The sequence below is a fragment of the Methanolobus sp. WCC4 genome, from assembly GCF_038022665.1.
Classification (GTDB): domain Archaea; phylum Halobacteriota; class Methanosarcinia; order Methanosarcinales; family Methanosarcinaceae; genus Methanolobus.
Map to the genome: position 1 here is coordinate 1499459 of NZ_CP150629.1, position 115343 is coordinate 1614801.

Genomic DNA, 115343 nt, shown 5'->3' on the forward strand with positions numbered 1-115343 from the left:
TGTGGATACTTTCAGGATGTTCAACACCGAACCTGAGAACTATACCTGGTGGAGTATGAGGACAAGGGCAAGGGAAAGGAATGTGGGCTGGAGGATCGACTACTTCTTTGCAAGTGATGATATCACGGATAATGTAAAGGATTCATTCATCCTGCCGGAAGTAATGGGTTCGGATCACTGTCCTCTGGGCATCGACCTTGAGATATGATCTTAGAATTGGGATATTGGTAGAAGCAGGAACAGATGATCAGAATAGTTGATGTTCTTTCATCGGCTGATGCTGTCAATTGCGATCTTGACGGCTTCTTGAGGGTTATTCGCTTTGATGGTGCCCTCTATTTCCCATTTTGAATCCAGTGTCACTACGGTCTTACCCATTTTCAGGGAGTGTGCTATCTCTGAGAGCGTTCCGTACTCTCCTCCAATGGCTATCAGGGCATCTGATGAGCGTGCTATTATGACATTTCTCGCATGTCCCATTTCGGTCACAACTGCTATGTCTATGTAAGGGTTAGCGCTTTTATGACTGTCTCCGGGAAGTATGCCTATGGTGGTACCTTTTTCACTTTTAGCACCGGCAGCGACTGCTTCCATCACTCCTCCAAGTCCGCCACAAAATAATATTGCTCCACTCCTTGCGATCCCGGCCCCGGTCTCATATGCTTTCCTTCGCAGTTCCTCATCACAGGAACCTGCACCTATCACTCCGATCTGTATCATATTATGTGATCCTGAAAGTTGATGATATTGGTTTACATGTATTCGCTCTGTATCCTAAGGATATCCTTGCTATCTTTAGCCTGTGAATACTCTTCCAGAGGCTCATGGTTGAGTTCAAGGAATGTGTGTCCCCAGTTGAACTTTGACATTATCCTCTCTGCCTGTTCCTTATTCCCGAGGATGTAAAGGGATGCTGCAAAGGCTTCTACAGATGTGAGTTTGAACGGTCTTCCGAAGTTCACCGGATTTGCAGCTACAAGGTAGGGCAATGCACGGTGTTCAAGTCTCATCCTGAGAAGTTGTGGGAACACCCTTTCAACCTCTTCCCATGAACAGTCAAGGACAGTAATGCCTTTTTTAGCACTATCTGCAGGTGACAGGGCCTTCTCTGCCATTGGGTCCAGAAGTATGGATCTTGAAGGTATCCTTTCTATTTTCTCTGAAAGGTTCACAAGTCCGAAACGCGCCATTTTCTTGCCAGTACATTTTTTCGGGTCACATTGTTTTGCGTGATACAGGAAGAGTTTGATATCCTTTTGTTCGACAGGTGCCATGTGTCATGATGGACCTTGATCCTATATATCGCTAATTGAAGCACAGGATAAATTAATCACAAGATAATATAGATATGTATTTATATTTTTAAGTGATATTTACTTTAGTGTATACTTTAGGTGACATTGGATCGTTCTTCGATCCTAACCGAAATTACTAGAAATCACTATCATCAATAAGAGAGGCATTTTATGACAGCAACGATCTTTACTATTGTTTCAGGGAAGGGTGGTGTCGGTACAACTACAGCTGCTATTAATCTTAGCGCTGCGATTGCGGGGTTTGCAAAAAAGACCCTTATAATCGATGCTGATATCGGAATGCCCACTATCGGGTTAATGTTGGGACTGGACACATCAAAGGCAACTCTGCATGACGTTCTTGCAGGTACTGCCGATTTAAAGGATGCAATATATGATGGTCCGAACAACATGCATGTTCTTCCGGGAAGTATTTCCCTTCATAGTTTCCTGAATGCTGATACAGATCCCATCAGTGAGATCATTGATGGTCTAAAAGACAAATATGATTTCATTGTTATCGATTCTCCTACAGGGATAAACAAGAATTCCCTATTCGCTATCTCTCTTGCAGACGAACTGATCCAGGTGGTAAATCCAGATATTGCATCCCTTGCCGGTGCAATGAAGATAAAGACCATCTCGGATAACATGGGTAAACAGTTCCGTGGGATCTTCCTTAACAGGACTGGTGTGACCCCCAACGAGCTTAGTAAGGAAAGGGTCGAGACAGCTCTTGGCCTTAAGATATTGGGGGAGATACAGGAAGAGAACAATGTGAAGAATTCACTGGCCTTCAAAGCACCTGTGGTGGTAAAATATCCGGGTTCAAGCGCATCTGTCGGTTTTAACAAGGAAGCAGCAGAGATCGCTGGTATCAAAGTACCTGCAGCTGTTAATGAGGATGCAGAAAAGAAAGAGAAGAAGGAAAAGAAGAGCCGGAAGTTCTCCTTATCGAAGAGCAAGAGCTGAGACTTAGCGGATATATGAAAAACTGTGAACTAAGAACTGTGAACTAAGTGTTTAAAAGAAGATAATAATGACCACTAATATCGGGGTTGGTAATAATTGAATGATATTTCAGGTGACCGAACTGAAGATAAAGATGAGGAAAACGGCCTTCCTGATGAAACGGTATCAACAGAGGAGGAAATAACCGTTTCTGAAATGGAAGATGAACCCCTTTTACAGTCCGAAGTATCAATTGATGAAGGAACAGAAGAAGGGTCAGGAGAAACAGTATCCGTCTTTTCAGAAGAAGATGTGATCGATCTTGCGGATGTTTCTGTAGAGGATGCTTTTATTGAAGACATTAATGAAGTACAGGCCGATCTGTCAGATGAACCGCTCGATGAGGATGAGTTCAGTATGCTGGATGACATCCTTGCTGTTGACCAGGATAATCTTATAAATGAACTTGCAGACCTTATCCTTCCTGACGCGGAACCTGTGAGCATCGAAAGTCTGAAGAGCAAGGTCAATGAGGTACCTGTCTCTTCTTATGATGATGTTGTACCTCCTGAGATAGAGTCTGTCTGGGAGGCAGCGATAGCTGAGATATTCGAGATCGAACCTGTAGAAGAGGAATTGATCGTAGATGAGGAGGAAACCGAGTCTATCATTGACCGCGTAAGCAAACTGTTTGCAAGGAAGCAGATCAACCTTGATCCCTATAACGTAGTGGAACACGGTCCTATAGTCGATCTCACAATGCCTGTTGACAGTCCTTACAAGGAGGTCGAACTGTATGAGGTGAATCCTCTATATGCCTATATAAGAATAGCATATGATCCGGAAGCCCATGAGTTCCAGTATCAGGCCATTGAACCTGTCCTTTCGGAAAAGGAGCAGGAACTTCTTGATGCTATCAAGATCAAGTTCATCGAGACCCTTGATATAAATCTTAAAGAGGTATCACGTGAGAATGCGGAAGAATACCTTAAATTCAATGCGATCGAGTACCTTAAAGAGTACCAGATAGATATCTCTCCCCGTAAACGTGAGAGAATACTGTACCACATCATCCGTGATTTTGTGGGCTATGGTGCTATAGATGTACTCATGAGGGATCCATATATTGAAGATGTCTCATGTGATGGTCCTAACACACCGGTGTACATTTACCACAAAGAGTACAATTCAATTCCTTCTAACATCAATTTCGAATCAGATGATATACTTGACTCAGCTGCCATCAGGATCGCGCAGATATGTGGCAGGCATATATCGGTAGCACATCCATTATTGGATGCTACAATGCCGGATGGTTCCCGTATACAGATGACGCTGGGAAGGGAGATAACCACTCGTGGAACTACCTTCACCATAAGAAGGTTCAAGGATAATCCGATAACCCCTACCAACCTCATCGATTTCCATACGTTCTCAACCGCAATGATGGCATACCTGTGGCTTGCTGTTGATTCAAGCAAGAGTCTTGTCTTTGCAGGAGGTACTGCTTCAGGTAAGACAACAGCAATGAATGCTGTTTCACTTTTCATCCAGCCGGAAATGAAGATCGTTTCCATCGAGGATACAAGGGAACTCAACCTTACTCACCCTAACTGGATCCCTGGTGTGACCAGGCAGGCTTTCTCAGGTGAGGAAAAAGGTTCTATTGAGATGTATGAACTCCTGAGGGCTTCATTGAGGCAAAGACCTGAATACATCCTTGTGGGCGAGGTTCGTGGTGCTGAAGCCTATGTACTGTTCCAGGCAATGTCAACAGGTCACACTACATTCTCTACAATGCATGCTGATTCCGTTCAGTCAGTGGTACACAGGCTGGAGAATCCTCCTATCAATGTACCAAGGATTATGATTCAGGCTCTTGATCTTGTTTCTATACAGGTTCAGGTCAAGGTCGGTGAAGAGCGTGTCAGGCGTTGTAAGACACTCACCGAGATAGTAGGAGTTGATCCAAGGACAGGTGAACTTCTTACAAATGATGTTTTCTCCTGGGATGCTGCCAGGGATATGTTCCAGTATTCAGGCAGGTCATATGTGATAGAAAGTGTCATGGAAAGTCGTGGCTGGACCGAAGAAAGGGTCCGTGACGAGTTGAAACGACGTCAGGATATCCTTGAATGGGCTCGTGATAAGCACATCACGCATTTCAATGATTTCACGAAGATCGTTGTGGCCTATAACCGTGAACCGGAAATGGTAATGAAACTTGTAAGGCAGGAATTGCATGACTAATGTTTATCAGGTGTTCGCTTACAATCTGTTTGGCAAATACTATGAGAGAAGGAGGGTCGAATTCTTCGGTCTTCGTCATAGTCTCCTGAGGAACAGGATGGATACGTCATATGACGTTTACATGGCCAGTGCCCTTTTAAGTTCAATACTGAGTGCTGTAGGTGCTTCATTCTTTATTTCATTGATACTTGTTGTAATGGGTGTCCCTGAGATAAAAGCGTCAAGAATAATGCTTCCTTTATGGTTCGAGCCGCTGGTCCAGTACAAATCGATGATAGTAGGCCCTTTTCTTGTTCTGCTGTTCACGGCACTTGTTTTCATCTGTGTGTACAAGGTGTTCCAGATCTACCCTTCTATAATGTCAGGTGACAGGAAAAGACGTATCGACACAATGCTTCCGTATGCTGTGAACTATATGTCCGCAATGTCAGGTGCAGGTGTACTTCCGGTAGATCTCTTCAGGTCCCTTGCTAATAATGATATCTATGGTGAGGTCTCAGTTGAATGCCGTTATCTGGTACGTGACCTTGAGGTCCTGGGCCAGGATCTTGTAACTGCAATGAAGAACCTTGCGACAACGACCCCTTCCCCTACACTACAGGAGTTCCTGCAGGGTGCTATCACTGTGGTCACATCGGGGGGACAGCTTGAGCCATATTTCCAGATCAAGACAGAGCAATATATAGCGGAGAACCGTCAGAACCAGAAGGAATTCCTAGAGACACTGGGTCTTCTTGGTGAGACCTATGTGACCGCCTTTGTTGCCGGTCCTCTTTTCCTTGTGGTCGTAATATCCATCATGTCGATAATGGGTAACGCGCAGATGGTCTTCCTTTACATCATTATCTATGCATTGATACCGATCGGCAGTATCATGTATGTAGTTCTTATCAGTATGATGACCCCGGAGGCCTGAAATGAACCTGCGTGAGATAATCAACAACATCTTCAATAAAGAAGCGGATCTTGACAGTTCCCTCACAGAAGAAGAGCTATCTGAGATCGAGGATCAGCATATAAGCTTCAAGATCAAAGAAGCCGGTAAGAATGTGCTTCTGAAGGAGTTCTTCAAAGATCCCAGAAAGATGCTGTATACATACCCTGAATACACTTTCTTTGTGAGCGTACCTTTAGCTTTTGTTTTCTTTATTGTGGGCATGGCAGCTACCTGGGGTACTGTGCTGATAGATGATGTTATCGTTTTCACTGTCCTTTTAGTTATAACTCCTCCTTCTATCACGTTCCAGATAAAATACAAGAAGACGAGCAAGATAGAGGAATACCTTCCAACTTTCCTGAGGGATATATCCGAGATGAGCAGGGCAGGACTTACTCTTCCAAGGGCTGTCAATACTGTTGCAAAAGGTGAGTATGGGGCTCTGACCGGTGAGGTACAGAGCATGGATTCCGCCATGTCATGGGGTGTTTCCTTTGAAGAGGCACTGGAGACCTTTGCAAAAAGGACTCCTACTCCTATAATCACAAGGACGGTCTCCCTTATCAATCAGGCCAGCAGGGCAGGTGGTCGCGTATCTTCCGTTCTGGAGGCTGCTGCCAGGGATGCAAGGGAAGTTAAACTGCTGGAGCGTGAGAGGCGCGGTAACATGATGGTCTATGTTGTCATCAGTTACATGTCGTTCTTCGTTTTCCTCTTCGTAATTGGAATGCTTACCTCCACTTTCGTGCCAACAATGGCAGATGCAGGCAGGGCAGCTTCAGCAGCAGGCGCAGGAAGTCAGTTCATCGGCGCTTTTGACCCGGCTAAATATACCCGTCTTATGATGCATACCGGAGTTATCCAGGGATTCATGAGCGGTCTTGTTGCAGGTCAGATGGGTGAGGGTTCAGTTTCCCTTGGACTGAAACATTCCATTATCATGACCCTTATCGCATGGGTAGTATTCACCTTTGTGATCTGAGCCGGAAAAAAGAAATTAAAATAAAAAGTTGCTTATTCGATCTTCGAATAAGCCTCCTTTGCTTTTTTGGTGATGTTCAGGAACAGGTCTTCGTTGTGGGAATCTATTCCAACGACAAGAGGTCCGAATTCCTTTACTTCGAGTTCCCACACAGCTTCAGGCATTCCCAGGTCCAGCCAGTGTACCTTCTTTACCTTCTCGATGCTCATGGCAGCAAGTGCGGCACATCCTCCTGTGAATGCAAGATAGACTGCTTTGTTCTCCATGGCTCCCTTGACGTTGTCCATTCCGCCCTTCCCTATAAAGGCACGTACGGGGTGCACCTTAAGGAGTTCCGGTGTCATTTTTGACATACGGGCACTGGTTGTAGGTCCGGCAGCCACGACTTCCCAGTTACCGTCGTTCTCTCTCATGAGGGGGCCGCAGTGGTAGATCACTGCACCTTCAAGGTCAAAGGGTAGTTCCTCTTTCTCCTCTGCCATTTCAAGTATCCTGGCATGTGCCTCATCCCTTGCTGTGAAAACTGTCCCTGTGAGGTATACGATGTCACCTGCTTTGAGCTTCTTTACACTCTCTTCAGCCAGTGGTGTTGTAAGTCTGTATTCCATCACTGGTCACCTCCAAGTGTGACTGAAGCGTGTCTATTTGCCCAGCATTGTATGTTCACAGCCACAGGCAGGGATGCAGTATGGCAGTGTGCCTTCTTTATGTGGACTGCAAGTGCCGTGGTCTTTCCTCCAAGTCCCATGGGTCCGATCCCAAGGGAATTGATATCATTGAGCAGGTCCAGTTCCTCTTCGTTCATATCATCCATCTTTTCAAGAAGTGACGACTTTGCAAGCCTTGCTGCTTTGTCAAATGACCCGCCGATACCAACACCCACGACAATTGGCGGGCAGGGTTTACCACCGGCATTCAGCACGGTCTCAAGTACGAAGTTACGTATCATGTCCTTCTCTGTAGGGTTGAGCATCCTTATGGCACTCATGTTCTCAGAGCCTGCACCCTTTGGGGCAACGGTTATCTTTATACTGTTCCCTTCGACCAGTTCGTATTTGATATCAGGTATTCCGTTTCCTGTATTATTCCCACTGTTACTGCGGCTGATCGGATCCACCGCATTGGGGCGGAGTGGTATCGATGCAGTTGCCAGTTTAACACCTTCGAGGATCGCTTCCTCAAGGTTACATTCTATGATAGCTTCACGCCCCAGCTCTACGAAGAATATGAGTATTCCTGTGTCCTGGCATATGGGCACTTTCCGGCTGCCAGCGATCTCTATATTCTTCAGGATGGCTTCAAGTTGTTCTTTTGCTACGGGGGAATTTTCATTAGAAGCAGCTTTTTCAAGTGAGCTAACAACATCCTGTGGAAGTCTGGTCTCAGCTTCTTCAAGAATATCTACAACGGCTGATACAACAGTATCATGATTGATAGGATTTGACAAAAAAGATCACCTTTAATGTTTGGCACAGGAAAGAACGATATTTCAATTTTAAATGGTGCGGGAGAAGGGATTCGAACCCCCGAACGCCTACGCGAGCAGATCTTGAGTCTGCCACCGTTGACCGCTTGGTTACTCCCGCATCGGGATTAACGATACCTCTATAGCTGTATTTATTATAAATCTAACTGTCGTTATCTGATCTTATATCTTGAACCTGCTTGTTGATAAGCGGTGGTTATTTTCCATGCAATATATTATCATTGTAATATTTTAATCGACGGTATTAAATATATGCCTAACGATATTGTAAGTGAGTCAACAGTATTTGTTCATTAGTGAATCGTTGGCTTAGTGGTACAGTAAATAGAATGCTGGGGGCATTACTATTAGGCGGAGTAGGTTAGACATTACGTTGGATATCCTAAAGATAACTCTTGAAGGTGCAAAGAAGACACAGATAGTTTACGGAGCGAACCTTAATTCTTCAATTGCGAACAAGTATATTACAATACTTGCAGAAAAGCAGCTTATTGAACATAAAGGGGACGTATTTGTAACAACTGATAAAGGAAGACAATACAGGGAAATGGCCAGTGAACTTAGTATTCACTAACCTTTTCCAATATCTTTTTTTTTGTATTCTCTATTTATATCATATAAGTCCGAGCACACCTGATAGTTTCAACAGTACGTTAGCTATGGCAAATGTGACACTGTTGGTAAACCCGACAGGCTCGATCACTATCCTATCCTCATCCATGGCATCGACGAATGTGCCCAGTGGGTATTCGGAGTTCAGCACTTCATAAGTTGTATCTTCATCAGTACCAACCACGACAGTTGCACCGATATCGTCTTCTGCATCAATTTCCTCGAATGTCGTGATCACAGAATCCTCAGTGACTGCTTTGATATGCAATTCAGTGCCGTCGTTCTGTTCGATCACCAGATGGACAACCTCATTTCCAAGCAACATATTAATGAAAGAAGGTACCTGGTCAGAAACATCATTGTACTCGTTCACCTTCAGTTCGATGTCAGTGAAAATATCAGCACTTGCGGTCTGTGCGGATGCAAGCGCAACGGACAGGACCAACAATAAGATTATTAGTTTTTTCATATTCGCTCCTCCCTTAAAATCTATAATTTATATTTTGAACTTAATACTATTAAAGGGTTAACTGATGAACAATTGATTATATGTTCGTGCCTGTTCCCCACTCTGGACCATTTATACTCCCAAAATAAAAATGTGAACCATGACAATGGTTTTTTACTTCCTGTGACATAGAGTACCGGGACGGAGGATTCTGAATAGGCGAGATAGTGGTCAGCGATTCCATGAGGGAATATTTTGAAGGACTCGAGTCCAGACTACATGAAGAGATAGCTATTGCCAATCGTGCACGTTCAAAAGGCAGGGACCCAAAACCTCAGGTAGAGATCCCTCTTGCCAAGGACCTTGCGGACAGGGTGGAGAACCTGATCGGTGTGAAGGGCGTTGCTGAACAGATACGTATCTTCGATGAGACGATGTCCCGTGAGGAGGGTGCCCTTGCAATAGGAAAGGCTGTTGCAGAGGGTGCAGTTGGAGAGTTCGATTCTAAGGAAGAAGCTATCGAGGCTGCTATACGTGTGTCTGTTGCAATGCTGACCGAGGGTGTGGTTGCTGCACCTATCGAGGGAATAGACAAAGTGACCCTTGGAAAGAACGATGACGGAAGCGAGTACATAAGGATATTCTATTCAGGACCCATACGCAGTGCAGGAGGAACAGCCCAGGCGCTCTCCGTACTTGTAGGTGATTATGTACGCCGTGCTGTAGGTATTGACCGTTTCAAGCCACGCAAGGATGAGGTTGAGAGGTATGTGGAGGAGATCCTTCTCTACAGGCGTGTGGCTACTTTGCAGTACACACCATCTGAGGATGAGATCAGGCTGATAGTCGAGAACTGTCCGATCTGCATCGATGGTGAGCCCACAGAGGCTGAGGAAGTTGAGGGTTACAGGAACCTTGACAGGATAGAGACCAACAGGGTACGTGGCGGTATGTGTCTTGTACTTGCGGAAGGTCTGGCACTGAAGGCCCCGAAGGTCCTGAAGCATGTCAACAAGCTCGAAATGGATGGCTGGGACTGGCTTAACAAGCTCATAGCCGGAACGAAAAGCTCAGATGATGACGATGGCGGTTTTGTCGGTGTCAAACCCAAGGACAAATATCTACGTGATCTCATTGCTGGCCGACCCGTATTCTCCCATCCAATGAGACCCGGTGGTTTCAGGTTACGATACGGAAGATCACGAAATACTTCTTTTGCAGCCGCAGGGATCAGTCCTGCGAGCATGTATATAATGGATAGTTTTATCGTTGCGGGTACCCAGCTCAAAGTGGAGCGTCCGGGGAAAGCTGCCGGAATGGCACCTGTGGACAGCATTGAAGGTCCTACTGTCAGGCTGAGATCAGGCGATTTGGTCAGGGTGGATGATGAGCAGATGGCTATAGATATCCATCCTGAAGTGGAAGAGATCATCGATATTGGCGAGATACTGATCAACTACGGTGATTTCCTTGAGAACAATCATCCGCTTGTCCCTTCATCTTATTGTTTTGAATGGTGGATACAGGAATTTGAAAAGGCTGTTGTGGACTCTCCTTATTCAAAGGCTGAACTGGAGTTGCCTTCACAGGAACTGGCACTTGAACTGTGCGAAAAATATAATGTTCCTCTGCATCCTGCGTACACTCATCTGTGGCATGATATCTCGATCGATGAGTATACTGAACTTGCTTCGTTCATATCCGGGAATGGCACTCTCTCCTCTGATGGTTCCTGTCTGGAACTACCGCTTGATATTTCAAATGATGCCGGGATTAAAACGATCCTGGAAAAACTGCTGGTATTGCACAGTGTACGTGGCGGAAAGATAATGATAGGTGACCCTCTTCCATTCATCAGGTGCCTTGGTCTTGACAGGGAACTGACTAAGAAATGGGATTCACTGACTTCAACAGAGATCATGGATGTTGTCAACGAGGTCAGCGGGATGGTCGTAAGGGCGCGTGCCCCTATCCGTATAGGTGCAAGAATGGGCCGTCCGGAGAAATCCAACAAGAGAAAGATGTCTCCTGCTCCTCATGTCCTGTTCCCTATCGGGGATTCTGCAGGGAACACCCGTAAGATGGAGGCGGCTGCCAGCTATATCGCATCTATGAACGGGAAAGTTGGCCAGATACGGGTTGAGATAGGAAACCGTGTATGTCCGGCCTGCGGAATGGATAGTTTCCTCTACCGCTGTGACTGTGGAGAGTTCACCGTTCCCAAACTGTTCTGTCCGAGATGTGGCAGGTCCGAACCGAAGGAGGAGTGTCCAAAGTGCGGTTCAAAGACCACCTGTGTGAAGATGCAGAACATCAATTTCAAGGAGATATACCAGGCTGCCTTCGCGAAGGTCGGTGAACGTGAGAATATCGAGGTCAAGGGTGTCAAGCGCATGATGTCCGGGACCATGACACCGGAACCTCTTGAAAAAGGCATCCTGAGGGCTAAGCATGATCTTTATACTTTCAAGGACGGGACCGTCAGATACGATATGTCCGACATCCCGTTGACACACATACGGGCAGATGAACTTGATATCGGTGTTGAGAAGCTCCAGCAGATCGGTTACACTGAGGATATATATGGTGAGCCATTGGAAAGGGATGATCAGGTCGTATGTCTCAAAGTGCAGGACCTTGTGGTATCTTATGACTGTGCCGCCTACCTGCTGAGAACCACTCAATATATCGATGACCTTCTTGTGAAGTACTATGGGGAGGAACCATATTATAACGCAAAGGAAGCCAGTGATCTTGTAGGCACCATGCTTATGGGTCTTGCTCCGCATACCTCTGCAGGTGTGCTAGGAAGGCTTGTAGGATTTACCAAGGCATCCGTGGGTTATGCACATCCTTTCTTCCATGCAGCCAAGAGAAGGAACTGTGATGGGGACGAGGACTGTGTGATGCTTCTTCTGGATGGTCTTATGAATTTCTCAAGGGACTACCTGCCTGAGAAGAGGGGAGGTAAGATGGATGCTCCGCTTGTGCTTACAACTCGTCTGGATCCGAGCGAGGTTGACAAGGAAGCACATAATATCGATGTGTGTGACCACTATCCTCTGGAATTCTATGAGGCAACACAGAGCTATACAAATCCCAAGGAACTCGAATCCACATTCGATCTCATCAGTGCCAGACTCGGTACTCCTGACCAGTATGAGCACTTCATGTTCACCCACGATACTTCTGATATCGCAGCTGGTCCGCTTAACAGTGCCTATAAGACCCTTGGCAGTATGGTGGAAAAGATGGATGCCCAGCTTGCTCTGGGGGATAAGATCCGTGCTGTGGATGCTTCCAATGTTGCGGAGAGGGTATTGATATCGCACTTCCTTCCGGACATGTTCGGCAATCTCAGGGCGTTCTCAAGACAGGGTACCAGATGCCTGAAGTGTGCTGCCAAGTTCAGGAGACCTCCGCTTACGGGTATTTGCCCTAAATGTGGCGGACGTGTTATCCTCACGGTGCATGAGGGTGCTGTAAAGAAATATCTCGAGGTCTCAAAGAAGGTTGCACTCGAGTACAACGTATCAAGCTATACAAAACAGAGGATCGATCTTCTAGGTCTTGACATGGAATCGCTGTTCCAGAATGACCGGTCAAAACAGACCGGACTCCTGGAATTCATGTGATAAAATATAACAGGGTGCTTCTGCTCGTTCTGTAGAGGTTCTTTCATTCTTCTATTTTCAGGCCTAGCGCATTGATCTCGTTTATGAGCTCTGTGAACTGTTCTATCTCGAATTCAAGTATCTCTTCCTTAGAAAGACCGATGGACATTTCCCCGTCATATGTCAGCATCTCCGGGCCCCTGCGGACAAAGCGTGATACTCCATCTCCTGAGAGGACCTTTGTTGCTTCAGGGTCATGTACGAATGCCCTTCCCGGGATAAGTACGGTTTCCTTTAGGTCACTGAGGTCAAGTTTTTCCAGGTCCTCTATTGTGATAAGGCACCCTATGTCCTTGTCAACTGCAACGACATTGACCGCACTTCCGAGCTTTGTGAATATCTCCTGAAGCCTGTCCTTTGAAGCTCTGCTCGAAAGTATTGTGGCATCTTTCCTGACAGCCGGCAATCTGTCGAGTGCATACTGCTCGTTCCTGATGGCATATGGTGAGCCGATGAGCGGGTCTTCCAGTGGTGTTCCTGTGATGCGGATATTGTGTTTTGAATCAGCATCACGGACGATCTGCACGAACTCTTCTATGGGATGTGTCTCTATGCCATCCATCACGGGAGCGTTGTTGAGGATGAGTCCTTCCTCCGTCCTGTTGGCAAAGCGCATGAGTATCGCTCCTTTTGCTCCCATTTCCTCAAGGTCTGTAAGGGTCTTTTCAAGAACATCCCCGTCATTGATCCCCGGGATAAGGACGATGGCCGCGTAGACATCGCAATGCTGACAGAACTGGTGCAGGACCTTTAACGATGCTTCAGGCTCGGGATCTCTCATGTATTCCCTCCTTAGCTCAGGGTCTGTTGCGAACACTGTGAATGATACTTCTGTAACTCCGTGTTCGAGGAAGAATTCAGCTTCATCCCCTTTGTCAAATCCTTTTCCGCTGGTGTATCCAAGATGTATGGGGATGCCGAACTGTGCAATGTTGGCAACAAGCTCCATGAGGTCGGGATAACAACTGACATCTCCTCCACCGCTGATGGTTATCTTGTCGAAGTCGCCGCCCATACGCAGACGCTGGTAGAGTTCCTGGAACACATATTGCCCGGGTTTAAAGCTGGAGTAGGCTTCCCTTACGCCTCTGGTGCAGTAGTCACAGCCTTTTTTAAAAGGAAAACAGTATTTACATCCAAAAGGCGGATTGTCCTTTACTTTCTTGAAATAACAGTATGTGCAGAAGCCTTTGCAATCGATTCCCGGATTGCCTCCTACGTCAGCGGTGATCTCCATAGAACGGATTACATATTATATATGTACTTAAAGGTTTGCGGATCACAGGGTTTTGACAGAAGATGATCTATAATAATTCTGTCTTTGTCTCAGTCACATATATACTTTATTTAAAGCAGGATGCTGGCAGAGCACATAGTGAATTATTTTTATCAATTGATTTTACCTGCGTTCGATGATAACGGTATTGTCAGAAACGATGCAAAAGGTTTAAACGTCATTGTTGCTTAATAAATCCGAGAATTCCCGGTGGAAAATATATGCGCAGAGATTACTGTGTGGTACAGAGTAATTGACTTTCTTTATTTGTCTGTGCATTTCCAGATGGGTGATTTCTGAATAGAAACATAGGAGGAAAATATACGTGTCTGATAAAATAGACATTTACGACGACAGAGGTAAACTGTTGGAAAGCGGCGTTGATCTTATGGATATTGCGCCAACAAGGAATGCAGCGATTCAAAATATCATCAAAGATACAAAGAGGACAGTTGCTGTAAACCTCGCAGGTATCGAGAAAGCGCTGAAAACAGGTTCAATGGGTGGCGCTAAAAAGCAGATCCTTGGTAGAGAACTTGACTACGACATCGTAGGCAACTCCGGTGCTATCCTTGATGCAGTAGAGACACTCATTAAGGTCAGCGAAGATGATGACACCAATGTAAAGGAACTTGGTGGCGGAAAGCAGCTTCTTGTCCAGATCCCAAGCGTAAGGACACAGATCGGTGCTGACTTCGTATCTGCAAGCACAGTAACCGGTGCAGCAGTCGTACAGACAATCATTGACATGTTCAACACTGACATGTTCGATGCACCAATCGTAAAGTCCGCTGTATGGGGAAGCTACCCACAGACAATGGACATGAAGGGCGCAAACATTGCATCCATTCTCAGCATTCCACAGAACAACGAAGGTCTTGGATACTCCCTGAGGAACATCACAACAAACCACGTTGCAGCAATCACCGGTAAGAAGGCAATCAATGCAGCAGCACTTTCATCCATCTTCGAGCAGGTAGGTATGTACGAGATGGGTAACGCTGTAGGTCCTTTCGAGAGACACCAGTTACTTGGTCTTGCTTACCAGGGTCTTAACGCAGGCAACTTCGTTTACGACATCGTAAAAGAGAACGGTAAGGACGGTACAATCGGTACTGTGATCGAGTCAACAGTAGAAAAGGCTCTTGAAGCAGGTGTCATCTCCGTCGACAAGACAGCACCTTCCGGCTACAACTTCTACAAGGCAAACGATGTTTCCATGTGGAATGCATGTGCAGCAGTCGGTCAGCTCGCAGCAACCCTTGTAAACTGTGGTGCAGGCAGAGCAGCTCAGAACGTATCCTCAACCATCCTCTACTTCAATGACATACTTGAGAAGGAAACAGGTCTTCCAGGCTGTGACATGGGTAGGGCACAGGGTACTGCAGTAGGATTCTCATTCTTCAGTCACTCCATCTATGGTGGCGGTGGACCAGGTATCTTCAACGGTAACCACGTTGTAACCAGGCACTCCAGAGGTTTCGCAATTCCTTGTGTATGTGCAGCAGTCTCACTTGACGCAGGCACACAGATGACCACCATCGAGAAGACATCCACACTTGTCGGTAACGTATTTGGATCCATTCCAGAATTCAAGGAGCCAATCAAGGCAGTGGCAGGAGCTCTCTAAGACACAACTCCCCTCCTTAAATATCACAGATAATCATAAAGGTAACAAAAATGTCCGAAGCTTGTTCAGACGCAAACAATGTGCAGCTTGAAATATTCCCTTCAAGGCTGCTTAAACCTGAAACAGCCCAGAACTTACTCAACGAGATCGCTGATCTTGATGGGATCATAAGGCTGTTCGTTCATGGCCCAAGACTTCCCCAGACCGTTCCTTACGGACCTGCCACAGGATTGCCTGTGCAGCACCCTGGAAACACTGTAATTGAGGTCGCAGGCCAGGCAATAGAACTTGCCGTATCCGTTGGTAGCATCCGTATGGAAGTTATGAACGCAGATGTAAAAGAGCAGGTCAGGGAAGTTTGTGAGAATGTTCTTTCAGTACCATTCGAGTTCAGAGAAGGTAACTTCATTCCAAGAAGACAGACTGTAAGTGACTACGCAAGACGTGGCGCAGATGCAGATCCCCTTCTGATTGGAATGACCGACCCGAAAGGAAAACTGAAGAACCAGCCAGTATGTATCCTTAAACCTGATGACATACCACATGATATGGAATAAGTGATAACATGTTCGACCGGGAAACACAGGTTGTAGATTGCAGACACGGAATGGGTCTTGGCCGTGGAGGAGGACTTGCCCAGCGCGGTACTCTTTCTGAAACAGGAAGACCTGATGTCATCGCAGTTGCAATGAGCCCGGGAAGAAGACATATCACAAAACCAGTATGTGAACTCACATATGGCATGCGCCGTGAGGAGATTCAGGTAAGTGTGCTCGTGCTTAACACCGGTTCAGGTGTTCCGGACACCAATATGGGTTCCGGCTCTTTCGGAATAAGTCCTGAGGAGATAGCACAGATCAACAGACACAAAGTTGCTGTGATCCACACAGGGAACATAAGGGACCATGTGGTCAGAAAAGTAAAGGCAATTCTTGAAGAAGCCGATATTCCTGCAGTAGTTGTTTGTCAGACCCTTGTTGATTTCGAGGATCTCGCAATGGCAGGAGTCAAGACACGGCTTGTTAAACCAAAAGATAGTGATATTCTAACTAAGGGAAGGGTAATGGAAATTGTGACAGGAGTTACACGAGGCGAATCATGTTCGAGGGAAAAACTGAACGAACTCGTGAAAGCCGTGAAAACCACAATGAGATCATTAGAGAATTAGGAGTGAATAATTATGGCATATGAACCACAATATTATCCAGGAGCAACATCAGTTGCTGAAAACAGAAGAAAACACATGTCTGGTAAAGTCGAGAAGCTCAGAGAGATCTCCGACGATGACCTGACACTTGTTCTCGGACACCGTGCACCAGGTAGCGACTACCCAAGCACCCACCCACCACTCGCAGAAATGGGCGAGCCAGAATGTTCCGTAAGAGAACTCGTAGAACCAACACCAGGCGCAAAAGCTGGTGACAGGGTAAGGTACGTACAGTTCGTTGACTCAATGTACAACGGTCCATCAGTACCATACTTCAGATCCTATGCAGCAGCTATCAACAACAGAGGTGTCGACCCAGGAACACTTTCCGGTCGTCAGGTCGTTGAAGCTCGTGAGAGAGACATGGAAGAGATCGCAAAGTTCCAGATGGAAACCGAGATGACCTGCCCAGCACTCGCAAGTCTTAGAGGTGCAACAGTACACGGTCACTCACTCAGACTTCCTGAGGACGGCGTAATGTTCGACATGCTCGACAGGTGCAGAAAAGAAGGCGATGTAATCATTATGCACAAGGACCAGGTAGGAAGGCCTATCGACAAGAAGGTAGACCTCGGAAAGCCAATGTCCCCAGAAGAGGCAGCAAAGAGGACAACCATTTACCGTGTCGACAATGTGGCATTCAGAGATGACGCAGAGGTCATCGAATGGGTACACAGAGTATTCGACCAGAGGACCACATACGGCTTCAAGCCGGAGAACTGAGGTGATTATAATGGCAGACGACAGACAGAGAATGTTTGCAAAACACATGGAAATTAAGTACACAAAAGAGCACGGTACTAACAAAATGGAAGGTGGAAAGATCACCGATATGACTGTGGAATACCACAGACTTGGTGTCGATCAGAACCCACGTAAATTAGAGATGAAAAAGGCAGGTCAGGACCTCGCAGCAAAGAGAGGACTTGTCGGTTACAACCCAATGATGCACTGTGGTGGTATACCACTCGGTCAGAGAGCACTCACCCCATCATTCCTTTCCGGAACAGATGACATGGTCGAGATCGATGACCTTCACTACGTCAACAACGCTGCAATGCAGCAGATGTGGGATGACATCAGAAGGACCGTAATTGTCGGTCTGGACATGGCACACGAGACCCTCGAGAAGAGGCTCGGTATCGAAGTCACACCAGAAACGATCAACCACTACCTTGAGACACTCAACCACGCACTTCCTGGTGGAGCAGTCGTTCAGGAACACATGGTCGAGACACACCCAGCTCTTGTAGATGACTGTTTCGTCAAGATCTTCACTGGTGACGATGAACTCGCAGACGAGATCGACAGCCAGTTCCTTATCGACATCAACAAGCAGTTCCCTGCAGAGCAGGCAGAGCAGCTTAAGGCAGCAATCGGAAAGAACTCATTCCAGGCAGCACACATCCCAACAATCGTCAGCAGAACCACCGACGGTGGTCAGACAAGCAGGTGGATGGCTATGCAGGTCGGTATGGCATTCATTTCAGCATACAGCATGTGTGCTGGTGAAGCAGCAGTAGCTGACCTTTCATACGCAGCAAAGCACGCTGGTGTCATCCAGATGGGAGAAATGCTTCCAGCAAGACGTGCACGTGCACCAAACGAGCCAGGAGGAATTCCATTCGGTCACATGGCTGATATCATCCAGACCAGCCGTAAGACACCAGAAGATGCAGCAAACGTAACCCTTGAGGTAGTTGGTGGAGCATGTATGCTTTACGACCAGATCTGGCTCGGTTCATACATGTCTGGTGGTGTAGGTTTCACCCAGTACGCAACAGCAGCATACTGTAACAACATCCTTGATGACAACCTCTACTACAACGTAGACTACATCAACGACAAGTACGATGGTGCAGCAAACACAGGTACAGACAACAAGATCAAGGCAGACCTCGAAGTAGTAAAGGACATCGCAACAGAGTCCACGATCTACGGTCTCGAGAACTACGAGAAGTACCCAACAACCCTCGAAGACCACTTCGGTGGATCCCAGAGAGCAACAAGCCTTTCCGCAGCAGCAGGTTCCGCTGTATCCCTCGCAACAGGAAACGGAAACGCTGGTCTCTCCGGATGGTACCTCTGTATGTACCTCCACAAGGAAGCACACGGCCGTCTCGGTTTCTTCGGATACGACCTGCAGGACCAGTGTGGTGCTACAAACGTACTCTCATACCAGTCCGACGAAGGTCTTGCTCTTGAACTCCGTGGACCAAACTACCCTAACTACGCAATGAACGTAGGTCACCAGGGTGGTTACACAGCTATTGCATCCGCTGCTCACGCAGGACGTGGAGATGCATACGCAGTCAACCCACTCGTCAAGGTCTGTTTCGCAGACGACCTCCTCCCATTCGACTTCTCCAAGCCAAGGAAGGAGTTCGCAAGAGGAGCTCTCAGAGAGTTCGAGCCTGCTGGTGAGAGATCACTCATCATTCCAGCAAAGTAATTTTAAAACAAGTGCAGGCTTAATGCCTGCTACTTACTCTTTTTTGAATAAGTTCTATTCTTCTGCTCTTCTTTACTCTGTTACTAAGATCTGTAAGATCATCCATTCGAAGAACTATCCGATCATGGATATGTTAGGGAGGATGGCTCTTAGAAAACTACTAATAACTTAAAACCTTGAAGAAACTTAAAAACAAGGTGCTGTAAAAATGTCTTTTCACGTGATGCTGATCCCTACCCTGGGTTGCCCGGGAGAATGTAATTACTGCTGGAGTTCCGAAGAAAGATCCCCTGTAATGAGTATCGAGACCATAAAAGAAGTAGTTGAATGGCTCAAGAACTTCAAGGAGGATTCGGTAACTTTCACCTTCCATGGTGGGGAACCGCTCCTTGCAGGTGCAGATTTCTTCAGGGAGGCTTTACCACTCCTTGCAGAGGGAGCAAAGCCGAAGAAAGTGGCCTTTGCCATACAGACCAATCTCTGGAAGATGACAGACGAGATCGCTGAGATATTTGCGGAATATAACATTCCTATCGGTTCCAGTCTTGACGGTCCTAAAGAGCTTAATGATTTCCAGAGAGGGGACGGATATTATGAAAAGACCATGCGTGGCTATGAGATCGCAAAGGAACACGGACTTTCCGTGAGATTCATTACTACTTTTACTTCCCATTCCGAAAAGTTCAGAGAAGATATCTTCAATTTCTATCTGGAGAACGGCTGGACCCTTAAGTTCCATCCCGCTCTGCCTTCATTACGTGGTGACGAACCTGAAAAATGGGCTCTTGATCCGGAAGAATACGGTAGGCTCCTGATCTATCTCCTGGATAAATACCTGGAGAACATAGACAAGATCGAGGTAATGAACATCGACCACCTTTGCAAAGGCGTATTTAGCGGCAGAGGTGCAGTATGCACTTTCGTGGATTGTATGGGAGATGTCCTGGCCGTAGGACCTGACGGAGGCATATATCCATGCTATCGCTTTGTAGGTATGCCTGAATATGTAATGGGCAATGTCCGTGACAATCCAGGCATTGAAGAACTTTCAAAGTCCGCTGCATGGAAGCTCATGTTCGATTACAAGGATCACGTGGATGAGAACTGTAAGGACTGCAAACACATAAAATATTGCAGAGGCGGCTGTCCTTACAATGCCATAACCCCGACAGGCGGAGAAATAAAGGGAGTCGACCCACACTGTATCTCATACAAGATGATACTGGATGAGATAACCGAGAGGGTCAATAATGAGATGTTCGGAGGTCCAAGTATGGAGGCTGACTTCTTCCAGAACCCCATGAAGCCTTCAAAACCGGGAATAATGGCACTGATGTTCAAGTGAATATGAGTGAAACTGATCATCAGGGAATTGATGACTTTTTGTATCGGATCCTTTATCAGGTTCTGTAGAAACACTGCTTGTCAGGAGTTTCGAATCATAATGCGGATACACTCAACTCCATAGGAGGTAAGTGTATCTGTTATTATCCTGTATTACATATTCTGTCTTTTCTTTTGTCTTCAAAGTGTTCGACAAACATGGTAATGCTTAAATAGTGCAAAACCATTGTTTTTTACACTATCTTTATTATATCTTATTTTAAGGAGTGAACCAATATGCAATACAGTCTGGGCATAGATGCCGGTGGTACATTTACAGATGGTGTGATCATCCGTGACTCGGATGGAGTTATAATGGATGCCACAAAGGTCCTGACAACATATCCTGATCCAATTGGTGGGATCAAGAAAGTAATAGATTCTCTTGATGCAGAATATGTAAAAGATGTAAAGCTGGTTTCCGTATCCACTACACTTTCCACGAATACTATCCTTGAGGACACGGGTTTTCCTGTAGCTGTCATCCTTGTCGGGGATTATGTCATCCCTAAGGAAGGGTTCCCGGCGAAATATCATATCCAGCTAAGCGGTGGTCACACAAGTAACGGAGAAGAGGCTGCTCCACTTGATGAAGATGGGGTGAAGTTGTTCGCTCTTGAGGTGAAGGATCACGTTGCAGCATTCTCAGTGTCATCTTTCTTCAGCAATCGTAATTCAGAACACGAACTTCGCGTAAAACAGATCATCCGTGAGTTGACAGGACTCCCTGTTGTTTGCGGACATGAACTTTCCCAGGAGGTAGGTGCATATGACAGGGCGATAACTGCATATCTCAATGCCCAGCTTCTGCCGATAACCCATAAGTTCATCCAGTCCATCATGGAGGACATAAAGTCCAGAGGCATGGATGCAAATCTCCTTATGCTCAAATGTGACGGTTCGGTGGTCGGTATGGAAGAAGCTCTGGAGCGTCCTATCGAGTCGATATTCTCAGGACCTGCTGCCAGTCTTGTCGGTGCGGCCTTCCTCACAAAATACGATACATGCGTCATGGTGGATGTAGGCGGTACCAGTACGGATGTTGCTCTTATCAGAAATGGTGTTCCCGAACTTAGCGACCAGGGTGCCGTGGTAGGTGGCTGGAAGACAATGGTAAAGGCTATCAGGATGGAGACTTCGGCAACAGGCGGTGATAGTCATGTATGGGTCAAGGACCAGAAGTTCTATGTTGGTCCAAGAAGGGTCATCCCTCTCTGTCGTGCTGCTACCCTGTACACAGGGTTCCTTGAGAAGTTGAAAGGGGCCAAGTCGCCATCAAGGAAGCTCCTGGATGAGAATGTACAGCCAACGAAGTTCTTTGTGCGAACAGGCTTGAGACCACTGGAACTCTCAAGAAGCGAGGATGAGATCTACGATGTAATTCAGGGATCTCCAGTTTCTTATGTTGATATCTTCCAGATCCTTAAGAAACAACCAAGCGTCCGTGCACTTGATAGCCTGATACAGAAGCGTGTGGTACAGTCAATCGGATTCACACCAACCGATGCTCTGCATGTACTTGGTGACTTCAATAAATGGGAAACAGAGGCGTCGATCATCGGTGCTGAAAGACTTGCAAAGCAATTGCGTGTCAGTAAGGAAGAGGTTGCAACCATGGTGAAGCAGAAGGTTGCAAAGAACATGGCATCCGACCTGGTGTCATACCTGGTGGATGGTATTCCGCAGACGGTCGTTGACCAGATGCTCTCAGGTAAGAATTTCACACGTTTCAAGGTAGAGACACCTGTAATATTGCTTGGGGGGCCAGTGATTGCCTACAAGGAAGAGATGGAAGATCTCATCGATGCCGATATTATTGTTCCTGAGCATGCAAGTGTAGGTAATGCTGTAGGTGCTCTTGTCGGAAAAGGTATCAAGCGTGTTGAGATCCTTATCAAGAAGGACTTTGCACCGATCACAGGTGAGGATGTTACCGACGAGGAGCTTAAAGGTGCAAAAGAGGTCATCAGCTACTTCGTTTTCACCCCGGAAGGCAGGGAGATACTCCCTGATTACATGCAGGCCTTTGATTTTGCCAGGAATACCGGTAAGGGTATCATCATGGATTACATGAAGGCAGCCGGTTATTCGAAGGATGAGGTTGAGATAGAGGTGACCAAAAAGGAGCTCATGGTAAGAGAAGGCGAAGAACCAGTTGAGACCAAGGTCATTGTAGTTGGCATAGGCACGTCCAAACTTGTTGTGGAAAAGGATGTTATCCCTGACTACATGCGCAAAAAAGCTGTCAGCTTCCGCTCTGCTGAAGATTCATATTCTGGAAAATAAAGAAAATAAAAAAAGATGCGGGAGGGAAGGAACTTCCCTTCTCTCTTATTCTATAAGGTTCACATCTGCTCCGAGGGCTGTCATTTCCTCGAAGAAGTTGGGGAATGATATCTCTACGGATTCAGCGGTGTCAATTACAGTGTCACCTGCAACCATTCCTGCAATGGTGAGCGCCATTACTATCCTGTGGTCATGCCATCCGTGGAGTTCAGCGCCACGAAGTTTTCCGCCGGTGATAATGAGCTGGTCCGGTTCTTCCTTGACAGATATTCCCATCTTGGTGAGCTCAAGTGCCATTGCATGCAGCCTGTCAGTTTCCTTGTAGCGGACGTGCTCAGCATTCTCTATAACTGTTACGCCTTCTGCACATGCGGCCAGTACGGCAATGGTAGGTACAAGATCAGGTGTTGCTCCGGCATCGAATGTTGTTCCTTTAAGACCATTACCTGTGACCTTTACAACTCCGTTCTCTTTATCCCATGATATCTCAGCTCCCATTCTTTCGAGGACATCGATGATCTCAACATCTCCCTGTTTTGAAGGGAACAGGTTCTTCACGGTGACGGAGGATCCGGTCACTGCTGCAGCTGCTAAGAGATAGGAAGCTGATGAGAAATCTCCGGGAACTGTATAATCCTTGAGGTTGTATCTCTGGTTTGCAGGGATTATGAACTTGATCGTGTTGCCTTCCTCAACAAGTATCTCGCCACCGGCCTTCTCGATGATCTCCATTGTCACATCCACATATGGTCTGGATTTCATCTCACCCTTGATAGAAAGGGTTGTGCTCTGGGTTGTAAGGGGGCATGCGATAAGTAGTGCAGATATGAACTGTGAGCTTATTGAGCCGTCTATCATTGTGATAGCCCCTTTAAGTCCTCCGCGTACTACAAGAGGTGCACAGCCGTTACCACGGGTGGAATATGCCTCTACACCCAGTTTGTTCAGCACATCCAGTAATGGCTGGTTAGGTCTGCTCCTTATTGAACCGTCCCCGGTTAGGACGGTCACACCGTTGGTCAGTGCAGAGACCGCTGTCATGAAACGGAGAGTGGTGCCGGAATTAGCTACATCTATAACATTGTTCGGGACAAATGGTTTTCCATTTACTCCTCTGATGTGAAGTTCATTCTCTGATCGCTCGATAGTTGCTCCGAGTGATTCACATGCACGTACGGTTGCCAGGGTATCAGCTGACATAAGGGGCCGGTGAATAGTACATTCATCTGAAAGGGCAGCAACAGTGATGGCCCTGTGCGTATAACTTTTAGATGGAGGTGCAAAAACCTCACCATTGACTTTAGAAGTACTGACAGATACTTTCATTTTATCCTCTTTGGTTACGGGTTTTAATAAGATCGATGATCAGATATCTTTTGTTGCCATTCCCATATCATGGCAAAGACCATATAACTAGTTTAAACAAAACCAATATTAATTTTTCCTTAAACGTGTGATATCACGGTCAGAATAGCCTTACTCAGTGATATTCTTATCGATGGCTCATCAGATATTGTTATTATGAAGGCTGTATATCTTATGCATATCTTATTTATGTTCAGAACTTGAATGCTCACCAGGACATCCGAATCCGAACAATGAAATATTATATCACTTATTAATGACCGTTGGTGCGAAGAATGAAATGTTATACGATAGGATATGGGAATCGAGGGATCGATGACTTCATATCAATGCTCATTGAGAACAAGATCACACACCTTGTGGATATAAGGAGGTATCCTCAGTCTACTTTCAAGGATTATGACAGGGAATCACTGGAAGTATTGCTCCCGAAGAACAGGATCCTTTACTCGCATTGTGATGGTGTGGGGGGGATGCGTGATACGACCTATGTGGAATACATGGGTACCGGTCCTTTCAAAGCAAGTTTTGCAAAGCTCATGGATCATATAAGGAAAGTGAATGATGATGGTGGCAGGGTAGTACTTATGTGTGCGGAAAAGAGTCCGAAAGGATGCCACAGGCAGTATCTTTCTATAAGGCTCGAAGAAAATGGAGTAGAGGTCATCCACCTCGTGGAAAGAGGGCAGACAAACCTCTTCAACTTCTGATGTCCGAATCGGACCACAGTTGAATTGAATTATATTTGTCGATACAATACTTATCTTACATTGCACGAAGACGCTTGATACGCTCTTCGGTTGCAGGATGTGTTCTGAAAAGGTTCATGAGTGAGCTTCCCCTGAGCGGGTTCACGATGAACATATGTGCTGTGTGTTCGGAAGGTTGCACATCTCCTCTTCTCTGGCGGTAATGTGTGCTGCCATATTCCAGTTTCTCCAGTGCACTTGCAAGTGCCCATGGTTTCTGTGAGATACGTGCTCCTTCTTCATCAGCAGCGAACTCTCTTGACCTTGAGATCGCAAGCTGGATGATCGTTGCTGCCAGTGGAGCAACTATGGCAAGTGCCAGAAAACCTATGATGCCGCTTGCACCGTCATCATCTCTTCCGCCAAGCCCGCCGAATATCGCTGCCCATTTGACCCAGGTGGCTACCATGGTGATAACACCTGCGATGGTCGCGGCAATAGCACTTATCAGTGTATCGCGGTTCTTTACGTGGCCCAGCTCGTGGGCAAGTACACCTTCAAGTTCATCAGCGTTCAACAGGTCAAGTATCCCTGTTGTAGCAGCCACTGCTGCGTGCTGGGGGTCCCTGCCTGTTGCGAATGCATTCGGCATGGATGTGTGTACGATATAGACCTTTGGCATTGGCAGATTCGCACGCATTGCCAGTTTCTGTACTATGCCATAAAGCTCAGGAGCTTCAGCTGATGTGACTTCCTGCGCACGGTACATTTTCAGGACTATCTTATCACTATACCAGTAACTTCCAAAATTCATGACTATCGCGAATATAAAAGCGATGATCATTCCTGACGTTCCACCAAGCATCTGGCCTACAATGACCAAAAGACCGGTTAAGGATGCCAGCAATAAAGTGGTTTTTATCATATTTCCCATGAAATTCCTCTTAGATAGAATATAGTTCTAAGGCACAATTTAGTTGTATGTTCTTCTATAAAAATCTACCTGTTATTTTATTATTCCTTGTTAATAAATATAAATATCAGTAGACTTCAATAAACTTTAAAGAACTGAAAAAGAGTGGTCTTTTATATTTGAGTAACAGGGTTTTTGCAGATATAAATAAATAAGAGATATATCAGATATCAAAAAGTAAAAAAAGAATATGAATGAGGTACATTCATATTTCTTCGACAACGATCTCTTCTTCAAGCTCCATCTCATCGATGAGAGCTTCAAGTTCCGCAAGCTCAGCTTCCAGATCCTGCATCTCGGTGTCCGTTATACCCACCATTTCTTCATTGAGTGCTTCATCGGCAACACTTATGTTCTGTGTGTCTCCGGTACCTGCAGTATCTTCTGTGGTATCTTTATCAGCACAACCCGAGATTACAAGAGCAAACAGCAGAACTGCAATGATGGCGATATTCCTAAATTTGGTCATTTCTTCTCAACTCCTATATCGTATCTCATCATACAGTCAACTTAATGCTCTGTGTTATTGAATCATTGTTCAGTTCATCGCTGTCAGATTCATATGCGGTCAGAGTGACGTTATATTCTTTATAAAGAGCATATTCATGTGTTGGAGATTGTTCTGTTGAGTAATTACCATCATCAAAATCCCAGTTCCATGAAGAAGCATTCATAGAGGTATCAGTAAACGTCACATTAAGACCATCAATAGTGTAAGTGAAATTTGCAACAACTGTTACACTATCTTCTTCATTCTCTGAATCTTCATCGTCATCATCATCGACTTCCTCTTCAGATTCGTCATTGTCATCTACTTCTTCTTCTTCTTCTTCTTCATCATCAGAGGAATCATCATCATCGACATAGCGGCTGGCCCATTCGCCTTCCTCACCATTGACCTCATAGGTGCCAATGCCTGCAAGCACTGCAGTACCTGTTCCATTGACTGTGAGTTCGATGTCACTTCCTTTGACCATCACGGTAAGCCTGCTTCCTTCGATAAAGACCTCTTCAGTGAGATTTATGAAAACGAATGCTCTGTTGTTATCCGTGCTGTTTCCTGAATCGATGTTCGATGTCTCATAGTTCGCCTTCGATAGATTGATGTCAGCATCCCCTGCAAGGTCCTTGATAACAAGTTTTGCATATTCATTGGCTTCTATCTCTATGGATACATTACCTGATATCACAGCAGTTCCGTTTCCTTCTGCTGCCAGTGTTCCAGTACCTGTAAGTACCACTACGCCCTCTCTTTCTTTCTTGAGCTCCTGAAGCATTTTCCTTAGAATGGCATTAGCGTCCTTGATGTCCTCACCCGCTTTAACGATGTATCTGTTTGCTTCACGGATATTCTGTCCATTATTCCCATTCCCGTAGGTGTTTCTTGCATTAACCTGATTCTCTTTTGCATCATCTATGAGATCTTTGTACTCTTCAAGCATCTCTTCGAGGTCTTCTACATCTTCACCATTCTCTTTCATGGTAGTTATCTCATTCTCAAGGCGTACCACAAGTTTCTCAGATGTCTTGAGGACAGCATTGATCTTGTTATCGATAGCTTTACTGGAAGCTGTTACACGATTCTTGCGTGCATCGTTCCATATGTCCCTGATGTTCTTTGCAGAGTCTGCAAGTTCCTCTCTGGTAGTTGCTTTTTCAACATTGTCCCTTTCCTCTTCAAGAGCATCGATGTATTCATTGTCTTCATCGAGCAGAGATATCATGTAATCGATGGTGTCTATAAGGTATTCCTTGGTTGCATTGATAGCTTCTTCAGTGTCAAGTTTCGGGTTCTTTGATCTGATATCTGCAAATTTGATCTTTGCTGTCTGATAGTCTGATTCAGAATTCCTGCTTTCACTTCTTTTTCGGTTTGCATCTTCAGTGGCATTAAGCATGATCCTGTCTCTGTCACGTACCTGATCTGTAGTGGAATCATCTTCATCATCTGAAGACTCGTCAGAATCTTCTCCGTCATCACTGTCATCATCTTGATCACTATCAGCTACATTGTCATTTCCATTGTTTCCTCTTATGGTCTTTTCACCATAGTTCTTTGAGTTATCAGAGTCTGCAAGTGCTCCTGTAGGAAAGATGCTCATCAGCATCAACAGTACCACAAGGCATGCAAATATCCTCATACCGTTTATTTTCATTTTTACCCTCCGTTCTCTTTCTGTTTTTCGCTCATTTTCATTTTTTCTATTATTGAGTATTATATAAGAAATTGATAAAGATTATGATGTCCTTCTTTCAGGACCACAGATAAATAAATAGGAAGATCCGACCTGTCAGTCGAATCTATCTTTTTAGATACTCCCTGTCCGGTATTAATCCTGACATGAGCCATCTCTTTGAGGCCCATCTCCGTCGCAGTCTCCATCTCCCTTACAGTTTGTTCCATCACAACTTCCATCACAATCTCCCTTACAGTTTGTTCCATCACAATCTCCATTACTGTTACCTGTGATCTCTGTTATGGAGCTATCGGCATTTATGCCTGCCCTTGTCTGATCCCTTGGTGCGAAATCCGGTACACCGGTACAATCTTCCTCTCTGTCTCTAACCTGGTCACAAGCCATTGCTGTTATGGTGAATATACTAAGCAACATTATAGTTACAGCTACTAGTGTGAACACTCTTATTTTCATTTAATTCTCCCTCTGCGTTAATCTGTTTGAATAGTGTAAGTGTAAGTTTAAACGAGATAGCTTGGTGGTTAATCCGATACAAACCTACACTTACAATCCTTCTTTCGTCGAGACAGATATAAGCATACTTTACTTCATAGATACTTTAAGTCTGAATCCATGTAAAAAGAAGGCTTATAATGGTTTATTTTACTTTATGATCCTTCATCATGCTTCAGATATGTCTTTGAACTTGTGGGCGAAAGTTGTTTTTTCCTTCGTGTACTGAACAAAAATATAGCTTTGTTCAATATGGTGCATTATCCATAGTGTAATATGTGCTGACAATCCAACCTTTGAAAAGATAAGTTCTTTACTAAGCTGCAGGAGTGGGATCTCATGACATTGGGTTATGTTTATTCGACTCTGTTGAAATCCTGCTGATCATGAGTTTTGAATCACAACCGCAGATCAACACAGATACATCTATCTACATCGAGTTGGATGCCTGCTGAAATTTCAGCAGGCCATAAAGATAGCGTTCATCTATATCTTCGTACATCTGCATGCATCTGTGGATCTATAGCTATAAGAGATTTCTACAGAGCCTTTCCTTCAATAAAGACCTAAGACAATGTTCTTTCACTTAATGATCATGATTTGCTGTATGGAAGCAATTCATGTGGAGTAACAGCTACGGAGTAACAGCTAGGGTGGATGACGGCGTCTAACATCGATAATGATCTTCAGGGTAAAATAGTAAAATTCTCAGTTAGTAGATACTAAAAAGGTAAAAGAAGGGGAAACATGAATGATGATCATTCATATTTCTTCGACCACAATATCACTTTCAATATCCGTTCCATTTGTTTCGTTGATCAGTGTCTCTATCTCTGCAAGTTCTTCTTCAATATCCTGTATCTCGGTGTCTGTGATACCTACCATTTCCTCATTTAATGTTTCTTCTGCAAGGGATGTATCAACATCTTCAATATCTTCTGAAGCTTTCTGGTCTTCCGTAGATGCATTGTCCGCACAACCGGATACTATAAGTCCAAGGAACAGAACTGCCATTATTACAAGGTATTTCGTCTTTACCATGTACATTCATCTCCTATTATCACTTATATTGTCATTTTATATGATGATGTTCACTGTTGTGTGCTGTCCTATTCTTCAACATCTTCAGTATCATTTGCTTCAGGTGCAGCCCATTCCTTCTCTACACCTTCCACTTCATAGGTGCCTTCTCCCGTGAGTACGACGTTTCCGCTTCCTTCAGCATCAAGGGATATGTCTGTTCCACGCAGTGTGACGATAAGGCGGCTCCCTTCTATCATTACATCTCCTGTGAGGTTGTGATATACATATGCCCTGTTGTCCACATCACTGTTACCTGCATCGATGTTCGAATATCCATATGTGGCATCCCCTGTGTCCACTTCTGCATCTCCTGCCATATCCTTGATGACAAGTGTGGCATTGTCTGCAGTGAAGCTCATTGTGACATCGCCGGAAAGGACAACAACTCCGTTACCTTCAGCCGACAGTGCTCCCTCTCCAGTGAGCGTTACAAGTCCTTCGCGGTATTGCTTGAGTTCCACCAGCATCTCTTCAAGCACACCATTTGCCTGTCTGATGCTCATGCCAGCCTGCCTCATATTCTGAACAGATCGCATCTGTCCCTGTACGTTTCCGTAACCTGCCTGTTTCTGATACTGCTCTGCTTCGGCAATATGGGCATTATATTGTTCAAGAAGTCCTTCAAGTTCGGTTACATCTTCACCTCTGGCTTCCATACGCATGATCTCGTTCTCAAGGCGAAGTGCCATTGCCTGGGATGTCCTTATGACCGCAGTCATCTTGTTGTTGACAGAATTGGCTGCTGAAGCAGCTTTTTCTTCACGTGCCTCTCTCCAGATCTCCCTGACTTCCCGGGCTGCTTCAGCAAGTTCCGCTCTTGTGGTTGCTTCAGCTACATCATCCTTTATAGCGGTCAGTTCCTCTGTATATTCTTCATTTTCAAGGGTATCTATCATTATGTCAATGGTACTGTTCAGATATTCCTTCGCAGCTTCCATCGCCTCTTCTGTATTAAGGGCAGAATTGTTTGCTTTGATACGCAGGAAGTTCTCTGTTGCTTCTCCGTATCTCTCCCTGACAGTCATATTCTGTCTGAACTGTTCCATGGTAGTAGCATTTATCCTGTCTCTGTCCTGTACCCTTTCCTGCAGGCCATCTGACCCGGCGATCGCTGATGCCGGAACAATACTTGTCAGCATCATCATAATGGCAAAGCATAGAAATATCTTCATTATCTTGTTTTTCATATTGTTCTCTCCAGTTCTCTATGTACTTTCTTTAATTAATTCAATTTTTCAATGTTATGTGTGAACAAAAGTATAATGTTCCTTTTATGTGCTTGAATAAGTAGGTGATAGTAGGATTCGGCAGATATTGCCGAATCCCTGTTTCATATCTGTTCCCTCTTATCCCGGACATGAAACTCGTTTTTTTTTGGATTGTCTCCATTACCACCCCTACATGCCAGTTGCTGGCTCATAGGTGTAAGCGCAGGTTTGGATGGGATGACCAGGTAGTACATCCGATCATGGCCAGTGGCTTACAATTCCATCTTTTGCAGAACTGAATATAAGCATACTTTACTTCATATGGACTTCAGGAATTGTCTGGTACTAAAAAAAGGCTTAAAAATGGTTATTTTACTTGATAGGACTTTATAATACTTCAGATGGAGTAACTTTCATATTTAGTTCCCAGTAACAATTATATGGGTGTACTATGTAAATATACATCCTGTGTTAAAGAATAAGATCATCCTGCTATGTTCTATTAGCATATTCCTACTTGCATGTGTGCCACTATCAAATGCCACAGAAGTGGCAACTATCCATGGCGCAGTATATGAATGGGATTCCTTTGAACCTCTTGAGAACGTTATCGTAGATGTTGATTCAACACCACCCCAGTCCATGCTTGCAAAATATGGTCTTTATTCCTTTGATCTTGTACCGGGCAATTACACTATACTGGCCAGCTATTACCGGGGCAATGACCTTGTAGCTTATGCAGAGGAAGAGGTCACTATCACAGACGATGGTGATTACGTTATGGATCTTATCCTGCTCCCGGTTTATTATGATACTTCCTTCAATGAGAGCGAGTTTGCAGAACTCGATGAGATCGCCAGTTTTTCAGAGGAAGGAGGGGACAGTGCATCTTTATCTACAGGTACGATGCTGGTCATTCTCATTATTGTGGTTGTGCTCATTGCAGGTGCGTACTATATTGTCAAGCAGCGTAATTCAGGATCATCACCTGATGATGGTGATCATGTGCAGGATGCTGATACTGAGATGATGATGTCAGGAGATAAATGGGATGATCTGCCTGAGGATCTTCGTCAGGTCGTGGGTATCATTGAAAGGAATGATGGTCGTATCACCCAGAAGGACCTGCGTACAAAGGTAAAGCACTCAGAGGCGAAGGTCAGCCTTATGATATCGGACCTTGAAAGCCGTGGCATTGTCCGAAAATTCAAGAAGGGACGTGGGAATGTTATCATTCTTGAAGATACTGCTGATACGGACGAACCAAACCAAAATATATAACTGCATTCAATGTGTATGGAAGAAACGCATTGACAAATAGTTCTAATTATGTATTTTATGATATTAACGACATTTATGATATTTAATGAGGGTATACATGCGAGTTTCCATGGACATTGAGTTAAAGGATATCCCCGGGCAGTTACTTCTTGCCTTAAAACCGGTCTCCGAGTTCAAAGGCAATCTTATATCAGTGGTACACCACCACGAGAAGAGGACTCCCCGCGGTACAATTCCGGTTCAGATAGTGTTCGAGACAAAACCGGACAAGCTTGATGATATTGTTGCAAGTCTTGAAGAAAGTGACATCAGTATCGTGCGCATCGATGAGAAGAGATACTTCGAGCACGGCGCTGTCATACTTATAGGACATATAGTCCACACGGACATACAGGATACTATCGATTCCATTGACAATACAGGTTATGCAGAGATAGTGGATCTCAACCTTTCAATGCCAAAGATCAACATGGCATCCTCAGCATCCCTTAAGATCGATGCAGTGAGCAAAGAGCATCTGGCACAGGCAATCGATATATTGAAGGATATCGCCGAGAAGAAGGACCTGCTTGTCATTGAACCTATAAAGAGCCAACTGGGGGCGATCTGATGAGAACTGTACGTGTTTCCATAATAGGTTTCGGTGCTGTAGGCCAGGGAGTTGCAAACGTTCTCCTTGACAAGAAAGGTTATCTTGAGGACATAGGTCTGGACTTCAAGGTCGTTGCTGTTGCGGACTCAAGGACAGCTGTCATTGATCCTGAAGGAGTGGACCTTGCTGCTGTGGTCAACAGAAAGAAGACCGAAGGCACTGTTGGAACTGAAAAGCTCACAGGACTTGAGATTATAGAGACCATCGACCATGAGGTGGTCGTTGAGACAACACCTACCGATATTGTCACGGGTGGAGTGGGTCTTAAGAACATGCTCATGGCATTCGAGAAGGGTAGGGATCTGGTAACATCCAACAAAGGTCCTCTTGCAATGAAGTACGGTGAGCTCATGGAAAAGGCCGAAGCAGGTGGCTCTAAATTCCTGTTCGAGGCTACAGTTGGCGGTGCAATGCCTGTTCTGAACCTTGCAAGGGATGTACTTGCAGGTAACAACATCACCAATGTTGAAGGTATATTCAACGGTACATGTAATTACATACTTACCCGTATGATGGAAGAACGTGCTCCTTATGAGCAGATGCTTGCAGAGGCACAGGAACTCGGATATGCCGAGACCGACCCGACCTACGATGTAGAGGGTATCGATACGGCATGTAAGCTGGTCATTCTGGCAAACAGTGTGTTCGGAATGAATGCGACCCACGAGGATGTCACTGTAACAGGTATAACGAAGATCACTCCTGAAGCATTGCTGCTTGCAGAGAACGATGGCTACGTCATCAAGCTCATAGGCGAGGTCAATGACAGCAGGATCAATGTTGCTCCAAAGCTTGTACCTATCGACCATCCGCTTGCAGTAGGTGGCTCACTTAATGTCGCATCAGTGCAGACTGATCTCTCCGGACCTATCACTGTGACAGGACGTGGAGCAGGTTCCATCGAGACCGCAAGTGCGATACTCAGTGACATGATATCCATTTACAGGGACTGAAAAGGTCTCTTCTCTTCTTTTTATTCTCAGGAAAGGTATTATGACAGATTTCAGAGAATTCGCTCAGGCATGCAAGGTCATCGAAGGCACTTCAGGTTCACTTGATATGACCTCCCTTGTGGCGGAATTGCTTCAGAAGGTAACTCCAGAGGAACTTCCGGTTGTGACCCATTTCGTGATGGGTGAGATCTTCCCTGCCTGGAGCAGTGAGGAAATAGGTGTTGGTGCAGGTATCCTGTATAATGCACTTGCCAAGTCTGCAGGTATCTCTGTTTCTGATATAAAGGAACTTGTAAGAGAGACAGGTGATATAGGCGAGACTGCCGTCAGGGCACTGAAGAAAGTGTCAAGTGGTCAGGCTACGTTCTCTTCTTTCCTTGAGGAGTCCAATGACATCTCTATACTTGAGGTATTTGACAGGTTCAAAGCCATCTCAAAGTCCTCAGGAAAAGGCTCCCAGACATCCAGGATCAAGCATCTTCAATATCTTTTCAATTCCGCATCTCCTGAAGAGGTCAGCTACATCGCCCGACTTGCAGTGGAAGAACTGCGGATCGGTGTCGGTGAAGGAATAGTCAGGGATGCTATAGCACTGGCATTTGATGTTCCATCGGAAGAGGTCGAGCGTGCTTTCATGCTTACCAATGACCTTGGCCTGGTCGCTGTAACTGCCAGGGAAGGCGGCAGGGATGCTGTACTGTCACTTGGACTTGAACTCAACCGTCCAATACGCATGATGCTGGCTCAGATCACTCCGGCTTTTGATACTGCGCTATCCGAACTTGGCACTGCTGCGATCGAGTGGAAGTTTGACGGTGCCAGAGTTCAGATCCATAAACAGGGTGATGATATAACCTTATTCTCACGCAGACTTGAGAACATAACCGATTCACTTCCGGACATCGTGGAAGCAGTAAGAGAGAATGTCCATGCGGAATCTGCAATACTTGATGGTGAGGCTGTAGCTATCGATGAGAACGGAAGGCCAAGGGCCTTTCAGGATATATTGAAACGTTTCCGCAGGAAATATGATGTACAGTCAACTGCACGGGAGATCCCACTGACGCTCAATCTCTTTGATATAATGTACCTCAATGGTGAGGAACTGCTCGACCTCCCACTCACAGAGAGAAGGGCCAGACTCAGGGAATGTGTGAATAACGGGAACAACATCAATGTTGATACGCAGTACCTGACAGATGATCCGGAGAAGATACTTGAGATCTACAATGATGCCCTCAAGGCGGGTCATGAAGGTGTGATGATAAAGAACCCTGAATCCCCATACTCTCCCGGAAAGAGGGGAAAGAACTGGCTCAAGAAGAAGCCGGTCATGGAGACTCTGGACCTTGTTGTCATCGGTGCGGAATGGGGATACGGAAGGCGTACCAGTTTCCTCGGTTCTTATGCACTCGCATGTCACGACCCGGACACAGGTAGATTCCTGCCGGTAGGGCGTGTTGCAACAGGTTTTTCCGATGAACAGCTTGCTGAACTGACTGAGATGTTCTCTGATCTCATAGTTGTTGAATCAGGTACCGAGGTCGAGATAAAACCTGAGGTTATCTTCGAGGTAGCCTTCGAGGAGATCCAGAAGAGCGTCAATTACGAATCAGGCTACGCCCTTCGTTTCCCGAGACTTGTCAATGTAAGGTCTGACAAATCCATCGAGGATGTGGAGACGATAGGACGTCTTGAGGAAATGTATCTGGTGCAGCGTGAAAGGAACTGAAACGCCATCAAAAGTGTTATTAGCAAATACGATCTCTTCTAAGATATGAGACCAAAGAACCTTGTTCTTCTTTTGATGCTTGTATCCATACTGACTTTGTCCTTTTCAGGTTGTGTGGAGCGGACTCAGGATTCGGATGTGGATTCTGGAGATGTTGTTTCGGAGCCGATCGAGGTTGATGCTGTGATCTACATTTCGGAATATGAGTTCCATCCTTATATTGCTACCATCTCATCAGGGGATACCGTTCAGTGGGTTAACAATGATTCGGTAGCTTTCATAATAAAGGGAAATCTTGTCGGCGGCGACAGTTTCCAGTCCCCAACGCTCAGGAAAGGTGACACCTTCGTCTACACCTTCGATGACGCAGGTACCTACAAGTATGAACTTGTGACACACCCATGGACAAAGGGTGGACAGATCGTTGTAGAGTGACCAGAGTAAAAAGGTTCATCTATATCAGGACATCCTTCAGTCCTGAATCCTTTACCATTTTTATTGCTCTTTCTTTTTCTTCAGATGTCAGCATCCGGTCGATCTCAGGATACCTGTAAGCAAGGTATTCCGGATGGTACTGGAACATGAGGTTGAAACGGATATTTGGTATCTCTCTGGATGTCCAGTCTATAACATTCCGCGTACAGCAGTCTAGATGCCCGGGGAGTACCAGATGTCGCATCAATATCTCAGCATCCTTTATCGCATATTCTAGATTCCCGGTGATTGTTTCCATATACCTATCCACTTTTGAGTACTTTCTGGCACACTCATCATTTCCGTATTTGAGGTCTGCAAGGAACACGTCCACAACACCTTCAAGCAACTTTCCTGATTCAGGAGAATGGTACATGTTGGAGTTCCAGATGACAGGTGTATTCACGGATATTTTCCTGATAACTTTCAATATGTTGTGCATGTGTGGTGTTGGTGTAACAAGATTGAGGTTCCTTGCTCCTTCCTTTCTTCTTCTGTCCGCCAGCTCTGCAAGGTTGGTGGGAATAACCTCTCCTCCTGTCTCCGGGTGCATGGATATGTCCCAGTTCTGGCAGTATACACAGGAAAGGACGCAGCCTGTGAAGAATATGGTGTGTGATGGTACCAGTTCCGGTTCCTCTCCCATATGAATGAACTCGGCTGCATATCTTGAAGTATTGCTCAGTTTGCAGAATCCCTTTTCGCCTTTCTTGCGATTGGCCCCACACCTGTGCTGGCAAAGATGACAGTTCTCGATGACCCTGTCAGCAATGACTATCTTCAGGTCAAGAAGGCTCTTTCCTTCCCTTTTCTCCGGCATTTCGAAACCTGATGCATATATCCTATGTTTAAGTTTCCTGTAGTTCTCCATATGCTCATCGTGAAGTTCCCACAGTTCCTCCTCATCACTATCTTCATCAAAAGATACCGGGATGTTCTTCAGTATCTCTGACCTTGAGGGTAATTCATTGTCGGCTATCGCCAGATAATTATCAAGGAACAGGGGTTTGGACATATCGGGCATAATATTTATCATTGAAAGTAAATTTACTTAATAATATCTTTATAACAAAAATGAGATGTTGTTAAGATGGTGAAATGGTGGATATGAAACTGATGATCCTGTTCATTCCTGTGGTCCTTCTGATGAATATCATTGCATATTTCGTATTGATACCACGGAAATACAGGATTGAATATAAGAGAATGATAGCTGAGAACAAAGAAGCATACTCATTCACAAAGGAGATATTTCCATATTTGCTGCTGGTCACTTTCATCTACCTTCTGGTAAAGTCACAGGGTATGATCCTGAGCGTGTTCGAGATAACTCCTTACCATTCGCTTGCGCAATACATACTTCAGATAGAGGGGAGCACAGTGAGCATGTTCCAGAGCTTTACGAATCCTCTGCTTACCTACATAAGCTCGTTCATCTACCTATTCGGATTCGCCTTCCTGCTGATATTCACATTCGTAGCCCTGATATTCACAAGGAAGGTACGTGCACTACAGGAATATGCAATTGCAGTGGTACTTGTCTACATAGTGTCCTTTCCATTCCACATATTGACACCTGTGAAGGTCACGGGTTATACCCTGCCCAATGTGATACCATTGCTCTATGAGCTAAGCCCTGTGATATACAATGGGATAAGGACCGTTGATCCCTTCTTTGACAACTGTTTTCCCAGTCTTCATGCAGCACTTTCGTTCCTGGCGATGTTCATAATAATTTTCAAAACGGATATCAGGAGATTCAAGGTAGTAGCGGTGTTCATGACAGTTGCCATCCAGTTCACCATATTCTATCTGGGGATACACTGGATAACCGATCTGTTCGGCGGTATCCTTCTTGCCGTTATCAGTTATTATTTTGCGACCAGGTATCATGACCGGATCGTCCACAGACTCCGTCCCTCAATCGCAGGGAGTGATGGATATCAGGATACGTCCCGCTAGCTGTTTCTTCCTTCTCATACTTTATAGTTTGAACAACAACCATCTTACACAGGTCTTATGATGAACTCAGAACATACTGCACTTGATGATGGTGAACAGAAATTGGACCCGGCACTGTATGTGCTCTCCCTTTCCAAATTGTTCAAGGATCTTGGGACCGGAATGCTCGCATTCCTGCTTCCTCTCTACATCGTTGGTCTGGATGGTGGTGTATTCTCAGAGACCCCCATTGTAGTGAGAGCTGGTATCATCGCCACGGTATTCGGCCTGTCCAATGCCCTTTCGCAGCCATTTATGGGCAGGCTGTCGGATTCCCTGAACAGGAGAAAGCCATTTGTTGTCATAGGTATGGCAGGTTTTACCGTCATATCCTTCATATATGCGAATACCAGCAGTTTCGACCATCTGGTCATCCTGCGTATTGTACAGGGACTTACCGTGGGTGCAACAGTACCTGCTATTGTGGCAATGGTGACACACCTTTCAACTTCCGGTACAAGAGGGGTTGCTATAGGTATATATTCAACTGTAAGGGGATTCGGGTTCGGTGTCGGTTCGATACTTGGTGGTATCGTTGCCAGTTATTACGGGTTCGTTACGGCATTCTACGTATGCTCTTTCCTTGGTCTTGCAAGTTTCATACTGATATCGTTCTTTGTATCCGAGACCCAGGATGGTACAGCAAGTAAAACAACGATTTCAGGTCAGGAACACAGGTTCCAGTTCTTCGTCCTTGCGACTGCCATGTTCATGATGATGGTCGGTATAATGATAATATTCGCTTTCCTGCCTGAATATGAGACAAGGCTCGGCACGGGTGAGATATATCTCAGTATTGCTGTCTCTGCATATGTTATCATAAGGGTCCTTTTCCAGACGCCCATGGGTCTTCTGTCCGACCGTCTGGGAAGGAAGAGGATGATCGCACTGGGTCTGCTCTTAAATATACCGATAGTTATCGGTCTTGGTCATGTGGTGAATGTGGAACAGCTGATCATGCTGCGTGCGTTGCAGGGAATATCCATGGCTGCCGTGGAAACTCCTGTCATGGCCCTTGCGGTTGATCTTGCAGGGTTCTCAGTGAGTTCTAAGGTTAGTACCATCACTGCATCCCAGGCGGCTGGAATGGCTCTTGGTCCCATAATGGGTGGACTTCTTGCGGGTTATATCTCCTTTGAGATCCCCTTCTATATCTGTGCAGGGCTATTGATGTTGTCACTACTGCTCGTGCTGGGTGGTGTAAGGGAACCTGAGCGTAAAATGAGTTAAAGGTTTCAGGTGTAAGCGACGTCAAAACAGTGGAATGACCTCTCGATCTTCTTCCTTTCCGTAATATCATAGAATACAATGACAGTTCCTATGATCTCATTCCTGTGGTTGGTTATCGGTGAGCCGATCACATCGACAGGTATGTGGGTATTGTCCCTGGAAACAAGTGTTGTGTTCTCATCCAGACCGAAGAACGCTCCTTCTCTGAGGACCTTTTTTGTAGGATCTTCGGCACATCTGTCACTGCCCTCACAGATTACCTTGAGAATACTGCCTATATCGTGTCCCAGTGCTTCTTCCTTCTGATATCCGGTAAGCCCCTGTGCCAGGGTGTTCATGTATTTTATCTTACCATTGCTATCGGTGGAGATTATAGCATCAACACAGTTGTTGAGTAGTGAATTGATCATTTTCTCATGGTCGAAGAGCTGTTCTCTCTCCTTCCCTCTTTTATAGAGTGCGATCTCAATGTTAGTACGCAGTTCTCTCTCATCGAAAGGTTTCAGGATATGTCCGAAGGGTTCCGTGAGCTTTGCTCTCTGTAGAGTCTTCTCGTCAGAATATGCGGTAAGATAGATCACAGGTATGTCATGTTTCTCATGGATATTCCTTGCCGCTTCTATACCATCTATATCCCCTTTCAGGATGATGTCCATCAGTATAAGGTCAGGATCACATTCCTCTATGGACCTTATAGCTTCTTCACCACTGGAAGCCATGCATGGGACCGAGTATCCGAAATGTTCCAGACTATTCTTTATATCCAGAGCTACTATTTTCTCATCTTCGACTATCATTATCCTTTCTTTAGTCATTAGTAGTCCCTTCTCTTATACGACAGTTCTTTGAATTTGATCCTGAATTCCGTGCCATTGTCTCTAATGAGTTCGATCGATCCTTCCAGCTGTTCAACGAGTGAGACTACAAGTTGCATCCCCAGTGAATCCGTATTCAGGGGATCAATATCTTCAGGGAATCCAATTCCATCATCCCTGATCATCAGCAGATGATCGTCATTCTCATCAGGAAGTATATCGATCGTGATCTTTCCTGAGTGGTCCCTGAATGCGTGCTTAAATGAATTTGACACGATCTCGGTAATGATAAGGCCTAGCGGTATGGCCGTATCAATACCCTGTGTTAGGTTTTTAATCTTTATATCTATTTTGATATTCTCCGGATCACAGCCATAATTGTTGAGCAGATATCCTGTAAGTGTTTCAACATAGCTCCTGAGCTCTATGTTCTCAAGGTCACTTGACTGGTACATCTTTTCATGTGCTATTGCCATCGATCTTGCACGATCCTGACTTTTCCGGAAAGCCTCAACTGTTTCTTTTTCAGTGAATTTCCTTGACTGAAGCCTTAACATACTTGATATTATCTGGAGATTATTCTTCACACGATGGTGTATCTCCTTAAGCAGCAGGTCTTTGCGATGCATTTCCTCTGCCTGCTTGATCTCGGTTATGTCCTTTACAACAGCCAGTACTTCATCCTCACCATTGACCACCAGTCTCAGCTCAAAGTCTCTCATATCTCCCTTTACAGGTATTGTGTACTGCATTGTCTGCATTTTGTTTGTTTCAAGTGCCCTGTCTATTATGTCAAGTCCCTGCTTTGCAATATCTGCCGGAACTACATCATCAAGGGTTATACTGGAATCTGCTTCGGGGGATTCGTAGATGCATTTGTCCGTAGAGAGTTTGTAATTGAGTATCTTTCCATCTCTTTTGATCTGGAACATCATATCAGGCATTAGCTGTAAGATCGCTTTTATGGTGTTATCTCTAGTGACAACAAGGTTCTGTGCCCTTTCAAGTGATTCCAGCATGTAGTTTATGGATTCCCCAAGACTGGCAAGTTCATCATCGCCTTCATCAAAGACCCTTCTGGAGAAATCTTCGTCCTTCCCGATATCCCTTATATCATTTTGAAGTCTCTTGAGTCGCAATCTATGTGATTCTTCCAGCAGGTACTAAACCCCTCCAAAAATGCTGTCATCGATCAAAAAGCATCATCCTGACCGGTATGGTCTCAATTATGTCCAATATCCTGTTGTATAAGGTACTACCTATTCATCTTTGAACAGTACATGGTATGTATGTACCTGTTTTTAACCTTATATAACTCCCTTATAATTTATATCCATATATAATTGTTTCTGAACAACGTGCACATTTGCAAAGTAATATGCCTGCTCACAACCTCTGGTACGTGGTGATAATAGACACTAATCGGGCAGATGCACATTTTTATAAAATTAAACGCGTGTTGATCGTTAGAAAAAGAAAAGAGCATGAGAACATTTTGTTCTCATAATTCTGCTGAGATTTTAACCGACCACACTCATATCAGAGACCCTTATCGAAGGTGTGATGGTACCTCCAACCTTCCTTACATCGGTCCCGGCTCCGTTTACATTCTTCAGCATATCGAAGATGTTGCCTGATATCATGAGTGACTTGATAGGTCTGTCAAGTTTTCCGTCCTTTATTGTGAAGGCATTCCTTGCCTCGACCGAGAAATCCCCAGAGATACTGTTGGCTGTGTGGGCACCTATGACGGTGTTCACATATACCCCTGAGTCGGTGTCTGCTACAACATCACATTGCGGGAAGTCTATGATGAAGTTCCTGGGACCCACCGAAGGTGTGGACAGGTATGAGTTACGGGAGCCATTTCCGGTACTTTCCACACCATCCTTTCCTGCTGTGTAGGTGTCATAGAGATATGATCTGAATGTCCCTTTCTCGATCACTGTGGTCCTCTGTGACGCTACGCCTTCATCATCAGCTATGCCTGTCTCAATACCACCTTCAAGGAGTCCGTCATCGTAGATCGAGAGTTTCTCATTGGCTATTATCTCATCCTTCCTTCCAATAAGGTTAGACCTTCCCTTCTGGACATTATCAGCATCTATAGAAGGCATAAATGCATTTTCGATAAGGTCTGAGAATGCGAATGGATGCAGTACGACCTCTGTTCTGTGCGGTTCCACAGATATCGTGTCCTGTGATCTTTTTGCAAGCTCTGCTGCATTCTTTCCTATGAGACCGAAGTCAATATCGTTACTGCGGGAGATGGCGAAGTCATAGGCTGTTGATGTCTCTCCTGAATTTGTGATGACATCCACGAATCCAGATACGGCAGTCCCTTCTTCTTCCACATCCACTCCATTGGTGTTGATTATCAGTCGCTTTCCGTGGCTGCGTCCAAAACTACCTGATGTGACTGTTATGCCGGGTACGGTCTTTGCACTCTCTATCATTTCCATGGTATGTGCGATACAGTCATCAAGTTCCATGTTCTGAAGATCCGTATCAAAGATGCCGGAAACGGAAGGATACTTCTGGTTGGATGGCAGTGCTTTCCATTCCTTATCAGGATCCTGGGTTCTTGCAGATATCACTGCGTTCTTTGCAGCTTCCTCTATATGGCTCATGATATTGGTGCTTGCAAATCCTACTGCCCCATCCACAACAGCACGGATGCCGATCCCTGTTGTGATATTCTCCTTTGCGCCTTCTATCAGGTCCTTCTGTATATTGACAGAGGTCTTCTGACTTTCCATTATGTATACTTCAGCCTCTTTTGCACCATACTTTGTTGCTGCCTTAAGGGCCTTCTCAGCAAGTTCGTACATATCATGCACCTCCTACCATGGCCTTTGAGATGTAAAGGTGCGGGGAACCGTCTGTAACAGGGACGAGCTGTCCGCCTTTTCCGCATCTGCCGGAATTCATCTTCAGGTCGTTACCGACCATTTCCACATTGTTCAGTATCTCGAGTATCTTTCCGGAAAGTGATACGTCCCTGAGAAGTGTGGTGAGCTCTCCATTCTCTATCATGTATCCCTTTTCCGCATTGAACTGGAATACACCTTCTCCGGTGTTCACCTGTCCACCTCTGGAACCAATGAGGTATACTCCGTCCCCTATCTCTTCAAGCATCTCCTCAAATCCGGAGTTACCATTGTCGATGTAGGTATTGCTCATACGGATGATCGGTCTGGAATGTCCCTGTGCACGGCAGTGTCCTGGTGTTCCTCCAAGTTTTGCAGCCGTTTCTCTTGAATGCAGATATGACTTGAGTTCTCCGTTCTCTATTAATGTTGTCTTCTCAGATTGTGCTCCCTCATCATCGAATGGGAAATAGCCATATTCATGCAGTGTAGGGTCATCTATTATCGTTACAAGTGGTGATGCTATATTCTCACCGATACGGTTCTCAAGGACCGAGCTTCCCTCAAGCACCAGGTCTGCTTCAGATGCGTGTCCTACGGCCTCGTGGGCAAAGACTCCTGCAAGCTCAGGGTCAAGTATCACCGGGAGGTTGCCACCTTTGGCCGGTTTTGCATCGAGGAGCTGTATCGCACTCTTTGCAGCTTCCTCTGCAAGTTCTGCTGCATTGTATTTGTCGAATATCTCATAGCCGGTCACACCATAACGGCTCTCTCTTCCTGCCTGGTAGAGACCGTTCCTCGATGCCACAGCACTGATCGCAAAGCCGGTACGTACAATGTCATATTCCCCTTCAACACCGGTGGAGTCAGAATACATGATCTTGTAGGATGATTCGCTATATACGGCACTTGTGCTGCTTATCTCATCCATCTTTGCATGCTTGCCGAATTCCTTGAGGTTCTGTACTTTCTCCTCAAGTGATACATCCAGCGGGTTCTTCTTTACCTTAGGAAGATTGCTGACAACTGGCTTTGCGATCTCCTTCATCTGTACTTTCTCTTTGGGTGATTTCTCGTCCATACTGACAGCAAGTTCGGATGCTGCCCTGATGGCTTTCTCAACATCGAAATCCCCGTCAGCAGATGTGAATCCCCATGAACCACCTTTGAGCGCCCTTACAGCAGCGCCTTTTGTAAAATTCACAGATATCTGCTCTATTTTACCATTATCAAGGACAATAGCGGTGGTGGTACCCTCAATGATCCTCGTATCAAAAAAGTCTACACTATGCATAGTTCTAACTCCTCCCTGTATAAAGATATACAAGTTTAAATAAATAGTTTAAGCAAGTAGTTTAAATAAATATATAAATAAAAGTCACCTGCTTTAAGCAGGGACTATATCAGGCATGTCAGGATTTATCTTGAGGTTGCTCAGATTCTTGAGCTTCTCAACGATATTGCTCTTCTCGGGTCCCACAAGACTGTGTTCGATAACTTCGATAATGTTGGTTACCGGAACTATCTCTATCTGATCCTTGTAGGCTTCCTCGATAAGCACATCGGCCTCATTGGACTTTGGTATGATGACCTTCTTGATGCCTGCTCTTGCTGCAGCTTCTATCTTATAGGTAGCGCCACCGATAGGGAGTACGTCCCCTCTTACGGATAGCGAACCTGTCATTGCCACAGACTGGTCGATAGGTATATTCTCAAGAGCTGAGATAACAGCGGTTGCTATGGATATGGATGCACTGTCACCTTCCACGCCTTCATACGTTCCGATGAACTGGATATGGATGTCGTGGTTGGTTATGTCCTTGCCTGTTACGTTCTTGATAACAGCAGACACGTTCTGGACAGCTTCTTTTGCTATATCCTTGAGCATACCGGTTGCGATCACCTTTCCTTCTGAATTGGAGAGTGATGGTGCCACACCTGCCATTATCGGCAGTACGATACCGGAATCTCCTCCCATGACCGCAAGTCCATTGACCCTGCCAACGGCACTACCTGCCTTTTTAAAGAGCTGATAGTCGTTCTTGCGTTCGAGGTAGTTATCAGCAAGTTGCTGTTCTATGGACCTTGCCATCTTCTTTGCCGCAAGCACATGTTTTGCAGAGGTGACTGCTGCATCCTCAGAGTGGGCAATGTCGCCAGCTACTCTTACAAGACCACCAAGGTCACGAAGTTTCAGTGTAAGATGTCCTTTCCTTCCTGCTCTTCTCTGGGCTTCACGGATAACCTCATCTACAGCATCCTTATCAAATGGTGGGAGGTGTCCGTCTCTCATGACCTCCTGGGCCACGAACCTGACAAGGTTCTTACGATTCTCAGGTGTGTCTTCCATGGATTCCCGCATGAACAGTTCATATCCGTAACCCTTTATACGGGACCTGAGTGCAGGGTGCATCTTCTCCATTGCATCGAGGTTACCTGCAGCAACCATGATGAAGTCACAGGGCACAGGTTCTGTCTTTACCAGCGCACCGGAACTCCTTTCTGATTGACCGGTGATAGGATATTCCTTTTCCTGAAGTGCTGTCAGCATACTCTGCTGGGATTCAAGGCTCAAGGTGTTGATCTCATCCAGGAAGAGAACACCTTTGTGTGACTTGTGTATGTCACCGCTCTCTACCCTGTCATGTGCAGGAGTCTCAAGTCCTCCGGACTGGAACGGGTCATGCCTCACATCACCAAGAAGCGCACCTGCGTGGGTACCTGTGGCATCCAGGAATGGTGCATGTTCCTTCTGGTAGTTGGAAACGATAAGTTTCGGTATCATCATCTCGTCTTTTGGCATGAACTGTCTTGTCAGGAGCAAGATCATAATTGCAGCTATGATACCCCACAGGAGCTGGCCTACGTAGAATGAATAGACGATAATACCGAATACCAGTATCATCATCAGCATGTTACGTGACTGGGCCTTCTTCTGGGCCTCCATCTTGTGGGCCATGACGATCTCCCTGCCTTTGCCGGCAGGAACAGAACGTATCTTTGGGTTGTTATTATCCTCTGGGTTAGGATATGCCATGATATCCTGTAATTCTTCCTTTGGAAGAAGCTCGGCCATAGCCTTGGCAAGCAGGGACTTTCCAGTACCCGGGCTACCTATCATCATGACATGGCGCCTCTGGCTTGCTGCTTTTTTAACCACTTCCACTGCATGTTCCTGCCCGATGATCTGGTCGATCAGTAACTCAGGGACATCTATGGAGTCTGTGGTATCGAAATTGTCCTCGTATAGTTCAATCTCTTCGCTAGGATCAGTAATCTCTTTTTCCATAGTTTTCTCACAAGGTTTGTGTGGTTGTTCACAGTTGTACGTACAAAATATATACTTGACGGCTTTTATAATTATAGTAGGTCGTAGGTTGGATCAATTAGTTTCAGGTTATTATATTTAACTTGTGAGTAAAGTTAATATTATTAAAGGGTCATCAGGATATAAGAAACTATGCATTTTTTCAACCAGGAAATGATAAAATGAAGCTGACAGCCTTTCTGGTCATTGCATTGATCATCGCTCTTCTCTCGTTCTCTGCCAGTTATAATGTCATTTCAACAGGTGAGGAATATATGGTGGTTGACCAGGTGAACATGAGATTCCAGGGCACGGACGCGGTCATCACCATGTCATACGGTCTGGATATGTTCTCCAGTATGTATGTATTCCTTATGGGTGCACATAATCTTGAAACTGCGATAGATGATTTTTTCTTTGAGTTCGGTGATGTCGAGATAGTTGAGATCGGTAATGGCAGGGCTGTTATCTTTGCGACGAACGTATCACGTGAGAATGACGAGTTCTATCTTCATGATTCCCATGAACTGGGAAGCAATGTCAGGCTCATTACCCTTGTCTATCCTGATGGTTCTATACGCACTGTCCTGAACTCGAATGCTACACCGGATACTTTTTACAGTGAGTGAAGCCCGAAACTATCCATAAAATATGGTTTTTATCAGCTCATTTTTCCACGGAATGACCGGATTACCATGTTTGCTGGGAGCCATTATTACAGCGATTTATATGCAAATGTCCATGTTGTGCCTGTTTACCCAAAAGGTTTATCATCTATTATGCATTATGTGGGGTGCTGGTAAGCGCCAAGGCATGCGATAATAGCACTCAAGTGCCATTAAGCAGCAAGGTGTTTACAGATATTCGCTAACTGTTCAATGGGCTCGTGGTCTAGCTGGTTATGACGTCGCCTTGACATGGCGGAGGTCCGGAGTTCGACTCTCCGCGGGCCCACCACAAACAGTTAAGTTTAAATGTAGAAGCAACAATAGGTGCATGGGTTATCACAACGCCCAGGTAGCTCAGTTGGGAGAGCGCTGCCCTGAAGAGGCAGATGTCCCTGGTTCAAGTCCGGGTCTGGGCACCTAATGCATAGAACACCAGTAGTGTAGCGGTTATCACCGGGCGTTGCCAACGCTCGAACCCGGGTTCGAATCCCGGCTGGTGTACTTCTCTTCTTTTTCAGATCACTAAGATCATAGCAGTCAGTTCCTTAGTTCAATTAGCTACTTATTAGTGATTGATCCTTAGTAGAACAAATCAATTCAATTACCAAAGGATGTGATATTCGAATGTCAAAAGAAAAATGTGATGTAAAGAGTAGTTCATGTGGGTGTGGTTGTTCCTGTGGTATCAGCGCGTTCAAGGTATGGGTGCTTATAGGTGCCATGATCGGTCTCATATGGTATTTTGTCCAATGACCCCACCTTTTATTTTTCATACCGGTCCTTTCTGAATACTTTATTATCAGGGTGTCCTTTGCATGATGAATGAAAGATCTGACATGCTTGCCAATGAGAACATAAAGAAGCTCATCTACAGGATGTCAACCCCTGCGATAGTAGGGTTACTTGTGCAGGCATTCTACAATCTTGTTGACACCATTTTCGTTGGAAGGGGACTTGGAGCTGACAGTGCCCTTGGAATTGCAGGGATATCCGTTGCATTCCCTGTACAGATGCTCATGATGGGTATTTCCATGGGGCTGGGTATAGGAGGGGCATCTATCATATCAAGAGCCCTCGGTATGGGTGATAACAAAACGGCCGAGAGGACCTTAGGGAATATGGTCACTCTTGTAGTTATATCAAGTATCATCTTTACCATACTGGGACTGATATTCATCGACCCGGTGCTGCAACTGTTCGGAGCATCGGAAAGTATACTTCCATTTGCAAGGGAATACACGAAGTATATACTCATGGGAACCATATTCTTTGCATTCTCCGCAGCATTGAGCAATACCATAAGAGCCGAAGGACACGCAAAGTTTGCAATGTCCATCATGCTGTTCTCCAGTATCGTTAACATCATACTCGATCCGTTATTCATCTTCGAGTTCAACATGGGAATAATGGGAGCTGCTGTTGCAACGGTCATATCACAGATTGTAGGTTGTGTAATGGTGCTGCACTATTATTCAAGCAGTATCTGTATTGTTCCATTCAAGCTCGCTTATATGATGCCCGACCTCGCTCTTTCCCGGGAGACAATAAGCATAGGGATGTCTGAGTTCGTTTTCAATTCAGTTGAAAGTCTGGTATTCATTCTCCTGAACCAGAGCCTTCTGATATACGGAGGAGATATGGCGATTGCAGTATTCGGAATAATCATCAAGGTCTTCATGCTCACTCTGATGCCTATAATAGGCATAAAGCACGGCATCCAGCCGATCATAGGTTTTAACTACGGCGCCAGTAATTTCGAAAGGGTCAGGGAAACCGTCTCCATCTCGAATTACATCGTGTTCGCCATGTGTACGCTGAGTGTAGTTGCAGTCTTCCTTGTCCCTGAATGGATATTCCGTGTTTTCAGCAGTGATACCGGATTGATAGAGATGGGAGTGCCGGCAATAAAGATAAGCTTCCTGATGATGCCATTCATCGGAACCCAGGTAGTGGCTATGGCCCTGCTTCAATCTCTCGGTAAGTCAAAAGGATCATTGATGATCACACTCTCAAGACAGATATTCTTCCTGCCACCCCTTGTATTGATACTCCCGTTGTTCATGGGCCTGACAGGGATATGGGTGTCGTTCCCGATATCTGATTTTCTGGGGTTCGTTGTGGCAGTTGTCCTGATGAGAAGGGAAGTCAACAGACTCATGGGATCAGTTCCTCAAAGCTGAGGCTCAAAATATCTGACTTTTAGAGTGATGTGCTATAATACGGCTCTATAGAGATCCTACTTCACAATATTTTCATAATTATTAATTATAATATGTATACCACTTAAGAATTAATTATTCTTCCTGTGGTCCTTTTTGTTATCGTCTCTCCGTTTCCTGACCCGATCATCTTGTCATTCCCAGGAGTCCCGTTTTTGCTCTGAGATCAGTTTGTTGTATCGGTCCCTGCCGCGAATGCAGCGCTGCTCAATAGCGCGAATATTACAAGTAGGGATACTATTTTCTTAATCATAGTTTTCACCCTTATGTAATTCCAAAAGATTGTTTCCTGTTATAAATAAAATCTAAGAAGAAACTAATTACTTACTTTCTAAGAGCTAACACTCCCACTCCCCATACGAACACCGGCATGTTCTCATTCTTCAACCTAATCTGGTATTAGTATTGAATGATATAGGACCAGGGGTACCAAAAAATTATCTATGGATCACTCCTGGCCACTATTGCATGTATGGTGTTGGTATCCAGATGAAAAATGCTCATCCGGTAAATTCTCCGATTCTATTTATTGTGTTTAGTGGTTACCACCACCATGGTTACCGCCAGATCCACCGCCGAGCATCACATCGGCATAATTATATCCATAGAATTCCCTGTCCGTATATACTCCATCATCAAATGTACCTCTTATGAAGAATGCAACACGACCAATCTCCTCATTGACACAAGTATACTCGAGAAGGTCACCAACAGTCACCTCATCACCACTGGAATTATCCTTGTAGCCAATTACAAAATTAAACACGTCATTCCTTTTATACTGCATTACAAGCCTACCGCTATGGGGGCTGATCTCATAGTCTTTTCGATTATCAACGTCAATTACTACTTTTCCTTCAATAGACTCGTTAAATTCGTCAACAATTTCGAATGGTTGACCATAGTTACCTTTCACAATGACTCCCAAAATGATATTTTGTGTACCTACGTTAGAATCATAAATGTCAGTAACATCATATGGTTCTGGAAAAAGTTCCTTAATATTATCTATGGTAGGAGGATAGACATCTACCAAACCTACTATTTCTGCAAGTGTGATATTGTCATAGACCTCAACCTCTATGCCAAACATCGGAGAATTTGAACCCAGCATAATCGTGTCAGGTGACACAAGTATACATACATTTATCGGCTCTTGCACCGGCTCTTGTGCTGCAGAAGGAACTGCAGACATCCCCATCAGGACAATTGCAATGCCAATATATATTATCATAGTTTCAGTTCTCATTTCTTTCACCCACTATTCTGGATAATTATCTATTGAATCAATGTCCTCCATTGCCTACACCCGCAGGCTTACTTCTCTTGACTTTCACCTTGACATCCGAATCACTTGCTGTGAATTCTATATCTCCCAATTCTTCATACCCTGAAATTCCCGAGTAATCAATTGTGCCTGTTACCTCAAATTGGAGATTTCCATCCGTAAAATAATCAGGATAATTTTCAGCAAAGTCAGCATTCATATTCACTTCATCTCTGGCTATCATGATGGCTAAAACGTATTCGAAGGTCGTCTTACTTAGTACGAGATCGTAACGGTCAAATGCTGCACCCTCATTGAATATCTCCGCGCCTGTAGTATTGCATATCTTTATATTTGTTATCTCCAAAGCAAGATTATCAGCATCACCACTAGTAGTTAGTTTCTCAAAAGATGGGTAGTCCCCAAAACCTGGCTCATTAGCAGGATCATAAACATCCAGCTCTAACCAGGGACTTTTTGCACTCAGAACAAACATGTCTGGCATTACTTCCATTGTAAGATTGATTTCATTTGCCGAAACGGCACATATGCTCGTCAAAATTAGAGACATTCCTATGCATACTGCTAAAGCCCCAGTTTTCACTCATATCACTCCCTATATTCATGTTTGTTACATCCTAATCTATAGAAGTGACTATCTGTAAGGTAGAGCATGCCAAGAATCACTACATTCAAAAAAAGAGGTAGCTATACCTTGCCAACCTCCACAGACCAATATGTATTCCCATATACAATTCATATTTCATCATATATACACACATTGGTAAATAATTATATACATTAAGAATAATACTCGATTATTGTATAATAATATCCACACTGTTAACCGCATTCTTAAATTATAAGAACTTAAGAAATTTAAATATAAATATCAACCATAAAATTAATATTCTTCAAAAAAAGAAAATGTACCTGCACAATGCAGGTACGGTATTATTCTCTGTATGCTTTTCAGTTATTCTCGTTTCTGCGTATCAGCATAGCAACAGCCATCATTGCAATGACCGCTACGAAGACACCCGGTCCGGGAATTGAACTCTTCTCAACATCGAAACTTGCAGTAGCATCGCCGACCTGAGCCTCGTAGGTTCCGGCTTCCTCCATGGAAGTAGTGAAGGTCAGTGTGGTCTCGTCTCCTGTATCAAGTGTGATGCTCTGTGTATCAACAGTGCTTCCGTTGATCATCAGTTTCACATCCTTGTCACCTTCGGCTGTACCGGTGTTTGCAACATCCACTGTCACTGTCAACTCTTCCCCTGTCTTCACAAGGATTGGTGAGACCTGGAGGTTTGAGTATGTGAACTTTGCTTCAAGTGCAAGCACCTCAAGGTTGAGCTCTGCTTCAAGGTAGCCATCTGCTGATGTTGTCAGTTTGTGAAGTCCTGTTTCCTTTACCGTGTATGTGATCATACCATTTGCATCTGTGGTTCCTATGTCCTTATTGTCATAGTAGACCTGGACGCCTTCAACAGTCTCACCACCGATAGCTGTTACCACGGTGACCGTGACAGTGTCATCCTCTACAACGGTCTCAGGTGATACTTCGATCACCAGTGTCTTACTTGCGTCATCTGATGAGACAACTTCGACCTTCTTGCTTGCAGAAACATAGTCTTCCTTTTCGGCAGTGACTGTGAAGGTACCGGCATCATCGGTCCTGTAACGGATCGTACCATCCGTTGATGTCTCTCCTACTTCCTCATCGCCGAACATCACAAGTGCATCTTCAACTGCAGCACCTCTTGATGTCACAGTTATCTCGACCCTGTCACCTTCTTCTATAACAGAGTCCATCTCGATCGAAAGTGACTGTGATGGCTTGGTGGAGACCTCAATGAATGGATAATAGCGTACGTCACCATCGTCTGCTACATTGAATGCTATGTCTCCCATGATCTCAACGATCTTTCCTCTGGAGAGTGATATGGAATCCTCGTTCTCAAGGACTATCTCGTCTGATGAGAAACTCTTGACTTCCATCTCACCGAACTTCTCATCGGCGGATATCTCGACAACATCCTCTGATATCTGGAAGATACCTTCAATGAACACTGCGTTTGTCTCTGTTCCCTGGAATATCTCATCAAAGTGTATCACTATGACAGGTACGTCATCGGTGGAGCCGATGTCCATCTCATAGACATAGTCATCATCTGAGGACACAATCCCTGTATCGATATCGTCGCCGTCCTTTACAAGGTTCACCATTACGCTGCTACCGTCAAGGTCCACCTCAACGATATAAAGCTCATAACCGTCCTCAAGTACCAGTGAAGCACCTGAATAAAGGGATGTCTTGCTATCATCATCGATCAGTACTTCTGATAGCTGACCGTCGGAAAGCAGGCTTACATCATCTGTGAACTCATTGTCAGGATATCCTGCGAAGTATTTCTCCGCCAGGAAACCGATTACCTGGAACTCTCCCCAGTCATCATGTTCGAAACTGACATCAAGTGGTACACTTCTGTAGACAAGGTCACCGTCATCGATGGTCCTTCCACCGAGATCCTCTATCTCAAGGGATTCGGTTCCCACGCCTTCGTCAATATTATAGTAAAAGCCTTCAAAGTTAAGTGGTGTCCATTCCAGTTCTTCGTTCTCAGCAACAGTACCTCTGAGCTCATAGACACCAGGATCTGACATATCGACCACAGGTCCGAATCTAAGTGTGCTGTCATCGGCAACAATGAATTTCAGTTTGCCCATAATTGTAACTGAATCTCCTCTGCCAAGGCTGATCGAATCAGAGTTCTCCATTGTGATCTTATCCGAACCAAGTGAATTGACCTCCATCTTTCCGAAGGTGTCACCGGATTCTATCTCTACGTAATCCTCTGATATCTGGAATATACCTTCAACGAATACAGCGTTTGTCTCAGTTCCCTGGAATATGTCATTGAAATGTACTGCTATGATAGGAACATCCTCGTCCCCTAGTTCGATCTCGTAGACATAGTCGTCATCTGAGGACACGATATCCGTGTCAAGATGGTCTCCATCCTTTTCAAGTGTAACGAGGACGCTGTTACCGTTGATGTCGACCTCTTCCAGATTAAGCTCATATCCTTCTTCAAGCACAAGGGATGAGCCGGAGTAGAATGATATTTCCTCATCGTCATCTAACAGTACCTTTGTGAGTATACCATCGGATATCAGGCTTACATCGTCATCTGCGAATTCTGTGTCGTCGGTGTAACCTGCAAAGTATCTCTCTGCCATGAACCCGATAACCTGATAGGAACCCCAGTCGTCCTGTTCGAATTCCGTATCTATGGGTTCGGTGGAATACTCAAGGTCTCCGTCACCTATGTTCCTGTCACTGTCACTATCCAGATAGATGGTGAGTGTTTCCGATCCTTCGCCCGAATCAAGGTCGAAATAGAAACCGGAGTAGGTCATTGCAGTCCATGTATATTCAAGGGAGAGATTCTCATCTGCATCCCATATACGATTGCCAGTGCTGTTATTAGTAGCAGCAGCGGCAGCTCCTGAAAGCAATACCAATGTAAGCATTGATATTACCGGTAAGTAATACTTGATCCTATTTTTCATATTATTTCCCCTCTGTTCTGTTTTCAAGGTATAGTATATACCTGAATAATTATTGAGGTAATACCATATAAAAATATATCACTGTCTTTTATAATATTTCAGTGATGTTCTTTTCATGGTCATGTTGCACTATTATTCAAATTACAGTTAGTGATAAGCAGAAGCGAATATAAGCATACTTTACTTCATGTTGATGCAGGTCCCCTATCCTGCATAAAATAAGCCCTGAATAGACTTATTTTACTTGATAATACTTTATATTGCTTTAGATCTGCTTTCAAGATCGATCTTTTAAATTTATATGATATTGAATTATCCAATACACTACAAAATTCACCATGTACACTATGCAGTGTTACGGGAACACATAAAATACCATGAACAGCCTGTCAGCTAAACAGACAGTAATCGTTTTTTGTTCAATGGAAAAGTCAGATACTTACAGATAATATGGAACCACGGTTCAATTTCCATCTGGTTTTAATACTAAAGACCAGGAATTACCGTTCTTTTCCATACATATCTTATCCTCTCTTGCAAGCCATCCTATGGCCATGAACGTTGTCTGCTGATCAAAGCCATTCTCTTTGAGATGACCCTTCAGCTTTGCCATGTTCGACTCCCCACTTTCCAGCATCCTGTAAACATAACCGGCTGCTTCTCCTATGTTCAAACACTTTTCATCCATATCTATCACCTGAACTTATCAGTTAAAAACCCACAAGTGTTATAGTAAAATATACTCAAATTGCTATAAATATTACGAATGAGCTATTGATCCTCTGGAAATACATCCTCCACATAACATCTCATGACCTCGGCCACGCTCCATGCCTGAGATATACACCCTCCGGGAGCATGAGGACTATCACCATCGAATACTTCGGATATGGTGCCGATACCTGCATCATCCAGGTGTATCTCAATTCCCTGAAGGAAGGTCCGAAGTTTTTTCTCAATTCCCTGATGATCACGGTTCACTTTCCTGTAAGCTGTTATGTAAGGTCCGAGCAACCAGGGCCATACAGTACCATTATGGTATGCAGTGTCCCTCTGTTCAGTATTCCCTCCATAGTGACCGATGTACTTACTGTCATGAGGAGAGAGGGTTCTCAGTCCGTAAGGTGTCAACAGTTCTTCAGTTACAGTATCAACTATTCCCCTCGCTATTTTTTCAGTGACCATCGTATGAGGTAAAGAAACTGCAAATATCTGGTTAGGTCTTACTGAGGCATCCTTCCATTCATCATCTTTCGAACCGGATATCAGGTCATAGAGACAACTCTTTTTTTCATTCCAGAACTTTTCCCTGAAATTGTTCCCTGTCATTTCAGCAATGTCAATATAGTTGGAAACATCCAGTTCCAGACGTTCCCCTATCTCAGTTGCATAGATCAGGGCATTGTACCAGAGTGCATTTATCTCACATGCTTTCCCTTTTCGGGGAGTGATCTCCCAATCCCCTATTTTAGCATCCATCCACGTTAGTTGTCCCCCATGTTCTATCAGGCCGTCATCATCCATTCTTATTCCGAATGAGGTACCTTCCATGTAGTTATCTATTATACTCCGGACCGAAGGCCAGAGCTTCTCTACAAATTCGATGTCATCTGTGTAGTCAAGATATCTTCCGGCGGCATGTATGAACCACAGGGATGCATCTACTGTGTTGTAGATAGGTGACTCGTTTGCATTCTCCGGGAAGTTGTTGGGTATCAGTCCATCCTTGCAGTTAGCTGCAAAAGTGGAAAGTACGGACCTCGCATCATCGAACCTTCCTGTTACAAGTGTCAGCCCGGGTAGGGAGATCATAGTGTCCCGTCCCCAGTCCCCGAACCAGTGATATCCTGCAATTACCGACTTAGAATCTGTGGACCTTCTGTCAACGATGAAAGAATCGCCAGCTATCATCAGTTTTTCCAGGAATGTATCATCCATGGTCTTTTTATTCACCAGGGAATTCTGACGTTCTCTCTCATTCCGGAACAGTTCCTCCACTGTTTGCACATTCCATTCCATGTCAGGTTCAGTGGATGCGATAACGAAACAGGAAGCATCAGTTCCTTCTATTTCCAGTTCGAAATATCCCGGGTTGAAGTTGTCTTCCCTGTATGGATATCCTCTTTTCATTTCTACATGGTATTCAAAATTGTAGTACCAGTGTTCTTTTTCTGTGTATGGTACGCTGGCAGCAAGTACAAAAGGAATCCCATCGCTGACCAGTTTTGTTCCTTTTTCCATTGCTTCCTGTGTAATGGATAGATCGTTTGAACTGCTGAGATTATGTATGGACCTGTTATTGATAAGTGGTAATATCCTGAGTACAGCTTCCTTTTCAGAAGGGTTGATAATATCATATCTCACGATGGTCGTGTTCTCACCATGGATCATCATGATCTGCTTTATGATCGTTATTCCATTCACAATGTATTCGAAGGTGGGAAAAGGATGCGTAGTGAACTTTTCCAGCATTTCGTTGCCATGCGGGTATATAGCATCGGGATACCTGTGTACTGCAAGTTTGTGAATGTCGACTCCTATAATTAGTTCTTCGTCAAGGGACGATAACATGAGTCTTCTTTCAACAGGAGGGTTCAGGGAAGCTATCAACAGTCCGTGGTACTTTCGCGTATTCATACCAATTGTCGTGGAAGAAGCATATCCTCCAAGGCCGTTGCTTATGATCCATTCCTTCTCCGTTCCCGGGATATGGTCTGTATAGCTCATGTTCATTGTACCTTTGAACGTAGTTCAATGGTCTATCCATTGTCAGGGGACCTGTAGAGTTTGTCCAGCAGTATTATGTTATCCAGCATCAGCGCACAACTCCAGCTTAGAGGTATCGCCCATGCAGGCCTGCCGGTGTATTTATTGACCTGCTCCGGGAGCATACCTGCACCGGTTGCACCTTTAAGTGACCATTTGATGTATTTCAGTGCCCCATTGCCCAGTGTCTGAAGTTCATCCTTATCGTTATCACTATCATCGATCGTGATCGCAAGTTCAAGTAATGCCTTTGAGAGCCAGAGGGTTGTGACTATCCAGGGATTTCCATCGATGTAGTTGTCATCAACATATCTCTTGATGCCGAAGTGTTCGTTCACAGGCACCCTGAGATACTTCTCGATGTTCTGTATCATTGACATGATCATCTCCCTCTCTTTCTTATTATCCGGAGAGAGCATGTTGAAAGGGACAAAGGTACCTAATATACTTGCATCAATAGCAGTATCTAGTTCACCATTATTGAGTCCCCTTGCAAAATAACCTTCATCGAGCCAGAACCTTTCTATGGTGGTCTTCTTGATGAGCTCGGCACGTTCGATCCACCTGTCGGCAAGTCCCTTTTCATTGTAGTCAATAGCCATGTTCGCAGCTCCGATGAGTCCTGCATATATGGCGGCATTGGTGTATGTGAACACGCCGGAATGTGTCTCCCACAGACACAGGCATGTCTCATGAAGTCCACTGCCGGTTCTTTTCATGAGGTACTCCGCTGCACAGAGGACCGTTGCCCACATGTTGTCAAGGAACTCCGCTTTCACAGGTTGTTCAAGGGTCCGGTAATACCTGTCCATAGCAAAGATCGTGGTGCCAGTCTCATCTATCTGGGTGGTGGAACTGAAATTTCCCCATGAAGGTGCGGTATTCCCGTCCAGCCAGTAACGCTGGAACCATGAACCGTCCTGAAGCTGCGTGCCCTTGCACCATTTGAAGAAACGGGCACAATGATCAGGATAACCTGCTTCCATAAGGGATGTGACTATCTCCGCGGAATCCCTGTGCCAGCAATAACCGTATCCGCCGCTTTTCTCGAACTCATGGTCGAATTCAGGAGCAGCGAGGAAAGACCCTTTTCCGGGGTCGTTGAGTATACTTAAAGCAAGTATAGAGCGGTTGAAAGCATTGAGAAGTTCCAGCCTGAACGACCCCAAACCAGGATATTCCGGTAGCTCAAGGAGCTTCTTCTTTGAAAGCCATCTGATCCATTTCTCCTGTGTATCATTATATATGCTCTCTACAGGTTCCTTCAGTACCTCACGCATCCTTCTGTAAAGCGCAGGTCTTCTTGAAGCCGCACCAATGAAAACAGTGATTACCACGGGTTTTGACGGTTCTAAGTCGAGCTTCCATCCAACGGCGCAATTCAGGTTTCCTATATCCTCATTGTTCCGCTGTAGCTCTCCATCCTCCATGTCATATTTGGCATTGGTCCACCATATCGTATCCATTGCCTTACCTACCTGCCATTCCTCGAACATCGGAGTGGATGTTATCCCTACATAGTAGTTCTTCCAGTATTGTGCCAGCAGGCCTGAATCGTGGTCACAGAAAGCGGAGTTCTTCCTCTTCATCTCACCCACCTGGAGGTTGGAGAAGTAAAAGAACTTCCCATGGAACCCTTTACTGGAACTTATCCGGTATTTGCGCACAAGTACCGGCAGGGTGGGGTGGACGAGATCAAGTATCTCCATCTTAAGCCCGGAAGGATGGGTGAGTTCTGTGTTCAATATATTTGTGTCATCGATGTATCTCTGGTCTGCGTGCCACTCACGGGCATTGGACCAGATAAGTCCTTTCCCATCATGTATACATGCCTGTGACTCTTCAACATGCTGTGCAAAATCCTTCCCCGGATAATAATAACCGAATATCTCACCTTTCTTTCCCATTGTCACCAGCAATCTTTCATTGCCTAATATCGCATTGGGCTGTCGGATCACGATCATCTACCTCTGAGCAGGTGTTCTATCTTAACATCTTCCGGAACAGGTGAGATGATGTGTTCGCAGAGAGTATCTCCCATGGCCTTGCACCTTGTCTCACGGACCTGAACCACCTTTCCCAGTGATTCGGAGATATATCCTGCAATGAAACCACTGATGTATCCGCAAACGGGGACGTCGCTGTCCTCGTATTCTCCTGCAATGAAAGAATCGATCATCCTTGCAGTACCTTTCAGTTCAGTGATGTCCATATCATGCTCAAGGACCCCCCATCCGGCTGCCACCAATAATTCCCCGAGCAGGTCCATGAAATTGCTGTCATCCATATCAGCTACTTCTTTCAGGTATCTTGCAGCACCTTCCCCGTTCCTCAGTCCGACTATGGTCAGCAGGCCTTCGGATTGTGGTACATGCTCGTTCAGGACATTGAGGAAATTGACAAAGGTCTTTGCCCTGATAAGCACTGCTCTGTCCCCGATGATATGTAATGGAAAATCAACGGACTGGATGACCCTGTTCTTTGAGACTCCCCACTCAATGTCGAGAACGACGTCCATCCTTTCAAGTTCATTTGCAATACTTTCTATATCCATGTCCTTTTTCGCTTCAGTGAACATCACATACCTGCCTCTGGAAGGGTCTTCCGAACTGTCCAGATATGCAAATCGTATGTCCAGTTCCTTTTCAGCAAAGAACGATGTTATGTCCGCTTCAGAATGCAATGTGTTCTCGTATGTGATCCTGAACCAGATGACATCTGCTTCAGTATCCACTCTGGAGAACATGTAAAGGTCTCTTACCATATGCCAGAACTCCCATAGATAATAGGACATTAAAAGATATATTACTATTCTGTTGATGCAAGGTTCCTGAACACATGTGCCTTGAAATCAGTGAGTGCAGCCATGAAGTTGACAGCTGCATCGTAAGGTGACTCGTGGATGCTGAAATACGAATGCACATCCCCGTCACCAAGCCATTTCGTGCTCATATAGTAATAGTGATCCGAGGTGAGCATATGTTTCCATATTCTCAGCATTTCCGCATCATGTGTCCTTTTGACATAGCTCTCAAGTATCTTTATCTCCTCAAAGCAACGTCTCTGCATATCGTTACCGAGCCATGCACTGGTATCCCTCTCGATGTCGGCCCACGATATTGTTGAGAAATCACCCACATCGACCTCACCTGCTGGTTTGTAGGCTTCGATGGTCTGGGATGGGGTCAGGAAACGCATCCCTCTGTCCATTACCTCACCTGGAAGTGCCCTTAAGAATTCGAAGATGCCGGTATCCTCCCACTGGTGCTCGCCAAATGTCTCGTAATCCATGAAGATGTTCAGGGTCTCGCCATTGTTCCAGGAAGCCCAGTCCGCCCACTTGTTTGCAGTAAGCGGGTACTCCTCCCACCACTGTGAAGAAAAGCGATAGCCTATATCATCACTCAACTTGTAGTTACGGAGTAGTATCGCTATGTCGGTATCTTTTGCTTTGTACACATGGTCAGGTGACCGTCCTCCAAGGATGCGTTCGATCCCTTCAGTGAGTATCGCTTTGTATCCCATCTGGTCTGCAAGCTGTGCTACACTATTATTGTAAAGCATCTCAGTATTCCTGAATATCTGAGGGGTGACACCAAGAAGTTCTGAAATGAGTTCACGGTGCTCTTTCACCTCATCCATGAACTCTTCCTTTGATTCGAACAGGGATGCAAGTGAGTGATAGCATGTTTCATCCAAAAATTCAATGCACCCTGTCTCTGCAAGGTCACGGAAGGAATCAAGCACATCCTCTCCCCACTCCATACACTGTTCCAGCAGTGTACCGGTAACTGACATGCTGGCCCTGAAATTGCCATCTGTTTCATCCGTTAGTTCCAGCAGGGTCCTGTTAGCCGGAAGGTAGCATTTTCCTGCAACCTTCTGGAATATCTCCTTGTTCGTCCTTTCATCAAAATACCTGTCAAAGCCCTGTTTATTATCGGGCCAGAACCATCTGAGCCTGTATGGCTGGTGGATCTCGAAGAAAGGACATATGGAGCTCATCTTTTCGCCTCCCGGATGATCGCGCGTTCAATGTCGGAAAGTATAGAAAGGTCGTTCACAGCCCTCTCATATCCAAACCTTCTCTCCTCTGAGTTCATCTCAAGGAATATCTCACTCTGCTGCAGGTAGCGGTATATCCTGAGCATCTCTTTTCTCCGCTCAGGATCCTTTATTGATCCGATCTGTTCTCCTGTATCTACAAGTTCGTGCATGAAGAGGTGTTGTGCATGGTTACCGAGCAGGTTATGCATTCCATAGCGTGCTGTGGTCTTTGAATCAAGGGATGAAAGGCTTGTACTTTTGAACATATCCACAGCATCTTCAGCCAGTACCATCTCTATTCCCTTCTCCTTTAAGCTCAGTGGCAGCTCTTTCAGGAACCTGAGTATTTCTTTGTTGTTCTGGAGATGGGTGTTGATCGCATCATATTTTATGTAGAGCGTGATCACATCTCCTTCCATGCTGGCGATCCAGGAGGCAAACTTGTCGGCGATAAGGGGATATCCGGGCCATGCATTGTCAGAGAACCTGATCTCAAGGTCCTCGCTCAGGTTTATGTGTCTCAGGAGAGTCGGAACGGTATTGTCGTAGACATGCATGGGGTCGTAGCCATTCATGATGTTGTGTGAGCCTTCTGAAATGAAGCATTTGAATCCCATCTCTTTGAGCACTTTCAATGCCCTTTTCTCAAAAAGGAGCTCGGTATTGACAAATGTCCTTGCCTCTCTGCCGAAGAGTTCCTTTATCATCCCCCGGTCCATTTCGACCTGCTCCCTGAACTCTGTCATATCAGGGAACATCGAGCATACTGAATGATAATATGGCGAAGCAGCAAAAGAGACGCTTCCCGGGTCAAGTTCCCTGAAACCATCGATTATCTCAGGAGACCATTTACATTGTTCAAGGAATACCCCTGATACGTCCAGTGTATATTTTCCACCGTTCTCTATTGATGCAGCCAGTGTATCGTTGAGAGTTTCCACATTCTCTGCCAGCTTTGTGAAATTATGGAATGCCTTCTCCATATCAAAGTACTTCTCGATATGCACATCCCCATAACCTTCCTGTGGCCAGTACCATCTGAGTGGTAAAGGAAGGTGTACCTCGAAACAAACACATACTGCTTTCATGTTCTCTCTATTCCTGACCGTTATTTCCAATGATATGGTCTTCAGTTCTATCCGAAACAATGTTCCTTGTATTGAGATCACTTGCGAACCAGACGGTCCTCTGTGGGAACGCGATCTCTATTCCATTCTCTTCAAGTGTCTTCTTGATGATCCAGAGCAGTTTCATCTTCAGATCATACCATTCAGTTGCAGGGGCCCATACCCTTACACTGATGTTAACGGCATTATCACCCAGATTATCTACAAATACAGAAGGTGAAGGGTTCACAAGTGCATAGGGTTGTTCATCGATGAGTTCCTTGATTATCCTGATAGCCTCATCGGCATCATCCTCATAGCGGATACCGACGACATATTCGAACCTTCTTGCAAGGTTTGCCACATAGTTTGTGATACTTGTTGTAAAAACGGTCTCATTGGGCAACCTTATGTAGAGTCCTTCGTATGTTCGGATAATGGTGGATATTATCTTTATATCCTCTACATAACCAAGTTTGTTATCGATATTCACCTGGTCGCCTATCTTTATAGGACGTTCTATCATCAGGAAAACACCTGATATGAAGTTGCCTACAATGCTCTGACTTGCAAAACCAATGACTATACCCGCAACACCACCGGCAACAAGAAGACCGGATGTATCAATATTCAGGATAGGGAAGATGACACCAAGTATTGCAAACACTATCAGGCCGTAGTAGATCGTCTTGAGCAGGATGTTGAGATGTTCTTTATCCATCTTATCCTTCAGCGTTCTCTGAAGGTATATCGTGATACCTTTACCTAATAGAACGGTGAAGAAGAGTATCAGTAATATCGTGAATATCTGCAGGAAGGGATCGGAGAGTGGAGGTACATATTGGGAGATTAAAGTGCTGTTGCTCATAGACCGAACTCCATTATTCCCTTAGTTCCGGTCATGGCCAGCTTACGTGCAGTGTAGAGTTCCATGGACCTCTTGAATCTTGAAGTTGTAGGGTATGTGATGAAATCGGTTTCCGCCAGGAGCTTGTTTATGATCCTCATGGATGCTTTCATACCAAGTCTCCTGTCACCATAATATATCTTCATCCCATAGGCGTTGAAAACAGCCTTTGTGACCTCCATCATGTGATTTGAGTCGTTTATGATATCAAGTTCGATGTATCCTTCGTACAATATATCTGTGTCAGGTTCCTCGAAGTACACATCACTTTCCCAGTGTCTGCAGATAAGCCCAAGATTATGACTTCCGTATAGTGTGAACTTGATCCTGGAATAGGTGAAGATATCAATGACTTCATAGTTCCCTGCTTTATCCGTGACGAATACTCCTATCTCCACGGGGAATTTAAGGTATATCTTCTTCCGGTCGCCGGGACCTATCAAAACCGGACGTTTGAATTCGATCAGCAGGAAGGATGTGACCTTCTTTGGAAGGTTAACTGGTTCTATCGGGTTTATGAGTATATCTCCTTCATTTTTCAGCAGCACAAGCTCAGTCTCTTCCTGTCCCCGGAACGTTCTCCTGTAAACAAGGTTGTTTCCCTGCTTATCAACTGTGATAATGTTATCTTTGAGGTCATTCAGTTCTGTCGTGAACGGCGGGTGATATATCTCATACATTACTATCGGTATCCTTATCTTTAATGATCAAAGCCAGTTCTTCCTTCGGAAATATATATACATTGAAAGGAATATCAATATATTTATTGTCCACACAGCATGATATCCCCATTTCCATGCAAGTTCCGGCATATATGAGAAGTTCATTCCATACATTCCGGCAAGGAAGGTCAGTGGTATGAAAATGGTAGCTATTATGGTAAGTGTTTTCATAACCTCATTCATTTTATTGCTTACACTTGACAGATATACATCCAGTATTCCGGAGAGTATGTCACGATACGTGTCTATCGTCTCCGCTATCTGGATCGTATGGTCGTATACATCTCTAAGGAATGTAAAGGTGGTCTCTTTAAAAAGAGAGGACTCTGTTCTTTCCATGTTATTGATGACTTCCCGGAGAGGCCAGACGGATTTACGAAGGTAGATCATCTCTTTCTTCATGTCATGTATACTCTGGAGGGTCTCAGGGTTTGGATCCTCTATCAGTCTGTCCTCCAGTTCCTCGATAATATCTCCATATCTCTCTATGATCACGAAGTAATTGTCAACTATGGAGTCCATAAGTGCATACGCCAGATAATCAGCCCCCATTGTCCGTATCCTTCCCTTTGAGTTCCTGATACGTTCTCTGACCGGGTTGAAAGTATCACCTTCAACCTCCTGGAATGACAGCACGAAGTCCTTTCCGAGTATTATGCTGACCTGCTCTCCCTTTACATTGATGTCGTCTTCTCTGGATCTGAGCATCTTGAGGACGATGTATATGTAAGAGTCATGGTCCTCCATCTTCGGTCTCTGGCCTGTGTGAACGATATCTTCCATTATCAGTGGATGCAGGCCAAAGTGTTTCCCAAGTTTCTCAACTATGTCTACCTGGTGGATACCATCGATATTGATCCACGATACGGTGGGGGAATCTTTGAAAGGGAAACATTCCTCTACTTCATCAACAGTCCTTTCATGATAATTGGTCCGGTCGTAGTCTATAATGGTTATCTTTACGTTCTCTGTCCTCTTCTCTCCCACATGGACCAGACTTCCGGGCATCATTCCCGCCTTCCTTGATACACGATTCGTGAGTTTTCTTATAGTAACACCCCGCATGCAATTTCTTTATCTTCATAGATAAGATGAAGAAAAAGGTCATGAAAGCATCTTTCTGTAAACATCGACCGTCATCTTTGCGATGTTGTTCCAGTTATACTTCGTTCCTATGAGCTCTTTCCCAACCTTTCCAAGCTCATCGTCCTCATAGTTGTCCAGCACATGGTTTATTCCCCACGCGATCGATCCCGGGTTCTGGTAGACAATTACCCCGTCCCTGAAGTTATCGATGAGTGATATCGCATCCGTGGCAACGATATTCTTGCTGGCATCCCAGGCCTCCAGCAGTATGATCCCGAAAGGTTCATTCCTGCTTGGTACACAGATGAGATTGCAGGCGTTCATCCACTTCTTTTTGACGGATTCATCAACATAACCCAGGAAATGACAGCTATCCTGAATGTTCAGTTCATAGGTGATACGTTCACATTCAGGTCGCATCTCACCTTCTCCTATGATCACGAATCTGGCATCCCATCTGTTAGCAAGCACATCAGGGATGGCCCTTACAAAAAGATCAGGTCCTTTCTGGTAGTTCATCCTTCCTACAAACAGGACTACAGGAGCATATGGATGTATACCATATTCCTCCTTGACCTTTCCATGGTCAACATCCATCTGTATAGTATGTTCATATATCCCGTTCGGGACGATGGATATCTTGTTATCCGGTATCTGGTACAGGTACTGTATCTCTTTTGTAAGGTTTGGGGATGTGGATATAACACAGGCTGATTCATACCCTCCTCTCCATTCACGATGGCTTATCTCTGTGGCCTCCCACCAAGTACCATGCTGGTTCCCGTTACGTCCCCATTCAGTGCTGTGATACGTAATTGCGAAGGCAAGGCCAAATTCCTCTTTAAGCCTGCATACAAGGTTCACAGGATGCCAGTCATGTACGTGTGTAAGGTCGAAATCCCCGAAATCCTTCGTTGCTTCGATAAAAGCGGTATACATGGAATCACACATGCTGTCCATCTGCTGGACTATTCCACCGTAGAGGGCATGGAATATACGATGGTAATGCACTCCGTTAACAATCTCATATGGAAGCATGTCCCTGTTCCTTGTGAATATATGGACCTCATGTCCCATGCCGGCAAGAGCCTCGGATAGTTCGGTCACATGGGGTGCCAGTCCACCGACCTTTACAGCATTCAGGCTTTCCCACGAGAACATGGCTATTCGTAATCTGTCTTCCATGTTCACCCCTCTTCAGGTATCAGTTCACTATTTTCCAGCAGATGTTCGACGGCTGTCTCAGGTGGCATTGTATTGATGTATATGTCAGTGTTCTTCTCAAAACCAGCTGCAATTGATGTAACAGGTGCTATTCGGACATTGAAGTGATAGTTAGTGTCATCCTCTGCCTGGAAGAACATGTAATTATAAGCAAGCTGAGGTATGGTCTTCTCAAGGAGGAAAACAGCCTTTCGGATGCAGTCACCCAGTGAGAACAACAGTTCGTCGCTGAACCCGGATATATGGTTCACATGGCGCTTTGGTAGCATCCACATCTCATAAGGTGACCTGGAATAGTAAGGAGCTATAAGGATGAAGTCATCATTCTCGTAGACATGCCTTTCACCGTCCTTCTCCTTTTCAACGATCTCGCAGTAAGGACACCTCTCAAGTCCTGAGATCACCTTTTTCTCTTTTCCGATGGAAGATGGCTCTATGGGAAGTGCTATGAGCTGCGAATGGGTATGTTCCAGTGAAGCACCAGCTTTCTTCCCCCAGTTCTTGAAAAGTGATACATATTCTATTCCCTCCATTGACCGGTAATGTACGACCCTGTCCCTGTAGGCTTTCATCAGCAGGAGTATCTGTTCATCCGAAAAGAGATGGAGCCTGCTTTCATGGTTAGGGTTCTCTATGATCACTTCGTGGAATCCAAATCCTTTTTCAACATCAAATGAACTGTGTTCCACTTCAGAAGCCTCAGGTGACAATGCGGGATAAAGGTTAGGTATACATCTTATATCCCATCCTGTGACCAGCTCTTCCTCTGTATCTTTCAGGATCTCACCATTTTTGTATACTGCATTTGCAGGAGGCGTCTGGTCCTCGTGTCCTTTGCAGAAAACACAGCTTAAGGATCTCTTTTCATCATCACAGGCTTTTGGGGCAGAAGGTCTTTTGCTTCTCCCGAAAGCTATTATGCAGTGCTCGTCAAGGAAATAATGTTTGCGTATCTCGGACATGTTTCACTCCAGTCTTGTTCCTGTGAGGAGCTCATAATACGTTTTGATGGGTTCTTCCCAGTTCATGTCCTTTGCAAGCAGGTTCGCTTCCTGACAGAGGAGGTTGTACTTTACCTTATCATCCGTATACGTGTCGATGAAGTAATCCATGGCAAGGGCGTAATCAGCTACCGATTCCAGATAAGGGATATTGATATTGTCAACAACGATCACTCCCCCCATGCCCATGACCAGTCTTTTCAGTGTCTTGAGAGCATCGCTGAAGCCACAAACCTTGCTGACTATGCTAGGTGTGGATTCCTTTCCTGCTTCAAGTCCTGTCAGCAGGAATGGTTCGTATTTTGAAGGGAACACTCCGGCAATGCACCCGGCCATGAACTCATCCGGAGTCATATTAAGACCGCCGTCATGGTCTGATATCCATTGTGGGTACAACACCGCTGAAACATGCCTGGTGCCATCCGGTATCTTCGAACATTCAAGTCCCCTGCCCTCTATCATCTGCTGGAGGCGTATCTCCTCACCGACAAGAACTTCCTCAGGAAGGTTGATCGGGAAATTCTCGGGAGTGTTCGTCTTCGGACCCTGGGCCGCGACAATGAAACATATAACACGATAGTCCTCATCCAGATGTCCGGCATCGATCTCGTTCTTTACCATCCTGTCAAGTATCACCAGGGAATCTAGAAGGTCAGGATAACCCTTATTCTCGACCTCGATCCTTGATATGGAGAATATGGGGATCATCCTGTCAGGTGGGATCACTTTGCTGTCGAACACATTGTTTATCTTCTCAGAGAGGAATTCCTGTATCTTCTTTCTGGAAATGGTCTTCTTTTCCCAGTCGATCTCTTCATCTTCCTTATCGATACCATTTCGGACTATTATGGAGTCAATATTGTAGAATAGCTTTATTTCCTTACGTGTGGAATCTCCTACTGCTGTGACAACATCTGCGTAAGATGAAAGTGATTCCAGTTTCGCGTGGTTGAGGGGAACCCCACTATCCCATGAACTGTCGTTCTCCCTTATCTTCCGGATGGACTGGTGTCCTGATGATCTTCCCGGAAGTGTTGCATGGTATGTTGCAACGGTTTTGACGTTGATCCCAAGCTTTTTAAGCCGTGCAAGTGCATAGAATACCCCGAATTCATGGCAGTGAAGTGAAACGTGGACTGTGGGCATAAGGGATGCTGCAAATTCTGATATTGCTTTGTCCTCATATTCCTCGGCATTTTTCTCTCTGGCAGTTGCCAGTGCTCTGACAAATTCCGATATGGCATAGGAAAGGTTCAGATAGTGGGTGTATTCCGCACCGTTACCCATACTCTCATAGGTCATGGAATCCAGTCCGATAAGGTCGTATGCCTCTGCTTTGATCATACTGTCAAGACACATCTCCTTTCCTTTGTATTCCATGCCAAGCCTGCAGAAATCAAAGGTCTTGAACATAAGATGGATCACCTTCACACCTTTCACCATCTCGATACCGACAAAGGATTCTATTCCTTTTGTTTTCAGTTTATCGATGGTCTCAAAGAGTTCCCCTTCCGGTTCCATCTCTTCAAAGGAACTCATGTCGGTTATACGGTTCAGGCCTTTGTTCCAGTCAGAACCGCTATGTCCATAGTAGGGTCCTGCAACGATGATACTTGGTGCTGTTTCCTCATCTATGATGCCTTTGCTGATAAGTCCGGCAAGGTTCTTTGCTTCGGCATCTATGACATTCCAGATACCTCCCATCTTGTTGGACCGTGGCCCGGCCTCCTCGCCAGCTATTATTATACATTTGCTTTCTAGCGTCATTCCCTTTCTCCCGAAGATCTCTTCTATCTTAATAAGGTTGCAATTATATATCAAAATATCTCAGGGTGTTTACTGATAAGGATATTTCCAGCTATTTTTAGTATAGAGGCATCATTACATGTTCTTTTCATTCATCTCAACAAGCTGCGCTCTCAGAAAGCTTTTATTACTCTTGCAGGCATAAGAAGGACCGGGTTTTGAATACAGCCCAGCGGATAATACATGAATAATCTAATAATATGGTCCCTTATAGTTCTCTGTCTGATCCAGTCCGGGATATTTTCCGGTCTCACAATTGGTATGTTCGGACTCAGCCGTCTTCGTCTTGAGATCGAAGCAGAGGCTAAGAACGAGAACGCGAGAAAGGTCCTTGAACTCAGGCGCAATTCCCACCTGCTGCTTTCAACTCTTTTGTGGGGTAATGTAGGTATAAATGTTCTTCTGACATTGTTGACTGATTCGGTCATGGCTGGTGCTTCAGCTTTCATGTTCTCCACGGTCTTCATCACATTGTTCGGTGAGATCGCTCCACAGGCATATTTCACACGTAATTCACTGAGACTTGGAGCTACACTCTCCCCACTTGTGAAATTCTACATGGTGGTGCTGTACCCGGTAGCAAAACCGTCTGCACTGCTTCTTGACATGTGGCTTGGGAAGGAGAAGATGGAATTCTTCAAGGAACGTTCCCTTGGAATTATGCTTAAAAAGCATATAGTGTCTGAGGCTAGTGATATCGATCATCTTGAAGGTCTTGGTGCCCTGAACTTCCTTTCCATAGATGATCTTCACATAAAACAGGAAGGTTCGGTCGTCGACCCTTTGAGTATCATTTCGCTTCCTACTTACAATGGTCTTGTTATGTTTCCTTCAAAAGATGACCCGGAATTCGGTGATCTCCTTGAAAGTATGGCTTCAAGTTCAAAGAAATGGGCCATAGTGGTGGATGATACCAATGAGCCGGTACTTGCAATAGATTCCGGTTCTTTCCTCAGGGATGCTATCTATGGAAAAAAGGAGTTCAATCCGTATCGTTACTGCCATCATCCTATCATCATACGTGACCCTGAAGAGAAGATCGGCAACGTACTCCATCGCCTGAAGGTCTATCCTGTGAATGCAGAGGATGATGTCATAGATGATGACCTGATACTTTACTGGAACAAGGAAGATCCTGAAAAGATGATCATAACAGGGTCAGATATACTTGGTCGCCTCTTAAGAGGAATTGTTGTAAGAGTTGAGTAAGTCATTTTTTCTATTTTTAACGATATATTTAATAACTTAAAAACTGCAAATATCTTTAGGGCTCGTGGAGGGGCTTTTATGAAAGAAAATATTATCAAGATCAGAGCTGAGATTGATAAGCTCATTGATAAAACGGGTGATGATGCAGAAATAATAGCACAGGATGTGAAGGTATCTGTAAAGGCTATTGTGGAGGAAATAAAAAGTATCGATCTTCAAGAGGAAATGGAAAATATCTTCGAGGATATTGATGAGCTTGCCGAAAAGTCAGGTGAAAAGGGGAAAAACCTTGCTTTGAAGATAGGTGAACAACTTGATGTCCTTGCTGACAGGATAAACCTTGGAAGGAACTATGATAAGGTAAATGCAGGGATAGATTCTCTTATTGATTCAACAGGGGATGAAGCTGCAAAGATCACGGAAGATGTGATGGATCATCTCAAAAAGATAGCGTCATCTATAGGATCAGTTGATCTTAAAGAAGATATAGAGGAAATAGCAAATAAGATGAAAGAACTTGCACAGGCTACTGGCAAGGAAGCTGAGGAAATGGCATCTGATATAAAAGAAAAGGTAAGGGACATTGGAAAGAAGAAAGAGTGATCTCTTTCTTTTCTATTTTACTATACTGGTAAGAGTAATGATAATATGGCGTCGGATCTGCAGTATCTTACAAATTTAGATAATACACTATTGTCCTTTGGGGCAAAGGTTCTTGTGGTTATCTTTCTGCTGGTCCTTGTCAGCATCTTTGTCGATACCCTGAAGAACAATCTTCTAAAGAAGGCAAAGACGAAGAAACAGACATCTAATATCAAATTGATGAGCCAGCTTTTCCGTTATGTGCTCTATCTTTTTATCATACTTTTTGCGACCCTCTCTTCTTCAGGTGCTCTGGCAGATTTCGGCATCTTCCTTGGTCTGTTATCAGCAGCAATTGGTTTTGCACTACAGAAACCCATGACAGGTATTGCAGCATGGATCATGGTCGTTTCAAAGAGACCTTTCGATATCGGTGACAGGATCACAGTTGGTGATGTGAAGGGTGATGTTGTGGATATCAACCTGACACATGTGCATATCATGGAGGTTGGTGGACTTCTCGGTGATGAGGAGAATTCCGGCAGGGTGGTTATGGTGCCTAACTGGCTTCTTTTTGAGAAGAATATCATCAACTACACTTCAAACAATGATTTCGTGCTTCATAGTGTGATAGTAAATGTGACCTATGAAAGCGATCTCGATAAGGCTATGGAAATAGCTGACCTTTCGGCACGTAAGTTCCTGGCAGGTCTTATCAGTACAAGTCCGGCAAGTCCTCATATACGGGTTGATTTCCAGCCAAGCGGTATAGATGTTCAGGTGAAGTATTTCTGTCCTTCCAGACAACTGCACGAATATTCATCAAAGATAACGAAAGAGATCTTTGACAGGATAAGGGTGGCTGATGATGTGGAGATAGCCTATCCGCATACAGAGGTTGTTTTCAGGAAAAAGAAAGAGTGATAATACAGGTCACACTGGCTAATGATCACCATTTGAAATAGCGGATAACAAATTCAGAATCCTTTCTTATAGCGTATTTTCTCAGTTCATCGACACCTAGCAGGAGCAGGGCGAATGGGACTGCGATAAGTATGTATTTCATTGATATTGCTGCTGTATTGAATATCAGGTTCACGAATGGGTTGAATATGATGAATGAAAGAATGATCAGTTCGCTGGCTATACCCAGGAGCACCATGCGGTTGCTAAGGAATCCCTTTGTGAGCACGGATTGCCTTCTTGTCTTCGATGTGAACACGTTCGCTATCTGGCATATGATAACAGCTGCAAAGAAAGCCGTAATTGACTGCATGTAGAGCGGGTCAGAGAACGGTAGCTGCTGTCCCCATGTCCATCCTCCGTCGAATAAGACTGCAAAGTAACATGCAAATCCGGCTGCTGCCTCTATGGGTCCCTTGACACCATAGGATGTGAACAGTACCTGAGGTGTCAGAAGTTTCTCATCCCTCTTACGTGGTGGTCTTTTCATAATATCCCCTTCTCCCTTCTCAACCGCAAGCGAGAGTGCAGGAAGTATATCCGTTCCAAGGTCAATGGCAAGGATCAGCTGTACGTTCATTGGCAGTGGCAGTGCCAGCAGTACAAAGGCTATGAAAGGAAGTATCTCCGGGATATTGCTTGTAAGGATGTAGGCTATGAATTTCTTGATATTATCAAAGACCGTCCTTCCTTCCTCTATGGCATTTACGATAGTGGCAAAATTGTCATCCAGAAGGACCATATCCGCTGCTTCTCTTGCAACGTCGGTACCACTTCCCATGGCAACACCCATGTCAGCATTCTTCATGGCAGGTGCATCATTGACACCGTCACCTGTCATTGTAACGATCTCACCGGCTGCCTGGAACGCCTGCACGATCTTCAGTTTCTGAACAGGGGATGTACGTGCGAAAACAATGCTCGGAGCTTTCAGTTTTTGTGTGATCTCATCTGTCGAGAGTTTTTCAAGCTCCTCTCCTGTGATAAGTACAAGTTCTTCATGGTCGTTTGTAAGGCCAACTGTTGCAGCAATGGAACGTGCGGTAACCGGATGGTCACCTGTTATCATCACGACCTTGATGCCTGCCCTGTGACATTTTCTGATAGCTTCCTTTGCTTCCGGTCTTGGCGGGTCCACAGCACCTGCGAAACCGAGGAAGATGAAACCATCATCATATTCACTTGCGCTTTCAGCTTTCCTGTAAGCGAAGGCAAGTACCCTCTCGCCTTTCTTTGCCATTGAAAGATGCTCTTCTTCAAGACGCAGCTTGTCATTTTCATCAAGTATATCCTCTTTTCCTTCAACAAGGATATGACTGCACATGTCAAGGATGACCTCTGGAGCACCCTTTAGATATGCTTCCATCTCACCGGAAGGCGTCTTGCAGATCACCTGCATCCTCTGTTTCTTTGAATCGAAAGGATACTCCTGCATCCTTGGGTAGTCATTTTTCAATTTCCCGATATCAGTGAAATTGCTTGAATAAACAAGCAGTGAGCCTTCAGTAGGGTCTCCTTTGTAACCGGGGTTCTCTTCTGTTAACCTTGAGTTATTACAGATGGTGAACACACGTAGTAACACATCAGGTGGAGTTTCTTTTTTCTCAACATCCAGATGTTTCGAACCTGTGTATACGGAATGGATCGACATTTTGTTCTGTGTGAGTGTTCCGGTCTTATCGGTGCATATAACGGTAGTTGAGCCCAGTGTTTCCACTGATTCCAGTTGCTTGATCAATGCATTCCTCTTTGCCATCCTTTTGGATGCAAGGCTCAGGGACAGGGTCACTGTGGGCAGGAGACCTTCCGGTACGTTAGCAACGATGATGCCTATGGCAAATATGAGGTTTGCAAGGAAGATATCCTGTATAAGGAAACCAACGATGAAGAAAACAACTCCAAGGAAGATGGCTATTGCAGAGATTATCTTTATGAAATCATTAAGTTCCCGGCGAATAGGTGTGTCAACGGAAGATGTCTGTTCGGTAAGGGCTGCCAGTTTCCCTATCTGTGTATCGGAACCGGTTCCGAAGATGATCGCCTTACCATTTCCGGTCTGCACAAGTGTTCCTGAGAAAACCATATTACGGCATTCGAGAATATTCGGATGGGTACATTCAAGTGAACGTAACTGTGGTTCTGCTTCCCCTGTTATGGGTGAGTTGTCCACTTTCAGTGAGTGTTCCTCGATGAGCCTGCCATCTGCCGGGATCTTGTCACCTTCTTCGAGGTAGATCACGTCACCGACAACCAGCTCAGTGGCCAGTATCTCTGTGATCTGACCATCACGCATTACCCTCGTCTTCGGAGGTATCAGGTTCCTGAAACTGGCCATGATCCTCTCGGCCTGATACTCCTGGATGAATGTGAAAGTACCGTTCAATACCACGACCCCGAGCAGTGCGATGGCAATGTAGATATTGCCCTGGCCGGGATCAAGCCATTCGGCAATGAAAGAGAGTATGGAACCGAACAGGAGCAGTAGTGAGAAGAAATTCCTATATTGCCTGAGATATCTGATGATAAGTTTTTCTTTTACGGTCTCTTCGAAGATGTTCCTTCCACAAAGAACTATCCTTCTGCCTGCCTCCGCAGAGGACAGACCTTCGGCTGTTCCTTTCAACCTTTCGAACATATGCTCCAGTGAGACCTTATGCTCATCACCACTGGACCTGCATTGAAAGTCCATCTCCTGTGGCAAATATCACCAACACTCCATCTTATGATATGTGTGTATTGGATAAAAATAGTTTTGTTTGTTGCCTTTATGACCATGGGACTACTGGAACGATAAGTAGATGTTCCAGATACCAATGGTAATGAAATTAACGGCCATTGCTGCAAGCAGAAGTCCCATTAGTCTTGTGAACACCAGCATTCCGGTATATCCAAGGAACTTATAGATCCTTCTTGAGAAATGGAAAAGTACTCCTGTTATCAGGAAAGTGAGGAGGATAGCTGCTATCACCTCTCCTCTTTGCAGGACCGATACGGCACTCCCCATCAGGACTATTATGGTGGTGATGGTACCGGGTCCTGTCAGGAGAGGAAGTGCGATAGGGAATATCCATATATCACTACGTTCCATTGATATGTCGATCTCTTTCTCTGTGACACTTTCACGGGAGACCTTTGCAAGGATCATATCGAATGCCACAACGAACAGCAGGATCCCACCGGCAACTCTCAAAGAATCGATACTCACTCCGAAGAAGTTGAGGATAATTTGTCCTGTGACTGCGAAGAATAAGGCAATTATACATGCAAGGATCACAGATTTGGATGCAAGATAATTTTTCTCATCCAGGCTCATGTCACTTGTCAATGATACAAATGTGATCACTCCGCCTACAGGACTGACTATGGCGAATAAAGAGCTGAATGCGTAGATAAAAAAAGCAAAATTGTCCGTCCTTGTCCCTCCTGTGTTACATCTTAATATCATTTTCAAAAACAAATAAAAGTTACGGTGATAGTTTATATGCACTTTTTTGAGTATGTGCGCAACTAAATATTGGTTTACAATTGTTTGTGTAAAATCAGATTTGTTAACTATCATTTATATACTGGTTTACAATATTGGTTGTTATTTTGTTACACAGATGAAAAATATATGCTCTGTATTTATATAGAGTACAATAACTTTATATTCTAGTAATCATAGAATGATAATTTGCCAGAGAAATATTACTCTGGTGCATGGGTGTGGGTCATTTGAAAATCCATCTACTACCTCCTTCAAACTAACCACATCCCCTTTCTAAGTTACCCTGGCTTTATGCCAGGGTCACTTCCCACTAAGAATTATCTTCTATTTCTTTATAATTCACGAATGCTGACCATAATGGAGGTTTACAAAAGAATGGTCAACGTGTCGTTTCGGTCAATGGTCAAAGTGACCTGCATCTCTATATAATCCTGCAACCGTCTTTCAATCATTGATCGGGATCCTGAATGTAAAATTACTTCCCTTGCTTACTTTACTTTCAACCCAGATCCTTCCGCCATGTAATTCCACGATATCTTTTACAAGAGCAAGACCAAGTCCTGTTCCTGCATATCTTCTGGATATGGAAGAATCTATCTGGCTGAAGGGTTTGAAGAGCTTTCTCTGGTCGATCGGAGATATACCGATCCCTGTGTCTATAATGGATGTCTGCAGATAGCTGCCTTTTGTTTCAGTATGAATTGTGATCCTTCCATCATTATCTGTGAATTTGATGGCATTTCCGATGAGGTTATATAAGATCTGTTTGATCTTTGATCGGTCTGCAATTATCCCCGGAAGATCATCAGGCAGGTCAATATCGACTGTCAGGTTCTTTTCTGCAGCAAGCGGACGCATTATTGTAACGACCTCATTGACGGCTGATGAGATATCAACGATATCGAAATTCAGTTCCATCTTGCCTGCTTCGATCTTCGAGATATCGAGAATATCATTTATAAGGCTCAAAAGATGGTGTCCACTATCAGATATATTTTGAAGATAATGTTTCTGCTTATTATCGATCTCCCCTGCCATACCATCTACCATTGCATCTGAAAAACCGATTATAGAATTAAGTGGTGTACGCAGTTCATGGCTCATATTGGCAAGGAACTCGCTTTTTGTACGATTGGCAGTCTCAGCTTCTATCTTTGCAGTTATCATGGCCTCTTCAGCTATCACCCGGTCAGTTATATCCCTGGCTACGGTCTGTATAAGGTCCTGCTCTTCCGCTTCGAGGAATGTAGCACTCAGATCCGCATATACGATAGTTCCATCAGAACACAGCATCCTGTTATCTCTACGGCAGTGTCCTTCTTTCCTGAGTTCTTTCATCCTTGACCGTATCTCTTCCCTGTCCTCTGGTACTGTCAGGTCCATCATCGACTTCTGTTTAAGTTCCTCTTCATTATAATCGAACATTTCACAGGCCCTTTCATTTGCTTCCAGGATCTTTCCGTTGGTATCATGTATCATTATGGCATCATTGGACCTTTCAAAAAGGCTTCTGTATTTAGCCTCGCTCCTGGCCATCTTATCTTCGGCTTGTTTACGTTCGGTAACGTCTTCCGAGAAGAACATCATTCCACCAACGGTACCATCTGCTGCTCTCCATGGTCGTACTTCCCCACGTACCCACTGTACCCTTCCATCAATTCTCTCAAAACGTGTCTCTGCGACAGGTATAACTTCACCTTTCAAGGCCCTTCGATGCATATCTTTCCATTCTTCAGGAATTTCAGGGAACACTTCGTAGTGTGATAATCCGGTCACATCCCTGTCTCCGAGAAAATAATCCGTTTTCCAGCGACGACTTGCAGCTATGTACCGCATATTGCGATCGACCATGGCTAAGGATGCTGGTGCATTCTCTATGAACATTCTGAGCTTTTCCTCGCTCTCTCGCAGTTTATTCTCATCATTTTTGCGCTCTGTGATGTCCTGGAACGATCCTCTTACCTTCACTACCTTTTCGTCTTCTATTATTGGATTTCCAATTGTTCTTATCCATTTATGCGTACCTTTAGCTGTGATCAATTCCAGTTCAAGGTCGTAAGGTTCACCTTTTTGTACAGCATCATGGACAGCTTTTTCAATAAGCTCTTTTGAATCAGGGGGATAGAAACTCAATCCGAATTCCACATCTGTAGAATTTAAAGGATCCAGTTCATGGATCTTTGCAACTTCCTGTGTCCATGTTCCTTTACCAGTTGATGCATCAAATTCCCATCCTCCTATCTTTGCAATGATCCCAACTTCAGTTAGGAGAGCTTCACTCTCGCGTAAGTCCTCTTCTGCCTTTTTCTGCTCGGTAATATCCCTGAACTCAACAACCCTTACCTGCTTTCCTTTGTATGGTATGTTCCTTGCTTCCAGTCTGAGGGGATACTCGCTGCCATCTTTGCGACGTCCCATTGCTTCATACGGTTTCTCGTAACCTGCAAGGATATTGGTCATTACCCTGTCCCTGTGACTTTCAGCTATTAGCAGCAATCCGTCCATTCCTATCAGTTCTTCCCGCGAGTAACCGGTAATTTCAGAAAGACCCAGGTTACATTCAAGGATCTTCCCTTTATCGTGAATGGTGATGCCACCAAAAGATGCGTTATGTAATGCTTTGAACCGTTCTTCACTTTCTTTGAGTGCGATCTCAGCTTCTTTTCGTTCAGTAATGTCTTCTGAGAAAATTATGATGCCACCAATGGTGTCATCGGCCTTCTTCCATGGTCTTACCTCCCAACGTGTCCAGCGTATGGTTCCGTCAGGAAGTTCGAAGCTATTTCCATCGTTTCGAATAACTTCTCCTTTAAGGGCACGCTTGTGTGCGGCTTTGATCTCATCAGGCAAGTATGACATTACATCATAATGTTTCATTCCGATGGTATCTATGTCATCAAAACCGAAGTAATCATTCCATCGCTGACTTACGGCTACATGTCTTAGATCATTATCCAGCATTAATAGTTCTACTGGCGCATGCTCGATCAGAATTCTTAGTTTTTCCTCGTTATCACGCAATTTGTTCTCAGCATTATTGCGTTCTTCCTCGGTATTTTTCCTTTCAGTAATATTGGATGTGGTTCCAACCATCCGATAAGTCCTGTTTCCTGTCGGACTGGAAGAACCCTGAGAGTTAACCCATGTAGTTCTTCCATCGTCTGACAAAACCCTGTACTCGACATCTATCGGAGTTTTTGGGTTTTCAAATGCAAGTTTCAATTTATCCTGCACCTTTTCCATATCATCCGGATGTATATGTGTAAAATAACATTCCCAGTCAGTTCCTATGGTGCCCTCGGGGAAACCCAGCATTTTATCCATTGGTTTGGAAATGTAAGTTTGTGCTGCATTTCCTGTATCATCAAAATCAGCTTTCCAGATAACGGTATCCAGTGATTCGATGATATCTTCATATTCCTGTTCTTTTTCAAGCATCAAGCTCTCTGCATTCCTGCGTTCAAGGATGCTGGCCATCATATTCCCTGCAATTTTCAGGATATGGAGATCCTTTTCTTCCCAATCATGTACCTCTTCCTTGCGATCAACACTGATAAAACCCTTGAAAAGACCATGGTGCGAAATAGGGATCATTGCAATAGCCTTTATTTCCAGTTCCTGCAGTATCTTTTGCGCATCTTCACGTTCTTCCGGCATTCTGTCAACATCCGGGATATTGATGATCTGCATGCCGTTGAATTCAGTTAATACGAGTTTTTTGTAGTCCCATTTCCCATTCAGTGGTATTGTGGATATAACTCCATCAGCGTGCCATTCATGTGTCTTTACGAGGAAGTCGGTACCTTCATCTGTATAGAACAATGCTGCACGGTCCACTCCTGTATAGTCTGCAAGTTCCTCAAGCGTCCTGTTTATATCCTCATCGATCTCGCTAAAGCTGCTGTTGATAAAGCGGTCCGATATCTTTGAGACCAAACTGTCTTTGAGCCTGTTCTTCTCTATTTCTGCATCTACTGCTTTCTTATCAGTAAGGTCCTCAATGATAACATGACAGCCGTAGATCTCACCATTCTCATCTTTCAGGGGGAACGCCCTGAAACTCAAAAATAGTTCTTTACCCCATTTTGATGTGTAAGGTGTTTTTATCGATGTAATTTTTCCAGTAGTGAGTGCTTCTTCAAGGGTAGCAGAAATACCTGATCCTGCAAGAGGCGGGAATGTCAGCATGTTGATCATCCTGGTGGAACCTGCTGAAGGAGATCCCAGTATCTTCAGGAGAAAATCATTTACAGCAGTGATATTCCCTTCCCTGTCACATGAAAGTATTCCAAGGGGTAATTCGTCAACGAGTTTCTCAAAACCAGAGTTATCGTTTTCGGGTATGTGCTGCTCAGTTACACCCACACGGCCACCTTCCGTCATTAAATATGGACTCGTTTTTGAAATTAAGTATATTTTTACTATTATCGATATTAGGTTTGTATGTTCAGTATTTATATTTTGTTACATCTTCAAATTAGAACTGTTCAACAACATCAACCTATCTATGGTTAACTTCTTATTCTCAATCTTCTTAATATTTATGGGGTTAATGCAGATATTTGGATAGTTGCGACCTGCTACTTAGTTCATACCACAAAATAATGATGTGATCAAGATGGATGAGAAAAAAGACAAAAAGAAATATCTGGAAGAGCAGTTCAGGGAGATGAAAGATTCTATTTCCAGGAACATCAGGGATCTGGAACTGGAAAAAGAGTTCGACAAACAGGTAAAGGAGATCAACGAATATCTCGACAGCAGCAAAAAGAAGATAAGAGCCATGGGTGAAAAGTCTCCAGAGGAACAAGTGACCATGCCTTTGATAGGTGATACTGCACCTTCATTTACTGCAGTGACGACAGCGGGAGATATAAACTTCCCGAAGGACTACAAAGGTAAATGGGTCATACTTTTCAGCCACCCTGCAGACTTCACACCTGTATGCACTACAGAGTTCATGACCTTCTCCAGCATGCAGGAGGAGTTCGGGGAACTGAACACAGAGCTTATCGGTCTTTCCATAGACAGTATATATGCACATATCGCATGGCTCAGGACGATCAAAGAGAAGATCGAGTACAAAGGTATGAAGGATGTGGAGATAACCTTCCCTGTTATCGCTGATCTTAGGATGGATGTTGCAAAGAAGTTCGGAATGGTACAGCCAAATGCATCGGATACACAGGCTGTCAGGGCAGTGTTCATCATCGACCCAAAGGCAAAGATCAGGGCAATCATCTATTATCCACTGGCCAATGGAAGGAACATGGATGAGATCAGGAGACTATTGCTGGCTATGCAGAAGTCAGATGCAGAGGATGTAGCCACACCTGCTAACTGGCAGCCGGGTGATGATGTTATAATCCCTCCACCGGGTTCATGTGGAAGCGCAAAGGAAAGGGTCGAATCAGAAGAGGAAGGGAAATACTGTCTTGACTGGTTCATGTGCTTTAAGAAACAGTAGAACAAAAAAATTCCAATTAACAAGATAGATGAAAAGGACTTGATGTCCTTTTCTTTTTGATCGAACAAAATAGGATAAAATAGAGAATTATTCCTTCTTCTCTTCTTCAAGTGCCTTGCTGACGATCTTCATGGCACAGAGGTCACCGCACATGGAACATGCTTCACTTCCGGTGTTCCTGCTATCCCTTATCCTCTTTGCCTTCTCACCGTCGATGGCAAGCTCGAACTGCGTATCCCAGTCAAGGCTCTTTCGTGCATGTGCCATCTTGTTGTCAACAGCTCTTGCACGTTCTTTCTGCCCTTCCTTTGCAAGGTCTGCTGCATGTGCAGCTATCCTCGTGACGATGGTTCCTTCGCGGATGTCGTCCTTTGTTGGTAGTGCAAGATGCTCGGCAGGTGTTGTCATACACAGGAAATCTGCACCGCACATTCCTGCGAAAGTACCTCCGATGGCTCCAGTAATATGATCGTATCCCGGTGCGATGTCTGTGACAAGTGGACCAAGCAGGTATAGTGGTGCCTGATGGCAGAGGTTCTTCATTGCTTTCACGCTGAGCTCGATCTCATCGATAGGAACATGCCCAGGGCCTTCAACAAAGCACTGGATGTTGGCTTCGTGTGTCCTCTTAACGAGTTCGCCAAGGGTTATGAATTCCATGAATGAAGGTCCGTCAGATGCATCATGGATACATCCGGGTCTCATACCATCCCCAAGGCTGATAGCCATGTCATACTCGTGTGCTATTTCCATCAGATAATCGTATTCTGCGTAGAATGGGTTGTCCTCACCGTTATGGAGCATCCATGCAAGGGTGAATGAACCTCCACGGCTGACGATGTCCATGAACCTGTTCCCCTGTTTGACCCTCTTCAGGGCATCCTGGTTCACAGCTGCATGTATGGTGACAAAATCGATACCATCCTTTGCGTGCTTGCGTACTGCATTGAACATGTCATCGGATGTCATATCAACAACAGCTTTCTGTGAGGCTGCTGCCTGGTAGATCGGTACGGAACCGATCGGGATGTTAACTGCATCCATTATTCTTTTTCTGGTAAGGTCGAGGTCCCCGCCTGTGGACAGGTCCATGAGTGCGTCGGCACCGAAAGCTTCTGCGGTCTTTGCCTTCTCCACTTCATCATTTATGTCGATGTAATCACGAGAGGTTCCAATATTTGCGTTGATTTTAGTACTGAGGTATTTGCCTATACCTACGACCCTGCATTCCCTTACAGGGTTGTTGGGAATACTTATGGTCCCATTGGCAACACATGAACAGATGGTCTTTGCGTCAATGCCCTCATCCCTTGCAACAGCTTCCATCTGGGGCGTGATCTTGCCCCTCTTAGCATCTTCCATTAGTGTCATTGTATCTCCGGTCTGCAGTGTCCTTTAGGTGCAGATACATTCTTGCCACATATATATGTTTCACAGCACTTATGGAATATTTGGAATTGTTTTTCATTTGTTCCTTTGTGATCATACTGGTCAATGAGTGGTGTTACCAGCACAAAAAGGATAATCTTTCTTTCACAATCTGACATGCACAGTGGAGAACATAACTATGGAAGAACAACATCCAATAGAATCACTGATCAACAAAGCTGATGCTGCTATAGGTCAGGGATATCTCGATACTCTGATAGATATCTATGCAGATGATGCTGTTCTGGTTATTCAGCCTGGGATGAATGCGGTTGGCAAAGAGCAGATCAGAAAAGCATTTGAAGCGATTGCTGCTCATTTTGAGCATACACTGGAGGTCGAACAGGCCGGAATGGAAATTCTGGAAACCGGTGACGTTGCTCTGGTCCTATGTAATACAATTGTTTCAGCTAAAGAACATCCCTGCCAGGAGCGTAAAGCAACCTATGTTTTCAAAAAGAATGCAAATGATGAGTGGCTCTGTGCGATTGACAACTCATACGGACACGACTTGCTGGATGTTTGAATATTATGGATAATCAAAAAAGAGTGAATGCAACAAATTATTTTATCCACCTTTTCGGATTATGCCAGCTTCGCCGGGACCCTCCGGGATGGTTTAAGTTATTCATGACTATTGACCAGTCAAACTTATTGTCCCTTCATTCCTGTGTTTCTGATAACTCTACAAAAGCTCACTGACAACTAGGAACAACACGGCCATCCGCCGCATGCGGCACATTCCATCAATGACATTATGAAGATCATTGAAATAGTCCATTATTGAAGATCGATAAGTTCAAAGCTGCAGATATCGCAGTTACTTTGAGATCAATGCGATTAACATAAATATCTTTCATGTGTTTATTTTTGGGGAGCAAGATTTCCATCATGAAACTGAAAGCATTACGAAATAACAAAAATAAATATTTGGGTACATTTGAAAACGCGTTCAGGAATCCAAAAAATTCAATCTTCCTGATCATTGGTATTCCATTTATATTTGCACTGGTCTGGGTGCTTTTGGGGAAACTATCAGATTCAGGAATACTGAATCTATTCACACATTTTTTTAATCCATACCTGATCTTAGTTATATTAATGGGATCATTCATTCCATTCGTTCTTTATTCTTATTATACAGGGAACAAGGCCTCTTCTGCGATCATGGGCTTACTATTATTCCCTCTTATGTTCTTTTACGTTGAAATTATAGGCATAATGGCCAGTTTTGAATTTGAACGTTTGACTATACATTTTTATTGGGGCCATGCACTTAATAGTTTCAGGGGTATTTGGCCACTTTCGATAGTTCATGCATTAATAGGATTTCTAGTAGCCTCTAGAAAACAGATATATTTGGTTGCTGCTTTTTCACTTTTTATACTACAGCTTGCAGTACTGATCATGTCAATTGATTAATTAATCAAAAATTATGGAAACTGATTGATCAGGAGATATCATTATGGAATCGAGGATCAAAACGCTTGAACCTACAAAACTCATCGGAATGCATCTAAAGACGTCTCTTGCACAGAACAGGACTGTTAAACTCTGGCAGAGTTTCATGCCAGGAAGAATGGAGATTCCAAACAGGACAGATGCAGCATACATTTCCATGAATGTTTATCCTGAAGGCCAAAATGGAATGTTATCTCCAACAACCATCTTCGATAAGTGGGCTGCTGTAGAGGTTTCATCACATGATGTAATTCCGGATGGAATGGAGGCATATACTTTGCAGGGAGGCAAATATGCGGTATTTATTCACAAAGGTCCTGCAAGTGCATTTCCGAAGACCATGCAGTATATCTTCGGCGAATGGCTGCCGAATTCAGAATATGAGCTTGATGGCCGGGAGCATTTTGAGATATTATCAGAGGACTATGACAGGAACGACCCGGAAGCTGAAGAGGAAGTGTGGGTCCCTATAAGGTAATGTCTGGTTGATATCACTTTCACCCCGCAAGCTCAATTCTTATCTACCATCAGGACATAGGGTTGCAGCATGTCTATAGTCGTATTCACGGAAAAGAACAAGGCAGCTTCCCAGATAGCAGGTATCCTGAGTGATGGACACTACAACCGTGCTTCGGTGGCAGGTCTTCCCGTATACGACTTTAAGCTCAATGGTCAGGAATGGCGGATAATGGGTCTTGCCGGTCACATCATGGGATATGATTTCCCAGAACAGTTCAACAACTGGCGTGAATGCGACCCTGCGGTCCTCCTGGATACTCCTCCTGTGAAGAACGTCACCAAGAAACCTTATGCTGCTGCTATCTCGCTTCTTGCAAGCGGTGCTAAGGAAGTAGTACTTGCATGTGACTTTGACAGGGAAGGTGAGAATATCGGTTATGAGGCAAAGGAGATTGCTGAAAAAGTTGCTTCATTTCCGGTGAAGAGAGCTCGTTTCTCATCACTTTCAGTCAGCGAGATCAAAAAGGCATTTTCCAATCTGGTTGAACCTGACTACAATATGGCGATGTCAGCAGAGGCCCGTCAGATACTTGATCTTAAGATGGGTGCAGCATTTACCCGTTTCATGACACTTTCCGTCAGGGAGAGGGCCCGTACAAAGGGTGTTATCTCGATCGGTCCGTGCCAGACCCCTACATGTGGCTTTGTCTATGAGAGGGAGAAACTGATCAGGAACTTCAAACCGAAGGACTTCTGGAAGATAGAAGCGATCTTTGATTCAAATGGTTCACAGTTCACAGGGACACACAGGGCAGGGAACATCCACGAAAAAGAGAAAGCTGATGAGATATTTGCCAGAATAAAGGACTGTAAGACCGGTATCGTGGATAAGAAAAGCGTGAAAGAGGCTCTTACAAACCCTCCGTATCCATTGAACACCACCGAGTTCCTGAAGCGTGCTTCCAAATTCCTGGGTGTAAGTCCCGAAGAGGCACTTGAAACGGCAGAGCAGTTATATCTTTCAGGATTTACCAGCTACCCGAGGACAGAGACAAACAAATATGCTGATGACTTTGATTTCAGGTCCAAGGTTGTGGCTTTCTCATCGGGGATCTACCAGAAATATGCTCTTTCGATAATCTCTGCCGGTGAGATAAAATGCAGGAATGGTACTAAAGATGGTCATGACCACCCTCCTATCCATCCCATTAAAGCGGCATCAAAGGATGATATTGAGAGAAGTATCAGGATGCCGAATGCGTGGAAGGTCTATGATCTGATATCAAGGCATTTCCTTGCAAACCTTATGGAGCCTGCAGTATTCGAGAAGACAAGGATGGAGATCCTTGTCAGTGATGAGATATTCGACGTAAAGGGTTCGATTCTCAAAAATGCAGGCTGGCTTGATGTCTATCCTTTTGAGACAAAGAACGATAAGCTTCTGCCATATGTTGAGGAAAAGGATGAGCTTGGCGTAAAGGAAATAAAGAACACAAAGTCCGAGACCACTCCCCCAAAACGACTTACTGAGGCTGAACTCCTCACTTTAATGGACAAGCATGGTATCGGTACCAAGGCTACAGCTCCGAGTCATATCGAGACCAACAAGAAAAGAGGGTACTTTGAAACAAAGGGTAAGACCATTGCTATTCTTGATACTGGTTTCACCCTGATGGATACGCTGGATGCCACGGTTCCCATACTTGTGCAGCCTGAGATAAGGGCACGTATCGAATCTCTCATACAGGATGTCGAGGATGGGAATAAATCACTTGATGCGGCTCTTTCAGAAGGAACCGATCTGATAAAACAGATGTACTCCCAGCTAACATCCAGCAAGGATGCCATTTCAGCAAGGATGGCAGGGACCATTGTGGATGAGCAGGTTGCTACGGACAAGAAGAATTTCGTTGGGACCTGTCCTGAATGTGGAAGGATGCTTCGCATGATCAAGACCGATAATGGCAGGTTCGTGGGTTGTACGGGTTATCCTGAATGTAAGAACACATATCCTTTGCCAAAGGCAGGTGCACTTACAGTACTGCGTTCCCAGCAGTGTGAAAAGGATGGTGTTGCTGTCCTTAAGGTGGGTACTAAATACAACTGGGCTGTAGGTATTGGTCCCTGCTTCACATGTGATCTGGAAAAGAAGTGTTTCCCTCCTGAGATAGTCGGCCCATGTCCTGCGTGCGATGGCTCGATGTTCCTCATAACTACAAAGGATTCCCGTTTCCTTGGTTGTACCAACAGGTGCGGGCACACACAATCCATCCCTAAATCAGGTAGGCTTACTATCCTGAAAAATGCATGTGAACACTGTGGCTGGCAGTTACTTCGCGTCAAGGAGCAGAAACAGGATGCTGTGGAGTTATGTGCCAACAGGAAATGTTCCGGAAAAACACAGCCGAAGTCCGGAGTAAAGTAAAGTTGATAAATTCGTAAATCAGTTTTCCTTGATTTACGTTCAATTTTGACAAACACTTATATATGATCATGTCTATTTTAGGAGTTAGAGGCGAATAAAAGACCAATTTCCTGATCATAACCTCCAAGAAAAATGGGTCAGACCAGTCTACTACCTCCAATCTACACAATAACAATTATAATTCGCCTCTGCCTCCAACTTTTAATTAATTTTGATTAAATTGATTTCCATATTTCTCACTGTAGGTTATCTCATCAAGGCTTTTTCTGGATGGTTCTTTCCCGGCGTCTGCAGGATTCCCTATTGCAAGTACTGCCATAAGCTCAAGTGATTCCGGACAACTAAGAATCAAGTTAACTTTATCTGCGTTGTTTAGTATCTCACCAAGCCAGACTGCACCGAGGTTCAGGTCACAGCATGCAAGAAGCATGTTCTGGATAGCTGCACCGATGGCCTGTATGTCCTTTGTTCTATTGTACATGGTCTCAGTATCGAGGTAGACTGCGATCAGAAGAGGTGCATCCTGTATTATCTTTGAATAGTGGGTACAACCTGCAAGTTCCTGCATGGTCTCATTGTTCCTTATTACGATGAACTTCCATGGCTGGTTGTTAAGTCCTGAAGGTGCCCATCTGCCTGCTTCAAGTATGGTTCTGATATCTTCATCACTGACCGGTTCTTCTGTGTATTTTCTGATGCTTCTTCTTGAAAGGATGGTGTCAATTACTTCTGGCATATCGATACCTCCGGTTAAAGGGAATTATTTCTCAAATCAATATTAGATTATGGTTAAAAAGAATAAAAAAAGTTGTGTAGACCAATTGGTCTACTTCTCGTTAAGCTCACTGTTGAGCCATGGCATCTTGGCCCTGATCTCTTTACCGATGACTTCCAGAGGATGTTCTCTGTCCTGTCTCTCCATTGCGGTAAGGACTGGCCTGTTTGCCTTGCCTTCAAGTACGAACTCGCGGGCGAACTCTCCGTTCTGTATCCTCTCAAGTGCATCGTACATAGCTTCTCTGGAAAGCTCGTTGATGACCTTAGGTCCAACGGTCATTCCGCCGTATTCTGCTGTGTTGGATACTGAGTACCACATCTTGTCAAGGCCACCCTCGTGGATGAGGTCGACGATGAGTTTGAGCTCGTGGCATGTCTCGAAGTATGCCATCTCCGGCTGGTAACCTGCCTCAACAAGTACTTCGAAGGAAGTCTTGATAAGTGATGCTACGCCACCACAGAGGTCTACCTGCTCACCGAAGAGATCTGTCTCGGTCTCCTCACGGAAAGATGTCTTGTATACGCCTGCACGGGTACATCCGACACCCTTTGCATGTGCAAGTGCCAGGTCCATTGCCTTGCCTGTTGCGTCCTGGTAGACTGCTACAAGACCTGGAACTCCTGCGCCCTCTACGTAGGTCCTTCTGACAAGGTGACCAGGGCTCTTTGGAGCTACCATGTATACATCGATGTCCTTCTGTGGGACGATCTGGTTGTAGTGGATGTTGAATCCGTGTGAGAATACGATCGCGTTACCAGCTTCAAGTCCTGGCTCGATATCGTTGTAGTATACCTGTGCCTGTGTCTCGTCAGGAAGGAGGATCTGGATGACGTCTGCCATCTTTGCTGCTTCTGCAACTGTCATGACCTTGAGGCCGTCCTCTTCTGCCTGCTTCCAGCGCCTGCTGCCTTCTCTGAGACCGACTGTGACATCAAGACCTGAGTCATGCAGGTTCTGTGCCTGTGCATGTCCCTGGCTTCCGTAACCCATTACAGCGATCTTTTTACCTTTGAGTAAGTTAAGATCAGCATCGTTATCATAATACATCTGTGCCATTCTATGTACCTCTTTAAGTGAAATATTTTTAATTCAGATAATTAGACACCTATAAGTGCCTGAATAATTAAGAACTCTTCTGTCCTCTCTTAAGTGCTACCTTTCCGGTCCTTACCATTTCCTTTATTCCGAAAGGTCTGAGTAATTGCTCGATAGCGTTGATCTTGCCTTCGTCACCTGTGACCTCAATGACCATTGACTTTGAGGCAACATCGATGATGCGTGCGCGAAATACGTCTGCTATCTGCATTATCTCTGAACGGTTGGCAACATCGGAGTTCACCTTTATCAGTGCCAGTTCTCTCTCAACGGATTCCTCTGATTTAAGGTCTGTGACCCTGATGACATCAATGAGCTTGTTGAGCTGCTTGGTAACCTGTTCAAGTACCTCATCATCTCCTTTGACCACAATGGTCATGCGGGACATGGTCGGGTCCTCGGTGACACCTACTGTAAGGCTGTCAATGTTATAACCTCTTCTTGAGAACATTCCTGCGACTCTTGAGAGTACTCCGTATTTGTTCTCAACCAGAACTGCAAGTGTATGTCTCATTCTTTCCTCTCCAGGTCAAGTATTTCGTTAATGGCAGCACCTGCCGGTACCATTGGTGATACGTTCTCCTCGCATTCGACCACAAAGTCGATGACGGTTGGTCTTCCTGAGGCGATTGCTTCCTCGATAGCAGGGCGTACTTCATCACGTTTGGTTGCCCTGAGTCCAAGTGCACCATATGCTTCTGCAAGTTTGACGAAGTCGACGCTGTCCTGTATACAGGTTGCGGAATATCTCCTGTCGTGGAAGAGCTCCTGCCACTGCCTGACCATTCCAAGATAACCGTTATTGAAGATCGCTACAATTACCGGGACGTTCTCCTTGACAGCTGTTGCAAGTTCCTGTGAGTTCATCTGGAATGAACCGTCACCAGCAACGTCAAAGACAACTTTGTCAGGTCTTGCTATCTTGGCACCTATGGCTGCGGGGAATCCGTAACCCATTGTTCCAAGTCCGCCTGATGTGATGAATGTCCTTGGTTCACTGAACCTGAAATACTGGGCAGCCCACATCTGATGCTGTCCTACTTCAGTAACTATGATCGCATCCTTGCATGCCTCACTGATCTGCTCGACTATGTACTGTGGTTTGATACCATCTCCGTCGTCGGGCTGTACATAGTAGAGAGGATTGATCTTCTTCCAGTGTGCAATTCTGTCAAGCCATTTCTCTGACTGTGCCGGGTTCGCATACTTCAGGAGCTTCTGAAGGGCTAATTTTGCATCTCCTACGATCGGTATGTCGACCTTGACGTTCTTTGAGATCTCTGCAGGGTCGATGTCGATGTGGATTATCTTTGCCTCTGATGCGAATGCCTTGAGCTTACCAGTGACCCTGTCATCGAATCTAGCACCGACAGCAATCAAAAGGTCGGATTCCTGTATCGCATAGTTGGCGTATTTGGTTCCGTGCATTCCTGGCATTCCAAGGAAAAGCTCGTGTTCAACAGGGAATCCTCCCATGCCTGTGAGGGTCGTTGTTACAGGTGCTTTTATCTTCTCTGCCAGTTCCCTGAGTTCTTTGCTTGCATCCGAGCTGATGACTCCGCCACCTGCATAGATCACAGGGTTCTTCGCCTTCTCTATCTCAGCTGCAGCTCTCTTTATCTGCTGGATATTGGCCTTATATGTTGGTTTGTATCCTCTCAGGTTCACAGTTTCAGGGTAGTAGAAGTCTATCTCCTGAACTGTGACGTCCTTTGGAATGTCGATAAGTACCGGGCCAGGTCTGCCTGTGGATGCGATATGGAATGCTTCCTTGATCACCTGTGGGAGTTCGTTGGCATCCTGCACAAGGTAGTTGTGCTTTGTAATGGGCATTGTTATGCCTGTGATGTTCGCTTCCTGGAACGCATCATTACCCAGCAGGGAGCTAGGTACCTGTCCTGTGAAGACTACCATTGGTATGGAGTCCATGTATGCATTTGCGATACCGGTTACAAGGTTTGTTGCTCCCGGTCCTGATGTAGCGATGCATACTCCGGTCTTTCCGGTAGCTCTTGCATATCCTTCTGCTCCGTGGACTGCAGCTTGCTCGTGGCGGACAAGTACATGACGGATATCCGCATCATAGAGCTCATCATAGATGGGGAGCAGTACACCTCCCGGATATCCGAAGATGGTGTCGACACCTTCCCTGTACAGGCACTCGATGAAGGCTCTTGCACCTGTCATTCTTTCCGTCTTCTCTGTCATATTGATCCTCTGAATTGTTAATATGTGATCGGTCGTTTGCGTGTAGATTGATAGTATCTAACTTATAGGTTTCTGATGTTTCAGATGAGGCGGTTTATTCCGTTTACCAGTGCCTCTACAGAAGCCATGACGATATCTGTGCGTGACCCTCTGGATGTTACCATCTTACCATCTTTTGATAGCTTGACCAATACCTCTACAAGGGCATCGGTACCGCCGCTTATGGCATCTACATGATACTCTTCAAGCTGTACATCTGCAATACCTGAAATTCCTTTCTTGATACTTGCAAAGGTGGCATCAACAGGACCGTCTCCTGTGCCAGCTTCTATCACTTCGTTCCCGTCCACCTTCATCTTGACAGAAGCTGTCGGGGTAACTCTGTTGCCTGATACTACAGTATACTCTTCGAGAATGACCTTTGCCTCTCTCTGGATATTGAGCACTGTTTCGGTAATGGTCTGGAGATCCGCATCGGTGACCTTCTTGCCGTGGTCCCCGAGTTCCTTGACACGGTTCAGGATCTCATGCAACTGGGAATCATCCACATCGAATCCCATTTCCTTGACAGCAAGTGTAACTGAACTCTTGCCTGCATGTTTTCCAAGCACGATCTTTCTTTCTCTTCCGAGTACTTCGGGTTTTATCGGCTCGTATGTTTCGGTGTCAGCCAGCAATCCGTGTACGTGGATACCTGCTTCATGGGTGAATGCATTACCACCAATGAGTGATTTGTTTGGTGCAACAGGTAATCCTGTGAGTTTGCTCACAAGTCTTGAGGTCTTGAAGATCTCTTTTGTGTCAATTCCGGTTTTGCATTTGTATAACCATTCAATGGTCATGACAACTTCTTCCAGGGCGGTGTTCCCGGCTCTTTCACCAATGCCGTTGATAGTTACGTGTGCCTGCTGTGCACCAGCTCTTAAAGCTGCTATGGTGTTCGCTGTTCCCAGGCCGAAGTCGTTATGGCAGTGGATACTTACAGGTGCTTTTACCGCAGAGCAGAGGTCACTGAACATAAATTCCGTTTTTTCAGGAACAAGTAACCCGACTGTATCACAGAAGCATAATCTGTCAGCTCCTGCATCAACACCGTCATTGTATAATGACTTAAGGAAGTCAAGGTCAGCCCTTGATGCGTCCTCTCCACTAAGCTCTACGATGAGGCCATGTTCCTTTGCATATTCGGTAACATCAATCGCCATCTGCCTGACAGTTTCCCTGTCCTTCTTGAGCTTTACGTTGATATGAAGGTCGGATACCGGAGCTACAAGATGGATGGAGTCCACATCACATGACAGTGCATGGTCTACGTCTGGCTTCATTATTCTGCAGTAGCTGCATATCTCTGCATTCAGCCCTTCAGCAACTACAGCCCTGATGGACTCACGCTCGCCTTCTGAGGTGATGGCTGAGCCTGCCTCGATCACATCTACGCCAAGTTCATCCAATTTTGTAGCGATCTCTACCTTATCTCTGCTGGTAAGTGCTACGCCTGGTGTTTGTTCGCCGTCTCTAAGCGTTGTGTCTAAAAACCGGATATTTTCGAATAATATAATCCCTCACGATATTTGTCTGCTACTGAGCAGCAGCTTTAAGGGATACACTGAAGTGCTATATATGTATGACGATGTTATATCATGATTCGTCATAAAAAAGAGCGGGGAACTCTGTCCCCAATTAAGTATTCTAATGTATCTGTCGGATCAGAAGTAATCATTTACACTGAGGACTGCCTTTGCCACGAGGTCAGAGCAGCTCTGAAGGTCTGAAAGGTCAAGGACCTCTACAGGAGAGTGTATGTATCTTGTTGCGACACTGATAACCGTTGATGGTATTCCTTCTCTTGTAAGGTGGATCGCTGTTGCGTCTGTTGTGCCTCCATCTCCTACGTCTGTCTGATATGCTATCTCATTCTTCTCAGCAGTCTCCACAAGCCATCTGACAACCTGTGGTGATGCAATTATACCTCTTCCTGCAGCATCAGCTATTGTTATCACACCGCCTTTTCCTGTGTCGAGTGCGGATTCATTTTTGCTCATGCCCGGATGGTCGCCGGGGATGGTCGTATCAATGGCGATAGCAATATCAGGATCAAGTCCGAATGCGGATGTGCGTGCACCTTTAAGGCCGACCTCTTCCTGCACAGTGCCAACTGCGTAGACGGTTGCTTTGATATCCATCTCTGCAATCTGGCGCATGGCATCGATCATTATAGCGCAACCTGCCCTGTTATCGAATGCTTTGCCTGTGATTTTATTGTTTGCGAGTTTTTTTACCTCGCGATCCATAGAGACAGGAGTTCCAACGATGATGCCCATATTCGTGGCGTCTTCTTTGTCCTTTGCACCCACATCGATGAACATCTCCTTAGCTTCCGGAGGTTTTTTCCTGTCATCAGGTTTCATGACATGTGGTGGTTTTGAACCAATAACTCCTGGTATTGGTCCGTTTGTGGTGTGAACGATGACTCTCTGGCTATGTAAAGTAGGGTCATACCATCCTCCTATCTTCACGAACTTGAGGAATCCATTGTCATCTATATACTTGACCATCAGGCCTATCTCATCCATGTGTGCGGCAAGCATAATGGATGGTCCTTCTCCCTTTTTGACGGCTATTAGGTTTCCCATCTTGTCAATGCGCATCTCATCCATGTATGGTTCGAGCTCTTCTTCAAGCATGGTCCTTATGTCGCCTTCACTACCAGATATGCCGTGTGCATTGGATAATTTTGTGATTAGTTCTTCCATGATGATCATCTTCTGATGTTATTCAGGGAAGTATAGGATTGAAGGGATATAAAAGTTTGAGTTAGAAAAGAATCAGTATAATTATTTATGAGAATAAAAAAAGAGAAAAAAGGAGTAAGTTAAATCACTTACTCTTCCTTACGGCGCTGCATGAAGAATGCAAGACCGATTATTGCAGCTACTGGGAGTGCAATGGTTGGGAATTCTGGGATTGCTCCATAGAAATAGCTACTTGCTGCCCCTCTAAACTTTACTGTGAGTATTACATCGGACCCATCTGGATTTTTGAGTGTTGTTGGAACTCCATTGTCATCAACTACACCTACATATAAGAACAGGAACTGTTCACCAACTTCTGTAACTGTAACATTTATTGCATTCAAATCGAAATAAGTATCAGCGCCAATTGGAGTAACCGGATGGCCTTGATTTTTTAAGAAATCGACTTCTACGCCATCTGATGTTAGAATATCATTTACCATGTAAACTACATTCTCACCTGTAAAGTCACCTGTAGGACTTTCATCTCCATATATCAGTATTGAAAAAGTTTCTGGAACATTGACTCTGAGTGTTTGGTCTTCTAGTGACAATGCCGTCATATCTGAGTTTACAATATCTCCTGATACAGCACTAGCAACATTCATAAAGCCTATGAGGCATACGGTAGCCACTAATAGCATTCTAAAGTTTATTTTCATATTTTGTACCACCTTTTGATTTGTTAGATGCCTATGTCATCTTCATATAAAGTATAGTATTTCTCATATTACTTTATGAAGTCCTTGTATATATACATTTGTAAAAAGGAATAAATGTTATACTCATCATTATGATGAGTTTTTATTTTAGTTTTTTTCTATGGCATTTTATTCTTCATGTCTAGCTATCTTGAAAGCTTCATGATCATACAGGTTTTGTGAGTTAATGGTTGTTGCTGAGGCTATAACCGATGCATAACCATCACTTGTGTAGTCATCCATTGTTACAATATATGAATAGGTGCTATCTGAATAGCCTTTAAACACTACTTCTAAGTTCCTTCCTTTTGAGTCTCTGACCGTCACGGTAGGGTTATTTTGGAGTGTGGAGGATGGAATTATATATATAGTAGTTTCATCTCCAGTTACCTTTCCAGGATCGATTGTAATGTCAAGTTCTTCTAATAACTCGGAAATCAGGATTGTTCCTAATGTATAGCCTGTATTACCTGCAAAATCTTCTCCTGCAATCTCAAGGTCCAACTCGTCAATATCTTTTTCTACGTAATATTTTGTACTCCATACTATATTATTTGAACTTGTCAAGGTTATGGATTCAGATTCATCAAAGTTTCGTTCTGTAGCTGTACATGTCAATTTTCGTAGTGGCTCACTAGATTCAACAGTAATATAGGTAAAATCATTAGTTGGGTTCGGAGTTATGTCAAGTGAGATAATAGGGGCAAAATTATCAACAAAAGTATATGCATCAGCAACAGAATGTTCTTGTTCTTCTGTGAAAACATAATCAACTGCTTTAGACCGGAAGTAATAGGTATAACCCTCTTTACCTTCAAATGTAGCGGATGTCTCTTTGGTTTGACTCAACCAGCGCTTCCATTTTTTTCCGTCAGTACTATAATCAATATCAAAGTACAGGATGCCTGTGTCTTCATCAGTTCCTTCCCACTTAACTGTAAAATTCTCAGTATTTATGTTGGATTGAAGTGGAAGCACCTTTGAAGTTGGAGGCACAAATTCAATGGTATTATCATTTTGTATATATGGAGATGCTTCTGATAATGGTAGGAAACTGATTTCATCGATAATCATAGATACAGGGTGAATTACTTTATTTCTCTCTTGTTTCAATGTGAAACCAAGGATATTAGTTCCATTTTGTATTGTGACAGGGATTTGTATGTGCTGCCAGCCTTCATCACCATTTATTCCATCCGACCAGACAATATCTCCATTGAGAATAACTTGTTTGAATTGAGTATCTTCTTCTTCATTATTTGTGTATGTATCCTTTAAGTAGACAGACAAAAGTACATTTTCTTTCCTAGAACTCTGTACTTCTTGCTGGACAGAATGTCTATTTTCTCTATAATTCTCTATTATGCCTTCATAAGTACTTTGTATTACATAACCACCTGTCGAATATATTCCTAAATTTCTGTAATATCCTTTAGCATAGGTATCATTTGTAGAAGTAAATTGCCAGCTTTCATTAGATTCCATTGAAGGGTTATCCAAGTTTATGAAGTCAATAAGTTTAGAATTAGTAGATGAAAAAGTGGTCAATTCCTGAGTTACCCACAAATAAACTGATCTATGGTTATATCCATTTTTGTATAGTGCAAATTCTAATTTTTGTATTCCTTTTTTGTATTTTGTAGGTAAAATCGATACTTCTTCTTCCCATTTTTCATTTTTCTCTAGAAACACATCACTTTGTGCTACTATATCATTATCTAATTTCACTTGAAGTGTATAATTTGCAGATGCGGATTCATAATTCTCAATTCCTACAATCAAACTTGTAGGTTGTATCATTGATAATGTACTTGGATAATTTTCAGCTTTTCCTTCTGGACCAAGAATATAAAGTGAAGTGAATGTCTCTTTCTCTTTTGTGAAAGTCTTATGAACAAAGGTACCACTTACAATAATTAGTGAACATAGTAATGCGATTAAAAGAGCTTTTCTTATTTTAGGTTCCACTCCTTCATCTATGATTTCATTGAGTTTTGCTCCATTTATAGGTTTGACCTTTATTTTATTTTTGACAATGAATTTCTTTATGTCATCACTATCTTCTTTTATTCCACTATTTTCTTCGTTTTCATCTGTATGGAATTTTAGATATAAAGGAACAGTGAAACGTTCATTTTCATTGATACGACTTCTATTGATGTAAGCAAATAAACCAAGTATGCAAGTGATAAAGAAAAGAGATATTGTGATTGAGCTTGGTTTGAAGAGCCATCCTGTTTGACTTATCAACAATCCATCTATTATGACTATGGTTATACTAAAAGCTACACTCAATGTGAAACGTTGAACCCAATTAATTTCGTTCTTTCTTGGAAAGAAGGCAGCTATCAAAGCATATCCCGGGATGAAGAATATTAGTAATGATGCATATATTATTCTTAGTACTGTTTCATTTAAATGCGGAATCACTGTGAATATCACTGATAAAAAAGCAAGTATCAGTATTATTTTCAGGTCGAGTGTATAGTGATTGTTTTTGGGATTAAGCATCAATGAACACCATTCCTTTATGTGCATATATTGATTATATTTCTTAAGGTATACTTATAAAAGCTCTTCTTTTGATGATGTATGGATTCTCTTAATCAGAAGAAATATGGTTCTCAAGGATTTTACATATCTTCTTGCTAGCATCGCCTTTTCCATATATCGTTTTGTCACCATCATCCCCTTCAAAAAAGTTTATTGCGCTCAGTATTTTGCTATGATTGAATCCAACAAGTATGTTGCTTCCAGCTTCAACTGTCTCGATCCACTCCGTATTATCGCGTAAAGTGATGCATGGAACATTTAGAATGTAAGCTTCTTTTTGGATACCACCAGAATCAGTAACTATCTTCTTAGATTTTGACATTAGTTTCAACATGTCGAAATAACCTAGTGGGGGGATAAATCTGATACTTGTATTGTACTTATCTAACAGATTGCATGCTTCCAGTGATTTTTTCGTTCTTGGGTGTAATGGTAGTATTATTTCGGTGTTGGATTCTGCAAGCGCTTTCATTATATTATTCAATTTATCAAGATTATCTGTATTAGAAGCGCGGTGCACAGTTGCTACAATATAGTCTTTCTCATTCAAGTTTAAGTCTTTAAGGATAGTTGATTTTCTTTCTGCTAATTTCAGGTTATTCTTCACAGCTTCAACCATGAGGTCTCCAACATTGTGGACATTTTCAATTACCCCTTCATAAGCTAAATTTTCAATTGCAGTTTGGGATGGACTCAGCAATATTTGCGATAAGTGATCAGTTACTACTCTATTAATCTCTTCCGGCATGCTTCTGTCGAAAGAACGAAGTCCGGCTTCTACATGAGCAATATTCACATCTATTTTTGAAGCTGCAATGGCACCTGCTAAGGTAGAGTTTGTGTCTCCATAAACAAGAACAACATTAGGTTTTTCTTTTAAAAGAAAATTTTCAATTTCAATAATCATTTTTCCTGTTTGATATCCATGGCTTCCAGAACCAATTTCAAGATTAATGTCTGGTGCAGGTATTTTTAGTTCTTGGAAGAAAAAGGCTGACATCTCTTCATTGTAGTGTTGCCCAGTATGAATGATGATTTCTTCATGGTTCTTGCGCAATTCTTTCGATAGTGGTGCGCACTTTATGAATTGTGGTCGTGCACCTACAATTGAGATAACTTTCATAAAATCACTGATAATGATTGATTACTGTTTTATATAATCTAATATAATTTACATATTTACTAGAAGCATATTATATAAAGGTATAATGTCAATTTTTCATTCTTCTTTGATAATCTTGAGTAAAACATGTGAGTACACAATCAATTATTTATAATAATATGTTCCATTAGCAATAGAAATCATTTAATTAAAGCAGTCAATTAATTATACTTTTATGTCACATATAAATGAAAAAATCATATAATATTTAATCTTGAAAAAAACATGTATTCTTTGAGATGATTGTTATACATATTTGAGAACCAACATCTTTTCCAAAATTATGATTAAACAAGATTTTACACTTAAGGAGTATTCTTTATTGTTGGACTCTATTAAAGCCACTGATTATGAGATCTGCAATTTTCAGTCCTATTTAAGAATTTCTCCGGAAAAATGTCTGATTTTAAGACATGATGTTGACAGGGAGATAAAAAGGGCATTAGAAATGGCTTCCCTGGAATATGAAAAAAATATCAGTTCCACATATTTTTTCAGGTATAATAAGGATGTTTTTGTTCCAACCGCCATTCAAGAGATTGAGGATATGGGGCACGAGATAGGTTATCATTACGAAGTAATGGATAAAGCCAAAGGCGATGTAAGGACCGCTGCAGAGATATTTAAGAAAGAACTCGATTATTTCAGGGAAATTGCAGACGTAAATACCGTATGTATGCATGGTAATCCTCTTGCAAGTTGGTCGAACCGAGATATGTGGAAATCCTATGATCTTAGCCAATTTGACCTGTTAGGAGAACCATACCTCTCTATAGATTATGATAAAGTTGTTTACCTGACAGACACTGGCCGAAAATGGAATAATTCTAATGTAAGAGTCAAGGATATTGTTAGTTCAGAACTGGCCAACAAAGATTATATCAGAAATATACGGTCCACTAACGATATAATTGAACTTATAAAATCTAGCAAAGTTCCACAGATTTGTATATTGGTTCATCCAAACAGGTGGTGCGATGATTTTGCAGGATGGACAAAAGAATTGCTTTTTCAAAATATAAAGAATATCGGCAAATTTATGATTGTTTATTATAGAAGTATGGTTTAAATATGTATGGATATTATAAAAAAAGCCAAATTTGGTTTTTATGTGTTCTTCGTAAGGTGTTTGAATGAGGCTACTAATTGATATTGGGCATCCATCCCATGTTCATTTTTTTAAAAACATTATCACTTCAATGGAATCTAAAGGACATAATATCATTATTACATCCCGGAATAAGGATGTTGCACTAGATTTGCTGGATGCTTATAATCTAAGTTATTTTTTGGTCGGAGAGTCAAAAAAAGGTTTTTTGAACAAAGCGTTGAATGTATTAAGTGTTGAACGCAACATCTACAAAATAGCTAAAAAATTCAAACCTGATGTTTTCTTAGGAGCATCTGGTAATTTTTATGTTGCACATGTTGCAACTCTTTTAGGAAAACCATCTATTATATTTGAGGATTCTGAGCCGGATTTATCAGTTAGATTGTTATGTAAACCATTCGTCACATACTTTTTCACTCCAGAATTGTTCTTTTTGAATTTGGGTCAAAAAAAGCATATTAGATATAAGGGTTATAAAGAATTGGCATATCTTCATCCTAATTATTTTCATCCAGACTCTCAGATTCTTACTGAATTAAATCTGGAACATGATGAAAAATTTACATTATTTCGGTTTGTAGATTGGGCAGCTGTGCATGATGTAGGACAGTCAGGTATGGATGGGGAATGGAAGCACAAGTTCGTGCATGAAATGAGTAAATATGGGAAAGTTTTCATAAGTTCTGAATCTAAATTACCATCCGAGTTTGCTCAGTATGAATTGAAGATTAGTCCCGCAAAATTACATGATCTCCTTTACTTTTCACATATTTTCATATGCGACAGTCAAACAATGGCAACGGAAGCAAGTATATTAGGTGTGCCGACGATACGATCAAACTCATTTGTGGGTACGATGAGCAATTTTAAAGAACTCCAAGAAAAATACGGTCTGCTTTATTCATATAAGGATTCTCAAAAAGCTTATGACAAAGCAGTTGAACTACAAAACGAGAATGATGTAAAGATTAAATGGAACATGCAAAAAATGAGATTATTGGAAGATAAAATAGATGTGACTTCCTTTGTTGTAGAATTGTTAGCAGGTTATCCTCAATCCTGTATAGATATGATAAAACATAAAAGATAATTACACAGTTTAGTGATTTTTATGATAAGCAAATATTGGATGTGATACTTATGCAAGTTTGTTTCATTACTCCATATTCTCCAAAAGAAGTCACGGGTGTTAGCAAATTCGTGGATGATCTCAGCAGAACTTTAGCTGATTTAAATATAGATTCTTTTGCGATAACAAAACTTGCAGAGCCAAGTGTACAAACATCTACTCAACTGGTAGAAATAAACTGTGATGTTATCCCAAGGTTTAAAGATATTTATTTCTCTATTCAGACAGCAACTGAAATATTCAAGTCAAGGAAGAACATTGATCTTCTACACTTACAAACACCTCTTCCTCAATCTGCTTGTTCTGCTATGGTGGGAAAACTTCTAAAAATACCAGTTATAACTACAGTTCATGGAAGGTTCCCTTCTCCCAACTCCTTTTTCAAAAGAATGATATATGATTTGTTCGAAAGTTTAACTTTCATATTTTCTGATTCATTGGTATTTGTTAGTAGTGATGCAAAAGATTATTTTAGTTCAGCGAATGGAACAGTGATTCTGAATGGAATAGACATAAGCAGGGTTCATTTTGACAAAGAAATCAGGGAAAAGAAGAGAATTGAACTTGGGATTGGAAATGAGTTTGTCTTTATATATGTAGGTCGTTGGGTGGGGCATAAAGGAATTTATGATTTAGTTGAAGCTTTTGGAAAAATAACCTCTGAATTTAACAATACAAAATTACTTTTTATTGGAACTGGGGAGGCTGAGGCTTTGAAGGCAAAAATAAGAGAGTTAAATGTATGTGATAATGTTTTGCTTCTTGGCAGGGTAGATAATGTTCAGGAATATTTTTGTGTGGCAGATTCTTTTATTTTATTCACATCTAGTTTAGAAGGATTACCTTTAGCACTTTTGGAAGCAATGGCATGCCGTGTTGTGCCAATTGCTACTAATGTGAGTGGCATTCCTGAAGTGGTCATAAATGGGAACAATGGATACCTGATAGAGCAGGGCAATCAGACGCAGCTGATAGAAAGAATGTCCTGGTGTATTACTAATATTGAAAAAGTGCATTTAATTGGTGAAAATTCTGAAAGGACAATAATCAATTCTCATAGCGTTGAAAAAATGGCTGATGAATATATTCAGATATACAAAAAGCATGTAAAGTTCCATAACTAATTTATTCCATATATTTTTTTGAATTCTCTGGCAATCTTTTCCCATGAAAAGTCTTCAGAAACTCTTTTTTTGGCAAATTGCCCAATATGTTTTCTTTTTGTTTCATTCTTCAATAAATTTACAATAACATTCCCTATGTCATCTGAAAAAGGGTCAATCAGTATCCCATTTTCCCCATCAACTACAAGTTCTGGGATTCCGCCAACATTAGTTGCAATGACTGGTTTGCCCATGCTCATTGCTTCCAGTATGGATATCGATACTCCTCCTTCTTGAAGGCTGATATGTACATATATATCGCAAACTGAAAGTGCTGTAAATACATTTTTTAAAGAACCTGTAAATATAACATGTTTTTCAAGATTTAGTTGGATAACCAAAGACTCAAGATTATTCTTGTATTCTCCATCACCTATAATTAATAGTTTGGAGTTATTGAATTCTTCGACAACGTGAGAAAATGAACGAACAAGTAGCTCTACTCCTTGACTTTTGAGCTTCCAGCTCATGTTACCTATATAACAGATAATTGGGCCTGTACCAGCCAAGTTATATTTATAAATGAATTCTGATAACTCTTGCTCTTTGACTAACTTTGATGTTACTCCACTGTATATTACCATCTTTTCGGAACTGATTGTTAGTTCTTTGGCAACTTTATTCATAAGGTATGAACTAGAAAATGTTACGGTGTCGCAATTAGAAAGAAGCCATTCAAATATATTCTTCTTTTTAAAGGACATGTTGTAGGGAGTATCAGTGTGAAAAGTGTGGATTAATCTGGTTTTTGGTTCTATTAATTTAAAAAGGACAGCTGGGGCCAGTACATGCCAGTGAGCATGTGTGTGAATTACATATGGCCTCATATATAACAAAAAAAAGAAGGATTTCACTATAAACAGTACTTTTACTTTGGGAATTTTAATCCAATTGTTGGATGTAACAAATGCAAGTATACTAACTTTTATATCGGAATCCCGTTCAAGTTGTATACTCAAACTGGATACATATGTGGTAATTCCTCCGACAATCTGTCCAAAATATGGGGTAATTATACAGATTTTCATTTTTTCGATTTAAGCTCAATTTTCTGGAATACTATAGATTTCTTCAATACCATTGTCGTAAATTACATTTCCAGTACCTTCAAGGGAAAGAAACAGTCTTGAATACAACCATTTCCAATAGTAATATCCATTCTGTCCCTTTGTATGAATCGCCAAGTTGGCATTGTAAGAGTTTAACATTGGTCTTGCATCCCAATAATAATTCTGGACTATGTTTATCCATTCAGTTCTTGCATTTGGAGCTGCTATTAAGTGATAGAAATAATTCATACTTGGATTTATTTCAGAAATAGTAATGGGACGTGTTTGTATATCTTCTGGATTTGCAAATCCATAAGCTAGCTGGTTGGAAGGTGCATTATATACAGTAGTACCGCCTAATGGAAGTGTTGGAACTCCTGAGTATCCTGTGATCATACTAGCTAAATTTCCGTTGTTTGCTATAACATTTCCTGTGGCTTTTTGCTTAATGAAGTCAGCAGAATTAACAGTTTCAGAATTTATTATGTCATCATCCACATTCCAGTGGTCGATCATGTATATGGGCAATATAGTTGAAGTAAGTATACAGATGAATATAAAGCTGCATTGAAGAATTTTGTTCCATCTGCTATGATTAAGAACTGTGTTTGCTATTAAGAAAATACCGCTTGTTCCTACTATGATAACAATTGGTGCGAAAATAAGCGGGGAATAATTATAAAGTCCCATCAATGGTAAGAGGAGGAGAAAACAAAAAATCATAAATTGATCTCTAAAATATATCTTCTTTTTACTTGATAGTGCCAGAATACCGATACTCGAAAGTACAAAAGCTATACCTATCTTGCTCGAGTAATCGACCAATAAATTAACAAGTATAGTCAAAAAATCGTTTCCACTACCAAAAAAGCCTGAATGATAGTCTTGTAAGCCAATAAAAGACATATCTGTAAATTGAAATAAGAACAAGGCAAGCGATAAATCCAATACGATGAATATTCTATATAGACTGATATTTGGAAAATGAAAGTGGTGGAATACTCGAGCGGTAAATGTTGTAAATAGACTTAATACAAAGGCAGCCGCAATAACAGAAAGGAACCATGAAGTTCTATGGATAGATACAGATAAAATTGCTACTGAAACAAGTAAGATTGCAAATTTGTATCTTATTTTTTCCCCACATTTAATGAATAACCATAATACTACAGGAAGGATTGCAATAAAAAACCCTCTTGAAGAAGCATCCCAGTAAGTGAACCTGATAAAGTTTGGTGATAATGAATATAGAAATGCAGCAATCAGGCTGTATATTTCATTATCAAAAAATTCATCTGCAAATATATAAAATGAGAATAAGCTAAATACGCCTAAAAAAATTGAAAACAATAATATTGAATATTCAATAGATATTCCTAATGCTTGTGAAACACCTGAGAGGATAAAAGGTTGCGCACTTGGGTATGAGAATGGATAAACTCCAAAAAAAGATGCAGGGTGTATTATCCATCCAGCTTTTCCTAAAACAGATATCGATGACGCAAGTGAATGAAGATAAAAAGTATCAATCCCAACTTCATGAGCGGTAACTGGAAGCCGTATTATTATATTCAACAAAGCTATTAATAAGAGTGAAATCCCTTTGAAGTTTTGAGTAAAGATATGATTTATATCTTCCAAGTTTTTCGTGTATTCCATCTTAGAACCCATTTATCGACTGCTATGTATAAATACTTTTTTAAGGTTAATATTTTGTCCGAAAAATAGGGTACTTTTTGGCCAAATACATGATTTTTAGCTCAAAAATAGTATTATTTGGGCTCTGTAGAAAACCTACTTTTATTTTATATTGGCATGATTATTTAAAAAGGATTAATGCCCTTTGCAGTATATGCTACCGAAAACACATAGGTATGATTGTGTTTTGTCTAATAAGTACTTAAAGTTTGTTGATACAGTGCTAGCTGTATCAGGAAACTCACATCTTCAGATTTATAGTTGTAAATATTCTAACCCAAGTTTGACAGTTTTCACTCTTTTTTGAAGAGAATACATTCTATTCAACAAAAAATGAAAACTGTCAAACTTGGGAATTAACTCTCCGAATCTGCCATCAAGGGAATTACTCAAAAGATTTTAGAAGAAATCCAATCCCTACAAGAAATCAATGATAAAGTAATCAAGGAATTCTTGACAGCTGTTCTGAATAAATATTGATTGCATCAATAACATCGCATATTTTTATAATGTAAATTAATCTTTTTGAAACTTATTTATATTCAAACTCAAAACAACAATTCCCGACAATACTCCAAACCACAATGTACCAAATCGGATAATTAAAGCAGTTCCTGTAGCAATTGAATTAGGTACATCCAGAGTATGCAACAATCCGACAATACTGCCTTCAGCTATTCCCAATCCACCAGGGAGCATAGAGACTGCTCCTGCAAGTGATGAAAAAGCAAATACAAAGGTTGCATCAAGCAAGGGCCTACCAAGTCCAAAACCTTTGAGTACATACCACATTGCAATACATTCAAAGAACCAGGAAACGATGCTAATTGCTATTGTAAACAAAAGGGGTTTGTGCCTTAAAAGTGTATAAGCACTCTCATAGGATAGGCGTAAATGGTGAACATAATTTGAAACAAGGGGTAACCTCTCACAGAAATCTATGATTTTCATCGATAAAATTCTGGACTGAATAACAAGTACGATTAATGCAAATATTGTAAGAATTGCTATTAACAAATTCAAACTATAATCATAAACAATAATTCCCACAGAGGCAAGAATCAACAGACCCATGACATCTGTAAGTCTCTCGGCAAATATAATAGGAGCAGATTTGCTAATTTGAATATCATCTAGTTGCTTTAATAAATAGGACTTGAATACTTCACCAAGTTTTCCAGGGGTAATAGACATTACCAATCCACTAAAGAAAACGACGAAACTATCCTTTTTAGAAATATCAATGTCAAGTTTTCCTAGATAATAATCCCATTTGTAAAACCTGAAAATGTAATTAAGCAATGTAAGTAAGACAATTACAGGAATATAGGTCCACTTGAACTGGATGAAAGCTTCTGTAAGTTTCCCTACATCTGCATATATCAACAGAGCTATTATGACAAAAATCCCAAAAATGGATGAATACAACATTCGTTTTTTGATCTTATCTATTACTGACAATTCTTCGTCTCCATTTTCGTAATTTTGTCCATGCATGATTGTACAATGGGGATCGATTGCCATTTCCATCAGTAGAGAAGGAGTTGATAGCCGTGAGAATTAAATCTTTAGTATCACGTCCTTCCATTTCTGGAACTAATGTATATCCCAAACCAATCTCATTCAGATTATGGGCATCACTTCCCCCAACCCTGGGCATATTATTTTCTAATGCAAATTGTCTGGCCATGAGATTACTTTTTTCATCGATGCACCTAGAATTGAAAACCTCAATTGCATCGATTTTGGAACAATATTTGTCAACTTCTTTCAATCTCTTTGCTCGATATGTATCAAAGGGATGTGGTACAACTGCAATCCCTCCCTGCTTGTGAATTTCATCAATTACATCTTCTGCTTCTTTTGACATAATTGGGTGATGTAAAAATAGTCCCGTAATTTCCCCTTCATTTGTAGTTATTTCACAACCTATGATTACAGCAAAGTCTTTAGTTTCGTATTTCTTTGCTTCCAAGGCCCCATCTATAGTATCATGATCTGTAACTGCAATTCCATTCAAACCTCTTTGCATTGCGGCGTGGACAAGTTTTTTGGGAGGAAGTGCACCGCATTTTTTTGAATATTTGGTATGAGTATGTAGGTCGAATTTCATAAGTACCTCATTTCAGTAAGGGTCCCAATTATTGATATCTGGATAAGTGGGGTAAGGACCGTTTCCGTATTTGTCGAACAATTGACCCCATTCAGTTTGCATGAAATCCTGAATATGCTTTTTTCCAACTGTGGGATACCATATCCTGTCATGATAGGTTTCTGAGGCAAATATGAAAGATCTGAATATGGGAGAACGGAACAATAAAGAATGCAACCATTTGATATTAGCAGTGTTTTTACGTATTCTCTGATCCCATTTTATGATTGGGCTTTTACTGGCTTCAAAACCAAAATTCATGTCTTCAAATTCAGATCTGTCCAAACCTACGATATCTATTTGATCAATATCTCCAATCCCCAGTCCCCTATCGTGGGCCAGGCGTATATAATCAATATCCATTGGTTCAAAACCCATCATTTTTGCAGCGACTGCATCAATGGCAACCTGATCATCACTTCCCAGAATCACATTTCCTGCAAAAGGAACCATTGTTCTAGGGCCTGCACCATTACCACATATACAACCATCCATTGTGGCAAAAATACCTTTATGAATCTCTTGTTGGATTGCCAGTAGATCGACCAGCACTTCATGTATCTTTTTATGAGCATGATGTCGATGTTTGGGAATAAGGCCACCAAAAGCATTTTTCATGGAACCAGTGGTGGTTGTATGCCCATGGGTTTTGACAGTGGGCAGGTGGATAACATTCGTATCCAGAAACATTTCAGGCACAATAATTTCATCAAATATATCGTGCATAGCAAGCATTTCAGCTTTAGGTTCATGTTTAACCCAATTTACATCAGTTAGAGGCTGGAAATCCACATTGTGTTTTTCAAGGATTGGTAACCACTTGTTATAATAAGCACCTTTCCATGGATGGGTGACAACAGTTTGGTTTTCTACACCCACAATGTTTTCATAACCATCTTCCCTGAGAGTTTTAAGTACTCCATCCAACTGCCACGGTGGTGTGGAACATGCGGGATAGAAAAGGGTCCATGAAAGGTTTATTTTTATTGTTGTAGGATAGTTCTTTGAAACATGTTTGTTATAGTCTGCAAGATGCATTAATTCCTTGTAATCATCAAGAATTGTTTCCTGAGATGTTTTGAGTATTGAAACTTTTGAAGACATAATTTTACACTCCAATTTAATAAAGTCGCAACTATCCAATTATGAATATCAATATCACTGTAATTCCCCATACTACCATACTTGTAATCATACTTTTATCTTTGAATAACATCTCGGGTTCTCCTCCTATATTCTTTGAATGAATAAGAAAGAGGTATCTGAAAGTTCCATATATTGTAATAGGGATAGTTACCATCATTAAAATGTTTTCTGCAAGAAATGTATATAGTGAATATGACATTATCAGGGCAGCAGTGACGATTGTAATCATCTGGTCGAGCATTTGAGGTGAAACTCCATCCAATGATTTGCGATGCTTGTTTGCTTTATCATCAAGTAAGATAAGTTCATGTCTTCTTTTGCCCAAAGCTAAGAATAATGCTGCAAGAAATGTACATATTATCAACCAGGGAGAGATGAATACATTTATTGCTACACAACCCGCAGTGGCACGTAACACAAAACCTATGGATATGGTCAGCACATCAACCACCACGAGATTTTTGAGATATAACGAATAACTCAAGCTTAGAATAAAATATCCTATACCTACTATAAGAAATTGCCAGTTGATCAAGTACGCCCATATGGTCGCTAAGGCAAGAAATAGTGATGATGCAACAATTGCATGAGATATTTTCAGTTTTCCAGAAGCGATGGGCCTATTCTTTTTGGTGGGATGATGAATGTCCTTTTCTTTGTCAAGAATATCATTAATGATATACTGCGCACCTGAAAGCAGGCAAAACACAATGAATGCGGATATAGTGGTAATCCACATCTGCAAATTGAAATAGTTTAAAGAAAAGATTATGCATACAAAAATGATTAAATTTTTATACCACTGATGTGGGCGCATACTTTTGAGTATATCTTTTATCATGCGTATTATAAAAGGTAGCAATATTGAAATATTTATTGTTTCAGCTCTGTAGGACATCTATTAAAATAATCTTTGCATAAATGTTTAAGTTATGTTCATCTCTTTGCTTTCTCATTTTTTAGTTAAGCTTGTTTTTTTCTTTTTGAATGGAACAAGAATAGCTACATAAGTAGTTGTCTGCTGGTTGTTAAATGTATTGTACAAGTTTGAAAGTTTTCATTCCTTGATGAAGAGAATGTCTTCTCTTTCAACCCAAAATTTTCATTATTTGTCAGGAAAACGTATTTGACAGTTTGAATGATTTCGAACAGACTACTATGATTTTACCCGCCTTTCCCTTAAAATCAGTGAATTTATGCCATTAATTGGAGTAAAGGTACTTTTTTGACCCCCCTTTACCTTGAAATTTACCGTCACTGCCAAATTCAATAAGCTATTTTTAATGAATATTGTCTACCTATGCTTTAGTTCATTGAACTCATATTGCATTAGCGATATGGACAATTGTGCAATGAACCCAATGCTCACCGCACCATAAATGGTAGCACCCGTCCATACTCATAATACTTAAATCTCGATATCATTCTTCAGAGAATTGATAATCTTTTCGATTGAGTCTTTTTTCCGGTCAGTTTGTAGGGCTTGTTTTAGTTCACTTGACTTTAAGCAGAAAAATCCTTCTCTGCCCGTAACTAGCTTTTCTTCCAACAATTTGATAGCATCCTGTTTGTTAAGTTGCATCAATTTCGTCTGTAGAGAATAACTAACATCAACAAGGACATTGCTGATTCTGAACCTTTTAGGGAGTTTCTTATTCTTATCAATGGATTCCTGTATGGCCTTTGCTTCCTGCAAAAACCTCATAATTTTTCTTGCTTTAGAATCAGGCTGCTCCTTTTGGCGTTTTTTAGAAAATACATGTGATTGAAACTGTTTGGTTTAATGTTCTTCAGACTATATATCTCGTTTTCCTGATAAATGAGTTGTTGGACATTAAATATTAATGCTGTGCTGTGAAAGTATAGGCATTTCAGAGTAGTTTCGGTTCTGTAGGGGGTCCTTATTTTTATAGCAAGCCTTGACATATCTGTCAAGTTTATGCACTAACAGCTTGAATTTGACCGCTTTTAGTTGATTCCAATACCCTTTTGCCCTTATTTATTCACCATATTTTCTTTTTAGTACAGAGAACACCGTTTCAACCGGGTTTTTGTTATGGTGCAATTCTCTTTCAAATTCCCACACCATTTTTCTTCGATATGCTCCTTTAATTCTTTTCCTCTTTCTTTGTCTTAAAGGGATCATAGCTATCGCATCTAGTTGTTCTCTTGCTATTGAATGTATCTTTTCAGAATCTATCCTTTATCCATTATATAGCATTTTGATTTGCGAGTTTTATGGCATTGCTTAAGCAATGCCATTGAATGTTTTTCATCATGAACAGGCTTATCTGATATCTTTTAATCAGTAATAATGAACTTTGCAGTATCAACAGAGATGCTCGTTTTCAGGAACGATTATCGCTTCTTTCCTGTCCTCAACGAATAATAGTAGCTACAGTGACCACTAGTGACCCACTTGAATCAATAGTAGTAATTTCTATTTGTTCTCCATGTGAATAAAATGGCTTCAATGTTTGATGCAGTAATCCACTGAAATAGGTAGATTTTAGTCTTAGAATTAATTTATTAATTGTAGTAAAATGTGGAACCTCTTTGAGTCCAATTTTCTCTTTGACTTATCCATTAATTCTATAATTTCTACGATATTCCTCATCGAGATACACTTTCACCAAAAACAATGTCATAGCTGGCGTTGAGTATATTTCCTTTTAGAATATTTACAACTATAAATCTGAAGATGTGAGTTTCCTGATACAGCTAACGCTGTATCGACAAACTTTAAGTATTTATTAGACTAAACACAATCATTCTCTATGTGTTTTTGGTAGCATATGGCGCTAAGGGTTTAATCCTTTTTTATTTATTATGTATAAATAAAATATGGAGTGGTTTTTCTACAGAGCCGTAGTTTCAGTTATTAAGAATGTCGTCGTAAACTGACAATGTTTGCTGTACTACATTTGTCCATGTGTATTTTTTTGAAGATTCAGTAATAAATTCGTAATCCCAGTTAGTTTGAAATGCTTTTTGTATTGAATCTGAGAGCAAATCTGAGTTACCAGATTCTACTATAATACCCAATTTATCATCATTTATGATATCAGGAACTCCTCCAACATTTGTCCCTATAAATGGTTTGCCACATCCCATTGCTTCAAACATTACAGTAGGATTTCCTTCATTTAAGCTTGGTAATACAAATAAATCACATGCACCTAACCAAAAAACAATTTCCTCATGGGGCTTAATCCCTATTAGTTTCACTTTATTTTCCAGTTTCAAATTGAGTACTTGTTTTTTTAGTGTGTCTTTAAGAGGTCCCTCACCAATAATGATTAATATAAAATCATCTCTTTTGTCTGTCAATTTTGCCACAGCTTCTAACAAATACTTGTGGCCTTTTATTTCTACTAAGTTTCCGATTGACAATAATATTTTTTTATTTAATGGCAAGTTGAGCTTGTCTCTGCAAGAATTCATGTCCTTTGGCTTAAATAAATGTGAATTATAACCATTTGTAATAACTTTTTTTTCTGTAGATGTGTTCAAAGATGCAATAAGTTCCATATTTTTTTTACTTACTGTTAATACATAATCTACTTCATTTAGTAAATGACTTATTTTTCGACACCACCATTCATCCCTGAATGGCAGTTCATATATGTCGAAACCATGTGCAGTAATTATGGCAGGAACATTGTACATGAATTTCAATTTCGAGGCAACATAGCCAGAGGTCCAGGTAAAGTGCGCGTGGATTAGGTCAAATTTCAGGTTATTTTGCTCAATTTGCTTAACAACTGAGTTTAAATGTTGGTTTCCGGCTCTTCTCAAAAAGAATCCACGCGGTATATAGAAAAATTTATTGACAATAATGACCACATTGGATGGTTTATCGTTATTATTTATTTTATATTGGAGGGTTTTGTGAGAATACTTCCCCTTTTTTAGAATATTGGCTATATCAAATAATGTATTGTAGCGAACAAACACGTAAACATTATTAAAGCTCTTCGATATTTCGTCAGTCCAATCTTTTACAAATGCATTGTAACCATGACAAACAACTAGCAAGTTTTTTTTCCTTTCTTTTTCAGTCATACTTAGTGAGTTTTTAATCTTATGAATTGTTATTTATTTATCGTTTGGTTTAAAATTATTTATTAATAAATACCAAAAGAAGCTCATTCCTATTACGAAAAAAATCCACCCTAAATGTCTATGGACTAAATAGAACGCATCTAAGCTGATATAATATCCTGCCAAGATTATACTCATCACACGTAAAATATTGATTATATACAGTATGATAATTCCTATAAATATAAAAACAACCATTTTTTTGTAATCTTTAGACTTGATAGAAATCATATAAGCAAGTGCTGCCGATAAAAATATGGATATTGATTCTACTCCTGAGCAAGCATCGCCGATATAAACAACAAAGCTATCAAAATCTATTACATTACCATAATAACTTGTTGGTTTGATGAAGTTTAATAGAATTGCCGATAGCGCAGCTACAGATTTTGTCACGAAGTCAAAAAATAGGTTATTATCTTTATCTCCAGCTATGAAAGGTAGGCCACTAAATAGGAATCCGTATAGAATCATTGTAATAAATAAGAAATAAGTTATAAAGGATATACTATTTTTAGTTAGATTCAAGAAGTTGAGTACTCCTAGATTAAGCAAAATTATTATGAAGCCTGAGACCAGCATTCCGATGTCGAATGACCCAAGTTCGTCTAAAGCGAGAAAATTATAGATGAAAACAAGGATTACTAAAGCAATTCCAGCTAACAATTGCAATCGGTTAACTTCAAATCTTTCTTTTTCAAGAAGCGGTGTGGTTTTGCGATAAATATAGTATGCAAGTGCTATGGAACATAGACTAATAAAAACTCCAACAAAACGATTGTTGTAGGACCAGCTTAAAGATATCCTTAATCCAATTATGAAAATAGTTATACTCAGAATATATCCCAATTTATATAAGTCGAGTTTTTTATTCATTGTTAGCACCACACTATAATACGGAGTCTTTGGTTCAAAGGTATTTTTCACTTTTCTAATTAAGATGTTTGTTTTATTCTCGAAAACTTACCAATGCTTATGTGTTAAATTTATTAAAAACTCTTCTAAATTAGAACTTTTCCTAGAATTATTATTTGTTAATGTACTTTAATGTTCTGATTATTTGTTTAAGATTTGCTTTAGCTATGTATCTTTTGTAGATGATTAGATTTGATTATCTTTTGATGAATATTCGTTTTTGTATTCATAAACAATTGCTGAATAGAATTTCTTTATGGTACATTTATCATACTGCTCCTCAAGATATATTTTTTCATTTTCATTTAAATCTCTTGTGTGAGCTCCAATAATTATTAAATCATTAACATTTGTTAATGATGCATTATAATATTCAATTAAGTCCATATTTGGGTTTTGCATAACTAAAGTTACATCTGTTGGGATATTTTGCTTATTTACGTAATAATTATATCTGTTATGCATATCATAGTCCCCTAAAAATAATAAGTATGTTCCAATGTCAGCCTGATTTACAGAATATTCAATTGCTTCTCTAAATTGTTCTTTGTTTGGACTATAATAAGAAGGTAGCAACATCATTAAACAGATTAAACATGTTGCTAGTATGTATGCATTTTGTTTATGATTTCCAAATAATGGATTCATTGATACCCATAAAGCTATCAGAAGATATACCATAGGGGCTATTATTAACAAATTCCTTACGGTGAGAATAGGAGTATGCTGGGATATTAAAAATGTTATTGATGAAGAACTTAAAATTAGATACACTGCAATGAAGGTTGGGGATTTAAGACTTATAGTATTTATTGTACTGAACAGATTGCTCCTAAATTGTTTGAAGTTAATTATTAAAGGGATTATAACTATTAAAAGAAAAAAGATTAGTACGATTGTTTTTTTTGGATAGGTTGCCGTCATGAAAAAGTCAATGAATAGGTGTAAAGTTGGTGTTGGTATCCAAAAGTTTCCACCATTTTTTTCAGATATAGTAGTCTTTAATATTTGGAACCAAGGTAAATACGAAATAATCAAAATGAGCGCAACCAAAATGGGCTTGTATTTGTTTTCACCATAAACATAACTTATAGTAATCCAATATATACATTGCAATATAATTAATAGCAAGCCAAAATAGTGAGTATAAGATATCAGTATTGCGATAACTGAGTAGAACGCATAATGGTAATAATTTACTTTATTTTCTTCAGGAGTAGTAACAATTTTCATAAACAAAAAAGTTGAAACAATGGAAAACAATAGTAAAAAACTATAGCTTCTTGCTTCTTGGGAATAATATATACCTGCAAAAGTTAACGATAGCAAAATAGTTGCTGAGGTTGCTATATTTTTCCCATAAAATTGTTTTGTGTAATGATACATTGCTATCATTGATAAGAAGCCAGCCATTGCACTTGGCAACCGAACTGATACTTCAGAGTCTCCAAATAACTTCATCCAGAGGAATAAGAATAGATTATGTAGTGGTGGATGCACATCATATGATAATGTATCAAATAAGTAAGCTAAAGAGAATGAGGCATTAGTGATTGTATATAGCTCATCAACCCAAAGACTTTGTATGTCAAGTCCATAAAACCTCATTGAAGTCCCAATCACTAGGGCTATCAGTAGGTATGTTTTGTGACTGTTCATCATGTTGGAAAAATTCACACATGTATACTATAAATTATTGTATATATGTTTTACTAAATTTGTATGGTGGAAGTTAATATTTTTAAATTAGTAATCTTCTTCTATCTTTAACTCTATGCTTATTGATCTCTTCATGTGGCCTATTAGCTTGATTTGATTCGATGGGCTGGGATATTTATTAATCATTCATTGGTAATCTCTAGTAATTTTGCTTCATACATCCTTAAATCATAGTCCAAATCATCCTCTAAGATGCAATTCTCTAGGTAGTAGATAGTATAGTTTTTCAATACGTATTCCCTTATCTGATTTTCAGATAATCTGTATACATAATATCTATTTTTAGATTCATCATAATAATACCCATCGATGACAGAATGACTAATTGTTCCATTTGCTGAATTCGCCAAATAAGTCATCTCTATATAAGGTAAGTAGCTTCTAACAATAAATACTGAATTTTTCATATCAAAATCGATTATTTCATTGGTAATTTCTATATTTGTAACTCTATCATTTGCATTATCAAGAACTAAACCCTCTCCAATGATTTTAATATTAATTTCTTCTTTATTGGTTGCATCAATGTCTCCAATTGCGAATATTGAGTTTGATACCAATAATAGACTGAGTATCAGGATGTGTTTATCGTTTCCTATTTTCTCCAAAAATAAAAGAATAAATGGTACTGTAGGTATCAAATAACCTGCATCATACGGTACTTTTGCATAAAGCAGTAAAAATGGTACAATAGCAATTAAATAAAATATAACTTGTTTATTTTCTGAATGAATTTCATTAGAAAAAGTAGATTTGAACTTAACAACATAAAATAGAATATAAGAAATAGATATTAGGCCAATAGAATCATAAATATTGTAACCAAAACGTTCAATGTGCTCTATTAATGTATAATTTGTTGGATAATAAGTAATAAAGGTAAATCCATATTTTAAAAACAGTGGTGTGTATACTATTGTTGATACAATACCAACAACTACTACGTATTCTCCAATAAATCTCTTAATCTTTTTGTGGGAATATTGGCCATAAATGTAGAACAAAATTGCTGGTAGCAACAATAATGAAGTTGACCTGGAACCAATAGCCAGGCCAAACAAAGCTGCTGAAAGCACATATCTGCTTTCTAGCAAAGTGCAAATGCTAAGCATGATGAAGCACATTGCCCACATATAGTCCATAGTATTTGTACTGTTGATCCATATAAGGGGAACAAAAGCGTATGTTAAAAACAATATACCTTTATTTTTGACATTGAGTTCCAACAGAATTTTCCCAAAAGCATATATAGAAATCAGGGTGATTATCATTGTAAGGGTATTTGTTGCAAACCAACCGTAATTAATAAGTACAGAATTTAAATATTCAGGAAATGGATATCCCGGAAAACGAGATGGAAAATATACACCTGTATTTTTCAGATAAAATGCTGATACTGCAATTCTCCATGAATCCGGGTCGTCACCAAATCCTTTATTCAAAAAAGGAAACCGTGTAATAATATATATAAATGAAAAGATTAAAAAAAGCCTGATTTTGGTAAAATCTAAATAACGGATGCCATTTTTATCAGAAAACATTTTAACTTTTCTCCAAATTTGTGGGGTAAATAAGTTGTTATGTTTGTAATAATTCTAATTCAATTCACAACTATATTGAACTCATTTTTAGGTATCTATTAACTATTATACTGTATATATCACTTTCCAAATTTGATTGATTAGCTAAATTAAACGTAAGATTTCTTACATTCCTGATAATATCACAGGGAAATACTTTTCATACTTTGTTTATATTCATATAAGGAAAGTACGTCTAATCATTTCGCATCAAATTAAT

Annotated in this window: 93 protein-coding genes, 4 tRNA genes and 1 pseudogene (1 of these 98 cut by a window edge); 38 read left to right on the top strand and 60 right to left on the bottom strand. The window is 42.6% G+C overall.

The features are described 5' to 3' along the window. Positions 1-208: the end of an exodeoxyribonuclease III gene (locus V7O63_RS07285; RefSeq protein WP_340817742.1), read on the top strand. The gene continues 566 nt to the left of window position 1, outside the view; 208 of the gene's 774 nt are visible here — the last part of the coding sequence; its start codon lies off the left edge, out of view; it ends in the stop codon at positions 206-208. Positions 209-267: 59 nt separating this feature from the next. Here V7O63_RS07285 and V7O63_RS07290 read toward each other — a convergent pair whose 3' ends face one another. Together V7O63_RS07290 and V7O63_RS07295 are read right to left on the bottom strand one after the other, a co-directional pair. Beyond that, positions 268-720: a TIGR00725 family protein gene (locus V7O63_RS07290; protein ID WP_340817743.1), complete on the bottom strand. Its 453-nt coding sequence runs from the start codon at positions 718-720 to the stop codon at positions 268-270. Between the two features lie 32 nt (positions 721-752). Next, entirely contained in the window at positions 753-1274 is a 522-nt protein-coding gene (locus V7O63_RS07295) for a DUF367 family protein (RefSeq protein WP_340817744.1), read from the bottom strand. A 192-nt stretch (positions 1275-1466) separates the two neighbouring features. Between V7O63_RS07295 and minD the strand changes: the two genes are divergently transcribed. The 4 genes from minD (at position 1467) to V7O63_RS07315 (ending at position 6415) form a co-directional block, all read left to right on the top strand. Further along, on the top strand, positions 1467-2267 hold the full coding sequence (gene minD, locus V7O63_RS07300) for a cell division ATPase MinD (RefSeq protein WP_340817745.1): 801 nt from the start codon (positions 1467-1469) through the stop codon (positions 2265-2267). A 96-nt stretch (positions 2268-2363) separates the two neighbouring features. Beyond that, a complete protein-coding gene (locus V7O63_RS07305) occupies positions 2364-4496 on the top strand; it encodes a type II/IV secretion system ATPase subunit (RefSeq protein ID WP_340817746.1) in 2133 nt (710 codons plus the stop codon). After that, positions 4489-5412 (top strand): type II secretion system F family protein, encoded by a 924-nt coding sequence (locus V7O63_RS07310; protein ID WP_340817748.1) that lies wholly within the window; start codon positions 4489-4491, stop codon positions 5410-5412. The genes V7O63_RS07305 and V7O63_RS07310 overlap by 8 nt, the downstream gene beginning before the upstream one ends. Before the next feature lies 1 nt (position 5413). Continuing rightward, entirely contained in the window at positions 5414-6415 is a 1002-nt protein-coding gene (locus V7O63_RS07315) for a type II secretion system F family protein (RefSeq protein ID WP_340817750.1), read from the top strand. A 32-nt stretch (positions 6416-6447) separates the two neighbouring features. On the opposite strand, the gene V7O63_RS07320 is transcribed toward V7O63_RS07315, so the two are convergent. From V7O63_RS07320 to V7O63_RS07330, 3 genes are all read right to left on the bottom strand, one after another. Then, a complete protein-coding gene (locus V7O63_RS07320) occupies positions 6448-7023 on the bottom strand; it encodes a FumA C-terminus/TtdB family hydratase beta subunit (protein ID WP_340817751.1) in 576 nt (191 codons plus the stop codon). Then, positions 7023-7862 (bottom strand): fumarate hydratase, encoded by an 840-nt coding sequence (locus V7O63_RS07325; protein WP_340817752.1) that lies wholly within the window; start codon positions 7860-7862, stop codon positions 7023-7025. The genes V7O63_RS07320 and V7O63_RS07325 overlap by 1 nt, the downstream gene beginning before the upstream one ends. 53 nt (positions 7863-7915) lie before the next feature. Next, positions 7916-8001 (bottom strand) — tRNA-Leu (locus tag V7O63_RS07330). 246 nt (positions 8002-8247) lie between these two features. Here V7O63_RS07330 and V7O63_RS07335 point away from each other — a divergent pair. After that, positions 8248-8475, top strand: coding sequence for a winged helix-turn-helix domain-containing protein (locus tag V7O63_RS07335; protein WP_340820820.1), 228 nt, complete (start codon positions 8248-8250; stop codon positions 8473-8475). 39 nt (positions 8476-8514) lie between these two features. Here the strand turns inward: V7O63_RS07335 and V7O63_RS07340 are convergent, their stop codons facing one another. Beyond that, positions 8515-8982, bottom strand: a complete 468-nt coding sequence (locus V7O63_RS07340; protein WP_340817754.1) for a hypothetical protein — start codon at positions 8980-8982, stop codon at positions 8515-8517. A gap of 194 nt (positions 8983-9176) precedes the next feature. Here V7O63_RS07340 and V7O63_RS07345 point away from each other — a divergent pair, with 194 nt between their 5' ends. Next, positions 9177-12596: a DNA polymerase II large subunit gene (locus tag V7O63_RS07345; RefSeq protein ID WP_340820821.1), complete on the top strand. Its 3420-nt coding sequence runs from the start codon at positions 9177-9179 to the stop codon at positions 12594-12596. A gap of 43 nt (positions 12597-12639) precedes the next feature. Here V7O63_RS07345 and mmp10 read toward each other — a convergent pair whose 3' ends face one another. Further along, on the bottom strand, positions 12640-13872 hold the full coding sequence (gene mmp10, locus V7O63_RS07350) for a methyl coenzyme M reductase-arginine methyltransferase Mmp10 (RefSeq protein ID WP_340817756.1): 1233 nt from the start codon (positions 13870-13872) through the stop codon (positions 12640-12642). Between the two features lie 364 nt (positions 13873-14236). Here mmp10 and mcrB point away from each other — a divergent pair, with 364 nt between their 5' ends. The 7 genes from mcrB (at position 14237) to V7O63_RS07385 (ending at position 22869) form a co-directional block, all read left to right on the top strand. Beyond that, positions 14237-15541 (top strand): coenzyme-B sulfoethylthiotransferase subunit beta, encoded by a 1305-nt coding sequence (mcrB, locus tag V7O63_RS07355; protein WP_340817758.1) that lies wholly within the window; start codon positions 14237-14239, stop codon positions 15539-15541. A 50-nt stretch (positions 15542-15591) separates the two neighbouring features. After that, on the top strand, positions 15592-16098 hold the full coding sequence (gene mcrD / locus V7O63_RS07360) for a methyl-coenzyme M reductase operon protein D (RefSeq protein ID WP_340817759.1): 507 nt from the start codon (positions 15592-15594) through the stop codon (positions 16096-16098). An 8-nt stretch (positions 16099-16106) separates the two neighbouring features. Then, positions 16107-16709: a methyl-coenzyme M reductase I operon protein C gene (gene mcrC / locus V7O63_RS07365; protein WP_340817760.1), complete on the top strand. Its 603-nt coding sequence runs from the start codon at positions 16107-16109 to the stop codon at positions 16707-16709. A gap of 12 nt (positions 16710-16721) precedes the next feature. Further along, the gene (mcrG, locus tag V7O63_RS07370; protein ID WP_340817761.1) at positions 16722-17471 is read left to right on the top strand and encodes a coenzyme-B sulfoethylthiotransferase subunit gamma; all 750 of its coding nucleotides are present in this window, start codon (positions 16722-16724) and stop codon (positions 17469-17471) included. Between the two features lie 10 nt (positions 17472-17481). Next, a complete protein-coding gene (mcrA, locus tag V7O63_RS07375) occupies positions 17482-19200 on the top strand; it encodes a coenzyme-B sulfoethylthiotransferase subunit alpha (protein WP_340817762.1) in 1719 nt (572 codons plus the stop codon). Positions 19201-19408: 208 nt separating this feature from the next. Beyond that, positions 19409-20545 carry a TIGR04083 family peptide-modifying radical SAM enzyme gene (locus V7O63_RS07380; protein ID WP_340817763.1) on the top strand — a complete coding sequence of 379 codons (1137 nt, stop codon included), beginning with the start codon at positions 19409-19411 and terminating at the stop codon, positions 20543-20545. Between the two features lie 275 nt (positions 20546-20820). Then, positions 20821-22869 (top strand): hydantoinase/oxoprolinase family protein, encoded by a 2049-nt coding sequence (locus tag V7O63_RS07385; protein ID WP_340817764.1) that lies wholly within the window; start codon positions 20821-20823, stop codon positions 22867-22869. 45 nt (positions 22870-22914) lie between these two features. Here V7O63_RS07385 and aroA read toward each other — a convergent pair whose 3' ends face one another. Next, entirely contained in the window at positions 22915-24195 is a 1281-nt protein-coding gene (gene aroA / locus V7O63_RS07390) for a 3-phosphoshikimate 1-carboxyvinyltransferase (protein ID WP_340817765.1), read from the bottom strand. Between the two features lie 314 nt (positions 24196-24509). On the opposite strand from aroA, the gene V7O63_RS07395 reads away from it, so the two are divergent. Next, a complete protein-coding gene (locus tag V7O63_RS07395; RefSeq protein ID WP_340817766.1) occupies positions 24510-24944 on the top strand; it encodes a DUF488 domain-containing protein in 435 nt (144 codons plus the stop codon). 55 nt (positions 24945-24999) lie between these two features. Here V7O63_RS07395 and htpX read toward each other — a convergent pair whose 3' ends face one another. The 6 genes from htpX to V7O63_RS07425 form a co-directional block, all read right to left on the bottom strand. Next, the gene (gene htpX / locus V7O63_RS07400) at positions 25000-25857 is read right to left on the bottom strand and encodes a zinc metalloprotease HtpX (protein WP_340817767.1); all 858 of its coding nucleotides are present in this window, start codon (positions 25855-25857) and stop codon (positions 25000-25002) included. 244 nt (positions 25858-26101) lie between these two features. Further along, positions 26102-26365 (bottom strand): hypothetical protein, encoded by a 264-nt coding sequence (locus V7O63_RS07405; protein WP_340817769.1) that lies wholly within the window; start codon positions 26363-26365, stop codon positions 26102-26104. Between the two features lie 28 nt (positions 26366-26393). Beyond that, a complete protein-coding gene (locus V7O63_RS07410; protein ID WP_340817771.1) occupies positions 26394-28052 on the bottom strand; it encodes a PKD domain-containing protein in 1659 nt (552 codons plus the stop codon). Positions 28053-28226: 174 nt separating this feature from the next. Further along, a complete protein-coding gene (locus tag V7O63_RS07415) occupies positions 28227-28547 on the bottom strand; it encodes a hypothetical protein (RefSeq protein ID WP_340817773.1) in 321 nt (106 codons plus the stop codon). Positions 28548-29348: 801 nt separating this feature from the next. After that, positions 29349-29627, bottom strand: coding sequence for a hypothetical protein (locus V7O63_RS07420; RefSeq protein ID WP_340817774.1), 279 nt, complete (start codon positions 29625-29627; stop codon positions 29349-29351). Positions 29628-29695: 68 nt separating this feature from the next. Then, positions 29696-30856 carry a hypothetical protein gene (locus V7O63_RS07425; protein ID WP_340817775.1) on the bottom strand — a complete coding sequence of 387 codons (1161 nt, stop codon included), beginning with the start codon at positions 30854-30856 and terminating at the stop codon, positions 29696-29698. A 489-nt stretch (positions 30857-31345) separates the two neighbouring features. On the opposite strand from V7O63_RS07425, the gene V7O63_RS07430 reads away from it, so the two are divergent. The 5 genes from V7O63_RS07430 to V7O63_RS07450 all read left to right on the top strand — a co-directional run bounded on the left by V7O63_RS07430 (position 31346) and on the right by V7O63_RS07450 (position 35930). Continuing rightward, positions 31346-32158, top strand: a complete 813-nt coding sequence (locus tag V7O63_RS07430; protein WP_340817776.1) for a winged helix-turn-helix transcriptional regulator — start codon at positions 31346-31348, stop codon at positions 32156-32158. A gap of 97 nt (positions 32159-32255) precedes the next feature. Next, the gene (locus tag V7O63_RS07435; RefSeq protein WP_340817777.1) at positions 32256-32768 is read left to right on the top strand and encodes an amino acid-binding protein; all 513 of its coding nucleotides are present in this window, start codon (positions 32256-32258) and stop codon (positions 32766-32768) included. Further along, positions 32768-33763, top strand: a complete 996-nt coding sequence (locus V7O63_RS07440; RefSeq protein ID WP_340817778.1) for a homoserine dehydrogenase — start codon at positions 32768-32770, stop codon at positions 33761-33763. Before V7O63_RS07435 ends, V7O63_RS07440 begins: the two co-directional genes overlap by 1 nt. Before the next feature lie 40 nt (positions 33764-33803). Further along, positions 33804-35495 carry an ATP-dependent DNA ligase gene (locus V7O63_RS07445; protein ID WP_340817780.1) on the top strand — a complete coding sequence of 564 codons (1692 nt, stop codon included), beginning with the start codon at positions 33804-33806 and terminating at the stop codon, positions 35493-35495. Positions 35496-35540: 45 nt separating this feature from the next. Next, positions 35541-35930, top strand: a complete 390-nt coding sequence (locus V7O63_RS07450) for a hypothetical protein (protein WP_340817782.1) — start codon at positions 35541-35543, stop codon at positions 35928-35930. Between the two features lie 19 nt (positions 35931-35949). Here the strand turns inward: V7O63_RS07450 and V7O63_RS07455 are convergent, their stop codons facing one another. Continuing rightward, positions 35950-37005 (bottom strand): radical SAM protein, encoded by a 1056-nt coding sequence (locus V7O63_RS07455; protein WP_340817784.1) that lies wholly within the window; start codon positions 37003-37005, stop codon positions 35950-35952. A gap of 62 nt (positions 37006-37067) precedes the next feature. Here V7O63_RS07455 and V7O63_RS07460 point away from each other — a divergent pair, with 62 nt between their 5' ends. Both V7O63_RS07460 and V7O63_RS07465 read left to right on the top strand, forming a co-directional pair. Continuing rightward, a complete protein-coding gene (locus V7O63_RS07460; RefSeq protein WP_340817786.1) occupies positions 37068-37931 on the top strand; it encodes a phosphatase PAP2 family protein in 864 nt (287 codons plus the stop codon). A 57-nt stretch (positions 37932-37988) separates the two neighbouring features. After that, positions 37989-39200: an MFS transporter gene (locus V7O63_RS07465; RefSeq protein ID WP_340817788.1), complete on the top strand. Its 1212-nt coding sequence runs from the start codon at positions 37989-37991 to the stop codon at positions 39198-39200. A 5-nt stretch (positions 39201-39205) separates the two neighbouring features. Here V7O63_RS07465 and V7O63_RS07470 read toward each other — a convergent pair whose 3' ends face one another. From V7O63_RS07470 to lonB, 5 genes are all read right to left on the bottom strand, one after another. Beyond that, positions 39206-40015 (bottom strand): response regulator, encoded by an 810-nt coding sequence (locus V7O63_RS07470; RefSeq protein ID WP_340817790.1) that lies wholly within the window; start codon positions 40013-40015, stop codon positions 39206-39208. Beyond that, the gene (locus tag V7O63_RS07475) at positions 40015-41154 is read right to left on the bottom strand and encodes a histidine kinase dimerization/phosphoacceptor domain -containing protein (protein ID WP_340817792.1); all 1140 of its coding nucleotides are present in this window, start codon (positions 41152-41154) and stop codon (positions 40015-40017) included. Before V7O63_RS07475 ends, V7O63_RS07470 begins: the two co-directional genes overlap by 1 nt. A gap of 381 nt (positions 41155-41535) precedes the next feature. Continuing rightward, positions 41536-42846 (bottom strand): TldD/PmbA family protein, encoded by a 1311-nt coding sequence (locus tag V7O63_RS07480; RefSeq protein ID WP_340817794.1) that lies wholly within the window; start codon positions 42844-42846, stop codon positions 41536-41538. A gap of 1 nt (position 42847) precedes the next feature. Next, positions 42848-44179: a TldD/PmbA family protein gene (locus tag V7O63_RS07485; RefSeq protein WP_340817796.1), complete on the bottom strand. Its 1332-nt coding sequence runs from the start codon at positions 44177-44179 to the stop codon at positions 42848-42850. A gap of 93 nt (positions 44180-44272) precedes the next feature. Next, complete coding sequence (gene lonB / locus V7O63_RS07490; RefSeq protein ID WP_340817797.1) at positions 44273-46174, bottom strand: ATP-dependent protease LonB; 1902 nt, start codon at positions 46172-46174, stop codon at positions 44273-44275. Between the two features lie 200 nt (positions 46175-46374). Between lonB and V7O63_RS07495 the strand changes: the two genes are divergently transcribed. The 5 genes from V7O63_RS07495 to V7O63_RS07515 all read left to right on the top strand — a co-directional run bounded on the left by V7O63_RS07495 (position 46375) and on the right by V7O63_RS07515 (position 49040). Then, positions 46375-46821, top strand: coding sequence for a hypothetical protein (locus tag V7O63_RS07495; RefSeq protein ID WP_340817798.1), 447 nt, complete (start codon positions 46375-46377; stop codon positions 46819-46821). Between the two features lie 251 nt (positions 46822-47072). Further along, a tRNA-Val gene (locus V7O63_RS07500) sits at positions 47073-47149 on the top strand. Positions 47150-47203: 54 nt separating this feature from the next. Continuing rightward, positions 47204-47276, top strand: a tRNA-Phe gene (locus tag V7O63_RS07505). A gap of 13 nt (positions 47277-47289) precedes the next feature. Then, positions 47290-47361: transfer RNA gene (locus V7O63_RS07510), tRNA-Gly, on the top strand. 314 nt (positions 47362-47675) lie between these two features. Beyond that, a complete protein-coding gene (locus tag V7O63_RS07515) occupies positions 47676-49040 on the top strand; it encodes an MATE family efflux transporter (RefSeq protein WP_340817799.1) in 1365 nt (454 codons plus the stop codon). A gap of 574 nt (positions 49041-49614) precedes the next feature. Here the strand turns inward: V7O63_RS07515 and V7O63_RS07520 are convergent. The 15 genes from V7O63_RS07520 to V7O63_RS07590 all read right to left on the bottom strand — a co-directional run bounded on the left by V7O63_RS07520 (position 49615) and on the right by V7O63_RS07590 (position 68548). Beyond that, a complete protein-coding gene (locus tag V7O63_RS07520) occupies positions 49615-50328 on the bottom strand; it encodes a hypothetical protein (protein WP_340817800.1) in 714 nt (237 codons plus the stop codon). 37 nt (positions 50329-50365) lie between these two features. Beyond that, positions 50366-50950, bottom strand: a complete 585-nt coding sequence (locus V7O63_RS07525; RefSeq protein ID WP_340817801.1) for a hypothetical protein — start codon at positions 50948-50950, stop codon at positions 50366-50368. 368 nt (positions 50951-51318) lie between these two features. After that, the gene (locus V7O63_RS07530) at positions 51319-53922 is read right to left on the bottom strand and encodes an S-layer protein domain-containing protein (protein WP_340817803.1); all 2604 of its coding nucleotides are present in this window, start codon (positions 53920-53922) and stop codon (positions 51319-51321) included. Positions 53923-54385: 463 nt separating this feature from the next. Next, the gene (locus V7O63_RS07535; protein ID WP_340817805.1) at positions 54386-54610 is read right to left on the bottom strand and encodes a winged helix-turn-helix domain-containing protein; all 225 of its coding nucleotides are present in this window, start codon (positions 54608-54610) and stop codon (positions 54386-54388) included. Positions 54611-54693: 83 nt separating this feature from the next. Then, positions 54694-56649 carry an amylo-alpha-1,6-glucosidase gene (locus V7O63_RS07540; protein WP_340817807.1) on the bottom strand — a complete coding sequence of 652 codons (1956 nt, stop codon included), beginning with the start codon at positions 56647-56649 and terminating at the stop codon, positions 54694-54696. A 32-nt stretch (positions 56650-56681) separates the two neighbouring features. Next, positions 56682-58652 (bottom strand): glycoside hydrolase family 15 protein, encoded by a 1971-nt coding sequence (locus V7O63_RS07545; RefSeq protein WP_340817808.1) that lies wholly within the window; start codon positions 58650-58652, stop codon positions 56682-56684. After that, positions 58649-59452 carry a V4R domain-containing protein gene (locus V7O63_RS07550; protein ID WP_340817809.1) on the bottom strand — a complete coding sequence of 268 codons (804 nt, stop codon included), beginning with the start codon at positions 59450-59452 and terminating at the stop codon, positions 58649-58651. The genes V7O63_RS07545 and V7O63_RS07550 overlap by 4 nt, the downstream gene beginning before the upstream one ends. A gap of 44 nt (positions 59453-59496) precedes the next feature. Beyond that, the gene (locus tag V7O63_RS07555) at positions 59497-60693 is read right to left on the bottom strand and encodes a glycoside hydrolase family 57 protein (protein ID WP_340817810.1); all 1197 of its coding nucleotides are present in this window, start codon (positions 60691-60693) and stop codon (positions 59497-59499) included. Then, positions 60690-61823 carry an alpha-amylase gene (locus V7O63_RS07560; RefSeq protein WP_340817811.1) on the bottom strand — a complete coding sequence of 378 codons (1134 nt, stop codon included), beginning with the start codon at positions 61821-61823 and terminating at the stop codon, positions 60690-60692. The genes V7O63_RS07555 and V7O63_RS07560 overlap by 4 nt, the downstream gene beginning before the upstream one ends. Before the next feature lie 7 nt (positions 61824-61830). Then, entirely contained in the window at positions 61831-62709 is an 879-nt protein-coding gene (locus V7O63_RS07565) for a mechanosensitive ion channel family protein (protein WP_340817812.1), read from the bottom strand. Beyond that, positions 62706-63428, bottom strand: a complete 723-nt coding sequence (locus tag V7O63_RS07570) for a DUF432 domain-containing protein (RefSeq protein WP_340817813.1) — start codon at positions 63426-63428, stop codon at positions 62706-62708. Before V7O63_RS07570 ends, V7O63_RS07565 begins: the two co-directional genes overlap by 4 nt. Before the next feature lie 27 nt (positions 63429-63455). Then, a complete protein-coding gene (corA, locus tag V7O63_RS07575; RefSeq protein ID WP_340817814.1) occupies positions 63456-64481 on the bottom strand; it encodes a magnesium/cobalt transporter CorA in 1026 nt (341 codons plus the stop codon). Between the two features lie 93 nt (positions 64482-64574). Continuing rightward, a complete protein-coding gene (locus V7O63_RS07580) occupies positions 64575-65741 on the bottom strand; it encodes a glycosyltransferase family 4 protein (RefSeq protein WP_340817815.1) in 1167 nt (388 codons plus the stop codon). Positions 65742-65743: 2 nt separating this feature from the next. Further along, complete coding sequence (locus V7O63_RS07585) at positions 65744-66742, bottom strand: DUF4931 domain-containing protein (protein ID WP_340817816.1); 999 nt, start codon at positions 66740-66742, stop codon at positions 65744-65746. A gap of 3 nt (positions 66743-66745) precedes the next feature. Continuing rightward, a complete protein-coding gene (locus tag V7O63_RS07590; RefSeq protein ID WP_340817817.1) occupies positions 66746-68548 on the bottom strand; it encodes a glycosyltransferase in 1803 nt (600 codons plus the stop codon). A gap of 222 nt (positions 68549-68770) precedes the next feature. On the opposite strand from V7O63_RS07590, the gene V7O63_RS07595 reads away from it, so the two are divergent. The 3 genes from V7O63_RS07595 to V7O63_RS07605 all read left to right on the top strand — a co-directional run bounded on the left by V7O63_RS07595 (position 68771) and on the right by V7O63_RS07605 (position 71302). Continuing rightward, entirely contained in the window at positions 68771-69796 is a 1026-nt protein-coding gene (locus V7O63_RS07595; RefSeq protein WP_340817819.1) for a CNNM domain-containing protein, read from the top strand. 78 nt (positions 69797-69874) lie between these two features. Then, entirely contained in the window at positions 69875-70399 is a 525-nt protein-coding gene (locus tag V7O63_RS07600; protein WP_340817820.1) for a hypothetical protein, read from the top strand. Positions 70400-70444: 45 nt separating this feature from the next. Next, positions 70445-71302 (top strand): mechanosensitive ion channel family protein, encoded by an 858-nt coding sequence (locus V7O63_RS07605; RefSeq protein WP_340817821.1) that lies wholly within the window; start codon positions 70445-70447, stop codon positions 71300-71302. A gap of 25 nt (positions 71303-71327) precedes the next feature. Here the strand turns inward: V7O63_RS07605 and V7O63_RS07610 are convergent, their stop codons facing one another. From V7O63_RS07610 to V7O63_RS07620, 3 genes are all read right to left on the bottom strand, one after another. Further along, positions 71328-74030 carry a cation-transporting P-type ATPase gene (locus tag V7O63_RS07610; protein ID WP_340820822.1) on the bottom strand — a complete coding sequence of 901 codons (2703 nt, stop codon included), beginning with the start codon at positions 74028-74030 and terminating at the stop codon, positions 71328-71330. A 90-nt stretch (positions 74031-74120) separates the two neighbouring features. After that, positions 74121-74786 carry an NAAT family transporter gene (locus tag V7O63_RS07615; RefSeq protein WP_340820823.1) on the bottom strand — a complete coding sequence of 222 codons (666 nt, stop codon included), beginning with the start codon at positions 74784-74786 and terminating at the stop codon, positions 74121-74123. Positions 74787-75272: 486 nt separating this feature from the next. Continuing rightward, entirely contained in the window at positions 75273-79193 is a 3921-nt protein-coding gene (locus tag V7O63_RS07620) for a PAS domain S-box protein (RefSeq protein ID WP_340817822.1), read from the bottom strand. A gap of 418 nt (positions 79194-79611) precedes the next feature. Here V7O63_RS07620 and V7O63_RS07625 point away from each other — a divergent pair, with 418 nt between their 5' ends. Further along, positions 79612-80295, top strand: a complete 684-nt coding sequence (locus tag V7O63_RS07625) for a peroxiredoxin (protein ID WP_340820824.1) — start codon at positions 79612-79614, stop codon at positions 80293-80295. Between the two features lie 87 nt (positions 80296-80382). On the opposite strand, the gene thiC is transcribed toward V7O63_RS07625, so the two are convergent. Then, positions 80383-81666 (bottom strand): phosphomethylpyrimidine synthase ThiC, encoded by a 1284-nt coding sequence (gene thiC, locus V7O63_RS07630; RefSeq protein ID WP_340817824.1) that lies wholly within the window; start codon positions 81664-81666, stop codon positions 80383-80385. Positions 81667-81862: 196 nt separating this feature from the next. Between thiC and V7O63_RS07635 the strand changes: the two genes are divergently transcribed. From V7O63_RS07635 to V7O63_RS07650, 4 genes are all read left to right on the top strand, one after another. Continuing rightward, on the top strand, positions 81863-82249 hold the full coding sequence (locus V7O63_RS07635; protein WP_340817826.1) for an SgcJ/EcaC family oxidoreductase: 387 nt from the start codon (positions 81863-81865) through the stop codon (positions 82247-82249). A 365-nt stretch (positions 82250-82614) separates the two neighbouring features. After that, entirely contained in the window at positions 82615-83145 is a 531-nt protein-coding gene (locus V7O63_RS07640; protein WP_340817827.1) for a hypothetical protein, read from the top strand. Between the two features lie 43 nt (positions 83146-83188). After that, positions 83189-83662, top strand: a complete 474-nt coding sequence (locus tag V7O63_RS07645; RefSeq protein WP_340817828.1) for a GyrI-like domain-containing protein — start codon at positions 83189-83191, stop codon at positions 83660-83662. Between the two features lie 69 nt (positions 83663-83731). Next, a complete protein-coding gene (locus tag V7O63_RS07650; RefSeq protein ID WP_340817829.1) occupies positions 83732-86068 on the top strand; it encodes a DNA topoisomerase in 2337 nt (778 codons plus the stop codon). Positions 86069-86273: 205 nt separating this feature from the next. Here the strand turns inward: V7O63_RS07650 and V7O63_RS07655 are convergent, their stop codons facing one another. From V7O63_RS07655 to wecB, 9 genes are all read right to left on the bottom strand, one after another. Further along, positions 86274-86804: a nitroreductase gene (locus tag V7O63_RS07655; RefSeq protein ID WP_340817831.1), complete on the bottom strand. Its 531-nt coding sequence runs from the start codon at positions 86802-86804 to the stop codon at positions 86274-86276. Between the two features lie 90 nt (positions 86805-86894). After that, positions 86895-87902: a ketol-acid reductoisomerase gene (gene ilvC, locus V7O63_RS07660; RefSeq protein WP_340817832.1), complete on the bottom strand. Its 1008-nt coding sequence runs from the start codon at positions 87900-87902 to the stop codon at positions 86895-86897. Between the two features lie 67 nt (positions 87903-87969). Further along, the gene (gene ilvN / locus V7O63_RS07665) at positions 87970-88455 is read right to left on the bottom strand and encodes an acetolactate synthase small subunit (RefSeq protein ID WP_340817833.1); all 486 of its coding nucleotides are present in this window, start codon (positions 88453-88455) and stop codon (positions 87970-87972) included. Beyond that, the gene (locus V7O63_RS07670; RefSeq protein ID WP_340817834.1) at positions 88452-90149 is read right to left on the bottom strand and encodes an acetolactate synthase large subunit; all 1698 of its coding nucleotides are present in this window, start codon (positions 90147-90149) and stop codon (positions 88452-88454) included. Before V7O63_RS07670 ends, ilvN begins: the two co-directional genes overlap by 4 nt. Before the next feature lie 80 nt (positions 90150-90229). Beyond that, positions 90230-91708 carry a (R)-citramalate synthase gene (locus V7O63_RS07675; RefSeq protein WP_340820825.1) on the bottom strand — a complete coding sequence of 493 codons (1479 nt, stop codon included), beginning with the start codon at positions 91706-91708 and terminating at the stop codon, positions 90230-90232. Positions 91709-91855: 147 nt separating this feature from the next. Continuing rightward, positions 91856-92902: a M42 family metallopeptidase gene (locus V7O63_RS07680; RefSeq protein ID WP_340817835.1), complete on the bottom strand. Its 1047-nt coding sequence runs from the start codon at positions 92900-92902 to the stop codon at positions 91856-91858. A 128-nt stretch (positions 92903-93030) separates the two neighbouring features. Further along, a complete protein-coding gene (locus V7O63_RS07685; RefSeq protein ID WP_340817836.1) occupies positions 93031-93603 on the bottom strand; it encodes a PEF-CTERM sorting domain-containing protein in 573 nt (190 codons plus the stop codon). Positions 93604-93771: 168 nt separating this feature from the next. Further along, positions 93772-96153 (bottom strand): DUF1616 domain-containing protein, encoded by a 2382-nt coding sequence (locus tag V7O63_RS07690; RefSeq protein WP_340817837.1) that lies wholly within the window; start codon positions 96151-96153, stop codon positions 93772-93774. A gap of 91 nt (positions 96154-96244) precedes the next feature. Then, positions 96245-97318 (bottom strand): UDP-N-acetylglucosamine 2-epimerase (non-hydrolyzing), encoded by a 1074-nt coding sequence (gene wecB, locus V7O63_RS07695; RefSeq protein WP_340817838.1) that lies wholly within the window; start codon positions 97316-97318, stop codon positions 96245-96247. Between the two features lie 322 nt (positions 97319-97640). Between wecB and V7O63_RS07700 the strand changes: the two genes are divergently transcribed. The 3 genes from V7O63_RS07700 (at position 97641) to V7O63_RS07710 (ending at position 100721) form a co-directional block, all read left to right on the top strand. Beyond that, entirely contained in the window at positions 97641-98426 is a 786-nt protein-coding gene (locus tag V7O63_RS07700; RefSeq protein WP_340817839.1) for a hypothetical protein, read from the top strand. A 64-nt stretch (positions 98427-98490) separates the two neighbouring features. Further along, positions 98491-99558, top strand: coding sequence for a DUF354 domain-containing protein (locus V7O63_RS07705; RefSeq protein ID WP_340817841.1), 1068 nt, complete (start codon positions 98491-98493; stop codon positions 99556-99558). Positions 99559-99608: 50 nt separating this feature from the next. Then, positions 99609-100721, top strand: a complete 1113-nt coding sequence (locus tag V7O63_RS07710) for a glycosyltransferase family 4 protein (protein ID WP_340820826.1) — start codon at positions 99609-99611, stop codon at positions 100719-100721. On the opposite strand, the gene V7O63_RS07715 is transcribed toward V7O63_RS07710, so the two are convergent. From V7O63_RS07715 to V7O63_RS07770, 12 genes and pseudogenes are all read right to left on the bottom strand, one after another. Continuing rightward, a complete protein-coding gene (locus V7O63_RS07715; RefSeq protein ID WP_340817842.1) occupies positions 100718-101788 on the bottom strand; it encodes a glycosyltransferase family 4 protein in 1071 nt (356 codons plus the stop codon). The genes V7O63_RS07710 and V7O63_RS07715 overlap by 4 nt on opposite strands. Positions 101789-101803: 15 nt before the next feature. Next, on the bottom strand, positions 101804-103480 hold the full coding sequence (locus tag V7O63_RS07720) for a hypothetical protein (RefSeq protein WP_340817843.1): 1677 nt from the start codon (positions 103478-103480) through the stop codon (positions 101804-101806). Positions 103481-104023: 543 nt separating this feature from the next. Next, positions 104024-104968 (bottom strand): lysylphosphatidylglycerol synthase transmembrane domain-containing protein, encoded by a 945-nt coding sequence (locus V7O63_RS07725; protein ID WP_340817844.1) that lies wholly within the window; start codon positions 104966-104968, stop codon positions 104024-104026. Next, complete coding sequence (locus tag V7O63_RS07730) at positions 104952-105620, bottom strand: PHP domain-containing protein (protein ID WP_340817846.1); 669 nt, start codon at positions 105618-105620, stop codon at positions 104952-104954. Before V7O63_RS07730 ends, V7O63_RS07725 begins: the two co-directional genes overlap by 17 nt. Before the next feature lie 12 nt (positions 105621-105632). Continuing rightward, positions 105633-106763, bottom strand: coding sequence for a DUF362 domain-containing protein (locus V7O63_RS07735; protein ID WP_340817848.1), 1131 nt, complete (start codon positions 106761-106763; stop codon positions 105633-105635). Between the two features lie 31 nt (positions 106764-106794). After that, positions 106795-107703, bottom strand: coding sequence for a decaprenyl-phosphate phosphoribosyltransferase (locus V7O63_RS07740; protein WP_340817850.1), 909 nt, complete (start codon positions 107701-107703; stop codon positions 106795-106797). 510 nt (positions 107704-108213) lie between these two features. Then, on the bottom strand, positions 108214-108501 hold the full coding sequence (locus V7O63_RS07745; RefSeq protein WP_340817851.1) for a hypothetical protein: 288 nt from the start codon (positions 108499-108501) through the stop codon (positions 108214-108216). Between the two features lie 138 nt (positions 108502-108639). After that, a pseudogene (locus V7O63_RS07750) lies at positions 108640-109584 on the bottom strand (IS5 family transposase). Positions 109585-109679: 95 nt separating this feature from the next. Next, positions 109680-110870 (bottom strand): glycosyltransferase, encoded by a 1191-nt coding sequence (locus tag V7O63_RS07755; RefSeq protein WP_340817852.1) that lies wholly within the window; start codon positions 110868-110870, stop codon positions 109680-109682. A gap of 33 nt (positions 110871-110903) precedes the next feature. Then, positions 110904-111785: an exosortase/archaeosortase family protein gene (locus V7O63_RS07760; protein ID WP_340817853.1), complete on the bottom strand. Its 882-nt coding sequence runs from the start codon at positions 111783-111785 to the stop codon at positions 110904-110906. A 225-nt stretch (positions 111786-112010) separates the two neighbouring features. Next, positions 112011-113486, bottom strand: a complete 1476-nt coding sequence (locus V7O63_RS07765; RefSeq protein ID WP_340817854.1) for a glycosyltransferase family 39 protein — start codon at positions 113484-113486, stop codon at positions 112011-112013. A gap of 179 nt (positions 113487-113665) precedes the next feature. After that, the gene (locus tag V7O63_RS07770; RefSeq protein WP_340817856.1) at positions 113666-114985 is read right to left on the bottom strand and encodes an EpsG family protein; all 1320 of its coding nucleotides are present in this window, start codon (positions 114983-114985) and stop codon (positions 113666-113668) included. Positions 114986-115343: the final 358 nt, after the last annotated feature.

Excerpts from the sequence above, each read along its gene's own strand:
- V7O63_RS07290 (WP_340817743.1), bottom strand. The coding sequence starts at position 720 with ATGATACAGATCGGAGTGATAGGTGCAGGTTCCTGTGATGAGGAACTG.
- V7O63_RS07295 (WP_340817744.1), bottom strand. The coding sequence starts at position 1,274 with ATGGCACCTGTCGAACAAAAGGATATCAAACTCTTCCTGTATCACGCA.
- minD (WP_340817745.1), top strand. The coding sequence starts at position 1,467 with ATGACAGCAACGATCTTTACTATTGTTTCAGGGAAGGGTGGTGTCGGT.
- V7O63_RS07310 (WP_340817748.1), top strand. The coding sequence starts at position 4,489 with ATGACTAATGTTTATCAGGTGTTCGCTTACAATCTGTTTGGCAAATAC.
- V7O63_RS07315 (WP_340817750.1), top strand. The coding sequence starts at position 5,414 with ATGAACCTGCGTGAGATAATCAACAACATCTTCAATAAAGAAGCGGAT.
- V7O63_RS07320 (WP_340817751.1), bottom strand. The coding sequence starts at position 7,023 with ATGGAATACAGACTTACAACACCACTGGCTGAAGAGAGTGTAAAGAAG.
- V7O63_RS07340 (WP_340817754.1), bottom strand. The coding sequence starts at position 8,982 with ATGAAAAAACTAATAATCTTATTGTTGGTCCTGTCCGTTGCGCTTGCA.
- mmp10 (WP_340817756.1), bottom strand. The coding sequence starts at position 13,872 with ATGGAGATCACCGCTGACGTAGGAGGCAATCCGGGAATCGATTGCAAA.
- mcrD (WP_340817759.1), top strand. The coding sequence starts at position 15,592 with ATGTCCGAAGCTTGTTCAGACGCAAACAATGTGCAGCTTGAAATATTC.
- mcrC (WP_340817760.1), top strand. The coding sequence starts at position 16,107 with ATGTTCGACCGGGAAACACAGGTTGTAGATTGCAGACACGGAATGGGT.
- mcrG (WP_340817761.1), top strand. The coding sequence starts at position 16,722 with ATGGCATATGAACCACAATATTATCCAGGAGCAACATCAGTTGCTGAA.
- mcrA (WP_340817762.1), top strand. The coding sequence starts at position 17,482 with ATGGCAGACGACAGACAGAGAATGTTTGCAAAACACATGGAAATTAAG.
- V7O63_RS07380 (WP_340817763.1), top strand. The coding sequence starts at position 19,409 with ATGTCTTTTCACGTGATGCTGATCCCTACCCTGGGTTGCCCGGGAGAA.
- V7O63_RS07385 (WP_340817764.1), top strand. The coding sequence starts at position 20,821 with ATGCAATACAGTCTGGGCATAGATGCCGGTGGTACATTTACAGATGGT.
- aroA (WP_340817765.1), bottom strand. The coding sequence starts at position 24,195 with ATGAAAGTATCTGTCAGTACTTCTAAAGTCAATGGTGAGGTTTTTGCA.
- V7O63_RS07395 (WP_340817766.1), top strand. The coding sequence starts at position 24,510 with ATGAAATGTTATACGATAGGATATGGGAATCGAGGGATCGATGACTTC.
- htpX (WP_340817767.1), bottom strand. The coding sequence starts at position 25,857 with ATGGGAAATATGATAAAAACCACTTTATTGCTGGCATCCTTAACCGGT.
- V7O63_RS07405 (WP_340817769.1), bottom strand. The coding sequence starts at position 26,365 with ATGACCAAATTTAGGAATATCGCCATCATTGCAGTTCTGCTGTTTGCT.
- V7O63_RS07410 (WP_340817771.1), bottom strand. The coding sequence starts at position 28,052 with ATGAAAATAAACGGTATGAGGATATTTGCATGCCTTGTGGTACTGTTG.
- V7O63_RS07415 (WP_340817773.1), bottom strand. The coding sequence starts at position 28,547 with ATGAAAATAAGAGTGTTCACACTAGTAGCTGTAACTATAATGTTGCTT.
- V7O63_RS07420 (WP_340817774.1), bottom strand. The coding sequence starts at position 29,627 with ATGGTAAAGACGAAATACCTTGTAATAATGGCAGTTCTGTTCCTTGGA.
- V7O63_RS07425 (WP_340817775.1), bottom strand. The coding sequence starts at position 30,856 with ATGAAAAACAAGATAATGAAGATATTTCTATGCTTTGCCATTATGATG.
- V7O63_RS07435 (WP_340817777.1), top strand. The coding sequence starts at position 32,256 with ATGCGAGTTTCCATGGACATTGAGTTAAAGGATATCCCCGGGCAGTTA.
- V7O63_RS07440 (WP_340817778.1), top strand. The coding sequence starts at position 32,768 with ATGAGAACTGTACGTGTTTCCATAATAGGTTTCGGTGCTGTAGGCCAG.
- V7O63_RS07445 (WP_340817780.1), top strand. The coding sequence starts at position 33,804 with ATGACAGATTTCAGAGAATTCGCTCAGGCATGCAAGGTCATCGAAGGC.
- V7O63_RS07450 (WP_340817782.1), top strand. The coding sequence starts at position 35,541 with ATGAGACCAAAGAACCTTGTTCTTCTTTTGATGCTTGTATCCATACTG.
- V7O63_RS07455 (WP_340817784.1), bottom strand. The coding sequence starts at position 37,005 with ATGATAAATATTATGCCCGATATGTCCAAACCCCTGTTCCTTGATAAT.
- V7O63_RS07460 (WP_340817786.1), top strand. The coding sequence starts at position 37,068 with ATGGTGGATATGAAACTGATGATCCTGTTCATTCCTGTGGTCCTTCTG.
- V7O63_RS07465 (WP_340817788.1), top strand. The coding sequence starts at position 37,989 with ATGATGAACTCAGAACATACTGCACTTGATGATGGTGAACAGAAATTG.
- V7O63_RS07470 (WP_340817790.1), bottom strand. The coding sequence starts at position 40,015 with ATGACTAAAGAAAGGATAATGATAGTCGAAGATGAGAAAATAGTAGCT.
- V7O63_RS07480 (WP_340817794.1), bottom strand. The coding sequence starts at position 42,846 with ATGTACGAACTTGCTGAGAAGGCCCTTAAGGCAGCAACAAAGTATGGT.
- V7O63_RS07485 (WP_340817796.1), bottom strand. The coding sequence starts at position 44,179 with ATGCATAGTGTAGACTTTTTTGATACGAGGATCATTGAGGGTACCACC.
- lonB (WP_340817797.1), bottom strand. The coding sequence starts at position 46,174 with ATGGAAAAAGAGATTACTGATCCTAGCGAAGAGATTGAACTATACGAG.
- V7O63_RS07495 (WP_340817798.1), top strand. The coding sequence starts at position 46,375 with ATGAAGCTGACAGCCTTTCTGGTCATTGCATTGATCATCGCTCTTCTC.
- V7O63_RS07515 (WP_340817799.1), top strand. The coding sequence starts at position 47,676 with ATGATGAATGAAAGATCTGACATGCTTGCCAATGAGAACATAAAGAAG.
- V7O63_RS07520 (WP_340817800.1), bottom strand. The coding sequence starts at position 50,328 with ATGAGAACTGAAACTATGATAATATATATTGGCATTGCAATTGTCCTG.
- V7O63_RS07530 (WP_340817803.1), bottom strand. The coding sequence starts at position 53,922 with ATGAAAAATAGGATCAAGTATTACTTACCGGTAATATCAATGCTTACA.
- V7O63_RS07535 (WP_340817805.1), bottom strand. The coding sequence starts at position 54,610 with ATGGATGAAAAGTGTTTGAACATAGGAGAAGCAGCCGGTTATGTTTAC.
- V7O63_RS07540 (WP_340817807.1), bottom strand. The coding sequence starts at position 56,649 with ATGAGCTATACAGACCATATCCCGGGAACGGAGAAGGAATGGATCATA.
- V7O63_RS07545 (WP_340817808.1), bottom strand. The coding sequence starts at position 58,652 with ATGATCGTGATCCGACAGCCCAATGCGATATTAGGCAATGAAAGATTG.
- V7O63_RS07550 (WP_340817809.1), bottom strand. The coding sequence starts at position 59,452 with ATGGTAAGAGACCTTTACATGTTCTCCAGAGTGGATACTGAAGCAGAT.
- V7O63_RS07555 (WP_340817810.1), bottom strand. The coding sequence starts at position 60,693 with ATGAGCTCCATATGTCCTTTCTTCGAGATCCACCAGCCATACAGGCTC.
- V7O63_RS07560 (WP_340817811.1), bottom strand. The coding sequence starts at position 61,823 with ATGAAAGCAGTATGTGTTTGTTTCGAGGTACACCTTCCTTTACCACTC.
- V7O63_RS07565 (WP_340817812.1), bottom strand. The coding sequence starts at position 62,709 with ATGAGCAACAGCACTTTAATCTCCCAATATGTACCTCCACTCTCCGAT.
- V7O63_RS07570 (WP_340817813.1), bottom strand. The coding sequence starts at position 63,428 with ATGTATGAGATATATCACCCGCCGTTCACGACAGAACTGAATGACCTC.
- corA (WP_340817814.1), bottom strand. The coding sequence starts at position 64,481 with ATGATGCCCGGAAGTCTGGTCCATGTGGGAGAGAAGAGGACAGAGAAC.
- V7O63_RS07580 (WP_340817815.1), bottom strand. The coding sequence starts at position 65,741 with ATGGAAGACAGATTACGAATAGCCATGTTCTCGTGGGAAAGCCTGAAT.
- V7O63_RS07585 (WP_340817816.1), bottom strand. The coding sequence starts at position 66,742 with ATGTCCGAGATACGCAAACATTATTTCCTTGACGAGCACTGCATAATA.
- V7O63_RS07590 (WP_340817817.1), bottom strand. The coding sequence starts at position 68,548 with ATGACGCTAGAAAGCAAATGTATAATAATAGCTGGCGAGGAGGCCGGG.
- V7O63_RS07595 (WP_340817819.1), top strand. The coding sequence starts at position 68,771 with ATGAATAATCTAATAATATGGTCCCTTATAGTTCTCTGTCTGATCCAG.
- V7O63_RS07600 (WP_340817820.1), top strand. The coding sequence starts at position 69,875 with ATGAAAGAAAATATTATCAAGATCAGAGCTGAGATTGATAAGCTCATT.
- V7O63_RS07605 (WP_340817821.1), top strand. The coding sequence starts at position 70,445 with ATGGCGTCGGATCTGCAGTATCTTACAAATTTAGATAATACACTATTG.
- V7O63_RS07610 (WP_340820822.1), bottom strand. The coding sequence starts at position 74,030 with ATGGACTTTCAATGCAGGTCCAGTGGTGATGAGCATAAGGTCTCACTG.
- V7O63_RS07615 (WP_340820823.1), bottom strand. The coding sequence starts at position 74,786 with ATGATATTAAGATGTAACACAGGAGGGACAAGGACGGACAATTTTGCT.
- V7O63_RS07625 (WP_340820824.1), top strand. The coding sequence starts at position 79,612 with ATGGGTGAAAAGTCTCCAGAGGAACAAGTGACCATGCCTTTGATAGGT.
- thiC (WP_340817824.1), bottom strand. The coding sequence starts at position 81,666 with ATGACACTAATGGAAGATGCTAAGAGGGGCAAGATCACGCCCCAGATG.
- V7O63_RS07635 (WP_340817826.1), top strand. The coding sequence starts at position 81,863 with ATGGAAGAACAACATCCAATAGAATCACTGATCAACAAAGCTGATGCT.
- V7O63_RS07640 (WP_340817827.1), top strand. The coding sequence starts at position 82,615 with ATGAAACTGAAAGCATTACGAAATAACAAAAATAAATATTTGGGTACA.
- V7O63_RS07645 (WP_340817828.1), top strand. The coding sequence starts at position 83,189 with ATGGAATCGAGGATCAAAACGCTTGAACCTACAAAACTCATCGGAATG.
- V7O63_RS07650 (WP_340817829.1), top strand. The coding sequence starts at position 83,732 with ATGTCTATAGTCGTATTCACGGAAAAGAACAAGGCAGCTTCCCAGATA.
- V7O63_RS07655 (WP_340817831.1), bottom strand. The coding sequence starts at position 86,804 with ATGCCAGAAGTAATTGACACCATCCTTTCAAGAAGAAGCATCAGAAAA.
- ilvC (WP_340817832.1), bottom strand. The coding sequence starts at position 87,902 with ATGGCACAGATGTATTATGATAACGATGCTGATCTTAACTTACTCAAA.
- ilvN (WP_340817833.1), bottom strand. The coding sequence starts at position 88,455 with ATGAGACATACACTTGCAGTTCTGGTTGAGAACAAATACGGAGTACTC.
- V7O63_RS07670 (WP_340817834.1), bottom strand. The coding sequence starts at position 90,149 with ATGACAGAGAAGACGGAAAGAATGACAGGTGCAAGAGCCTTCATCGAG.
- V7O63_RS07680 (WP_340817835.1), bottom strand. The coding sequence starts at position 92,902 with ATGGAAGAACTAATCACAAAATTATCCAATGCACACGGCATATCTGGT.
- V7O63_RS07685 (WP_340817836.1), bottom strand. The coding sequence starts at position 93,603 with ATGAAAATAAACTTTAGAATGCTATTAGTGGCTACCGTATGCCTCATA.
- V7O63_RS07690 (WP_340817837.1), bottom strand. The coding sequence starts at position 96,153 with ATGCTTAATCCCAAAAACAATCACTATACACTCGACCTGAAAATAATA.
- wecB (WP_340817838.1), bottom strand. The coding sequence starts at position 97,318 with ATGAAAGTTATCTCAATTGTAGGTGCACGACCACAATTCATAAAGTGC.
- V7O63_RS07700 (WP_340817839.1), top strand. The coding sequence starts at position 97,641 with ATGATTAAACAAGATTTTACACTTAAGGAGTATTCTTTATTGTTGGAC.
- V7O63_RS07705 (WP_340817841.1), top strand. The coding sequence starts at position 98,491 with ATGAGGCTACTAATTGATATTGGGCATCCATCCCATGTTCATTTTTTT.
- V7O63_RS07710 (WP_340820826.1), top strand. The coding sequence starts at position 99,609 with ATGCAAGTTTGTTTCATTACTCCATATTCTCCAAAAGAAGTCACGGGT.
- V7O63_RS07715 (WP_340817842.1), bottom strand. The coding sequence starts at position 101,788 with ATGAAAATCTGTATAATTACCCCATATTTTGGACAGATTGTCGGAGGA.
- V7O63_RS07720 (WP_340817843.1), bottom strand. The coding sequence starts at position 103,480 with ATGGGTTCTAAGATGGAATACACGAAAAACTTGGAAGATATAAATCAT.
- V7O63_RS07730 (WP_340817846.1), bottom strand. The coding sequence starts at position 105,620 with ATGAAATTCGACCTACATACTCATACCAAATATTCAAAAAAATGCGGT.
- V7O63_RS07735 (WP_340817848.1), bottom strand. The coding sequence starts at position 106,763 with ATGTCTTCAAAAGTTTCAATACTCAAAACATCTCAGGAAACAATTCTT.
- V7O63_RS07740 (WP_340817850.1), bottom strand. The coding sequence starts at position 107,703 with ATGTCCTACAGAGCTGAAACAATAAATATTTCAATATTGCTACCTTTT.
- V7O63_RS07755 (WP_340817852.1), bottom strand. The coding sequence starts at position 110,870 with ATGACTGAAAAAGAAAGGAAAAAAAACTTGCTAGTTGTTTGTCATGGT.
- V7O63_RS07760 (WP_340817853.1), bottom strand. The coding sequence starts at position 111,785 with ATGAATAAAAAACTCGACTTATATAAATTGGGATATATTCTGAGTATA.
- V7O63_RS07765 (WP_340817854.1), bottom strand. The coding sequence starts at position 113,486 with ATGATGAACAGTCACAAAACATACCTACTGATAGCCCTAGTGATTGGG.